85 protein-coding genes and 1 riboswitch are annotated in these 103278 nt (G+C 38.4%); of the genes, 18 read left to right on the top strand and 67 right to left on the bottom strand.

The features are described 5' to 3' along the window. Nucleotides 1-60: 60 nt before the first annotated feature. From V7127_RS07160 to V7127_RS07275, 24 genes are all read right to left on the bottom strand, one after another. Complete coding sequence (locus tag V7127_RS07160) at nt 61-1023, bottom strand: ABC transporter ATP-binding protein (RefSeq protein ID WP_335484491.1); 963 nt, start codon at nt 1021-1023, stop codon at nt 61-63. Then, on the bottom strand, nt 1016-1972 hold the full coding sequence (locus V7127_RS07165) for an ABC transporter ATP-binding protein (protein WP_438823979.1): 957 nt from the start codon (nt 1970-1972) through the stop codon (nt 1016-1018). Before V7127_RS07165 ends, V7127_RS07160 begins: the two co-directional genes overlap by 8 nt. Nucleotides 1973-2002: 30 nt before the next feature. Continuing rightward, entirely contained in the window at nt 2003-2926 is a 924-nt protein-coding gene (gene nikC / locus V7127_RS07170) for a nickel transporter permease (RefSeq protein WP_335345164.1), read from the bottom strand. 12 nt (nt 2927-2938) lie between these two features. Next, nucleotides 2939-3961 (bottom strand): ABC transporter permease, encoded by a 1023-nt coding sequence (locus tag V7127_RS07175; protein ID WP_335345165.1) that lies wholly within the window; start codon nt 3959-3961, stop codon nt 2939-2941. A 10-nt stretch (nt 3962-3971) separates the two neighbouring features. Then, on the bottom strand, nt 3972-5576 hold the full coding sequence (locus V7127_RS07180; RefSeq protein WP_335345166.1) for an ABC transporter substrate-binding protein: 1605 nt from the start codon (nt 5574-5576) through the stop codon (nt 3972-3974). Between the two features lie 48 nt (nt 5577-5624). Next, nucleotides 5625-6749, bottom strand: a complete 1125-nt coding sequence (locus V7127_RS07185; RefSeq protein ID WP_335345167.1) for a DUF917 domain-containing protein — start codon at nt 6747-6749, stop codon at nt 5625-5627. A gap of 50 nt (nt 6750-6799) precedes the next feature. Then, entirely contained in the window at nt 6800-8530 is a 1731-nt protein-coding gene (locus tag V7127_RS07190; protein WP_335484495.1) for a hydantoinase B/oxoprolinase family protein, read from the bottom strand. Between the two features lies 1 nt (nt 8531). Then, nucleotides 8532-10574 (bottom strand): hydantoinase/oxoprolinase family protein, encoded by a 2043-nt coding sequence (locus tag V7127_RS07195; protein WP_335484497.1) that lies wholly within the window; start codon nt 10572-10574, stop codon nt 8532-8534. A 48-nt stretch (nt 10575-10622) separates the two neighbouring features. Then, on the bottom strand, nt 10623-11168 hold the full coding sequence (locus tag V7127_RS07200; RefSeq protein WP_335345170.1) for a helix-turn-helix domain-containing protein: 546 nt from the start codon (nt 11166-11168) through the stop codon (nt 10623-10625). 197 nt (nt 11169-11365) lie between these two features. Continuing rightward, nucleotides 11366-12916, bottom strand: coding sequence for a hydantoinase/oxoprolinase family protein (locus V7127_RS07205; RefSeq protein ID WP_335353251.1), 1551 nt, complete (start codon nt 12914-12916; stop codon nt 11366-11368). Then, complete coding sequence (locus tag V7127_RS07210) at nt 12916-14019, bottom strand: DUF917 domain-containing protein (protein ID WP_335353250.1); 1104 nt, start codon at nt 14017-14019, stop codon at nt 12916-12918. Before V7127_RS07210 ends, V7127_RS07205 begins: the two co-directional genes overlap by 1 nt. 16 nt (nt 14020-14035) lie before the next feature. After that, nucleotides 14036-14620 carry a TetR/AcrR family transcriptional regulator gene (locus V7127_RS07215; RefSeq protein WP_335353249.1) on the bottom strand — a complete coding sequence of 195 codons (585 nt, stop codon included), beginning with the start codon at nt 14618-14620 and terminating at the stop codon, nt 14036-14038. 437 nt (nt 14621-15057) lie between these two features. Beyond that, a complete protein-coding gene (locus V7127_RS07220) occupies nt 15058-15231 on the bottom strand; it encodes a hypothetical protein (RefSeq protein ID WP_335484500.1) in 174 nt (57 codons plus the stop codon). Between the two features lie 189 nt (nt 15232-15420). Continuing rightward, nucleotides 15421-16263: a biotin-dependent carboxyltransferase family protein gene (locus V7127_RS07225; protein ID WP_335484502.1), complete on the bottom strand. Its 843-nt coding sequence runs from the start codon at nt 16261-16263 to the stop codon at nt 15421-15423. A 14-nt stretch (nt 16264-16277) separates the two neighbouring features. Beyond that, entirely contained in the window at nt 16278-17042 is a 765-nt protein-coding gene (locus tag V7127_RS07230; protein WP_335484504.1) for a LamB/YcsF family protein, read from the bottom strand. A 142-nt stretch (nt 17043-17184) separates the two neighbouring features. Beyond that, nucleotides 17185-17928, bottom strand: a complete 744-nt coding sequence (gene pxpB / locus V7127_RS07235; protein WP_335353246.1) for a 5-oxoprolinase subunit PxpB — start codon at nt 17926-17928, stop codon at nt 17185-17187. Beyond that, nucleotides 17921-18532 carry a pyroglutamyl-peptidase I gene (locus tag V7127_RS07240; protein ID WP_335484506.1) on the bottom strand — a complete coding sequence of 204 codons (612 nt, stop codon included), beginning with the start codon at nt 18530-18532 and terminating at the stop codon, nt 17921-17923. Before V7127_RS07240 ends, pxpB begins: the two co-directional genes overlap by 8 nt. 17 nt (nt 18533-18549) lie before the next feature. After that, nucleotides 18550-21522 carry a M14 family metallopeptidase gene (locus V7127_RS07245; RefSeq protein ID WP_335484508.1) on the bottom strand — a complete coding sequence of 991 codons (2973 nt, stop codon included), beginning with the start codon at nt 21520-21522 and terminating at the stop codon, nt 18550-18552. Between the two features lie 10 nt (nt 21523-21532). Continuing rightward, entirely contained in the window at nt 21533-22444 is a 912-nt protein-coding gene (locus V7127_RS07250) for an ABC transporter permease (protein WP_335353244.1), read from the bottom strand. Continuing rightward, nucleotides 22441-23376, bottom strand: coding sequence for a nickel ABC transporter permease (gene nikB, locus V7127_RS07255; protein WP_335353243.1), 936 nt, complete (start codon nt 23374-23376; stop codon nt 22441-22443). Before nikB (V7127_RS07255) ends, V7127_RS07250 begins: the two co-directional genes overlap by 4 nt. Nucleotides 23377-23508: 132 nt before the next feature. Then, nucleotides 23509-25089: an ABC transporter substrate-binding protein gene (locus tag V7127_RS07260; RefSeq protein WP_335353242.1), complete on the bottom strand. Its 1581-nt coding sequence runs from the start codon at nt 25087-25089 to the stop codon at nt 23509-23511. Nucleotides 25090-25106: 17 nt separating this feature from the next. Further along, nucleotides 25107-25916 (bottom strand): IclR family transcriptional regulator, encoded by an 810-nt coding sequence (locus V7127_RS07265; RefSeq protein ID WP_335353241.1) that lies wholly within the window; start codon nt 25914-25916, stop codon nt 25107-25109. After that, nucleotides 25909-26934, bottom strand: a complete 1026-nt coding sequence (locus tag V7127_RS07270; protein ID WP_335353240.1) for an ABC transporter ATP-binding protein — start codon at nt 26932-26934, stop codon at nt 25909-25911. Before V7127_RS07270 ends, V7127_RS07265 begins: the two co-directional genes overlap by 8 nt. Beyond that, nucleotides 26931-27923 carry an ABC transporter ATP-binding protein gene (locus tag V7127_RS07275; RefSeq protein ID WP_335484511.1) on the bottom strand — a complete coding sequence of 331 codons (993 nt, stop codon included), beginning with the start codon at nt 27921-27923 and terminating at the stop codon, nt 26931-26933. The genes V7127_RS07270 and V7127_RS07275 overlap by 4 nt, the downstream gene beginning before the upstream one ends. Before the next feature lie 492 nt (nt 27924-28415). Beyond that, a riboswitch (SAM riboswitch) is annotated at nt 28416-28522 on the top strand. 136 nt (nt 28523-28658) lie between these two features. On the opposite strand from V7127_RS07275, the gene V7127_RS07280 reads away from it, so the two are divergent. Further along, nucleotides 28659-29864, top strand: a complete 1206-nt coding sequence (locus V7127_RS07280; RefSeq protein WP_335354737.1) for a homoserine dehydrogenase — start codon at nt 28659-28661, stop codon at nt 29862-29864. Nucleotides 29865-30063: 199 nt separating this feature from the next. Here V7127_RS07280 and V7127_RS07285 read toward each other — a convergent pair whose 3' ends face one another. After that, nucleotides 30064-31914 carry a helix-turn-helix domain-containing protein gene (locus tag V7127_RS07285; protein ID WP_335484513.1) on the bottom strand — a complete coding sequence of 617 codons (1851 nt, stop codon included), beginning with the start codon at nt 31912-31914 and terminating at the stop codon, nt 30064-30066. 263 nt (nt 31915-32177) lie between these two features. On the opposite strand from V7127_RS07285, the gene V7127_RS07290 reads away from it, so the two are divergent. The 3 genes from V7127_RS07290 to V7127_RS07300 all read left to right on the top strand — a co-directional run bounded on the left by V7127_RS07290 (nt 32178) and on the right by V7127_RS07300 (nt 35170). Continuing rightward, entirely contained in the window at nt 32178-33362 is a 1185-nt protein-coding gene (locus V7127_RS07290) for a M20 family metallopeptidase (protein ID WP_335484515.1), read from the top strand. Between the two features lie 129 nt (nt 33363-33491). Then, nucleotides 33492-33692 carry a DUF3311 domain-containing protein gene (locus V7127_RS07295; protein WP_335345187.1) on the top strand — a complete coding sequence of 67 codons (201 nt, stop codon included), beginning with the start codon at nt 33492-33494 and terminating at the stop codon, nt 33690-33692. Continuing rightward, nucleotides 33689-35170: a sodium:solute symporter family protein gene (locus tag V7127_RS07300; protein ID WP_335354734.1), complete on the top strand. Its 1482-nt coding sequence runs from the start codon at nt 33689-33691 to the stop codon at nt 35168-35170. The genes V7127_RS07295 and V7127_RS07300 overlap by 4 nt, the downstream gene beginning before the upstream one ends. Nucleotides 35171-35713: 543 nt before the next feature. Here V7127_RS07300 and V7127_RS07305 read toward each other — a convergent pair. The 13 genes from V7127_RS07305 to V7127_RS07365 form a co-directional block, all read right to left on the bottom strand. Further along, nucleotides 35714-37708: a methyl-accepting chemotaxis protein gene (locus V7127_RS07305; protein ID WP_335484518.1), complete on the bottom strand. Its 1995-nt coding sequence runs from the start codon at nt 37706-37708 to the stop codon at nt 35714-35716. Nucleotides 37709-38369: 661 nt separating this feature from the next. After that, a complete protein-coding gene (locus V7127_RS07310) occupies nt 38370-39605 on the bottom strand; it encodes a M20 family metallo-hydrolase (protein ID WP_335346715.1) in 1236 nt (411 codons plus the stop codon). 18 nt (nt 39606-39623) lie between these two features. Further along, nucleotides 39624-40736: a mandelate racemase/muconate lactonizing enzyme family protein gene (locus V7127_RS07315; RefSeq protein WP_335484521.1), complete on the bottom strand. Its 1113-nt coding sequence runs from the start codon at nt 40734-40736 to the stop codon at nt 39624-39626. Nucleotides 40737-40739: 3 nt separating this feature from the next. Continuing rightward, nucleotides 40740-42041, bottom strand: a complete 1302-nt coding sequence (locus tag V7127_RS07320) for a hypothetical protein (RefSeq protein ID WP_335346713.1) — start codon at nt 42039-42041, stop codon at nt 40740-40742. 15 nt (nt 42042-42056) lie between these two features. Then, on the bottom strand, nt 42057-42860 hold the full coding sequence (locus tag V7127_RS07325) for a serine hydrolase (RefSeq protein WP_335484523.1): 804 nt from the start codon (nt 42858-42860) through the stop codon (nt 42057-42059). A gap of 76 nt (nt 42861-42936) precedes the next feature. Further along, nucleotides 42937-44244 (bottom strand): GntT/GntP/DsdX family permease, encoded by a 1308-nt coding sequence (locus tag V7127_RS07330; protein WP_335346711.1) that lies wholly within the window; start codon nt 44242-44244, stop codon nt 42937-42939. A 435-nt stretch (nt 44245-44679) separates the two neighbouring features. Further along, nucleotides 44680-45465 (bottom strand): SDR family oxidoreductase, encoded by a 786-nt coding sequence (locus V7127_RS07335; protein WP_335484526.1) that lies wholly within the window; start codon nt 45463-45465, stop codon nt 44680-44682. Nucleotides 45466-45583: 118 nt separating this feature from the next. Next, the gene (locus V7127_RS07340) at nt 45584-45868 is read right to left on the bottom strand and encodes a hypothetical protein (protein ID WP_335484528.1); all 285 of its coding nucleotides are present in this window, start codon (nt 45866-45868) and stop codon (nt 45584-45586) included. A 32-nt stretch (nt 45869-45900) separates the two neighbouring features. After that, complete coding sequence (locus V7127_RS07345; protein ID WP_335484530.1) at nt 45901-46320, bottom strand: hypothetical protein; 420 nt, start codon at nt 46318-46320, stop codon at nt 45901-45903. A 153-nt stretch (nt 46321-46473) separates the two neighbouring features. Further along, nucleotides 46474-47601 carry a S1C family serine protease gene (locus tag V7127_RS07350; RefSeq protein ID WP_335484532.1) on the bottom strand — a complete coding sequence of 376 codons (1128 nt, stop codon included), beginning with the start codon at nt 47599-47601 and terminating at the stop codon, nt 46474-46476. A 12-nt stretch (nt 47602-47613) separates the two neighbouring features. Further along, nucleotides 47614-48855, bottom strand: coding sequence for a zinc-ribbon domain-containing protein (locus V7127_RS07355; protein ID WP_438823978.1), 1242 nt, complete (start codon nt 48853-48855; stop codon nt 47614-47616). A gap of 337 nt (nt 48856-49192) precedes the next feature. Next, on the bottom strand, nt 49193-50461 hold the full coding sequence (locus tag V7127_RS07360) for a hypothetical protein (protein WP_335346830.1): 1269 nt from the start codon (nt 50459-50461) through the stop codon (nt 49193-49195). 1471 nt (nt 50462-51932) lie between these two features. Next, nucleotides 51933-52478 (bottom strand): helix-turn-helix domain-containing protein, encoded by a 546-nt coding sequence (locus V7127_RS07365; RefSeq protein WP_335346831.1) that lies wholly within the window; start codon nt 52476-52478, stop codon nt 51933-51935. Nucleotides 52479-52722: 244 nt separating this feature from the next. Between V7127_RS07365 and V7127_RS07370 the strand changes: the two genes are divergently transcribed. The 8 genes from V7127_RS07370 to V7127_RS07405 all read left to right on the top strand — a co-directional run bounded on the left by V7127_RS07370 (nt 52723) and on the right by V7127_RS07405 (nt 62740). Next, complete coding sequence (locus V7127_RS07370) at nt 52723-54444, top strand: thiamine pyrophosphate-binding protein (RefSeq protein ID WP_335484535.1); 1722 nt, start codon at nt 52723-52725, stop codon at nt 54442-54444. Between the two features lie 127 nt (nt 54445-54571). Beyond that, nucleotides 54572-55522 carry a nickel ABC transporter permease gene (nikB, locus tag V7127_RS07375; RefSeq protein WP_335484537.1) on the top strand — a complete coding sequence of 317 codons (951 nt, stop codon included), beginning with the start codon at nt 54572-54574 and terminating at the stop codon, nt 55520-55522. A 15-nt stretch (nt 55523-55537) separates the two neighbouring features. After that, nucleotides 55538-56437 (top strand): ABC transporter permease, encoded by a 900-nt coding sequence (locus V7127_RS07380; protein WP_335484574.1) that lies wholly within the window; start codon nt 55538-55540, stop codon nt 56435-56437. A gap of 22 nt (nt 56438-56459) precedes the next feature. Then, nucleotides 56460-57473, top strand: a complete 1014-nt coding sequence (locus V7127_RS07385) for an ABC transporter ATP-binding protein (protein WP_335484539.1) — start codon at nt 56460-56462, stop codon at nt 57471-57473. Beyond that, a complete protein-coding gene (locus V7127_RS07390; protein WP_335348089.1) occupies nt 57454-58449 on the top strand; it encodes an ABC transporter ATP-binding protein in 996 nt (331 codons plus the stop codon). Before V7127_RS07385 ends, V7127_RS07390 begins: the two co-directional genes overlap by 20 nt. A 26-nt stretch (nt 58450-58475) precedes the next feature. Then, nucleotides 58476-59687 (top strand): M20 metallopeptidase family protein, encoded by a 1212-nt coding sequence (locus tag V7127_RS07395; RefSeq protein ID WP_335484541.1) that lies wholly within the window; start codon nt 58476-58478, stop codon nt 59685-59687. Between the two features lie 50 nt (nt 59688-59737). Then, the gene (locus V7127_RS07400) at nt 59738-61306 is read left to right on the top strand and encodes an ABC transporter substrate-binding protein (RefSeq protein ID WP_335484544.1); all 1569 of its coding nucleotides are present in this window, start codon (nt 59738-59740) and stop codon (nt 61304-61306) included. Nucleotides 61307-61399: 93 nt separating this feature from the next. Next, nucleotides 61400-62740 (top strand): hypothetical protein, encoded by a 1341-nt coding sequence (locus V7127_RS07405; protein ID WP_335484546.1) that lies wholly within the window; start codon nt 61400-61402, stop codon nt 62738-62740. 326 nt (nt 62741-63066) lie between these two features. On the opposite strand, the gene V7127_RS07410 is transcribed toward V7127_RS07405, so the two are convergent. The 5 genes from V7127_RS07410 to V7127_RS07430 form a co-directional block, all read right to left on the bottom strand. After that, nucleotides 63067-64458, bottom strand: a complete 1392-nt coding sequence (locus tag V7127_RS07410; protein WP_335353426.1) for a YjiH family protein — start codon at nt 64456-64458, stop codon at nt 63067-63069. 253 nt (nt 64459-64711) lie between these two features. Next, nucleotides 64712-65578, bottom strand: coding sequence for an SDR family oxidoreductase (locus V7127_RS07415; protein WP_335353427.1), 867 nt, complete (start codon nt 65576-65578; stop codon nt 64712-64714). A 68-nt stretch (nt 65579-65646) separates the two neighbouring features. Then, nucleotides 65647-66807 carry a CaiB/BaiF CoA transferase family protein gene (locus V7127_RS07420; RefSeq protein WP_335484548.1) on the bottom strand — a complete coding sequence of 387 codons (1161 nt, stop codon included), beginning with the start codon at nt 66805-66807 and terminating at the stop codon, nt 65647-65649. A 33-nt stretch (nt 66808-66840) separates the two neighbouring features. Continuing rightward, entirely contained in the window at nt 66841-68511 is a 1671-nt protein-coding gene (hutU, locus tag V7127_RS07425; protein WP_335484550.1) for a urocanate hydratase, read from the bottom strand. A gap of 162 nt (nt 68512-68673) precedes the next feature. Further along, nucleotides 68674-70191 (bottom strand): helix-turn-helix domain-containing protein, encoded by a 1518-nt coding sequence (locus V7127_RS07430; RefSeq protein ID WP_335484552.1) that lies wholly within the window; start codon nt 70189-70191, stop codon nt 68674-68676. A gap of 299 nt (nt 70192-70490) precedes the next feature. On the opposite strand from V7127_RS07430, the gene V7127_RS07435 reads away from it, so the two are divergent. The 3 genes from V7127_RS07435 to V7127_RS07445 all read left to right on the top strand — a co-directional run bounded on the left by V7127_RS07435 (nt 70491) and on the right by V7127_RS07445 (nt 74292). Then, a complete protein-coding gene (locus V7127_RS07435) occupies nt 70491-71075 on the top strand; it encodes a helix-turn-helix domain-containing protein (RefSeq protein WP_335353431.1) in 585 nt (194 codons plus the stop codon). A gap of 234 nt (nt 71076-71309) precedes the next feature. Next, nucleotides 71310-72848 carry a Na+/H+ antiporter NhaC family protein gene (locus tag V7127_RS07440; RefSeq protein WP_335484554.1) on the top strand — a complete coding sequence of 513 codons (1539 nt, stop codon included), beginning with the start codon at nt 71310-71312 and terminating at the stop codon, nt 72846-72848. A gap of 16 nt (nt 72849-72864) precedes the next feature. Next, nucleotides 72865-74292, top strand: a complete 1428-nt coding sequence (locus tag V7127_RS07445) for an amidohydrolase family protein (protein WP_335484556.1) — start codon at nt 72865-72867, stop codon at nt 74290-74292. Nucleotides 74293-74514: 222 nt separating this feature from the next. On the opposite strand, the gene V7127_RS07450 is transcribed toward V7127_RS07445, so the two are convergent. The 3 genes from V7127_RS07450 to V7127_RS07460 form a co-directional block, all read right to left on the bottom strand. Then, nucleotides 74515-75294: a sulfite exporter TauE/SafE family protein gene (locus V7127_RS07450; RefSeq protein WP_335484558.1), complete on the bottom strand. Its 780-nt coding sequence runs from the start codon at nt 75292-75294 to the stop codon at nt 74515-74517. A gap of 161 nt (nt 75295-75455) precedes the next feature. Then, nucleotides 75456-76877, bottom strand: a complete 1422-nt coding sequence (locus V7127_RS07455; protein ID WP_335484560.1) for a Na+/H+ antiporter NhaC family protein — start codon at nt 76875-76877, stop codon at nt 75456-75458. A 115-nt stretch (nt 76878-76992) separates the two neighbouring features. Further along, nucleotides 76993-78015: a D-cysteine desulfhydrase gene (locus V7127_RS07460; protein WP_335484562.1), complete on the bottom strand. Its 1023-nt coding sequence runs from the start codon at nt 78013-78015 to the stop codon at nt 76993-76995. A gap of 236 nt (nt 78016-78251) precedes the next feature. Between V7127_RS07460 and V7127_RS07465 the strand changes: the two genes are divergently transcribed. After that, a complete protein-coding gene (locus V7127_RS07465) occupies nt 78252-79151 on the top strand; it encodes a LysR family transcriptional regulator (RefSeq protein ID WP_335484564.1) in 900 nt (299 codons plus the stop codon). 252 nt (nt 79152-79403) lie between these two features. Here V7127_RS07465 and V7127_RS07470 read toward each other — a convergent pair whose 3' ends face one another. From V7127_RS07470 to V7127_RS07520, 11 genes are all read right to left on the bottom strand, one after another. After that, nucleotides 79404-80096 carry an SDR family oxidoreductase gene (locus V7127_RS07470; RefSeq protein ID WP_335353441.1) on the bottom strand — a complete coding sequence of 231 codons (693 nt, stop codon included), beginning with the start codon at nt 80094-80096 and terminating at the stop codon, nt 79404-79406. Nucleotides 80097-80113: 17 nt separating this feature from the next. Further along, on the bottom strand, nt 80114-81343 hold the full coding sequence (locus V7127_RS07475) for a M20 family metallopeptidase (RefSeq protein ID WP_335484566.1): 1230 nt from the start codon (nt 81341-81343) through the stop codon (nt 80114-80116). 5 nt (nt 81344-81348) lie between these two features. After that, the gene (locus V7127_RS07480; protein WP_335353443.1) at nt 81349-82254 is read right to left on the bottom strand and encodes a carbohydrate kinase family protein; all 906 of its coding nucleotides are present in this window, start codon (nt 82252-82254) and stop codon (nt 81349-81351) included. A gap of 17 nt (nt 82255-82271) precedes the next feature. Next, nucleotides 82272-83111, bottom strand: coding sequence for a BtpA/SgcQ family protein (locus tag V7127_RS07485; protein ID WP_335353444.1), 840 nt, complete (start codon nt 83109-83111; stop codon nt 82272-82274). A gap of 9 nt (nt 83112-83120) precedes the next feature. Beyond that, nucleotides 83121-84125, bottom strand: a complete 1005-nt coding sequence (locus tag V7127_RS07490) for an ABC transporter permease (RefSeq protein WP_335353445.1) — start codon at nt 84123-84125, stop codon at nt 83121-83123. Further along, a complete protein-coding gene (locus V7127_RS07495; RefSeq protein ID WP_335353446.1) occupies nt 84118-85620 on the bottom strand; it encodes a sugar ABC transporter ATP-binding protein in 1503 nt (500 codons plus the stop codon). The genes V7127_RS07490 and V7127_RS07495 overlap by 8 nt, the downstream gene beginning before the upstream one ends. A 53-nt stretch (nt 85621-85673) precedes the next feature. Continuing rightward, nucleotides 85674-86618, bottom strand: a complete 945-nt coding sequence (locus tag V7127_RS07500; RefSeq protein ID WP_335344078.1) for a substrate-binding domain-containing protein — start codon at nt 86616-86618, stop codon at nt 85674-85676. A gap of 33 nt (nt 86619-86651) precedes the next feature. Then, a complete protein-coding gene (locus tag V7127_RS07505; protein ID WP_335353447.1) occupies nt 86652-87932 on the bottom strand; it encodes a M20 family metallopeptidase in 1281 nt (426 codons plus the stop codon). A 22-nt stretch (nt 87933-87954) separates the two neighbouring features. Next, entirely contained in the window at nt 87955-88689 is a 735-nt protein-coding gene (locus V7127_RS07510) for a glutamine amidotransferase (RefSeq protein ID WP_335353448.1), read from the bottom strand. Nucleotides 88690-88781: 92 nt separating this feature from the next. Continuing rightward, on the bottom strand, nt 88782-89699 hold the full coding sequence (gene rbsK / locus V7127_RS07515; RefSeq protein ID WP_335353449.1) for a ribokinase: 918 nt from the start codon (nt 89697-89699) through the stop codon (nt 88782-88784). After that, nucleotides 89689-90708 carry a LacI family DNA-binding transcriptional regulator gene (locus V7127_RS07520; protein ID WP_335353450.1) on the bottom strand — a complete coding sequence of 340 codons (1020 nt, stop codon included), beginning with the start codon at nt 90706-90708 and terminating at the stop codon, nt 89689-89691. The genes rbsK and V7127_RS07520 overlap by 11 nt, the downstream gene beginning before the upstream one ends. Nucleotides 90709-91177: 469 nt before the next feature. Between V7127_RS07520 and V7127_RS07525 the strand changes: the two genes are divergently transcribed. Then, on the top strand, nt 91178-92239 hold the full coding sequence (locus V7127_RS07525; protein ID WP_335353451.1) for an NUDIX hydrolase: 1062 nt from the start codon (nt 91178-91180) through the stop codon (nt 92237-92239). A 76-nt stretch (nt 92240-92315) separates the two neighbouring features. Here V7127_RS07525 and V7127_RS07530 read toward each other — a convergent pair whose 3' ends face one another. Together V7127_RS07530 and V7127_RS07535 are read right to left on the bottom strand one after the other, a co-directional pair. Continuing rightward, nucleotides 92316-93008, bottom strand: a complete 693-nt coding sequence (locus tag V7127_RS07530; RefSeq protein WP_335344072.1) for an SDR family oxidoreductase — start codon at nt 93006-93008, stop codon at nt 92316-92318. Between the two features lie 187 nt (nt 93009-93195). Further along, a complete protein-coding gene (locus V7127_RS07535; RefSeq protein WP_335344071.1) occupies nt 93196-93804 on the bottom strand; it encodes an ankyrin repeat domain-containing protein in 609 nt (202 codons plus the stop codon). Nucleotides 93805-94164: 360 nt separating this feature from the next. On the opposite strand from V7127_RS07535, the gene V7127_RS07540 reads away from it, so the two are divergent. Continuing rightward, a complete protein-coding gene (locus tag V7127_RS07540; protein WP_335344070.1) occupies nt 94165-94497 on the top strand; it encodes an aminopeptidase P family N-terminal domain-containing protein in 333 nt (110 codons plus the stop codon). A 139-nt stretch (nt 94498-94636) separates the two neighbouring features. Here the strand turns inward: V7127_RS07540 and V7127_RS07545 are convergent, their stop codons facing one another. The 8 genes from V7127_RS07545 to V7127_RS07580 form a co-directional block, all read right to left on the bottom strand. Then, entirely contained in the window at nt 94637-95488 is an 852-nt protein-coding gene (locus V7127_RS07545; RefSeq protein WP_335344069.1) for a polysaccharide deacetylase family protein, read from the bottom strand. After that, nucleotides 95481-96263, bottom strand: a complete 783-nt coding sequence (locus V7127_RS07550) for an SDR family NAD(P)-dependent oxidoreductase (protein ID WP_335484571.1) — start codon at nt 96261-96263, stop codon at nt 95481-95483. The genes V7127_RS07545 and V7127_RS07550 overlap by 8 nt, the downstream gene beginning before the upstream one ends. Nucleotides 96264-96338: 75 nt before the next feature. Further along, nucleotides 96339-97505, bottom strand: coding sequence for a M20 metallopeptidase family protein (locus V7127_RS07555; RefSeq protein WP_335344067.1), 1167 nt, complete (start codon nt 97503-97505; stop codon nt 96339-96341). A gap of 49 nt (nt 97506-97554) precedes the next feature. Next, the gene (locus V7127_RS07560; RefSeq protein WP_335344066.1) at nt 97555-98547 is read right to left on the bottom strand and encodes an ABC transporter ATP-binding protein; all 993 of its coding nucleotides are present in this window, start codon (nt 98545-98547) and stop codon (nt 97555-97557) included. Then, nucleotides 98519-99535 carry an ABC transporter ATP-binding protein gene (locus V7127_RS07565; RefSeq protein WP_335353453.1) on the bottom strand — a complete coding sequence of 339 codons (1017 nt, stop codon included), beginning with the start codon at nt 99533-99535 and terminating at the stop codon, nt 98519-98521. The genes V7127_RS07560 and V7127_RS07565 overlap by 29 nt, the downstream gene beginning before the upstream one ends. A gap of 31 nt (nt 99536-99566) precedes the next feature. Then, nucleotides 99567-100463 carry an ABC transporter permease gene (locus V7127_RS07570; RefSeq protein ID WP_335344064.1) on the bottom strand — a complete coding sequence of 299 codons (897 nt, stop codon included), beginning with the start codon at nt 100461-100463 and terminating at the stop codon, nt 99567-99569. A 20-nt stretch (nt 100464-100483) separates the two neighbouring features. Then, the gene (locus tag V7127_RS07575) at nt 100484-101437 is read right to left on the bottom strand and encodes an ABC transporter permease (protein WP_335344063.1); all 954 of its coding nucleotides are present in this window, start codon (nt 101435-101437) and stop codon (nt 100484-100486) included. Nucleotides 101438-101519: 82 nt separating this feature from the next. Then, a complete protein-coding gene (locus V7127_RS07580; RefSeq protein ID WP_335344062.1) occupies nt 101520-103115 on the bottom strand; it encodes an ABC transporter substrate-binding protein in 1596 nt (531 codons plus the stop codon). Nucleotides 103116-103278 lie beyond the last annotated feature (163 nt).

Raw genomic sequence — 103278 nt, forward strand, 5'->3', positions numbered from 1 at the left:
CTCATGACTACCGTTTGAGCCGCTTTCTTATCAAAACGTATACCATGAACCTTTCATCCATCAGCTCTTTACCAAATGACACCGGACCATCCGCCCATCATCATAATCTACTAGTTCTTGCTTTTCTGAGCAGTCTTCAACAGCATAAAGGCATCGTTGTGCAAAGCGGCAGCCCTCAGGTGGATCGATAGCTTTAGGCATTTCACCTTCATACATCGTAAGGGAAAAAGCGGACTGTTCATCGATGGTCGGCAAAGATTGCAAGAGCAGTTGTGTATAGGGGTGGGCAGGCTTATCAAAGACTTGATCCACCTCTCCAATTTCTACAAACTCCCCTAAGTACATAACGCCAACTCTTGTACACATATGTTTAATAACACTTAAATCATGTGAAATAAATAAATACGTAAACCCTTTGGATTGCTGAAGATCCTTTAATAAATTCAAAATTTGTGCCTGCACTGACATATCAAGGGCAGATGTTGGCTCATCTAAAATAATAAATTTAGGATTTAATGCGATGGCACGGGCGATCCCAACCCGCTGTCTTTGCCCGCCGCTTAATTGATGCGGGTAGCGCTTATAGAAGTCCTCTGAAAGCCCCACTTCATATAGAAGTCTTTTCGCTTCTGCCTCTCTCTCTTGGTTGTTCAGGGAAAGATGGGTTTTCATTGGTTCTTCAATAATGGAGCCAATCGTCATTTTCGGATTAACTGACCAATATGGGTCTTGAAATACCATTTGGATTTCTTTACGGCTTTTTTTATCTTCTAATTTATTTAATGTGAATAGATCTTTATTACCAAAAATAACAGATCCATCTGTAGGAGCTAGAGAACGCAAAATAGTTCGCGAAATTGTGCTTTTGCCGCAGCCTGACTCCCCCACAAGGCCAAAGCATTCCCCTTCTTTAATCGAAAAAGAAACATCATCAACTGCATGCAAAAAGCTCTTTTTTCGAAACAAACCTGTTCTAACGGGAAAGTATTTTTTTAAATTTACGACTTCCAGTAAATCAGTCATGAACAGAACCTCCCCCATTCGGATAATTACAGGCCACTTTGTGAGTCTCATTTACACCCGTTAAATTTGGCATCCCTTTAGTATTACATTCTGGTCTTGCACTAGGGCAACGGTTGAAAAAAGGACAGCTTGTAAGTGATCGGTCAATCATTCCATCAATAACAGGCAGTTTCTCACGCGTTTCTTTTAGCTTTGGAATTGCATCCATTAACATCGTTGTATAAGGATGCTTCGGATTTTGAAACACTTCCTTCGTCCGCCCTGTTTCAACGATATGACCACCGTACATAATGACAATTCGGTCGGCAATTTTTGAAACGACACTGAGATTATGGGTAATAAAAAGAATGGACGTACCATGTGTTTCTTTCATTCTATTAATTATATAAAGAATTTGCGATTGAATAGTCACATCTAGGGCAGTCGTCGGTTCATCAGCAATTAATAGCTTAGGATTACACGCCATTGCCATCGCAATCATGACTCTCTGACGCNNACTTAGTTCATGGGGGTATCTTTTTAAAGTCCCCTTTGGATCCGGGAGCCCGACAAAGGATAAAGATTCTATCGCTTTCTCCTTTGCATCTTTTTTTGAAAGTGATAAATGCTTTCGAATCATATTTATCATAGGTTCTCCAATCGGAAAGACTGGATTCAATGATGTCATCGGGTCTTGAAAAATCATTGTCATTGATTTTCCCCTAAATCCCTCCATCTTTTTTTCAGGAATGCTTACTAAATCAACCCCTTCAAAAAGGATAGACCCGCTTTTAATACTAGCCTTTTTAGTAGGAAACAAATTCATGATTGCAGATGCTGTCATAGATTTTCCTGAACCCGTTTCACCTACTAAGGCTATTGTTTCGCCACGATTAATCGAGAGCTGTTCTAGATCCAAAGCGGTAAATGTTCCGGAGCGAGTTTCAATTTCTACCTTTACATTCTTCATTTCTAAAAGAACATCCACTTCTTTTCCCTCCTATTGATCACGGGTTTTCGGATCTAGATAATCTCTCAATCCATCTCCAAATAAATTAAAGGCCATAACAGTAATAAATATAAATAAACCTGGGAATGTGACATACCACCAATTTGTCAAAAAGAAATTCTTCCCTATATTAATGAGAAGTCCCCATTCTGGCTGGGGAGGCTGTGCACCTAGCCCAAGAAAGCTTAAAGATGCAGCTGTCAGAATAATCGAGCCAAAGTCCATTGATATTTGGACGATGATCGGGGCTAAACTGTTTGGCAGGATATGCCTTATGATGACTGTCCAAGATGGAACCCCCATCGCTTTTGCAGCCTCAACGAATCCACGTTCACGTAACGAAATGACTTGTCCGCGTATTAATCTCGTATACCACGGCCACCAGGAAATAGCGATGGCAATCATCATATTTGTAATGGAGGGACCTAATAATGCTGCAATGGCAATGGATAACAATAGGGGTGGAAAGCTTAAGAAAATATCACAAATCCGCATAATGGTCTCATCAATCCATTTTCCAAAATAGCCCGCAATTAAGCCTAAAGGAAGACCAATTGCTACAGCTAACCCAATCGCAATTAAGCCAATTTGGAAAGAGATTCTTGCACCGTATAGCACTCTGCTAAATAAATCTCTTCCAAGTTCATCCGTTCCGAATAAATGCTCCGAACTCGGAGGCAAAAACTTCTTCTCTAAATGTGATTCAGAGGCAATATCGCCTGGGTAAGGAACAATGACTGGCGCCAGAACAGCGATAGCCACCAAAAATAAAATGATAAAAAAGCCTACTCCTGCCAGCTTATTCATTTTAAAGAAATACCGAATTTCACTCAAAAATGCACTTTTATTTGAACTTTTCTTCATTAATGCTTTCTCCGAGGAAGGAGGAGAAACATTTGGATTCACTTTAAGCATATTGTTTTCCTCCTATTCCGCATTTAACTTAATTCGTGGGTCTAGTATGGCTAAGACCATATCAACTAGGAAGTTTACAAAGAGATACGCTCCTGTAACAAAAATTGTTATACCCATTATGACTGGATAATCTGATGAAAGAATAGCTTTAGAAGTATACAATCCTAACCCTGGCCATGTAAAAACAGATTCAATGAGAAAAGTAGTTGTCAATGCATAGGCAAATGTAAGACCGAGCGATGTAACCGTTGGACCCATAGCATTTTTCAAGGCATATTTAAACGTTCTAGTTATATTTGAAAAACCATAGGCTTTAGTAACGCGCATGTATTCCTCACCGATTACCTCAAGCATGGAGGATCGTGTCATCCTTGTGACCACTCCTAAAGGAAATGCCGCCATTGTTAGCATTGGCAATATTAAATGCATAAGTGCATCCTTGAAGTAAATCCAATTCCCTTGCAATAAGGAATCTAACAAATTGGATCCCGTTATCGTTTCGATTGGATAAAGTAATGCAACATCCGTTGATACCCTTTCACCTAACGGAAACCATCCTAATGTTTGATAGAAAATCAGCTGCAGGATCATCGCTAACCAAAAGGTTGGAATGGACACACCGCCAATGCTTATTCCTCTCGCAAGATGATCTAACCATGTTTCCTTTTTAATTGCCGTCAAAACTCCTAATGGAATCCCAATGATTATCGCGATTAACATGCCGCCAAAAATAATTTCTAAGCTTGACGGAAGAAAGGTTAAAAGTTCTTTTAAAACAGATTGATGGGAAGTAATAGATACTCCCCAATCACCTGAAAATAACCCTTTCATATAAGTTAAATATTGAATATAAAGGGGTTGGTCCAACCCCAATTCAACCTTGGCTGCTGCAATTTGTTCAGCAGTTGCCTTCGGTCCAATCCAACGGGCTGCTGGTTCAGAAGGAATAACTCTAGCAATAATAAAGGTGATCAATGAAACACCAAATAATACAAAAATACCAAGTAACAATCTACGGAGAAAAAAACGAATCATAAGGGATCACCTATTGTTTGAATGTGTCATAGAAAAATACTACGTTTGGATATGCTGGATTATCTACATATCCCCCGAGGCTATTGTTAATAATACGCACATATTTTTTGTCGTAAAGTGATAGTCCTGGTGATTCTTCCACTAAAATATCCTGTGCCTGTTTATACAAATCAATTGCTTTCTCTCTATCAACACCTGCAATCTTTTGTGCTTCATCTACCAATTTGTCATAGCTTACATTTTTAAAGTAAGCTAAATTAAACACGATTTCATCCTCTGATCCATATAAATTCTTCATAAATGAATACGGATCTGCGTAGTCCGGCCACCAGTACATAAATAATATATCTTGACGCTCCTCAGGATTTGGTGATTTAGCAAGGTCCCATTGAGCTTCCCAAAGCATGCCTTTTAGCTCTAAATCAAAACCAATCTTAGCAAATTCAATCTTCATTAATTCGGCTATTTGCCGCTCATCTTCATCAGCGGAGAGGTAAGTAAGCGTTAGTTTCCCACCGTCTACTCCGGCTTCCTTTAACAATTCCTTTGCTTTTTCGATGTTGTATTCATATTGCTTTAAATCCTCACTATGTCCCCATAAGCCTTTTGGGATTGATCCAAAGGATTGAGTAGCTGTATTGCCTAAAATATCCTTAACAATGCTTTCATATGGAATCGCATAGGAAATAGCCTGACGAACCTTTGGATTATTTAAAGGCTCTTTTTCCGTATTGAATAATGAAATTAATTGCTGGAAGCTTTCTGTTTCTTGAATTGAAACCGTATTATCCCCACTTAAAGATTTTACGAGTTCATTTGGCAGCTGCTGAACGAAATGCAGTTCGCCTCCTTTTGCCATTTGCAGTCGAGTATTTGCTTCAGGGATTGATTTGAAGACCACTTTCTGAAATTGATTTGGCTTCCATTCACCCCAATATTCGTTATTTGAAGTCAGGATTAATTGGCTTCCCCGCTCCCATTTTTCTGGCTTATAAGGTCCTGTACCTGCAGAATTCCCTTCATTAAACCATTGTTCGCCTCCATTTTCTTCAGCTGCCTTTGCATCAAAAATGAAAGAAGCGTAGCCTGATGAAACAATGGTGTCTAAAGCTGCCGGATAGGATAAAACAAATTCTAACGTATAAGCATCCTTTGCATGAATTTCCTGTACAGGATCCCAGATGAATGCCGCTCCCTTTCCTCTTTCCATCGTTCTTTCAATAGCGGCTTTAGCAGCTTCAGCTGTCATTTCGTTTCCTGTATGGAACTTTACCCCTTGTTTTAATGTAAAAGTCCAAGTAAGTCCATCTTCAGATACTTCATACCCTTCAGCTAGTACATTTGTGAATGTTTCAGAATTTGCATCATACCTCAATAAGGTTTCATACATATTGTTCATGGCAACAATTTCATTCGAATAGCTATCACTTGGATCCCAAAATGTCATAATTTCATCATGAGCTCCAAACACCGCCACGCCGCCTTTTGGTGCACCCTCTGACTCTTTGCCGTCCGAACTATTGCCATCATTTGTGGCTGTATTATTACTGCATGCAGCTAATACAACAAGCAAGCTCAAGACAGTCATGAACCAAAACCATTTAGTTCTTTTCATTTCCTCCTACCTCCTACTATTGTTATTTATCCAAAAATCATGTTGAGTTTAAGCCTGCTTCGTATGTGAAAAATCTGCTAAACTCTTAAGCTGAGAATATAATTCTCTATTCTCTCCAATGTATTCCGGACCGAAAATAGCTAAACCCTTTTCAGTTTCCCATGCTTGCGGTGCAGGGTAAGTAATAACGGCCACTTCCATTCCTTCTTTACAGTTTGGATTTAATATCGGGTGCCCATCGTTCAAATCAACAACTGTTATTAATTCTGGAATAATAGAGACGATCCCATCACCATTCCTAGCAACCATATGTTCATTTCTAAACCATAGTGATAAATAATCTTTCCCATCAAGAGAGGAAATCGTGATATTTCCTTCTATAAATCCAATTACATCTTTCCAGTTCGAAGACGTTACGGTCCCCTTTATTAAAATCCTTCCTTGACCAGCTTCACATATCGGATTGATAGGAGATAGACCTTGCTCATTTGCTAGTCTCCTAGCCTTTCCGACACGCTCAGAATTAGTAAGAGTGTCACGAATAACTGTACTCATTAACCTTTCACCTAATATAGGATGGTCGCACATTCCGGCAATATTGCCTGAAGAAATGGCAAAGTTCCTAGCTATATCCTCTGCACGATCATGATTAGCAACCGACTGCACAATCAAAACGTCCCCATACTTATTGGCAAGAGCGAACGGGGCAATGGGTATATCGAAAATATTAAATGTTGTATGAGCAATATCTGGGACAGCCCTTCCGGCAGGATCTGCATCTACTAACGGGATATTAAGAGAAGCAGCTGTTTCCATAGCCCAAGCGATATTTGCACCAAGTTCTGTAGGAATGACAGCATCTAGCTTTTTTCCTAATGCTTTCTGCAATGACTTCGCAGCTAAAACAGATACATTTTCCTTCGATTTTAGAAGATTTTCTAGTTTCTCCACTACTTCCTTTTTAGGGGAGGCAACCGAACCAACATAATAGGGCGAAGCAATTAGCCAATCCTTTTCAACATCTTCTAAGGAAACCATTCGAACTTGCTTCCCATTCGAGTAGATCTCGCTGATGATCCTTAAACCTTCCTTTAGATCACCTCCACCCCCAGTACCATATATACATGCACCATATAAAATGTCCTCTGCTTCTTGCTGTGTTAAAGTCCTCAAAAGGGAACCTCCTAGTTATCTTTTTTATTTCAATTGCACCGAACCTATTCCTAACTGTCTAGTCTACACTTCGTTAATCCTTTAATTTTAAAAGTATCCTTTTCAATTAAAACTCCAAAGATCTCCTCAGCTTGTTCAACTGAAATGTATGCATTTTTTACATCTTCAGCTACGAGCTGGGCGTCTCTATCAAATGGGTTTCCATACCCTCCGCCAGTCCCTGTTACAAGCTTAACGACATCTCCTTTATTTAAAGGATAGCGAGCATACACACCAAATGGTCCATCGACTTCTCCGTTACTTTTTTCTATATAAAAGTGATTAGTTGATCCATCTTTCCCACCACGCAAACCCCATGGTGCAAATTTATTACGTCCGTACGTTACAGAAACAGCTTGATGATCAGTTAAAGCTCTATAGGAACGAATAACTCCTGAACCTCCAATAAATTGCCCTGCACCAGCACCATCCGTATTTAGAGAGTACTCATCGACCATGATTCCATATCTTGATTCAGCAATTTCAACCGGTACGTTATACGTTTCTCCATCACCAATACAGAACTGGGCTCTTACGCCATCTTCCTCGTTATTTGCACCCCAGCCTCCAACTGAAGGCTCTACAATTAAAAATGGCTCTTTTGTATCGGGATGTTTTCCAGATAAGGTTACGGAACATACAGATAGGAAATGCCCAGCACCCAGCTTTGTTGGAAGAACACTTGCTAAAGCCTTCCAAACGAGGTCACCACCCATTGCTCCACTTTCCCAATAAACAGACATTGGCGCTGGCCGCTCACACGAAAAAATTGAACCGGGATCTGTAATGATTTCAAGTGGTCGGAAAACCCCATCATTAATCTGATGCTCATCGTTAATAATGGACAAAAACACAGTCCGAACATCTGAAACGAGAGTCGTATAGGAGCAATTAACAGGTCCAGGCACTTGAGGATGACTTCCTCTAAAATCACAAATAAAGCGTTCATCCATAATAGTGACCTTTACTTGTACCTTAAACGGTCCATTTCCAAGCCCATCTGTATCGATAAAGTCTTCTGCAAAGTACTCTCCATTAGGCAGAAGCTTGATTAAACTTTTTGCTGCCATCTCCCCTTGGTCCAGAAGGAAATCTGCCGTATGCTGAACGGTATTAACACCGTATTTATCACATAATTCTTGGTATCGTTTTTCACCAATTCTTAAAGATGCGATTTGTGCCCACATATCACTTATGGATAAATCCGGATACCTTACGTTTGCTCGAATCATTTCGACAAGGGCCTGATTGATTTTCCCTTCATCAAATAATTTAATACAAGGAAACTGAAGTCCTTCCTGATAAATTTCAGTTGCATCATTCGAAAACGACCCCGGGTCCTTTCCCCCAATTTCTGTCCAATGAGCTTTATTGGCTGAAAAAGCAACTAATTCATCATTATAGAAAATAGGCATTACTAATCCGACATCAGAAAGATGAGAACCTCCGCCATTATAAGAATCATTTATGATCACAATATCTCCTGGCTTTAAATCATCACCATATTTCTTTACTGTTTCTTTTACCATCGAACTAATCATTCCAATAAATCCAGCAACCCCATTACCTTGCGTTAATAAAAAACCTTTAGCATCTGTTATACCTGTTGCATAATCCAACACCTCATAAATAATTGGGCTCATTGAAGTTCGTCCTAATGTAAAAAACATTTCTTCTCCAATTGAGGTTAGGGAATCCTTTACAATTTCCAATGTGAACGGATCAATTGTTTTCTGCGCCAACTTACTTCCCTCCAGTATAAATAACTAGATTTCCATACAGGTCGACCTCTAACGTTTGAGTCGGATATACAACAACAGATGACATATTATCTTCAACAACAGCTGGTCCTTGTATCATCATCTTCGGTCTCAACTGACTTCTGTCAAATACATTTGTCATTAGCCAGCCGTCCTCTTCAAAATAAACATTTCTGCTATATTCTACGACAGCCTCTTGATCATTCGATGATTCCAGCTTCTTTAGTTCAGGTCGATTAACCTTTCCTACTGTTGTTAAATGCAAGTTTACAATTTCTACCTCTGCCTCTTCTAAATTAAAGGTATAAGCCTTTTTATGATAATAATGGAAGGACTCAATAATTTGCTGAGTTGTATCTTGGTCCCACTGCCCATTTGGCATTGGCACCTTTACTGTGTGCTCCTGACCAACATAACGAAGATCGGCATATCTCATGAAAAGAATATCCTCTCTCTTTACTCCCTCATCTATATACCGCTCCATACTCTTCTGCTCTAATAGGTGCCACATCTCATTTATCTCGTTTATATCTGCATTTTTTAATCGTTTAATATAGGTTTGAATAATGTCAGACCGTAAATCTGTCATCAACATGCCCCATGCAGAGAAAACAGCTGAAGCCACTGGAACAATCACCTTTTTAATCCCTAATTCTGCTGCTAAGTAGGTGCCGTGTAATGGTCCCCCGCCGCCAAATGCAACCATTGTAAAATCCCGAGGATCAAAGCCTTTTCTTACTGAAATAAGCTTCAGTGCATTTAGCATATTGGAATTAGCTAGACGAATAATTCCTAAAGCTGCATCATCAACCTTTATGCCAAAAGGCTTTGCCACCTTATCAGTCATGACATCCTTAACTTTCTGTAAATCAACTGCATGCTCAAATCGATCAGCTGATAGTCTCCCCGTTAATAGGTTTGCATCTGTAATGGTCGGTTCTTCTCCTCCTTTACCATAGGCAACCGGACCTGGGACAGCCCCCGCTGATTGAGGACCGACACGTAAAGAGCCTACTGAATCGATCCAGGCAATAGAGCCGCCACCATTCCCAATTTCTACTATATCTACGACCGGAACCTTTAAAGGATAGCCCGCCCATTTCTCTGTTCTCTCAATCTGATAATCAGTCGTAATTTTTACATTGCCGTTTTCTATCAAGGAGCACTTTGCCGTAGTTCCGCCAACATCAAAAGCAATTAAATTCTTTTCACCAAGATACTCGCCTAAAATAGCTGAACCGAACACACCTGCAACCGGACCAGATTCTACCATATTGATCGGGGCCTCTTTCGCCAGCCCAAAGGTTGTTGTGCCGCCATTCGATTGCATAATATATTTTTGTGCTTTCACATTTTGTTTCATTAATTTCTGTTCTAATTGATTAATATAATTAGAGGCAATCGGCTTTACATAGGAATTCATTGCAGCCGTATTCGTCCGCTCGTATTCCCGCCATTCCTTTGTCATCTCATGGGAAGTCGTAATAGAAACCTCTGGCCATAACTCCTGAATAATCTTTGCTGCTTCTACTTCATGTGAAGGATTTTTATATGAATGAAGGAAGACAATGGCAATCGCTTCGACCTGTTCCCTTTTGAAATCATCTATTATCCTCATAATCTCGTCCTTATCTAACGGGATTATGACTTCTCCTTTATAATTAAGCCTTTCCTCTACCTCTCTTCTTAAAAAACGAGGGACAATTGGTTTTGGCTTTTGATAGCGGACGTTAAATAAGTCTGGCCTGTTTCCACGGCCGATTTCTAAAACATCCCGGAAACCTTTTGTCGTAATTAGGGCTGTTTTAACTCCTTTTCTTTCCGTTAATGCATTAATAATAACGGTAGTCCCATGAATAAATGTCTCTATCTCAGTTAGGGATATTTGGCTTTTCGCAAGAACATTTAGGACACCTTCCTCAAAGTTTGGAGGAGTCGTATTACTCTTAGAAAATCCAATTTCTCCTTCATTTGATACATATACTAAATCTGTAAATGTTCCGCCAACATCAGTTGAAACTCTCATCCATTCTCTCCCCTTAATAATTTTTTCTCTTGAAATGATCCACTTTCTCTAAAAGATGGAGGGTGTTAGTACGCATAGCATGACAGATTCCTCTTGTAGCGGGTTTTCATAATCATGCGGTATGTTAGAAGGAAAATGGATAGATTCATTGGCCTTAACAGTAAATTTGTCATGATCGACTATAAAACTTACTTCACCCTTTAATATGTAATAAAATTCTTCCCCTTTATGGACAAAGTTTTCATCCTTTTGCTGGTTTGGTTTTAAGACAACGATTAATGGTTCAAAAAGTCTGTTCGGGAAATTTCCGTTTAAACGAATGTAAGTAGTTTGGGAATTTTGAATTTGGAAAGATATTTGCTCTGATTCTTCAACATGATAGGTTTTGTTGATTAAAGGCTTTTGGAAAAAGTATGATATGTCTACTTCAAAGGCATCGGCGATTTTTTTTAGTGAGGTGATCGTTAAGGATGAAGAACCGCGTTCTATCATGGATAAAAATGCGCTTGAGAGCTCTGTCTTTTGACTTAATTCCTTTAGTGTCCAATTACGGCTCGTCCTTAGCTTCTTGATTTTCTCAAAAACTTCCTCCACTTTACTAACCCTCCATTGGTAATAATTCAGTATACTTAATTTTGAGTAAATATATTAAATATACTGAATATTTTAGCACCAATTTCGTTTGTGTCAATAACATTACCTGTTATTTTTTGACTATTAAAAAAGTCCTCACACAGATTGCAAGGACTTTTTTAAAAAGGAGGGTTCTTAAATTTCCTTTTAAAGGTCCCTTATTCTTTTAGTAGACCGGCCGCCTTTACTTTTACGTGGATGGAATTACCTGGAAGATAAGCGAGAGGGATATCCTCTATACTTACTATTTTCACTGTAGAAGGGGATGCCCCTGCTGTTATCGCTGAGTTAATCGCATGATTTTTTGCATCCTCAATGATTTCATCATATGTGTTTGATTCTAGTGTATAAATTTTGTCGGTTTCTCCGCTAACCTCACCTAGAGCTGCACCTATTGCATTTGCAGCAGCAAAGTTTTCTGGCATATACACCTTTGATACACCCTTGAGCTTTGAAGATACAAGAATACTCCCGCCTCCAACTAGAATGACCGGAACATCGTCTCTGCTCGTTTTCATTCGATCGATTGCATCTTCTAGCATTCTAGAAATCAATTGATCAGCTTTCTCGGCTAAATCGGGATCTATATTTTCCGTTTGTGCCTGATCGAGTTTAAACTTCCCCATTTTGACGGCAATATCTGTTGTGGTTAGTGTATCTCCTCCAAAGACTATGCCCTTTTCAGATAATAAGTAACCTACACTTTCTGGTCCAATGGCTACTTCCCCATCCTTGTTATAAACAATGGTTCCCCCGCCTAGGCCCATAGATAAGAGATCTGGCATACGGAAGTTTGTACGAATCCCGCCAATATCGACAGCCAATGACGACTCTCTTGGGAAGCCGTTGACAAGTACCCCAATATCAGTAGTTGTTCCTCCTATATCAACAACCAAAGCATGGTCCAAACCTGTCAAATGTGCTGCACCTCTTATCGAATTCGTTGGGCCGCTTGCAATAGTTAGGATTGGATACTCAAGTGCATATTCACAAGTCATTAATGTTCCGTCGTTTTGGCCAAAGTAAATCTTTGCATCGATTCCTTCTTTTTCAAGTGTTTGTTGAAAACCTTCTGCAACCTCTTTGATGATTTCTTTTAAGGCTGCATTTAATATGGTTGCATTTTCCCTTTCTAGCAACCCTACACTTCCAATTTCATTTGATAAAGAAATGTATAGATCCTCACCTAATTCTTCTCTCACAATTTCTGCGACTCTTTTTTCTTGAAGCTGATTTACAGGGGAGAACACACCAACAATAGCGATAGAGTGTGTCTTTCCTTTGAACTCTTGGCAAATTTCTCTTATTTCATGCTCGTTAATCTCTGCAATTGTTCTGCCGTCATATTCATATCCTCCAGATGCAATTCTTGTATTCATTCCAATTTTTTCGATTATGTCATCCGGCCAACCAGCTAAAGGAGGAATGGCAGTTGTTGCTGGTGCGCCTAGCCTTATGACACCAACCTTAGTAAGCTTTTTACGCTCCACAATTGCATTTGTACAATGTGTCGTGCCCAGCATCACATATTTAATCCTTTGAGGATCTACCTTACTTTTACTAAGAAGCTCTCTTACAGAATGATTGATCCCCGTACTAATATCTGTTGTTGTAGCGACCTTTACTTGGCAAATACACTCTAAGTTTTCATTCAGAAGAACGGAATCTGTGTGTGTACCTCCGACATCGATTCCAACACGATAATTCATTATTCCCAGTCCTTTCTTTTCCGTTCTAGCTGCTCTACCGGCTCATATTCATATGGATAACCGAAATAATGTGGCCCGGCCGTTTCAATTCCTTTTTTTGTACGCCACTTCTCATGACATGGGAATGCGATAATAATGACCCTTGCCCCATATTTTAAACCCTCTGTTGTGATCGGAACGCCGGTTTCTAAATCTAACACAGCAATTAAATCAGGAGTAATGGCAAGTGGTTTGTCTTTCGATGCATCAACTGCCAATAAATGCTCATTTTGAAAGAAGAGTTTGACAAGCTGATCTTTATTTTTATTTATACCTTCAATTAAAGCCTCCCCCTTAGTAAATCCCTCCTGAATACGGCGGCGGATATCAACCGCTTTTCCTTGGAACAATTCAAAGCCTTCAAGTTTCTTAAGCATTTCTTTGACTGGATTTAATCCTTTAACCTTTGAATGACGAATAATTTTCCCTATATCTTCAGCCAGGGTTAATGTATCGGGTATGGCACTTTGCTTTACATATTTTCCTTCTAATGCATAATCACACATTTTAGCTTGTCCGCCCATTTGAATGGTAGCCGCACGTGCCAATCGCTCTGACCATTCACCGTTGATTGGGTACATAAGAAGTGTGTTGCCTTTGTCATCCGCCATCGTAACCGCACCAGGAGAAAGTCCATCAAGGTGAAATGTCACCATCTGTGCCTCTGGAAAAGCTCTCCCCATCGCATCAGCGTCTAGGACAGGAATTCCCTTTTTCGCAGCAGCTGCTACAGGAATAAGTGAGTTAATTCCGCCAACTTCAATAGGCATGATGGCTGTTGCTTTTTTTCCCAGCACCTTTTCAAGCATCTCCAGAGAGGCTGTTAGCTCCTCTTCTGAAGCAATTTTTTCAACACCCACAGTCGGCGCACCAATAGAGGAAACAGGAACAACTAAATCATCATCTTTTAATTCATCAACTGTAATCATTCTAACTTTTCCGTATTTCTTTATGGCTTCGATGGCCATCATTTTCCCTATGTACGGATCACCGCCCCCGCCAGTACCCAATACAGCAGCACCAATCGCAATATTTTCAATTTCTTCAATTCCTAAAAGTCTCATTTCCATCCCCCGTTGATTATTTAGATATGCCTTCCCAATAGATTTTCCAGTTCGTTTTAAGCCGCCACTCAAGTGCCTCAATATCCTTTGGGTAATAAAATAATTGTGTAAATAAGCCATCCATTAAACATAAAAAACTAGCTGTTAAACTTTTAACCTCAATTTCTCTTACTTCACCCTTCTGGATAGCAGAAGTAAATATCTTATTCAATAAGTTTGCTAAAAAACGATCAGATTTTAAAAATTCCTCCTGAACCCTACTCTCTAATCCTTTCGGCGGAAAAAGCATATATCGCCTATAAAAGTTTGTTTTCTCCTCTTCCTTCAGATGGTAATAATGCATTTCTTGTAGAATGGTAAATAATTTCCTCTCTGCAGTATCATTGGATATGCTGTCCGAGATGTCCTGAATATATTGAAAGTGATGGCTAAATACTTCATGAAGCACAGTTAAAAATAAATCTTCCTTATTGCTATAAAACGCATAAATGGAAGGAGTTTTAATCCCTACCATTTCTGCAATCTTAGCCAGAGTTGTTTCTTCATAGCTATTAACTGAAAAAAGTGTTAGTGCTGCATCCTTAATTTTGTTTTTCGTCATTTTCATCACCTAATGATCATTAGTTAGGTTACAGTATAAAACATGAACATTCAGAATTCAACGAATTGTTCCTGATTTTTTATGGATTTCTGTAAATTTGGGAGGCTTACCTGCTTTTGTTTACAGTTTTCTGTGGCGATTATAAGAATTGGGAAGCTTTCGGGGCTTTGTTTCTACTTTTTTATGAATCCATGTAAATTTGGGAGACTTACCGGCTTTTAATTCCTCTTTTCCGTGAATACAATTTAAATTTGGAGATTTATGCGATTTACTGCCATCAGTTGTGGGCTCAAAAATACTTTTCGATAATTACAGTATATTTTCGCCGTGATCATTTACCTCTTGCACTCAACTAAAAACCCCTGCTTTATTGTCTATTAAATACAATTTATTTTGACATAGAAAGGGGAAAGGAACGAAATGGCTTTTCCTCAATTTTAGATAAACCTATTAATATTGAGGTTTAGTTTAATATGGACATTTATTTCAATCAAACGTTTGATTAAACTACCGCTAGCCCTTGCGGCAACAGTTTGTGCCTGTTCAATCAATCGTTTAATTAATGGCTTTCCCTTGGAACTTGGAAATGGGATCCCAATACGAACATACATATCAATCAAACGTTTAATTAATTTGACCCTAGCCCTTGTGCAGCAACCGTTTGCGCCTGTTCAATCAATCGTTTGATTAATGACTTTCCCCATAACCTTTAAAATTCCCCTTTTAAGTTATCTTCCTGCAATTTCAATTTCCTTCTTATGCTGTAAAACTAAATTCTGGCGGTGACAGTGCACCGCCAACTATTCAAGCATTTCGAATTTAATCTTACAGCCTCTACGAAGCTGGACAACTTTCCAGAGATCTTTTTTTACTATTTTGCCAATTGTTGAGTAGCCTCCAATTGTTTGGGCGTCTGCCATTAATATGATTGGCTGACCATTATTAGGAACTTGAATTGTACCAAATTGTGTTGCTTCGGATAGGATGTCGCTTCCATTAATAAATGAAAGAGGAGGTCCTTCAAGGAGATAGCCCATTCTGTCTCCAACCTTTATGCAATATGTTGACTTGAAAAATTCATAAACACTTTCTTCGCGGAATCGATTTAGGTGTGGGCTCGGCCAAACCCTAACGCAAAGTTCCTTAGAATAAGCGGGAATATCGCTTGGTCGAAGGCTACTTTGAAATCTGTTAGTTTTTTCTTTGCTAGCATATAAAATCATGTCCTTTTTTAGCTGAGTGCCTAGCTGACCTTTTGGATAAGTAGATGCACTGCCTAATAGTTCTTCAGCATAAAAGCCGCCTTCAGGAATGATATACGTAATAGTCCCCCGAATGGGTTGAGTTAATTTCAGGATCTGTCCTTTAAAAATATTAAAGGATTTCCAATATGGTGTAGGTTCACTATCAAGCAATCCTCCTAAATCAGCACCCGTAATCACTATTCTATGGTCTGTGAGAACTTCTAACTCAAGTCCACCTAAAAAAAACTCTAATGCAGGATCATTGAAATCATTACCTAAAATATAGTTCCCCATTTTATAAGCATGGAAATCCATAGCACCAGATACTGGAACACCAAACCGTCTATAGCCAGTTCGGCCTTGGTCCTGAATTGACCCATATACTCCCGCTTTCCTCACTTTAAATAGTGGAATCATATTTCTTTCCCTATAGATTCAACAAGGATCCGGGCTTCTTCCAAAGCTTTTCGAATTAACATTGTATGATGGGCAACATTTTCTCCATCGCCATGAAAGCAAATCGTATCCACCTTCATTGGCAGCCATTGACCTGATTGTGTTTTGACCCTCTTGTTAAACACGATTTCCTTTACTTGTCCAAGAATATCATCGAATGAATTCAGCACTGCATTCGGTAAAAGTCTTGAACACAAACGTCCATCATCCGTATATACCCGGTCCGCGAAGGCCTCGGAAGCTGTTTTCAAACCAATTTTTTGTCCAGCTTTTACTAATTCACTATTAGTTAATCCGAATAAATAAACATCAGCTGCAGAATCATAAACAGCTTCTGCGACAGCCTCTGCAACAACAGTGTTTTCTGCCGCTGCATTATAAAGGGCCCCATGGGGCTTCACATGCTGAAGTGGAACACCGTGAATATCACAAAAAATACGAAGTGCGCCAATTTGGTAAACTACACAATTGTAAATTTCACGCGGTGCCATCTGCAATACTCTACGCCCAAAACCTTGAAGATCTGGATAGCCTGGATGAGCACCAACTCCAACCCCATGTTCCTTTGCTCGTTTCACAGTCTCTTGCATGACGTTAAAATCACCAGCGTGAAAACCACATGCAATATTTGCTGATGTTATATGAGGAAAGAGCTCGTTATCCTCACCAATCTTAAAAGTTCCAAAGCTTTCTCCGACATCAGCATTTAAATCTATGCGCATAACGGCACCTCCTTTTTTATAAGAAAATTTTTATCTGCTAGCCGTTATTGAATAAACTAAGGTCATTTCCTAATAAGAAAACTCTGCTATAAATTGCATTATTAAACTTTATCGGGTCACGCCATTTCCATGGGCTGTTCCGCTAATCCATGATAAATGATTTTATCTCTTCTGGATCCTCTTCCAATCGCTTCTTGATCTTGTCATACTCCGCCATTGAAATGGGCAAAAATTCAAGCTGATCGCCAGCCTGAATAAAAAACGGCTCCGAACGGTCAGGTAAATACAGACCAAGCGGTGTTCTCCCGATTATATTCCACCCACCAGGAGATTCTAACGGATAGATCCCCGTCTGATTATTTCCTATGCCTACTGTCCCTTTTGAAACCTTCGCACGGGGAGTATCCAGCCTTGGCGTTGCTAATTTTTCATTCAATCCGCCTAAATAGGGAAAACCAGGTAAAAAACCAATCATATAAACGGTATATGTTTGATGAGCATGCAGGTAGATAATTTCTTCCTTACTTAATTGCGTGTGTTTCATTACTCTTTCTATATCTAAACTAAACTCGTCATCATAGCATACCGGAATATGCAGCTTTCTTATTTTATTCTCCGTTTCCTCTACACTGCAAAGCTCCCATTTCGTTAGCAGACGTTTTATATCATTGTTGGGATTTTTCATTTCCTTTTTATAATAAACGGTAACCGCGTGATAGCTTGGGACTACCTCTTCGATCAATGACCCTGAATCTCGTTCAACAGTCATACAAAATTTTCGTACCTTCTGAAAAGTCTCACTATCAATATTTTGGCCGAAGCAAAACCGAATGCTATTCTCTCCAGTTACCATTGCTTCGGGAATATATTTTTGCAGATTACTCATTTTCAGATAACACTTGAATACAAGTGAGAATGGCCTTTTTCAAATCTTCATGAGACCAGCTCGGAATCTTTCCGTGCTGGATTGCCAGCTCATGGGATGCAGGTATATGAATAAAACCGGAAGGCATTTGACGTTTATTCAGGCTCGCAAAGTGCAGGCTTTGATACATTACATGATTACAAAGATATGTCCCAGCCGTATTAGAGACTTCTGCTGGAAGCCCTTCCTCTATCAGGCGATTCACCATCTTCCGTATAGGAAGGGTTGTCATGTAGCCGTCTGCTCCTTCCTCCTGTATGACTTCATCTACTGGGATATTGCCGCTATTATCTGGCTCGCCGTCATTCACATTAATGGCAATACGTTCGGGTGTTATTTTATAGCGCCCTCCTGCTAATCCTAATGAAATCACAGCGTCCGGCTGAATTTTCTCTAAATGGGCTAAAAGCTGTTTTCCAGAATTTTTGAAATCAACGGTTAAAACCTTGCTATGAATCTTGTAATTTCCAACCTCTTTTTCATGCAATTCTTCAACAATACGCATTGTTGGGTTAATAGAAAACTTTAAAAACGGTTCAAATCCAGTGAGTAATAATGTTTTCATAGAAAAACTCCCTCTCTTTATGAAAGTCGAAGTGGGCGTCTCCGTTCTAATCCTAGCCCGTTCTTGTTATGGCGTTCCACATCAATCTCTGCCTTTTGAAGAGCCTCCAAAATGGCTAAGTCAAATAAAATATGTGCTTCAATACAGCTTTCGAGAACCTCACCATACACAGTTTCATCCGCAGCTTCAGAGATAACCTCAGCTGCAATCCACTCAGGGTATCTTGTAATTCCGATTGTTGAATAGCTTGGGGCAACATCCGACTGCCGATAAAAATGAATACCGGGAACCTCTTCGATTGGAAAAACTTTTGGCAGCCATTGGTTGCCGTACTTTTTAAAGCGTTCCTTCCAGTACTGATTTTCCTCTTCAATCTTTGTACCTTTGATCCAATGGCTAATTCGATTAGCAATCACATCTAAATTTACTTCATGCGTTGGCCGGAATTCTCCTTTTGATAATCTTCCAATTCCGTATATTTTCGCACTTGGCAGAAAATATGAGACAGGAAAGCGCGGCGGGCTATTATAACCCGCAAAAGGCTGGACCCATTCATGTGAAGGGATGCCATGATCATCAATGATGATATCCGGGGCCCATCTTCGCAAAATCTCTGGATATATATTTGCCTCACCAAATACAGTTTCATGGAAACGGACGAGAGAATATTCCAAGCCCACTGCATTATATCTTGCTGCATGGTGCTTCCATTCCGGGTGCTCTTCCGTAAGTTTTAGCATTAATTCGTACCCATCAGGATTTGCTAGAGGGAGAATAACAATGTTCATATCCTTTAATAAATGATCAAAATGCCCGTCGGCCCGTTCTAATAATTTTAATACAGCAGGCGTACTCGAAACCTCGTTGGCATGGTGGCCAGCCTCAATAAAAATGGTTTTCTTAAATAGAGACATTTTCAAAGTAGAATAAAACTCTTCACCTGCATCAAGGAAACATTCAAAAACAGGAATTGCATGACCACGGTAAGAATGGTCGGGATACAAAATCCGATACTGACTCTGATGGCTGATCCAATCTTGCACATCCTTATGAATATGCTGTGAAGGAAGTTCAAAAGCTTCTACTGGACGTGTTATTTCCTCATGCCCATTTGTCATGATAGCCTTAAAAAAATGTCCTTCACGATTAAACTGAATAGATGTCGTTGTCCATTGCTCTATTTGTTTATCTTCCCAGCTATAGACTCGAATTAGCGCCCTAGGCTTCTCTCTATACGTTACATGCATAAACGGGTGAACTCCGCCGGGAGCGTCAAATGACTTCCCTTCAAGCTCTAGTCCCATATGGGCAAAGTAGTCCAGTGTATTAAAATAAAGATCCTCATGCAATGCTTCAAGGGAGGATACACGTTCTTCATCAATGGATAATTTTCTTTCTTCCTCACTCATCCATACGTCTATTTCTATCCGGTCAAATAGTGGGCGGTTATGCCCTTGGCCGGGACGATAACTAGAAACCTCACGCCTAAGACTAGGCAGCACTTCGAGCATATAGAAACGATAAAAGCGTTCCCTGTCGGATTGAACAATATGTTCAATTGGTTCTTCCCCAAATTTCAGTATTCGTACAGCGCTTGAACTTGGATAAACACTATGCTTTTCGTCTACATATGGGAGCTTTGAAACAGGTACGTCCAAATACCCCATTAAATATTTTTCACCTAACTTGCCAATTCGATAGACCTCATAGGTGTGTTCAAGGCCATCCTCTAACGCATATTGAACCAACTCGGCCTTCAGGCCGATTTCCTTTTCTATATATTTGTCAAGGGGATACAATTCCTGAATCCAGCGAATAGGCAATTCAAGTGCATTTTTACCTGCTTGTTTTTGAACTTTTATTTCAATGCCTTGAATTCCTTCATCTTGTATCTCTGAGTCTATAAATTCCGGCAAAACTTCCTCAATAAACCAATGAAATCCCGTTTTGAAAGCAGAGCGAATAGTTATGGATTTTATTTGGGGAAAATGAAGCTGCCACTCTTTCTCTAAGGCTTTTCGAACTTCCAGTGGTTCTGATAAATAGATTTCGATATTTGCACCTTCAAGGTCTTTTTCATTTGCTAAAACCTCAAAAGCTCTGTCCGCTTCCCATTCATCTGTCCAATTCATTTCAAACAAAAGCGAGGGCTCTGTTTTTTGAGATAATTTATGCTCCTGCTCCCAGTATCCAAATTCCCCTCCCTCACTCCAATGTTTTGCCCGTGCAAGATGATAAATGGCAGCCGGAAGGTTAGTTTTATTCCCTGCTAAACGTAAAGTATTCGGATACGACAGTTCTAACATCATATTGGAACCTTCCGTCACTTGAAACTGTAAAGCGGCATCTGCATTTCCTGTAATAGGAAACTCGATTTTGGTAGAATACATAGCTCCCCTAGCAGCTAAATGACAAAGCTCACGCAAAAGTTCAGGTGTCCACAATAAGTCTTCAACGTCAATATTCATGCTGAATGCTTTAGAAGGGGACGCCTCACTGATCTTTCCTATACCAGAGAAGCTCCAAAAGTCCGCTAAACTATTAATTTTAGGATAAGTATTATGACAATCTTTTCTAACAGCTAAAGTCGGAATAATTGTCTGCCCGCTATAAAGTCTGCCATCTTTCAATTCAATTCTAGAACTTTTCTCAGTTATTAATTCAGGTTCCATGGAGGCTAGAAGCTTAAGCAAGGTCGAAAGCTCTATTTCATCTTTATAGCTGACAACAAGATGCTGATTCTCTACCCTTATTGCTGTGAATAATTCCGAGTGTTCAAAATCCATTTGAATAGCTTTATCACTTTTTTCAAAGAAATGGAAGGAGAGGGATGTTGTTTCAAACCCTAACCGGCCACAGAAGTCTATTAAACCTTCTGGGACAAGATGTTCGGGCAAGTTAATATAAATCGAAGTACTATCAACAACTCCATCGCCATTTTTATCACGCAATAGACCTTCTTTCGACCAAAGCGCAAGAATATTCTTCACTTGTCCTCACCTACAATTTCATATTTGGATCGAATTTATCTCTGAGCCAATCTCCTAATAAGTTAAAACCCAATACGGTCAGCATAATGGCAATACCAGGGAAAGTAGCTGTCCACCAAGCAGTCGTGACATAGTTTCGGCTATCTGCAAGCATTCCGCCCCAAGATGGAATGGTTGGGTCCACTCCCAAACCTAAGAATGTTAGTGAAGCTTCCAATAAAATAAATTCTGCAATATACATCGTTCCTAGTACGAGAATCGAGGATAACACATTTGGCAAGATATGCTTCCAGATTATAGTAAAGTGAGTTCCACCAATCGCCTTAGCCGCATGAATATATTCTTGTTCTTTCAAGGAAATTACTTCTCCCCTGATTAACCGGGCGAAACCTACCCAGTATGTTAACCCGAGAATGATGATAATCTTCCAAATTCCTGTACCAAGCACACTCATAACGACAATGGCAAACAAAATAAACGGAAAGGCCAATTGGATATCTGCCACACGCATTATGAAATCATCTAGCCATTTTCCAAAGTAGCCTGAAATAAGCCCAAGGACAGTGCCAATAACCAATGAGATTAAAACACCGAAAAATCCAACCATTAATGAAATTTTCGCCCCGTAAATGATGCGGCTAAACAAGTCCCGGCCAACTTGGTCTGCGCCAAGAAAATAAACAGACTTGCCTGTTTCATCTGCCCAAGATGGCGGAGCAAGTCGGGATGTCAAGCTTGCTTTTGATGGGTCAAATGGAACAATCCATTGGGCAAAGAGTGCTGCCGATAAGCTTAGAACGACAAGGATGATTCCAGCAAACCCGGCAGGATTTTTTTTAATAAAGCGCCAAAACCGTTTTAATAATGATTTTTTGGGGCTTACTTGCTGCTCTGGTGTTTGTTCGAGCTGTAAGGATGTCATGAACGGCCACTCCCCCCGATTTTTATTCTCGGATCAATAAACGTGTAGCTTAAATCAATAATCAGATTGACTACTACCATAACAATTGCTAGAAAAATAACTCCGCCTTGAATAACCGGATAATCCCTTTGATTGATGGCATCAATAATTAACCGGCCAATTCCCGGCCAAGAAAAAATCTGTTCAACAATAACTGTTCCTCCTAGAAGTGCACCAAATTGAAGGCCAATAAATGTAACAGTAGGCAATAATGCATTGCGGAAGGCGTGTTTTATGATAACAGCCAGATCACTTATTCCTTTCGATTTTGCGGTTGACACATATTGCTTATTTAATACCTCCAGCATAGAGGATCGGACTAGTCTCGCCAAAATCCCTGATAATATCATACCCAATGTAATAGAAGGGAGAATAAGATGCTTGAAGCCCTCAAAGCCAGAGGACGGCAGCCATTTCAGGTTTACTGCAAAAATAAGGATGAGCATAATACCTAACCAGAAATTAGGAAAGGAAATCCCAATTAGTGAAAAAATACGCCCAAAGAAATCAACACCCGTTCCTCGTTTAACTGCTGATAAAATACCTACTGGGAACGCAATAATAATTGCAACAGCCATTCCGCCAAAAGCAAGAGCTAACGTAGCACCAATCCGTTCCTTGATTAATTCCATTACAGGCATTCCGCTCCTGAAAGATTCACCAAGGTCAAACGTAATTAGCCCCTTCAAAAATATCCCATATTGTACATACAGCGGTTTGTCTAGTCCAAGATTGGCTCTCACCTCGGCAATCGCCTCTTTTGTAGGCTCCCCTGCCTGGAACATGACAGAAACAGGGTCCCCAGTCAGCCGAATGGAGAAGAAGATAATTAACGATATGGCGAAAATAACTAAAATGGTGTGAAACAATCTTCGAATAACATAAGCTATCATTTTTGTCCCCCCTTGAAGGCGTGTTTATTGTTCAATTAAAACAGTTTGGATGATATAGATTAAAAGAAAGAGATAGCATGAGATTCATACTATCTCTTTCTGTCAAAGACTTGCATACACAGAATCTGTTTTTTATTTAACAGAAACCTCTTCTAGTCGCATACGATCTTCATGCGGAGGCTGGAAGTTTTGAACTCTCTTGTTTACTGCATATAAATCAACAGCTGAATATAAATTCAGTTCAGGTGCTTCATCATAAAGTAATTCTGTTAGCTCCTTGAAGATTGCTTCACGTTCTTCCTGGTTGATAGACGAACGCTGTTTGCGAAGAAGCTCTTCAACCGTTTCATTTTTGTAAGACGGATTCCATTGTTCACCTTCGTAATACATTAAATAAGCTGTGTTATCGAAATCAAGTGTCCATCCGCCCCATCCTTGACGGTACATATGACCAGCTTTAGCGTTTGGAATTAAATCTGAAATTAATGTTGTATTATCAACACTATTAATATTTACCTTTAAGCCTACTTCCTCTAAGAAGAATGAAACAGCTTGAGAGATCTCTTTAAAGTTTCCATCATTACCAGGGATGAATAGGTCAATGGCAGTTCCTTCTTGTACTCCAGCTTCTTTTAATAACTCTTTCGCTTTTTCAGGATCATAAGGGTATGGCTTTAAGTCAGGGTTGTTTCCGAAAGAAAGCTCACTTTGGAACGTACTGATTGGTTTTCCGTACCCGCCAAGAATTTCGTCAATGATCGCCTGCTTGTCCACCGCATAGTTGATTGCCTGTCTAACAAGTTTGTTATCAAACGGTTTTTTTGACACATCAAATCGTAAAGAGAAGGCGGTTGGTGTACCAACATCTTTTAATTCTAAGAAATCAGTGCCTTTTACTGTTTCAGCCTGTGCTACCTCTACACGCTTCATAATGTCAATTTTTCCTGTTTGCAATTCTGCTAATCTTGTAGATGCTTCAGGAATTACTTTATACACAACTTTGTCTAGCTTTGGTAATCCTTCTTTCCAGTAATCAGCGTTCTTTTCTAGAACAATTTCTTGGTCACGTTTGTAGCTAGTCATTTTAAAAGGGCCAGTTCCTACTGGATTGTTGTTGAAGTTCTCGTCCCCTTTTTCCTGTATATACTGAGGCGGTACAATGACTGCCCCGTATCCAGCCAGCTTCGTTAATAGAACAGGATCTGAATTTTTTAAATTAAAGTTCACTGTGAATTCATCAACAACTTCAACCTTGTCAATAGATGTATAGTTCGAATATTGCGGTCCTTTTTGACCTTCTTCACCTAGCAAACGATCAAAAGTAAATTTGACAGCTTCAGCATTGAACGGTTCTCCATTATGAAACTTAACACCTTGACGAAGCTTGAATTGCAATGTTTTGTCATCTAAATACTCCCAGCTCTCAGCAAGACCTGGCTGCAGTTCTAAATCCAAATTACGGTCTACAAGTCCTTCAAATACGGAAGTGGCAATTGTACTCCAATCTAAAAGAAATGTATCAATTGGATCCCAGTTTTGCGGATCGCCAGAAACACCAATAACGATTTCATTGCCGCGGTCTTTTGCCGGATTTTCTCCACTGCTCTTACTTGGGCTTGTGCTAGCCTCATCTTTCCCGCCGCCTGAACATGCAGTAAGAACGAGTGTAAAGGCCAAAAATAGTGCAAATAATGCTGAAAATTTCTTTTTCATTCCCTGTTTCCCTCCTGTTATTGTTCTATTTTTATTTTTTCTCCATATGGATATGGATAGTTGTAACCGATTTCTTTTGAAATCCCTGCAGCAGCCTCCCAAAGCGGACCCAGAATAGGCTGGATCTTTTCCCTTGGAAATGAAGTGGAAAATCCTGCAATACTAATTGAATACGGAACCGAACCAGACCGGTCAAATATAGGGACGGCAATCGATACTGTACCTTCTTCTAACTCAGAATCGCTGTATGAAAACCCTTCTAGCTTTGTCTGTGCAATTAGCTTAAGCACTTCCTCTTTTGTTTTCGGCGTTTGACTAGCATAGTTAGTTAGGGGTTTCTCCAATACCTTTTCTATCATTTCCTCCGGCAAAAAAGTGAGAAGCATGCGCGTACACGCACCCGCATAAAGTGGAGCATGCCGGCCAACTTTTGTGTAAAGGCGAACAGGCCGCGTACTTTCCACTTTTTCAATATAGACACCTTCATATTGATCGCGGATGACTAGCTGCACGGCTTCATTAAATGTTTCCTGAAGTTTCTTCATATAAGGGAGAGCTACCCGGCGAATTTCAAATCTTTCTGCCACTCTTTCTCCCATTTCAAGAAATTTCAGGCCTAATCCGTAGCTTTCGCCATCAACCACTAAACCATCTTGCTGAAACGTTATTCGCTGCAAATATCCAAGTTCAGTAAACGTTCTTAATAAGCGAAAGGCTGTTGCTTTTGGAATTCCTGAATGGTTGGATATTTCGTCAAGCCGCCAATAAGGCTTCTCTTCTGTAAAATAATCTAGTAAATTCAAAGCTTTTTCTAATGTTTTACTCATGCGAAGTCACCAGTTGTTTCTGATTTTTTTCGGCCCCTTCGTACAAATGGCAAGAAACTGCGTGGTTATTACGGATGGCCTGTAATGATGGCCGTTCTGTTTTACAGATATCCATACAAGAAGAACATCGTGGATGGAATGTACAGCCATTAGGCGGATTGGACGGACTTGGGACATCCCCGGTTAAAATGATCCTCTTTTTCTTATGCAAAGGATGCGGACTAGGCAGTGCTGATAGGAGCGCCTCTGAATAAGGATGCAACGGTTCATTATATAAACTGTTTTTCTCAGCAATTTCTACCATCTTACCGAGATACATGACTCCAATCCGATCACAGAAATGTTTCACAACACTTAAATCATGTGAGATAAAGATATAGGTGAGCCCGAATTCTTTTTGTAAGTCCTTCATTAAATTTAAAACCTGTGACTGAATCGAAACATCCAATGCTGAAACAGGCTCATCAGCAATAATTAGTTTTGGCTTTGAGATTAGTGCCCTTGCAATACCTATCCGCTGGCGTTGACCACCCGAGAATTCATGCGGGAAACGTGTAAGCTGGGCTGCCGTTAATCCAACTTGATCAGCCACTTCCAAGAGTCTTTTTTCCCGCTCATCGCGGTCAGTAACACCGAAATTAATAAGCGGTTCTTCAATAATGTTTTTGACTTTCATTCGGGGATTAAGGGAAGCAAAAGGATCTTGAAACACAATTTGGATATCTTTCCTTAACAGTCTCATTTCACTTTTATTAAGTTCAGCGATATTTCTCCCTTGAAAAAAGATATTTCCCTCGGTTGGTTCAAGAAGTCTGAGAATGGTTCTGCCCGTGGTGCTTTTTCCGCAGCCTGACTCTCCAACAATCCCAAAGGTTTCACCTTGCTTTACTTCAAAAGAGACTCCATCTACTGCCTTCACATGTTTCATAGTTTTATTTCCGAACACTCCTCCTTTAATAGGAAAGTGTTTTTTCAGATTTTCAACCTTTAATAATACGTTACTGTCCAGTGCTGTCATGTTGCGGTCACCTCCGATTCACCATGTTCATAAAGCCAGCATTTCACCTTTGAACCATTATCCATTTCAAATAACGGAGGAACTTCTTTACATCTTTCATGCGCAAATGAGCATCTTGGTGCAAACCTGCAACCGGCAGGCATTTTACCCGGAGCTGGAACAATTCCAGGAATGGAAGATAGATATTCTTTCTGTTCATTAATATCCGGCAATGAGGCTAGAAGCCCTTTCGTGTAAGGGTGCCGAGGATGATCGAAAAGATCAACAACTTGCGACTCTTCTACAACCTCTCCCGCATACATGACAATCACTCTGTCACACATCTCCGCTACAACCCCAAGATCATGAGTGATAAGAACAATGGACATGTGCAGCTGTTCTTGCAATTTCTTCATTAATTCTAAGATTTGCGCCTGGATTGTTACATCGAGAGCCGTTGTAGGCTCGTCTGCTATAAGGACTTCCGGATTACAGGAAAGAGCCATTGCAATCATCACTCTTTGACGCATCCCTCCAGAAAGCTGGTGAGGATATTCATTCAGTACTTGTTCCGGTCTTGGGATACCGACAAGTTTAAGCATTTCCAAAGCGCGGCCTCTCGCCTCTTTTTTCGAGATGCTTTCGTGGTTTAAAACCATTTCATTTATTTGATCCCCAATCCTGTGGACCGGGTTCAATGAGCTCATTGGCTCCTGGAAAATCATCGAAATCTTTTTCCCGCGGATTTTCCTCCAATCCTTCTTGGCGAAATCCTTGAAATTTAGGCTTCCGAGGCGAATATTTCCTTCAAGCCTCTCAACGCCTGGAGGTAAAAGACCCATTAATGAAAGAGACGTCATACTTTTTCCGCAGCCCGATTCTCCAACAATTCCAAGTGTTTCACCTTTATGGAGGTGGAAGCTTATTCCATTCACAATGGCTATCTTCCGATTATCTTCATCTTTAATTCCAACTTTTAGCTCGTCTACTTCTAAAACTTTTTGAACCATTATGACACTCCTAACGGTTTCATTTTTTGAAATGCAATTTCATTTTTTGATAATTTAAATATTACATAAGAATCTATGAATTTTCAATAGTTTTTAATTAATAAATATTAATTGATTGATATAATAAGGGGAGCCCTCTTGTTTTTTTATTCATGCAGAAAAGTTGTACGAAGATGGTGAAATTGCAGAGGAGTTGCTTTAATATCCTCATTAATCATAGTGGTTGTCTGAAAAGTAGTAATCCCCTAAAAAGTAAAAATGTATTATGTTGATATATCAAAACTTTAAAAAATATAAGGGGCATTCTAAAGTCCGAAATACGATTTTCTGGATTCCCTCTTTGGTTTCTCTGCTTGGTTTTGCAGGAATAGTGGTCGTTAGTATGGATGGATTGACCGTACATCAGCAAGAGCGTAATTGCCAAAGCAACCTTTATATTGACGTAGCCCCTTGAAATCGATATGATTATTAATAATTTCATAATTGCTAATCTTCTTATCAAGAGAGGTGGAGGGACTGACCCTGCGAAGCCTCGGCAACCAGCATTCTTGTGCACGGTGCCAATTTCAGAGGAATGATCACAATTCCGAAGATGAGAAGGTGGAACGGATTTTCTATTTCATTCTTGTTTCCCCTTCTGTCTTTATATGCAGAGGGGGTTTTTTATTTTTCCATCTATGGCAATTTGCCTCATTCATAGCAAATTGACTACAAAATAACAGGAGGAATGCATACATGTCAGCCATTCATATTGCATTATTAGGATACGGCACCGTTGGGAAGGGTGTCTATCAGACTGTCCAATCACATCAGAAGAAGCTCCAAGCCCTATTTGGGAAAGAAGTGAAGATCGTTGGAATTCTTGTGAAAAATGTATATAAGCATAAGAAACCGGATGAAGATGTTCTTTTAACCGATGATTTCGAAAAAATCATTACACTTGAACAGCTTGATGTTGTGATTGATGCCATTGTAGGAAAAGACCCATGCTTTTCCTATTTGCAGCAGGCGATTAAAAGGGGCTGCCATGTGATTACGGCGAACAAGGAAATGTTTGCCCATCATGGGGGGCAATTAAAGCAGTTAGCAAGTGAAAATGGTGTTTCGCTCGGCTTTGAAGCAACGGTCGCTGGCGGGATTCCTGTAATCCAAACACTTAAGCATTTGCTAAATGTAAACAACATCGAAAAAGTTCAAGGCATTCTTAACGGAACCTCTAATTTTATTTTGACAAAAATGAGAGAAGAAAACTTACCATTTGTGTCAGCATTGAAGCTAGCACAGGAAAAAGGCTATGCCGAAGCGGATCCAACCAATGATGTAGACGGCTATGATGCCTTCTACAAAGCGGTGATCTTAAGTGAGCTTGCATTTGGGGAAGCACCGAACTGGGATGAGTCGATCAGAGAGGGAATTCGGGGAATCACACCAGAACAAATTGAAATTTTTTCATCATTAGGGTTTCGATTTAAGCATGTCGCTTCGATTGAGCGAACTGCTAGTGGAATTCTCTGCACCGTAAAGCCTGTGCTTGTGAATGAACAGCATCCCTTTTACCATGTGGAAGGTGTCCAAAATGCTGTTTCCATTGACGGGGATATTGTTGGGAATATTAGCCTTCAAGGTCCAGGGGCGGGAATGCTTCCAACAGCAAGCGCGATAATCGAAGACTTGGCACATATTAATAAAGAAAGCTCGCCTCGGGCATACACCAAACAAAAGCTAGAAGAAAATGAAGTTTCTACTCTTTCTTTTTGGGCAATCGGCGGTGATGTAAATGCCTCGATTCTGCCTACCCCTATTGAGGTGATTGAAAGAGTTCATCCGAATGTATTAATCGTTCGAGCACCTGAAGAAACCATATACGCGGTTCATTTGCCGAATGTGCATGTCTATCAAATTCTTGGGGATGTGGCGTTCAGGAGAGTGTTTGTGAGTTAGGATTTGATGATTTTTGAATTAAAACAGGAGGGACAATTTAAGCTGTTTCTCCTGGTTTTTAATTTTGAGTGATGAATGAATTTCATAATTTCAATCCCTTGTCTCCCAAGCAATTCAAGGTATGAAAAAAGGAGCACCTCCCCAAATTCTTGTATAATGTAAGTGATTAATTAAGAACATTTTTATCTTTACCCCCGCACTAACTTTCACTTATTTGATGAAGCTTATCCTTTAAGAATGGATAAAGATCGACAGCCAAATGAATGTTTAGAAATTGGTGACTATCCGAAAGGTTTGTTGAAAGTATTTCTTCGATTCTTTTTAATCGATAGGTGAGCGTATTCGTATGGACATGGATGGATTCCGCTGCTTCTTTTGCATTTTGGTTATGTTCAAAATAGGCGAAAAGCGACGGGAGTAACTCACCTTTTCGGGCTTGGTCATAAGCTATAAGCGGGCCGAGCACTTCGTTGAGGAAATCAATGAGATCCTCCTCTGAATTTTGGAAAAGAAGCCTGTGAACACCGAGGTCTTTATAACTGATGACTTCCCCTTTTTTCCCATAGCTATGAAGAATTTGAAGACATTTTGCTGCTTCCTGCATGGATTTGGATGCCTTCAATAAACTCGAATGAATTCTTCCAATCCCAATAGAAATGGTCGTTCCCCAATTTTTCAAATGAATTTCCTGCTGAAAGTTCGATATGAGCTGCTTAACCTGGTGAAGCGCATAGGTGCTCGGCACCTTTGACTGAAAGGTTAAAAGAAGAACAATTTGATCTTGACTGCCTACGGCAATCCCATTCAAATTATTATTTAAAAGCGCACGATTTGCCATTTGAACGAAATGGCGAGTAATGCTGTTTCGCTTTTGCTTGTTATCTAATTCGTCAATTCGTATAATGAGCGTCATGTAGTCAGCCATTGGGTCAAAATTCATCTGTTTTGCCTTTTGTAAAATAGAATGATTCATTTTACCAGAAAACAAAACATCAATAAATTCTTCGTTTAATCTTTCCTGTGCATCAAAAATAGCCTGTTCCTTCACCATTTCAAGAGAAATGACGGTACACGCATGCTCTAATGCGGCAACTTCCACATCGCGAATTTCTTCCAGGGATGCAATAATAAGTATGCCAAAAAGTGTGGGCTTTGCCCCAATTGGCAAGATTGTTAAAAATGGATTCTCCCTCAAATCCGTTTCTAATAAAGTGTGAACCGTTTTGAGTGAATGTATGGATTCCTGAGCCTTTTTTCTAATCAATAACAGATCATTGTTGTCAACATACTGTTCGTAAGCATAGGAAATCATTTCCCCGAGATCATCAAATAACAAAACGGGATGGCCAATCATTTCATGCAAATAGGCAATAATGGAATCTAGACCTTCTCCGTTCATTACAAGATTCGCAAGCCTTTTATGGATATCAACCGAACGGGAGAGCATTTGATTTTGTTTAGAGATCGTATCATTCAAATATTCAAGCTGCTTTACGGCTTGTTCCTGTTCACTGTAAAGATTCGCCTTCTCGATCGCAACGGCAGCTTGATGAGTAATTGCCGTTAAAAGATGAATATCTTCTGTAATAAATTCTAGCGCAGGTTCAAATGAATCCAGCGTAATGACACCGATGCATTTTTCTTTTAAAAAGATAGGAGCAGAAATAGAAGAATAGGGCAAATTTGGAATGGAATCGAGCATAAATTGAAGATTTTTTTCTGATAGATTTGCTGTTGCATTTTCCACCTCTGCTCTATTGCGAAAAATTAAACATTTCCCCGCTGAAAAAGCTAGGCCAGACATTGACTCACCAGGCTTTAGCCGTACTTTACTAATCATTTCCCCATTGACATTGCTCTCCGTTTTAGGAATTAAACGCCCTTGTGTTTCGTCATAAAGCAATAAGACTCCGCCATTAGCCGCATCAATAACGGAAACGGCTTGGACCATGATGGAATGAATAATCGTATCTATATGAAGGGATGAGTTTAAAACATTCGAAACATGAATTAATGATTGAAGCTGCCGATGAGTTAATGTTTCCTTCATAGTGCACCCTTCCCTTTTGTCGAAGTTTTTGTTATTTTACCAAATTCCATTGAAAAAATGTGTTTTTTAATAAGGATTTGGAGAGAAACGGGACTTTTTTTGTGGTTTTTCATAAATTGTTTGTTAAAATTTTTGTCGAAAAGGACATACTATATTTTTTGATAAATTTTATAATTACAAATACAAGAAAGTTTATTTATACGTTTTTTTGAATTTGAGGAAGAGGAAACGTCCCTCTGCATTCAGAACAGGAGTTGAAATCCATGATTTTAAATACAGATACAAATATAAATCAATTAGCAAGTGACCTAAAACAAGAAGTCATTACTTGGAGAAGATATTTGCATCATAATCCGGAACTGTCATTCCACGAAGAACAAACGGCTCAATATGTATATGAAACGTTAGAGTCATTTGGCAATTTGGAACTATCTCGTCCAACGAAAACAAGTGTGATGGCTCGCCTGATTGGTACTCAACCAGGCAAAACATTGGCGATTCGTGCAGACATGGACGCTCTTCCGATTCAAGAAGAAAATACATTTGAATTTGCTTCAAAAAATCCAGGTGTAATGCATGCTTGCGGCCATGATGGACATACGGCGATGCTGCTTGGAACAGCCAAAATTCTTTCTGGATTGCAAGACCAAATTAAAGGTGAAGTCCGCTTTTTATTCCAGCATGCAGAGGAGCTTTTCCCAGGCGGTGCTGATGAAATGGTTGAGGCTGGAGTAATGGACGGGGTTGATCTTGTTATCGGCACTCATCTTTGGTCACCGCTCGAATTCGGGAAAGTCGGCATTGTGTACGGCCCAATGATGGCTGCACCTGACACATTCTGGATTACAGTGAACGGCAGAGGCGGACATGCAGCATTGCCGCATCAGACGATTGACTCGATCGCGATCGCTGCCCAAGTAGTAACCAATCTTCAGCATATTGTCTCCCGTAATACTGACCCACTTGATAATTTAGTTATTTCGGTCACGCAGTTTATCGGCGGCACAACACATAACGTCATTCCAGGATCCGTTCAAATTTGCGGAACAGTCCGCAGTTTTGACCCAAGGCTTCGTGAATCCATTCCTGGAAAAATGGAACGCGTTGTGAAAGGAATCACAGAAGCCCATGAAGCTTCTTATGATTTCAAATATCAATTCGGTTATCGTCCAGTCATTAATCATGAAGAAGTGACAAGTGTTGTCGAAGAAACCGTTCGTGAAGTATTCGGTGAAGAGGCGATTGATATGATGAAGCCAAATATGGGAGGAGAAGATTTCTCTGCCTTCATGGAAAAAGCACCTGGCTGCTATTTCTATGTTGGGGCTGGCAACGAGGAAAAAGGCATTACGTATCCTCACCATCACGCCCGCTTTACGATCGATGAAGATGCATTGGAAATCGGCGTCAAAACATTCCTGCATGCTACATTTAAATTTTTAGGTTAAGAGTGTCTGGTTATTGGACAGGTTTTGGCGTTTTACCAATAACTTGTCCAAATTACTTGGCTTACTGGACAGGCTACAAGCTTTAACCCATTACCTGCCAAAATCATTTTAAGAATTGGAGGTCTAACTATGAAACTTTATCACCTGATCGCTTTTATCCCATTTATTGGTATTTTAGGCGGAATTGCTTTTGCTAATAAAGTAACACCTTATGTATTAGGGATGCCCTTCATTCTCTTTTATCTTGTTCTGTGGGTCTTTCTGACATCAGGAACGATGGCTGTCGTTTACAAGCTTGACCCTGCGAATAAAGGAGGAAAAGAATCATGAATATCGCATTAATTATTATATTCGGCTTTTTAATATTATCCATATTTCTTGGCATTCAAGCACAAAAGGGGAAAGACATGACGCTTGAACAGTGGTCTGTCGGAGGACGCGGCTTTGGTACGCTTCTCGTATTCCTGTTAATGGCTGGGGAAATTTACACAACCTTTACATTTCTAGGCGGCAGCGGCTGGGCTTACGGTAAAGGCGGCCCTGCATTTTATATCCTATCTTACGGGTGTTTAGCATATGTTATGTCTTACTTTTTACTCCCTAAAGTTTGGAAATATGCAAAAGATCATAACTTAATGTCACAATCAGACTTTTTTGTTAGCAAATATAAGAGCCCATACCTCGGTGTGTTTGTTTCCATCGTTGGCGTTGTGGCCCTCATTCCATACCTCGTTCTGCAAATTAAAGGACTTGGCATTATCGTTTCCGAAGCATCTTACGGGACCATTTCTTCGACGGCAGCCATCTGGATCGGGGTTTTATCTGTAACGGTTTACGTCATGATTTCAGGGATTCACGGATCAGCGTGGACAGCGATAATAAAAGATATTTTGGTTCTTGGTGTCGTCGTATTTCTAGGACTTTATTTACCATTCCATTATTATGGCGGGCTTCAACCAATGTTCGAAGCAGTCGAACTTGCAAAACCGGGACATTCAATCCTTCCGGAAAGTGGATTAAGTGTTTCTTGGTTCATCTCTACTGTACTATTAACGGCACTTGGCTACTATATGTGGCCGCATAACTTCGGTGCGGTGTATTCTGCGGAAAACCAAAAAGTATTCCGCAAAAACGCCATTGTCATGCCTCTTTACCAGCTCATTTTATTATTTGTTTTCTTTGTTGGATTTGCTGCTATTTTACAAGTGAAAGGTTTAGAGGGAGCAGAAGGTGACCTTGCACTTTTAAGACTTTCTATCCAAACGTTTGATCCATGGGTAGTCGGCTTAATTGGCGCTGCTGGATTATTAACGGCCATCGTTCCGGGATCGATGATCTTAATGGCATCTGCTACGCTAATTTCCAAAAACATATACAAGGTTTTCGTTCCGAATGCAACCGACCAGCAGGTTGCCAAATTAGCAAAGAGCTTAGTTCCTGTCGTCGCCATGATCGCTCTATTTTTCACATTCCAAGGCGGAGATACACTCGTTACTATACTTTTGATGGGATACAGCTTAGTGACACAATTATTCATTCCATTAGTCTTTAGTTTAGGCAAAAAGAACTTTGTAACAAAGCAAGGAGCATTCGCAGGTATCGCAGTTGGTGTAGCTACTGTTGCCTACGTTGCCATCAGCCAAACAACCATCGGAAGCCTATTTCCTGCCTTGCCACAATTTATCCAAGACTTAAATGTAGGGGTAATTGCCTTGATTATGAACCTGATCGTTATGATTGCGGTTAGTCTTGTAACAGGATCGTCGAAGCAAGAAGTGAAACATGAGAACAGTTCTATTGCTTCCTAAGGACTAGGGGCTCTGTCCCAGTTAATCCGGGACAATCCGCTTACAAAATTTAATGAATTGAAGTGTTCGAAAAATTTATCCGAATGTATTAATCGTTCGAGCACTAGAAGAAATCTTCTATGCAATTCAATTGCCGAATGTTGTCTATCAAATTCTGAGAGATTTGGCGTTTAGAATCGTTATTTTCAATAAAAACCAGGAGGACGAATTTAGCAGATCCTCCTGGTTTTTAATTTTGAGTAATACCTAAATGGATACTAAAATATGAATACATATATTAATCAAGCGTTTATTTAAACTCCTCTAGCCGTTGTGCGGCATGCGTTTGTGTCTGTTCAATCAATCGTTTGATTAACGCTATTCTTTAAGAATGGGAGGCCAGTACGAACATACATATCAATCAAACGTTTATTTAAACCCCTCTAGCCCTTGTGCGGCATGCGTTTGCGTCTCCTCAATCAATCGTTTAAATAAACTACATTCCAATCCTTATCATCCCATAAAAAAGAGAGACCACTCAAAGGTGATCTCCCTGTACCATATTTACACTAGCTTAAATTTAGCAACTGCTTTTTGAAGTTCATCGCTTAGTTCGGTCAATTGTTCAGCGGAATCGGCTACGGATTGAATGGCTGTGACCTGTTCATCGATTGAGGCACTGACTTCCTCACAGGCGGCCGCTGATTGTTCAGCCATCGCAGCCATTGAATGAATGCTGTTTATAACGTCCGCCTTCCCTTTGTCCATATGATCTATTTCATGATGGACACGGAAAATGGACTGTCTTAATTGCTCAACAATATCCGAAATAGAACGGAAGCTTGACTCTGTTGTCTGAACGACATCAGCCTGCTGGGTGAAGTTTCCCTTTGTCTTGTTCATGGATTCAACAGCAAGAAGTGCTCCGCTCTGGATGGTTGTAATCGTCTTTTTCACTTCATTCGTTGCTACAACCGATTGTTCCGCTAGCTTTCTAACTTCCTCAGCAACAACCGCAAATCCCTTCCCATGTTCACCCGCTCGAGCAGCTTCAATACTAGCATTTAAAGCAAGCAGGTTGGTTTGAGAGCTAATGTCGGTAATCGTTGTGATTACTAGCTCAATTTGTTGAATTTTTACCTCAAGATCATGAATGACTTCTTCCATGGACTCAAGGTATTTACGAGATTCTGTAAAGGAATCCTTTAAATTATTTACTTCGTTAATCCCCTCTTGATTCATTTCATCTGCTTTCTCTGCCAGGCCCGTCATGTCTGCAGCATGTGCACTAATTTCATTAATTTTATTACCTAATTGGTCGGATAATTGATTAGCCGCCTCTGCCTCTTGTGCCGCAGTTGAAGCACCCTTAGCTACTTCAGTGATGGCCGCCGCAATTTCCTCACTGGATGCATTCGTTTCCTCGGATACTGCGCTTAAGTTTTCGGCCGATGTTTTCACGTTATTCACTGAAGTGTTCACGAACATTAGGACGGATTTCATATTGCCTACCATCTGATTGAATTGCGAGCTTAACTCACCAATCTCATCTTTTGTCGTAACTGCTGCTGACACGGTTAAATCTCCGCTAGCCATACGATTAACAGCTTGTTTTAAAGAAATAATTGGCTTCGTAATCCTTGATGCCACAAAGTAAGTAATAGCACTAGCAACCCACAAAGCAAGTAAGGAGATAATAAAAATATTCATTCTAATGTGTTTAGCGCTTACTAATAGATCATCGGATGTATAGGCTGCTCCAATTTTCCAAGATGTACTTGGAATAGTGTTAAAAACAAGCAGCTTGTCTTCACCTTCATCCATATATGAAGAAACACCAGCTTCTTCTTTGTATATTTTTTTAATGTAAGGCAAATCCATTAAGTTTTCACCTTGTTTTTCCGGATGGACAATGGCTGTGCCTTCCTTAGAAAAAACAAACGAATACCCGTTATAGCCAATTTTAGCTTCTTCAATCATTTTTGTAATATCAGTCAATTTCATATCCAGGCCAATAACGCCAACAATATCGCTGCCCTTTTTAATGGCATATGATGAAGTGACTACGAGTTCATTCGTGGCTGAATCAATATATGGCTCACTCCAAACAGCTTGACCAGCATTTTCTACCGCGAGTTTATACCAATCTCTTGAGGTTGGATCATAATCAGCCCCTAAATCAGCCTTAGGCATAATCTGCAAATCTTTCATTGGAGTAGCTACATAAATAGAAGTTACATCCTTATATTTATCTAAAAAGTTATGTAAAGCCCTGTCTAGTTCATTTTCTGCATCTACTTTTATCTCTGTTCCAGACATCTCAAGATAATCTTCCACATCCCTTGAATCAGCCACATATTTCATGCTTAATTCATGTTGGCTCATTGCTAATTGAAGAGAGTGTGTCATCTCAGCAACAATACTATTGGTTTGCTCAACAACATTTTTTTCTATTTGATTTTTTGTTTGATGGTCAACCAAAACACTAACAGCCAATACGGTCAAAACTAAAAGAATGACAAAAAGACCAATCAGCTTCCCCTTTATAGATTTAAACATAACCCTTTCTCCCCCTGATGTAATATACATTTTCACTGTAACACATAAAAATTGCTTTACTTATAATTAAGATAGTTAAAATTTTTCAAAAAATGGAATAGGGGAAAAAGGGACTTTAGTTCCAACTCTGCGGTTAAAAACTGAGGCTATTTTAGGGGGTTTTGCTTCCCAATTTCTGATGAAAGCTTGAAAAGTAGGCTTTGTTTCCTAATCCTTGATACAATCTCGAAAATGGGGAAACATTTACTATTAAACTACTACATTTGAATAAAAATTAGGCTTTATTAAATCAAATTGAGCACTTTTTTTGGATGCCTTTATGTTTATCAGCCAATTTAAGTGGTTTGTCAGCCAATTCCACCTATTTATCAGCCAATTTAGGTAGTTTATCAGCCAAATCTACCAGTTTATCAGCCAATCTCACAGATAGCGCCCAAATTAAGCGGATACTAGCTAATTTTAGAGCTGGGTGTCTGCCAAAGTTTGTTTAAATGTTGTGATCCCATCCTACTGCACATTTTCCTCCGAATGCGACATAATAAGCCAACACAAACTAATGACATTATCTTTCCTCTTAAACTAGACCTCTTTTATTTTTAAAAAATTAATAGACATCCAATGAAAAACATTGGATGTCCAGTTGACCTGCATATTTTTGTATTTAATCTATTTCCTTATCTGCCAACAATACTGCATGAAGCATGGTGTTTGCTGCTTTTTCAATATCTTCAGCAAGACTGAGTTCCTCAGGGCAGTGACTTTTTCCATCAATACTTTTTACGAAGATCATAGCTGATTTCGTTATATCTGCTAAATGAGTGGCATCATGACCTGCCATACTAGCAAAAGTAGTATAAGCAATCTCCAATGAATCGGCTGCATGCTGCAAATATTGCACAATATCTGAATCAAAAGTACACTCTTGCTGATCTAATATGTTTTCAGATAAGATTTTAACCCTTCGAGCTTCTTGAATTCTTTCAAACTCTTTATAGATTGATTCTTTTATTGCTTTCCTCTCTTCTCTGCTTGCTGACCTTATTTCCAGAATAAAATCTACTCGGCCTGGAATGATATTTGCTGCATTCGGATGGACATTAAGCTTGCCAACTGTCGCAACAGCATCCGTATTAAAACTTCTTGTCACTTTCTCTACAGCAAGAACCATTTCACTTACTGCAGTTAAGGTATCCATCCGATCACTCATCATCGTTGTTCCTGAATGATTGGCTTCTCCAAACACTTGAATTTGATCCCGATAAATCCCTACGATTTGATTCACAACACCTACCGAAAGATCTTGTTTCTCTAACCGTTTTCCTTGTTCGATATGGAGTTCAATATAGGCAGCCAAATCTTCTCTTTTGATCTCTGAAATCTTTTCTAAATCTCCGCCGGCCTTTTTAACAGCATCAGAAAGCTGGAATCCATTTGAATCACTTGCATTCATGAGCTGAGAATATGTTAGTTTTCCAGTGAGCGCTCGGCTGCCCATTGTAGATAAATTAAAATCATTTGGCTCTTCTGCGGTAAAGGAAACAATTTGTAAATGGTGATTAAGTGAAAAGTTATTTTCAAGCAATGTTTGAACGATTTCCTTTGCAACAAGAACTCCTAGAGCCCCATCAAATTTACCACCATTAGGTACAGTATCTAAATGTGAGCCAATTACAATAGTTGACGTATTTTCATTTTCTGAAGGTATCTTTGCCCAAATATTGGCGATCGGGTCCACTTGTACATGTAGACCCATCTTTTCTAGTTGATTTATAAAAACTTCTCTAACTTTATAATCAGCTTCAGAAAAGCTTGGTCTTGTGATCCCTTCTCCAGGCTTCTGTCCATATTGTGCATAGTATTCGATTTCCTGCATTAATCGCTCTATATTGATTTTCATGATACATCCAACCTTTGCTTAAGAAATTAAATCCATATTAAGTTCAATCCCTAATCCAGGTCCATCAGATACCTGCAATTTTCCATCCTTCACTAAATCTCTAGCCGCAATGGATGTAATATCATGTGTATGAAGGTAAGCACCACAAATAAAATCATTATGCCTGCTAATGACTGGAGTACTAGCAGCAACATGCATACTTGCGATTATTCCGATTCCAAGCTCTAGGTTACTTCCAATTGCACAGCTTATACCTGATGCTTCAGCAATAGCTGCTATTTTTTTAGATTGATGGATGCCTCCAACTTTACAAGTTTTTAAGTTCACTATATCTGCACATCCATATTGAATAGCAAATAATGCATCCTCAGCACTGAATACAGTTTCATCAATCATAATTGGAGTTTCGACAGTTTCTCTAATTTTCTTTAAACCTTTTAATTCTGATTTTTTAACAGGCTGCTCAACGGATTCAAGCTCTCCAGTTGTCTCAAGTTCCCTAATGACATAGATCGCATCCGTTACACTGTAGCCTTGATTAGCATCTAATCGAATTTTTACATCCTTTTTAGAATCGGTAATGGCTTTACGAATAAGCTTTACTAATTCAACATCTCTTTTTCGTTCATTACCGACCTTTATTTTGATCAATGAAAAGCCTTCTTCAATTTTTTGCAAAGCCTCATCATAGGCGCTTTGATTATCCTTAATCCCAACAACATAGGCTAAAGGGATTTCCTCACGGTATTTGCCTCCAACTAAAGCATAGACTGGCTGATTAAGAGTTTTCCCCCATGCATCATGGATGGCAATATCAATGGCAGATTTCGCTGCACTTTGCCCATAGATAGCAGCGTTCATTTGTTCGTGAATCAAACTTAATTGATTAATCTGTTTATCTATTATTGCAGGTGCTAAATAAAGATCATTCACTAATTTTATAGTCTCCGCTGTTTCACCCATAAACGCAGGTGATGGTGATGCTTCGCCATAACCGCGAATTCCATCCTCAGTAATAACCTCAACTATTGCATGCTTTCGCGTTTTTGCTGCGTAAAGAGATATTTTCCATTCATTTTCTAGAGGTACTTCAACGACATATGTGTTTACCTTTGCAATTTTGCTTAACACGATTTATTCATCTCCTAAAATAAGTTGATACAATTTTCTCGGCCTACCTTGCTGGTAAGGCTTTTCCTCCCCAGCTACTTTTATCATTTGGTGGTTAAGAAGTTTTTGAATCATTCTTTCAGCACTTCGCTTTGTCACACTATAATAATCAGCTAAAACCTCTGCGGAAAAAGCTGCATTTTCCCGTATTTGATTAAACTCAATAAACCTAGCTGCTGCTTCATTGCTGAACTCAACATTCTCGGTTAATTCCTTAAATAATTTTGAATGTACTAGTTTGCTCCTATCCCCTAAAGGCCCAATTACCTTTCTATGTTCATTCACGATATAGCAGCTGCTGCTTGCTGAATGCTTCCCTTGCATTAATGCTAATTTGGCATGTTGTTCTGCTTGATTAGCTGTTAACCCAAGTCCAAAGCCAATATTAATTGAAACATTCAACTCATTTTCAATTTCACGAATTAGAGGGAAATCCTGAAATTGATTAGTCACATAATCAAGAATTCCTCTTGTTCCGAAAATATAGAAATGATTAGATCCATTGTTTATGATGGAGGCAAATACATTGTGACCAAAATTCAGCAATAATTGATGCAGACGTAATAAGAGCTCTTGACCAAAGAAATCTCCTTTTTCTTCCACAATGCTGTCGAAGTTTTTTATTTTTAAAAAGCCAACTACAATTTGAGAGCTTTGACTTATTTTTAACTGTCCGTTTACTTTTGCCTCTTCAATCGCTCTTTCTAAGTTTCGGCTAGGAATTTTCATACGTGAACATGGAATTCCTTTTTCACGGATACTTTTCTCTACTTCACCAATTGTTGTTAATACATAATCAATTTTTCCTTCTTCCCATAATTGGGTATGAAAATCGACAATACTTTCAATATCAAAATGCTGATCTTTTCCGTATCCGTACGTATAAATATTCCGGTCGATAATTTCCAATTCATTCAAAACTTCATTAATATGATATTCATTCATAATATCAATAGACAAGCGTTGTATATTTTGATTCAGTTCATTTTTTAATCTAAAAAATGATGTGGAAACCATGAATTCATCAAACTGAACATAGACAGCTGGTATATTGACCTGCTTCAATTCCTCTTGTGCATATAGAAATGGAAGAGGACCCGTAAATAGAAAAACATTTGATCCCATTGCCTTTAGAACTAAATCTTTACTATTCTTGGCATGTTCATAAATAAAGGGGATGATTTCGATATCACTTCTTTTATGAGCATATTTTTTGATTCGATCTATGGACGATTCAAGACCAAATACGGCTATTTTTATACTCAAATTCAAACAACTCCATTAAGCTATTTTCACTTTACTATTTAAATAATGTATCATTTCTTTGCCAATTTCAGCTAAACACATTTTACCCGAAAAATTATCAGACCACCCTTGTGATAAAACAGCGATAAAAATTACATCTTCATCCTTTTTTATCATGCTAATATCATGCTCAAATCCTGGCAATTCCCCAGTCTTATTGTAAAAGTGGATTCCAGAGTTAAGATAATTATAACCCGGAAGCTTTTGAGTAAATTGTTGTTTTGCCAATATACTCATCATTTCTAATCTACTATCATCATGGACAATTTCATTCGATTCACCTACTATTTTTAAGTACTGAAGCATATCATAGGCAGTTGTTGAATTTTCTAATCCCCTTGCTACTGCATCAGCATCCATGAAATTTCGCTCGACCTTCGTATTTATACAATTTAACTGTTCTGAAAGACTGTTAATTCCATCCATGCCAACAGTGTTTAAAGCAATATTTGAAGCAGTATTATCAGATACAATCATCATTAATTCAAGTAAGTTCCGAAAGCTATATGAATTAGACTCTGTTAAATAATGAATAACACCTGTACCCGCGACTTTTTGGAGGTTATTTATCTCAACAATCCTTTCCAAATCAAGTTTTCCTTGTTCATATAATCGAAAAGACTCTATTAAAATGGGGAGCTTAATAACACTTGCAGCCTTCATTCTTACATGTTCATTAATCAGAATATCTCCCTCATCCGAGCTTAATGCTATGGATACCTCACCAAAACAATTATTTATGATATCGATCAGCTTTGCTTTTAAGTCTTTAAGTTCCATTACCATTGCTCCTAACATAGCCCAGTAAATTTACTTTTAATAACTTTACTGGGCATGATATTTTAAAGCTTCTGTTCTATATGAATAGACTTCTCAATATGACGAATATTACAACAATTATAGTAACAATGATCCCAAATATCACTAGGCTTTTTAAATCTTTAGATCGAGCAATCCCCATTGCTCCTAGTGTATCTCCAATCGGATATAGAAACTCAGTCATCTGTGATCCAACGAGTAATACAAGAATCCAAATGCTTAATGGAATTCCAGCGTTAGCAAAAAGAGTTCCAAACATTTCATCTAGTACTAAAACTTGTGCCACAGCAGCCCCAGGAATTCCGGCAATTCCAGTAATAGTCGTCAATATAACAAGTGTTACATCTCCACCTTTTTCGATAAAAGGCATAAGCAGATTTTTTAACGATTCAAATCCACCTAATTCTTGGATGTAGAAAATAAATGGATGGAAGAGAACAAATTGGAAGAAAAGCCAAATAAGCGGTTTAGCTCCATCAAAGAAGGTTTCAGCAATTTCATTTGGAGATAATCTTCCAACCAATCCAGTAATAATCGCTGTTAAAACAATAACGACAATGGCAAAGGTAGATCCACCTTTAATAATGACACCATAAGTTATGAGACCAATTAAAGATATTAGGAAAGCCCAAGTTGCTTGATTGATAACTTTCGAATCTAAATCTCTTCCATCATCTTTTGAGTATTCAGCCACATCATCCGCTGAATAAGGATAAATGTGAATTGTTTTTTTATTAATCGCCCTAACATAAAAGAATGTAATAATCCACATGATGAGTGAAATAGGTAAACCAGCATACAATACTACTTGCAAATACGATAATCCTGTAACTTGCATTAAAGTTACCATAGGTGGCGTAAAAGGTCCTAGAAATAATCCTGTAACACCTGCACCGTGAAAAATGACAGCAACAGCACTAGATGATAAACCTGCTTTTGCAACAGTTGGAATAATAACCGGTGCTACTACTGCGTTGGCTCCAGCAAGTGTACCAAGGGATCCAGAGAGAAGAGTAGATGATGCCATTGTACCAATAATGGCCTTGTTAGGACTGTTAATACCGATTTTATTCATAACAAATTCTACAATCTTGTGTGCCACCCTCGTTTTCTCTGCAACTTTACCGAGACCAGCCCCTGCCATAATAATTAATCCTACATACGCCAGAAACGATCCTAATCCTTCCTGAGTTGTCTTTGCAATATCTATCATATTTGCTCCAGACAAGACAGCTCCTGCAATTGTTGCGATTAAAATCGCAACCACTGGATGCCACTTTCTAAAAACTAATACGACAAACAAAACCAAAGGAACTAAACCCCATAGCGTTGGTTCTGAAAACATAACAAACCCCCTAAAAGTTTTTTAATTTTAATTAGCGAAAACATTAGCGACAATGTCTCTAATTAATATAATAATAGATTTTTTTGAAAATTGTCAATGTTTTTTTGCGAATAATTTTCTGATAATGGTATTTTAAGAGGGAATTATGCCTTTAAAAGGAAAGCAGTGGGGAAAAGCGTGTTAAAACTGTAAAAGTTTATTCTAGCAAGGGGGCAGGATCATATTAAACAAACGATTAATCAATTATGCATTTCCTCTTGTGGGGCAAGGATTTTTGGAATTTAATTAAACGCTTGATTAATACCCTCTTTCCCTTGAGGACAAGCCCTTTCGGCGTTTAATCAAACGTTTGATTAGAACGGAAAACAAAAAGCACAGGGGTTCCTGTGCTTTTCACTGAACTTTGGAGCGAGGTACCTCGCCCCATAAATATATTTATATCGATTTAATCATCCCACCATCAACTAAAATGGAACTGCCGGTTACATAACTGCTTGCATCAGAAACTAAAAATACAACGACATTAGCAAATTCCTCTGGAGTTCCATATCGTTTTAAGGGAATGGTATTTTGGGCGTCTTCTTTAACTTGCTCTTGAGAAACGCCCCGTCGATCAGCATTCATTTTGTCGAGATGTGCAACACGATCTGTTGCAATTCTACCAGGGCTTACTGTATTAACTAATATGTTATAGGGAGCTAATTCTTCTGCCAATGTTTTAGCCAGTCCTACGATTCCTGTTCGAAAGGTATTCGAAAGAATAAGTCCAGGTATAGGTTGTTTTACAGAGGAAGAAGCAATATTAACAATTCGTCCACCCGTTTTTTTAAAATCAGGAAGAACTTCACGAATTATTCTAATATAACTCAACAGATTTAGCTCAAATGCGTTTTGCCAGTCTTTATCAGAGAGCATTTCAAATGTTCCTCCAGGAGGGCCGCCGGCATTATTAATTAAGATATCGATTTTACCAAAGACTTCCCTCGTTTTACGAACGAGTCGTGTAATGTCTTCAACCTTTGTAATATCAGCTGGAAAATATAAAACTTTCCCCTTTCCTAGGGCCTCTAATTCATTTTTAACAGCAGCTAACTTTTCAGCATCTCTACTCGTTAGCATGACATGTGCCCCTTCTTTTACAAGTTTCTCCGCTATCGCTTTTCCTAATCCCTGACTGGAAGCGATAACAAGTGCCACCTTATTGTTCAAATTAAGTTCCAAATCTACCGCCTTCTCTTTCTATAAGAAATTCCCCTATCAAGGGGTGTGTTAACCCAATGTCCATTACGTGGCCAATTGTGGCTACGCTGCCCTCACTGTATCATGTGGGACTTTTTCATTAATGCAGATCTTTTTCCACCTGTATCTTCGTGTTCTTCGTTTGAAATACCTTCTGAAAACATGGCCAAATCCCAACTAAAAAAAAGATCACTCCTGCAAAAAATGAGATAAATATCCAGAATTTCATCCCAAAGCCAATTAATTGATGAGCACCTTCAAAATAGGTGACCTTCGGGGTATTGATATAGGAAGACATGATAGCGGCAGTAATATGTTTAGAAGCATATAAAAAAGCGGAAATGGCTATGAAAAAGCAGCCGACAGCGGTAAATCCCTTATTCATCTCATCACCTCTTTATCTTTTTCCGCCAGACGTTATTTATATAACTCCTTATAGGCGATTACTTTCAATGCCATGATTTCTTCTTCCGTTAATTTCCCCTGGATTTCCTGTAGGACTTCTTCTTTTGAAACTGACCCATTCTGCACTTGCACCCTAATATCATTAAGTTCAGAAATACCAACCTTTTGAATCAAAACTTTTGTGGCCTCTTCCTTTGTTTTAAAAGGCAATTTGCTGGTGTCAGCTGTTTCGGCCTCTTCGATAAATGATTGTAGCTCAGGATCGCTTTCAATTGCTTTCTTTATTTCCTCGATTTCCCCACTGTTCTCAAGTTCAGAGGAAATAGTCTCCACAAGTTTATCCGAAGCCATTTTAGTACCAAAATGATAAACGCCATAACCTATGGCCCCTAGAAAAATCACCGTTATGATTAAAAACTTTAATATTCGCATTCCTTCACTCTCCTTATGAAAAAAAGATACCCCTCACTTTGAGGCACCAATTATAATTCTAAACAAAAGCCACTTTGCTACGAAAGTGACTTTTGTTCCTATTATACATTTATATTGAGTAAAACTGGTGAAAAGTGGTGAGCCTAGCAACTGTCAGTTAATCCGCTCTGCCTTCCCCGATATGATCTTCAACTGGTCATTTTCATACGAAACCTCGTATGTTGCTTTATATTTACTCAAGTTGGTGGAACCATTATTTCGTTCTTTTGCAGAAATTATGACAACAACAGATGCTTTGTCTTCTGAGCTTGTAACTGTTAAATCATCAATCGTGACGGATAAAGTATTTAAATAACCGCTTCGAAACTTTTCATAAGACAGATTTGTCTGCCATGAGCTGCCTAATAGTGAGTATGCCGTTACGTAATCACCGTAGTTTAAGCTTTCATAAAAATATTTAATAAGATAGCTAGAATAATCCTCTACAGAAAATTCATTTTCATGCGCATATCCTTCCATCCCTGTCGCTACCTCGGGAATGTTTACCATTGGAGAGTTAGACCAGCCTTCTATTATATGAAGAATACTGACAATAGGAATACTGAAACCAATTGCACCTTTTTCAATTCCTGCAGAATTAATGCCCAGAACCTCACCTGTTTTGCTATCAACTAATGGTCCTCCACTATTGCCATGTGTAATGGGAGCCGAAATTTGGTATACGTCTTCATAGTGATATGGATCTAAATCTAAGTCACGGTCAACTCCGCTAATAATACCCGTTGTTACAGTATTTTGCAGACCTAATGGACTTCCTAATGCAAGAACTTCATCCCCAATTTCCCCTTTTCGGTCTTTCGCGATTTTCAGTGGACTTGTCCCTTCAAGGCCATGAACCCGGACTACCGCAACATCCGTCTCTTGACTAATGCCAATAACAGTTCCCGAAAATTCCCTCGCATCAGAAGTCATAACGGTCACTTCCTTTGCATTTGCTACGACATGGGCATTTGTCACGACATCACCTCTATTATTATAGAGAAAACCAGATCCCAATGATCCGTCTGCTAATTTAATTTTTACAACTAATTTCTGTGCGTTATGGATAATTTCCTTAAGATCAGTGGAAACCTTCTCTTCCTCTGTTGTTTTAGCATCAACGATAAACGCTGATGGGTCTGTAAGTTTTTTCGGTATAGAATCTTTTATGTAAAAAAAGACAAATATTCCTGCTCCCCATACAAGAATTGTCGAAATTAAGCTTATCATCCATTTTTTCACTTCGTCACCTTCTTAATTGAGATACCACGTAATATTGTCAATTTCAACATTTACATTCTGACCAACACCATAATAAATATTATCAAAATAACCTAATTCTCCAGGTTCTAAATAGTAAGGATAAACGGATGTATATCCACTCGATAGAAATCCACCATTCTCATTATAAATTGTATAGTAAATGGTAATAGAACTAATACTGGTTGTTGCGACATTTTTAACGTTTCCAATTATATAAAGATCTCCATACTCATCTGTTTCTGCAGAAAAATCAGAAACAGAAACAGCAGCGGTACGATTTTGCAAATCTTCCTTTGCCGCAGCCTCCATTGCTTTTTCGATTCTCTGTTGCTCTGCCTGTTCAAAAGCAAGCTTATCTTGCTCTACACGGTTCTTCAACCCTAATAACTTTTCATCATTGACGGCAAATTGAAGGCCTTTATCGATCGTTGTAAAGGCGCTAGAAAATTGTTTATTAGCCAATTCATTTTCTGCCTGATCACTGCTTATTTTAACAATCTTTTTTAATATTTCTTGTTTCACAACTCTTGCCTCATTTTCGGGTAAGGTTGCCAGAACCGAAAGCTTTCCTCCTAAATCATTCACCGTTGCTAACTCATTGATTTCTTTCTTAATCGTGCCAATGGTGATTTTCGTTTGACTCTCCTCTATCTTTTGATGAAAATGCTCAAACAAAGGCGCCTTTTCTCCATTTACCTGTTCCTTTAAACGAGCTAGCTCCTTTGAAGCAGCCTCATATTGCGTATGCCCCATCTTTTCACTTATTTTACTAAGCTCTTGTTCATAGCCTAGTGCTTTTTCAATCACTTCTTTAGAATCGTGTAATGCTATATAATCTGGGCGTTTTAATTGGGCCTTTACCAATTGCTTCAATGCCTTATCAAAATCATTCTTTATAGCCAATTCTTCAGCTGATTCTTTTAATTTTAAAACCTCTCTATTTATCTCCAATTCTTGAAAATAGAAAAAAGCAAGTCCAGAACCAACTAAAACAATGCTTAAGATCGGAGCAATAATGGGTATCAACTTAATCATAGGATGCCTATTCGGTTGCTGCAGATTTTCAGACCTAGTTAATACCTCTTCCTCGTTTTGGGTTTGTGTTTCAGGCTCCTCCAATTCAACCTTAATCTCATCTTCGACACGTGCTTGAACCTCAGAACCACAGCCTGAACAAAAACGAGAGCCTTCCATAAGCTTCTCCCCACATTGATGGCAGTACAATATAACCACACCTTTTAAAGTTTATATAGGTGTATATTACCATAAGATACAAAATGTGTATCTACGAGTCTGAAATAAAGTGAATTCAATAGGGGTCAGAATTATTGAAGAATAGTAAATTATTTAAGTGGGCTATAATAGGTAAAAATCTTAAATGGTCCTTTCATAGTTGCCGTTTGAATGTGAAAGAAGCATCGATGAGAATGATGAAGTGGATTCTTTTAAAGATGACCCCTTATTTAGGGAGTCCTCACCTGCTGATCCATTTCGCTAACCCCATATGGATGGCAAAAAAATGTGTACACATCCTTTAACAGAGTGTACACATTTTTAATGAAGGATAGCATTAATTATTCAAAAGTGTAATGCTGACTTCCTTATGAGCTTCCGCTGCTTTAGTAGTAAAGACAACATCCGCAGAACCCTCTGCATTTGTGACATCCCATCCTGCTAAACCACTAAATTCAGCGGCGATTTTCGCAGCGATGGTTGCAGGAGTGTCAGCTTTTACTAGGTTAATAGTCTTGGTTACATCAGTAGTTCCATCAGAGAAAGAAACATCAAGTGCTCCATCTTTTTGGACAGTTCCTTGGACAGTTAATGTGTTGACTTGGTTCACACCCGGGTGTGGTGCTGAGCCGTCTTGTAAGTCAGTTTGGTCTTCAGGAATGTTTGGATGTCCAGTATGTGTGTATGAAATAGTAATCTTCACATTATAATCCTTTTTCTCTTTTGAAGTGAAAATTACTTTTGAGCCTTCATTTTTAATTTCCCATACAGACTTAAATTTGACCCAAGTCGCTATTCTGCTCTCATCGATACTGTTTACAAGGTTCTTGGCTAATCGTTCGCCATCAAACCTGTTCTGCTCAGGTGGGAGGTAATCGTAAATCGTTTGGATAATAATCGCATTTACACCGTCATTATCATTAAATCTGAAATTCCATCCAGAGTTGCCGCCAGTTGGTTTACCTTCACCAAAGTCAAATACGACAATTTCGGATTTCCCCTCGTTAGCAGCCTCCCCTTTAACCGTATCCTCTAAACTACCTTGAATCTCATTAGGATTCCCAGGATCTGTTGGTCCACCAGTCTCTTCTCCATCCACTTGTGTTGCCACAACCTCCAATTTGATATTTCCTGTTTTCCCTTGGAAGTCAATGTCGTTATCACCGTGTGGCCAGTCAATATAGATTTTGAAACTTTCTGTGTCATAATCAGGTTTAAAAGCTGATGAGTAATCCATTTCAACCCATCGACCATCCAGTTCTCTTTGCATAGAAATGGCAATCGGTGAACCCCCGCCTTCAGGGAATAAGTCCCCACTTGGAGTTAAATTCACCTTGTATTCTACCGGAACTTCCGTATTGTTCTTATTGATTTTGAAGCTGTAGGCCTCAATCGTTTTCATCCCTGGGTAAAGCTTGCCGTCTAAATTAAACTCGCCGTTTCCAATGGTTGTCCCATCTGCATTCACAGCATCTACCTCAAAGCTGGCAGCTGTAGCGGTATTACTGTCGCTAGTGAAGCTTTTGGAAAAATAGGCCACGGTTCCCATAATGGCAATGGCCACAAACAATACAGCAAAAAGACTAAGACTAATCTTCTTCTTCAAGAGTACTTCCCCCTATTAAGTTACTTTTTTGGATACGTTCAATCCTATTTGAATAGCTCCCTTCTCCCCCCTTATTAAGAGACCTCTTTATGTTCTTTTTGAAGCGAAACGAACCTAGTTTTATTTTCCTTATTAAGAACAATACAATTAATTATAGTTCTTAATAACGAATTGTACAAGTGTTTAAAGTTGCATTGTTCTTAATAAGGAACAAATTGAAGGTTTTAAACATTTTTTCCTATATACTTAATTTTAAAAATTGTAGAGATATCCGATTAATTTTCTCTTTTTTATTAGCGATGGCACACATTCGTTAGAACAAACGTAATAGCAAAGCCTGTCCAGTAAAAAGGTTTTTTTGGACAGGTTTAGATGAATTGATTAGTAATACTTTTTCGAGTGATGCGCTAGTATTTGATCCGAAAATTACAAACCATGCTGTCGATGCAGCAGGGAGACATCTTCGGTCCGCGAGGCTAAGAACAGTTCTTATTCTCTAGGAACCATTCCTTGGTGAAATTCATCAGGTTCGCAAATAAATGAGGTGGTTTCGCAAACAAACTGAGTCGTTTCGCAAAAAAACTCTCAAGTTTCGCAAATAAATTAGATTACTCCGGAAAAAAAGGCGCATGGATTGTAGTAATCACAAATCATTTGGTTATTAATGAACGTACATAAAAAGAATCCATAGTTGTTAGGTTTCGGTTTTTCCAAGAAGGATTTTCTCTTTACGACATCTGCTATTATGATTACTCTTTTCAGGAGACTTTTATCAGTTGTTAGGGATTTTTGCGGCACTGAAAGAAGAAGTATTAGCTCGGGGATATTTTATAGCAATTCTTCAATGGGAACCATATGCGAACATACATATTAAACAAACGTTTGATTAATTCTGCATTTTCCCTTGTAGGACAAGCTTTTTCGGCGTTTAATCAAACGTTTGATTAGCTAAAGTTTTGCTTTTTTATCGGAAAACAGAAAGCACAGGGGGTTCCTGTGTTATTGCAACGACCTTAGTAGGCACCTATTATAATACTAAACAAAAGTCACTTTGCAATGAAAGTGACTTTTGTTCCCATTATACAGTTATATTAGGTAAAACCAGTGAAAAAGTGATGAACCTAACTACTGTCAGTTAATCCGCTCTGCCTTCCCTGATATGTTCTTCAACTAGTCATTTTCATACGAAACCTCGTATGTTGCTTTATATTTGCTCAAGTTGGTGGAACCATTATTTCGTTCTTTTGCAGAAATTATGACAGATTTGATTGCCATGGCGGAAGAGAAACCCGCTAACTTGCCTTAACTGTAAGCTCAGGAGACAAAGCATCTATTGTTAACGATCTCCATGAACGGTCATGGAGCGTACTTGATATCACCTTCTCTATACATTCCCCCAAAAAATTCTCATTCTTGCTACTTCCACTATTAGTTAGAAAATCCACAATGCCTAAACTAAGTTCTCAGCTTTTTACATCTTATTCAAAGATGAAAAAACATAAATGAGTCTTACAACCTGATTGGTTTTGTTGAACCAAGTATGCGGGGTTGTTGAGTCCATGTGAAAGCTATCCCCTGGTTCTAGTTCATATTCATCTTCTCCATGAACTAATGTAAGATTTCCTTCTAATACATAGACAAACTCCTGTCCTCCATGGGTCGATGAGGTTACCTTCGGATTATTCGGAAGTAAAACGACTAGCATTGGCTCGAATAAAGGTGTTGGCAATCCATTTGATAGACTTTGATAAATAAAGTTTGACTGATTTAAAGTGAGGTCTCCCTTAGATTTCTTTCGTACAAAACTTGGCGGCTCGGGTTCAGGAAAAAAGTAACTTCTACTAACTTCTAGTGCTTCGGAAATTTTAGATAAGGATTGAAGAGTAATGGAGGACTTGGAATTTTCCACCTGAGATAAAAAGCTTGTAGAAAGACCTGATTTAACAGCCAAATCCTTTAACGTTAATCCTTTTTTATATCGTAAATCTTTAAGCAGTTTTCCAATATTCTTCTCCATACAAAACTCCTTTTATATCGAAATGTAATAATGATCCTTTTATCTTATTTTACTTGTATAATACCATATTCTCCAAAAATGTCATTTAATTTTTTAAAAGACAGTAACAAAAATTAAGTGGCACTGAATTTTTTTTATAAATATTTAATAAAATTGTTGACTACTTAATATTTTTATTATAAATTCTATCTTAAAGATAAAACATTCAATAAAATCTGAATATTTTAACGGAGGGATTGTTTACATGAGAGCAGCAGATGCTATCGTAAAAATTTTAATCGCTAATGATGTGGAAGTAATATTTGGGGTGCCTGGCGATACAAGTATGACTTTTCATAACGCAATAGAGGCCCATAGTGACCAGATTAAATATATCCAATGTAGAGATGAACGACATGCTACTTATATGGCCGACACATATGCACGGGTATCTGGAAAACCAGGTGTGGTTGACGTTCCGAGTGGTGGCGGCGTTTTATACGCGACTCCTGGAATTAGTGAAGCAAATTCATCATCCGTTCCCATTATTTGTTTCTCCTCTGACATTTCAATGAGCAGTGAAGAAACCGGGGCACTAACAGAGCTAAAGCAAGTCGAGCTTCTTCAATCCATTACAAAATGGAATACGAAAATAAAACTTGCTTCAAAAATTCCACATATGTTAAGAAAAGCCTTTAGAATGGCTACTGGAGGAAGACCAGGAGCTGTGCATATTTCTGTCCCTGAAGATGTTCATGAGGAGCATTATGATTATACGGATGAGGAGCTTTATGCATCCTTTCATAAGCCCTTTAAGAGTTCACCTAACAGAGAAGATGTCGAAAAGGTATATAAATTATTAACTCAATCTTCACGTCCTGTCATTATTGCTGGCGGCGGTGTCCATCTTTCAGCTGCATACGAGGAATTGGAAAGCCTTGCAAGTGACTTCACCATTCCTGTCGGTACATCTATAAATGGTAAAGGAAGTATAGCTGAGAATTTACCGCAAGCAATTGGTGTAATTGGAGTTAACGGCGGAACGGATGAAACAAACAGCATTATCAAAAACGCTGATTTTGTCCTTGTTCTAGGTTCAAAGCTTAACAATGTAACAACAGTGGCTAAAAGCATTTTCAGTCATTCCCCTGTTGTCGTTCAAGTAGACATCAGTGAAGAAATATTGGATCAAAACATTCGAACAAATGTAGCTATTATGTCAGATATAAAGGCATTTCTAAACCATTTAAATTTACTAATGAATAATAGAAATAAAGACTTTTCAAATTCTTTAACAGAATGGAATAAATTTTATCAAAATGTATTAAATGAGAAGTTTAGTAGAGTAGCAAAAGAGGTGCAAGAGGAAACGAAACTGGTCAATCCAGCAAAAATAATTGACCTATTAAATAAACATACAAATGAAAACGCTCTATTTGTTATTGATGCTGGAACTCAAAATCCATATATGGCTTCAGATTATGTCACTAAAAAATCAGGCAGGAGAACAGTTTTTGACCGTGGTCATGGAAATTTAGGCTACGCTTTATCAGCTGCAATAGGCGCACAAGTGGCAAGCCCACAATCAAAAGTATTCTCTATGTTTGGTGATGGAAGTTTCGCCATGTCTGTTGGTGAACTAGAAACTGCAAGCAGATTAGGGTTGCCAGTTGTCTTTCTTCTCTTCCAAAACAATAGTTACGGATGGATCAAAAAATTACACCAGCTTTATTATGATGAGCGCTATATCGGAGTTGATTTTAGTCAAATTAATGGGGCAAAAATTGCAGAGGGCTTTAATATTAGAAGCTTAAGAATTGATTCGAACGAAAAGCTCGAAGAAGGATTAAAGTGGGCAATCGACCAGCAAGGACCTGTGTTTTTGGATATATTAATTGAACCGATTACGGATATTGTCCCGCCAGTGACAAATTGGAGAGAAGACAGCAAGCTTGATCCTTCCAAAAGAGAGGCACTTACTTACTAATCTCGTTATGGTCCTTTACTAGATGGACAGGGCCTCCTGGACATACTATGTAAAGGACTTTTACTTCATTATTATCTATACCAGGAATGTTTAACTGATGATTAAAAAACAAGGGGGTTAAACTTATATGATTTATTACATATTAAAGCGAATGTTTTCTCTCATCCCCGTCCTATTCGTGATTTCAGTAGTGATCTTCATGGTTATTCACTTAACACCTGGTGACCCTGCTTCTATCATGCTAGGAGAAGAAGCAACAGAAGATCAAATTAAGGAAATGCGTGAAGAACTTGGTCTTAATGCTCCTTTAATTCAGCAATATGCGGACTGGGTTATCAATGTTTTTAAAGGTGATTTAGGTACATCCTACTTTATGAAAGAGCCGGTAACAAGCGCTATCTTAAGCCATCTTGGACCAACCCTTTCACTTGCTATCTTAGGTCAAGTTGTGGCGCTGGTAATAGCCATCCCTGCTGGAATAATTGCAGCTAATCGAAGAGGATCCCTTACAGACCAGTCCTTAATGGGCTTTTCATTACTAGGAATGTCGGTTCCTAGTTTTCTGCTTGGATTATTTTTAATCTTAGTCGTTGGCGTTAAGCTGCAATGGCTGCCTATTGCAGGATATCAACCCTTAAGTTCTGGACTGTGGAACAGTTTGCAATACCTTATTTTACCTGCCATCGCATTGGGAGCCATTCAAGCAGCACTCATTGCTCGGATGACAAGGACATCAATGCTAGAAGTTCTAAATTCAAATTATATTAAAACAGCTCGAGCAAAAGGTGTAAAAGAACATATTATCGTGTACAGACATGCATTACGGAATGCATTTCTTCCAATTTTGACTGTAATTGGCCAGACATTTGGAACCTTAGTAGCTGGGGCAGTTGTTACCGAAACTATCTTTAACATCCCTGGTATTGGGCAAATGATCATAAATTCTATTGAAAGGCGCGATTATACAGTCATTCAGGGAGTTGTCTTATTTATTACCATTTCCTATGTTGTCATTAACTTAATTGTAGATTTGTTATATGCCTATATTGATCCCCGTGTCCGATTAGAGCGCAAGTAGGAAAGGAGTTTTGCTATTGTGGAAATTGAAAGCGTTATAGAACACTCTACTGTCAAACACAAGCTCAAAAAGCAACAAAGACAACTATTTATGCAGCGACTTCTATCGAACAAACAAATACTTACCGGAGGCATTTTATTACTCGTTTTAATCATAATAACGCTCTTTGGTCCACTGCTAGTTCCATATAGCCCTTATCAAATGGAAGTGATGGACCGCTTAAAATCTCCTAATGGATTGCATCTTCTAGGAACGGATGAATTCGGCCGTGATTTATTAACCCGTATTATTTACGGAGGGAGAATCACAATTGGTGTTGGCCTCTCGGTAGCATTAATATCTTCAGTCCTAGGTTTAATTGTTGGATTATATGCAAGCTACTATCGAGCTTTAGATCAAATTCTAATGAGAATCTGTGATGGATTAATGGCTATTCCGGCAATTTTATTGGCCATTGCCTTAATGGCGGCATTAGGTCCAAATACTATGAACGTTATTATTGCTCTAAGTATCGTTTTTACTCCATATATTGCACGTGTCATTCGTTCATCTGCCTTAGTCGTTCGTGAACAAACTTATATAGAAGCAATGAGAGCACAAGGGGCAAGTAACTTGAGAATCATCTGGCGTCATATTATGCCAAATACCATCTCTCCTCTCGTGATTCAAGCAACATTTATTTTTGCCGAAGCTATTATAATCGAAGCTGCTCTAAGCTTTTTAGGTGCTGGCGTCCCTGCTCCAGAGCCTAGTTGGGGAAGTATTTTACATGATGGAAAAACAGTAATATTTAATGCGTGGTGGATGACCGTTTTCCCTGGAATCACCATCGTCATGTCGGTTCTTGGATTAAATTTACTAGGTGACGGTCTCAGAGATTTAATTGATCCTCACACAAATCATGCAAAAAAATAACGATTCATAAGGGGTGATCAATATGTCAGACGAACAGCATCTATTACATGTACAAGATCTTAAAACCCACTTTCATACAGAACGCGGGCGGGTCACTGCCGTTGATGGAGTCTCCTTTCATGTAAAGCAAGGAGAAATAGTAGGTGTAGTTGGAGAATCCGGGTGCGGGAAGAGTGTTACCTCTCAGTCAATATTAAGATTATTTGATGAAAAAAACACCGTTCAATATGATGGTACGATCAATTTTAAAGGTAAAAATCTATTAAACTTGTCAAAGTCAGAAATGCAGGAGATACGCGGAAATGATATAGCCATGATCTTTCAAGATCCGCTTAGTTCATTAAACCCTGTCTATACGATCGGATTCCAAATTGCAGAGGCCATCCTTTTACATCAAAAAGTGACAAAGAAAGAGGCCTATGAAAAAGCAGTCGAAATGCTGAGATTGACTGGTATCCCCTCTCCAGAGAAACGAGTTAATGAATATCCTCACCAATTATCAGGAGGAATGCAGCAACGGGCCATGATCGCAATCGCCCTATCATGCCAGCCGCAATTATTAATTGCTGATGAACCTACTACAGCTCTTGATGTAACGATCCAAGCACAAATATTGGATCTTATTGTGAAATTAAATCGTGAGCTGCAAATGGGAGTTATCTTTATCACCCATGATTTAGGAGTAGTTTCAGAAATTTGTACAAGGGTGGTTGTGATGTACCTTGGGCAAATAGTGGAAGAAGCAGATACAGTAAGTCTTTTTGAAAATCCGCTTCATCCATATACAAGAGGTTTAATTAAATCTATTCCTCATCTAGATAGTGATCGTTCAAAGGACCTGCATGTAATTAAGGGTACAGTTCCTGCTTTAGATAACATTCCAAAAGGCTGCCGGTTCGCCCCTCGCTGCCCGCATGCCGATGCATTATGCAATGAAAACATGCCTGAGCTTACCTCTTTTCAAGGTTCCCAAAAAGTAAGATGCTGGCATGCAGATCAAATTATGGAGGGAAGTTATGTTAGTACAGGAACATGAAAATAAAACACCGCTTCTAGATATCCAAGGACTGAAAAAATATTACCCTGTTAAAGGATCATTAAAGAGTTTCGGAAAGGCAAAAGAACATATCAAAGCAGTAAACGATGTCTCCTTTCAACTATATGAAGGTGAGACTTACGGAATGGTAGGAGAATCTGGCTGCGGGAAAAGTACAACCGGAAGAACGATTTTAAGATTACTAGAACCAACCGTGGGAAAAGCCATTTATAAGAACCAAGATATTTTCCAGCTTGATAGTAGAAAGCTGCGCGACTTGCGCCAAGAAATGCAAATGGTCTTTCAAGATCCTTATTCATCTTTAAATCCAAGAATTAGAATTGGACACATCCTCGAAGAACCGCTAGCGATTCATTCAATTGGAAATAAAAAGGACCGTACCGAAATGGTTATGAACATCCTGGAAAAGGTAGGATTACGCGAAGATCAATACTATCGGTATCCACATGAATTCTCAGGCGGACAACGTCAGCGTATTGGGTTAGCAAGAGCCCTTATTATTAATCCGAAAATCGTCATTCTAGACGAGCCGGTTTCTGCACTTGATGTGTCTATTCAATCACAAATTATTAATTTATTAAAAGAACTACAAAGAGATTTAAAGCTCACCTATATCTTTATTTCGCATGATATCAGTGTTGTTCGGCATATTTGTGACCGAATCGGTGTTATGTACCTGGGCAAAATCATGGAAGAAGCACCAACGGATCAGCTTTTTGCTAATTCAAAACATCCCTATACCCAAGCTTTATTATCTGCTGTACCACAGTCTAATCCAAAATATAAGAAAGAAAGAATCATATTAAAAGGAGATATCCCCTCTCCTCTATCTCCGCCCTCGGGATGTGTTTTTCATACACGCTGCCCTTTTGTGAAAGATATTTGTAAACATCAGGAACCAATTAAAAAGGAAATTGGCGACCGTCATTTTGTTGCTTGCCACCTCCATTCCTAAAAATAATAATCTTGGGAGAGGATTAAATGGATATAAACAAGCTTTATACAGAGTTGGAATCGATATACCCAACATTAGTTGACATACGGCGTGATCTGCACAAACACCCAGAACTCTCATTTCAAGAAGTCCGCACACCAAAATTAATTGCAGACTACCTAACAGATTTAGGATTAGAAGTGAGGACAAATGTTGGAGGAAGAGGAGTTGTCGGTCTCTTAAGAGGAAAGCATAAGGGAAAAACAGTGGCCCTTCGCGCTGATTTCGATGCTCTTCCCATCCAAGATGAGAAAAATGTCAGTTATAAATCCCAAGTGCCTGGAGTTATGCATGCATGTGGCCATGATGGTCATACGGCAACCTTATTAGGAGTGGCAACGGTTTTAGCTAAATTCCGTGAAGAATTAGCAGGAAATGTCGTTTTTATTCACCAATTTGCAGAGGAATTAGTACCTGGTGGAGCTAAAGCGATGATTGAGGATGATTGCTTAAAAGGGGTCGATGTAATCTTTGGCACACATCTTCAAGGAGCTTTGCCATTCGGAAAGGTTTATTATCGCGAGGGCTACGCAATGGCAGCCTCTGATTTCTTTGAAATAAAAATATTTGGGAAGGGCGGGCATGGTGCCTCCCCTCATCTAACAGTAGACCCTTTAGTAACGGCAAGTCAAATCGTCCTAAATCTTCAGCAGATTATTAGCCGCCGAGTAGATCCAGTAAAGCCTGCTGTACTGACTGTTGGTAAATTACATTCTGGTACAGCCATGAATGTGATACCTGAAACGGCTGAAATGTCTGGAACAGTAAGATCCTTCGACCCTGAAACTAGAGATTTAATAGAGATGGATATAAAGAATATCGCAAATGCCGCTTGCCTTCAGAGCAGAGCAACTTGTGAAATTTCTTATATTCGCGGCTATGATGCCGTTTGGAATCATCCAAAGGAAACACAGTTTATTCGAAATATCGCAGTTGAGGTTGTTGGGACAGAAAATGTGATGGAACGGGATTTAGCTATGGGCAGTGAGGATTTTGCTTATTATCTTAAAGAAGTACCTGGTACCTATTTCTTTGTAGGTGCAAGTTTAAGTGATTCAGCAAAGGTTTTCCCACACCACCACCCGCGTTTTGACTTTGACGAAAAAGCCATGCTAACGGCAGCAAAAATATTAGTAACTTCTGTTATTAAGTTTAATGAGGAAACTAACAACCAGATTAATAATCCAATAGAGATTTAAACTTTTACAGTTTTATAAAATTAAAAACAATTATTAAAGGGGGCTATTAAATGTTTAGAGCAAAGAATTGGATGCTAGCCATGATCATGCTAGTCGTTTTCATGTTAATTGGGTGCAGTTCGGAAAAGACAAGTGAAACGAATAATGGAGATTCAAAAGCAGGCGGGCAACTAAAGGTTGCATTGGTTACACAGCCGCCAACACTAGACCAGCCAACAACAACAGCTACAGTTAGTCGTGATACATCAAGAGTTATGTTTGAAACTCTTTTAACAACGAACTCAGAGTACAAAGCCGTTCCTATGCTAGCTGAATCAGTTGAACCAAGCGAAGATAATAAATCCTTTACCTTCCATTTAAGAAAAGGCGTTAAATTTCATAATGGAAAAGAAATGAAAGCAGAGGATGTTGTAGCATCCATGAACCGCTGGATGGAGAAATCATCGATAACAGGAAAAATTTTCGATGGTGCTGTGTTTGAAGCAAAGGATGATTATACGGTTACACTGGAGTTAGCCCAGTCTTCCCCGCTTGCTTTAGATACGATGGCCTCTGCCAAGATGGCTGCTGCTATTATGCCAAAAGAAATTGTAGAATCTGCCACTACTGAAGGAGTTTCTGAATACATCGGAACAGGCCCATATAAATTTGTTGAATGGAAACAGGATCAGTATATTCATTTCACAAAATTTGAAGAATATTCCCCATCAGAATCAAAGTCTGATGGATTAGCAGGAAAGAAAGAAGCATTGGTGGACGATCTTTACTTCTATATCGTACCAGATGCCTCCACAAGAATGGCTGGACTACGTTCAGGTCAATATGATTTTGTCTATACAGTTCCTTTTGACAACTACACGCAATTAAAAAATGAAAAGAATCTTTATCCTGTTTTTGATACTTATGGGGAAATGCTAATGATTTATAATGAAAACCAAGGTTTATCAGCAAATGTAAAAATGCGTCAAGCTATAAATGCAGCCCTTGATATTGACAAAATTATGCTCGCATCCTTTGCGGATGAAGATTTATACTGGCTGCACCCAGGGTATATGACGAATGTTGTAAGTAATTGGCATAGTGAATCTGGCAAAGATTTCTATAATCAAAAAGATACAGAAAAGGCAAAGAAATTATTAGGTGAAGCTGGATATAACAATGAGGAATTCAGAATTATGACAACTCGTGATTATCCTCAATTCTATAATGCAGCTGTTGTTATACAAGATCAATTAAAAGCAATTGGGATGAATGTAAAATTAGAGTTTTATGATTGGGCAACACTCTTAGATAAACAAAATAATCCTGGGGATTGGGATGCCGTTGTCACAGGATCCTCTACTGTAACAACCCCATCGCAGCTTGTGTCTTTAAGCCCTTCTTTTGCTGGCGGGATGCACGACCCTAAGATTACGGAACTGCTGCAAACTTTAGAAACCTCTACAAGCCAAGAGGAAGCAAAAAAGATTTGGGATCAATTACAACAATATGCATGGGAAAATCACGTTCCTGTAACGATTTTAGGCGGGTACAATAATTTATACGGAGCAGCCGATAAGGTAAAGGGAATTTCAACTCTGTCAGGACCTATTTATTGGAATACATCAGTGGAAAATTAATCAATAAAAAGGGTTAATCATATGGATGTAACAATCTATATGGTTAACCTAATTTTTTTAATACTATGAAGTATTATGTAAGGAGTTATAAAATTGATTAAATTAGGTAATTTACTAACTTTATCCTTACTACTACTATTTGTAATTTCAAATTTTGCAGCGGTTCCCCAACTAGACTTTGTAATTGGAGGTTTGACCCTCTTAGTTATTCTTGTTTGCCTTCCTTATTGTACAAAGCTAAATAAGATTATTGGCGGAGTAATGATCAGTATTAGTTTTTTTATTATCATTATTAATCAATACACCTTAACAGAGATGACAATAGCCATTTCTAAGAACTTGCCACTTATGAGTTTAATTGTTTTGGTACCTATATTATCAATCCCTATCATACTTGGGAACTACCAAAGAAACATAATGGATTTAGCTGTAAAGTTTGCTAAGAAGCCACAACAAATTTACTTTTTTATTTCTGCCTCATTTTTCTTTTTAGCGCCAATCATTAATGTAGGTTCCATTTTCATTATTCATTCAATGGTAAAAGAACTGAAGCTTCCTACATCTCTTTTAGGCAAAGTATATATGAGAGGTTTTATACCCGCATGTATGTGGGCACCCTACTTTGCATCTGTTTTACTAATTGTAAATTATTACAACATTCAAATACATGAATACTTGCATTTTGGCCTTTTCCTAGGAATCTTACAATTAGTCATATCAAACCTACTTTTTTCGTTAAGGGAAAGAAAAACAGTAAGTTGGCACACCCAAAAAGGAAAAGAATTCATTAATCTTAGAAAACCATATGAACTATTAATTGTCATCACCCTGCTAACTGTCTCCATCGGTCTTTTGGAGTTCTTTAGCTCCTTAAATATTATCCTTATGGTGACTTTTACCGTTATCTTGTTTTCTGTTATCTGGTCAGCATATTTAAAAAAGCAGAAGGATTTTTTACGAGAATCAAAAAAATTTCTATTAAAAATCTTCCCTGATAGAGCAAATGAAATTGTGTTATTCTTAACAGCTGGCTTTTTTGGCTCTATTGCCTCAACTACTTCTGTTGGTAATAATCTAAATATTTTATGGGTGAGCATCGCAGATTACTCCATATTACTTATGATTTTCTTTACAATAGCATTTGTTTCACTATTCTCCTTCTTAGGCATACATCAAATCGTGATGATCAGCATAATCCTTGCAAGTGTTTCAAATGAGGCAATTGGAATCAATAATATCATTATGGCACTAACCCTACTCAGTTCTTGGGCTGTAGGCTCAACCATCTCAAGTGTCTCCCCACCAAATATTGTGATATCCAATTTATTGAGGGTTAGTATTTTTGACCTTGTTTTAAAGTGGAATCTATTATATGCAATTATTGTGGCTTGTGTACATTCATTGGTTATTTATTGTATTTACCTAATGGGTTGAGAATATCCAACTTCCAAACTCGCACTATAAACCTTCCATGGCTTCCATTTGCGAAGCCTTCTTATTTAAACACTCGTTATGAACCTTTTTCTTTTCCACCCGATTAATGTCTTCCCCAAAAGCTATTGCATAGAGGTTTAAAAAGAAACAACTCCGCATAGAGACCCATTCTCTCCACGGAGTTATAATAGAGGCAATTTTTCTATCTCCTTTTGTTTAACACTATCCAATTCCAAAGCAGGAATACTATTAACAAGTTGACTGGGATACACCCTTACCCCATTAACCCACTTGCTTCCATACAGTCCCCCCACTGTGACCATGTTCTAAAACAACAGGTAGGCAATCGGGGTAGCAATGATTAGGGTTAATACCGCCCTCTGGAACCAAATAATTACCAAATCTCTTGTTCGAATCGGAATGGACGTTGACCATATAACGGGAATGACTTCTGAAAAGAATAATATTCCCGATACAAACAATATACTGATGACAAACTTTGTAACCATTGAAGCCTGAGCTACTATTGCAAGTGAAAGCATTGGTGTACTAGCAAATCCAACAAATGCCGCTTTGGCAGCGAGTAGAGGTTCTGGTAGAAGCATGGTGAATGGATATAGCAAAAATCCTAAAATATCAAAAACGGGGGTATACTCGACAAGAACTAAGCCTAGAAGTCCAATTGACATGATGGAAGGAAGGACCGCCATTGTAATAAGTAACCCGGCTAAAAGGTTATCCCAGCAATTTTTAAAAAACCCAGGAGTTTTTTCAACAGCCTCCATTGCTGTGTCCCAGGCGGTCTTTATATATTGGCCCTTGGCTATGACGTTCCTCTCAGTTGGTACGGTTTCAGTAATGTATTCATTTTTCATCTTACTTAATGGCCAAATCCTTGCCGTAATAGCTGTGACAAGGAAGGTTATGATCAATGTTAACCAAAAGAACAAATTCCACATATGCATGAGTCCAAGAATATCTAAACCCACAACCATAATTGGTACAGAGACGGCCGAAAAGCCTGTTACTATAATTGCAGCTTCTTTTATAGTGTATTTTCCTTGACTAAAAACCCGGTCGGTAATAATTATACCCATTGAAGGACTACCGACAAAGGAGGCTACAGCGTCAATAGCCGAACGCCCTGGTGTTTTCCAAATCGGCCGCATAACCCTTTCAAGCAATACACCAAAGAACTCTAGTAATCCATAGCCCGCTAATAATGCCAGGAAGACTGATCCGATTGGAAGCACAACACTTAACGGCTTTACAAGGACATTGAATAAAAATGGACCTATTCCTTCAGCAAGTATCCAATTCGGTCCAATATTAAAAATGACCATTACAGTTGTAATTAATCCCAGAACTTTAAAAATCGAGAATATCGTGGTGGTGGTATTTTTATTCCAAGTTTTCGAATAAAAAGGATGCACAGCTCCTAAAATGACTAAAACTAAAACATAATAAGGAAGACTTGCACCTAAACTGACCTCAACCCACTTAGAAACGTGACTAAGAGCAATTGATGACTTCCCATTAACAGTGACAGGGATAAAAAACATAAAAACACCTATCATACTGAATACGAGAAATTTGAATATGTTTTGCTTACTATTTGATTGAGGAAGATTACTGATAGAAGCTTCTACATTTAACGATGAATTTTGATTATTCATCCCATTCCCCACTTTCTTTTCGTAATGGCCTCTTGTATCCATACTTTGCGCTGCTTTTAAGTTACCCCTCCCTTCTACTAAAAGTATATTTGGTTAGAATTTTCAAAAATAGCAAATATAATTTTGAATAATATGAATATTCAAAGGGGAATCCTTTCTTTTTATACAGATATCGCATGATTTATGGCAATTTTTTTAGATTTTAATATTTTTTTTCGCATGAAGTTTATTTTATCTAATTCGAGCGGCCCCAAAGGGATAAATTTAGCCCCTTTAAAGCAAGGAGCTTGAAAATTTATTTAGCACTGAATCGTTGCAGCGCCCCGGTTAAATGTTCCCCTCCGTCAACTTCTAGCGTAATACCCGTAATAAAGTCGCCGCCTGGTGACAGTAAATAGGTAACTGCCGTTGCCAATTCGTGAGGAGTCCCCATCCGTTTAATTGGCAGACGGTTAACTAGGTTATCCATGTTTTGAGATTCGTAATTTTCTAGGCCTGACGTGTCAATGATCCCAGGGGCCACGGCATTGACAGTAATTCCATAAGGCCCCCATTCAGAAGCCAAGGTTTTCGTCATATTTACTACTCCCGCTCGGGCAGCTGATGCATGAACCATTCCAGGTATACCTGAAGCAAGACAAAGTACAATATTAATAATTCGCCCATTTTTATTATTATCAGTCAGGTGGTGGGCAAAGGCGGAGCTCATTAACCATGTCCCATGCAAATTCAGGTCAACAACCGATTTAAATCCGTTCAAAGAAAGGTTGAGGGCGGGTGCAGCAAATTGACCACCAGCATTGTTAATAAGAAAGTCTACCGTTCCCCATTGTTCTGTTACCGTATCAAACAAGTCTTTAACTTCCTGCTCATTACGGATATTTACAGGATGACTGTCGGCCTTGATTCCTTCTTTTCGCAAATCATCGACAGCATTTTGAAGACGTTCTATCGTTCGCGAAGCTAGGATTACGTGGGCGCCCAGTTGCCCTAATTCTCTAGCAATGGCAAAACCAATCCCTGTCGCTCCACCAGAAATAATGGCTGTTTTACCTTCAAATAATTTTGGTGCAAAAATAGATCGGGCAGCTGCCGCATTTCTTTTATGGACCTGTGAATCGGCCTCTAGCGGTGTTAGGATCGTATCTTTAGCGTTCGTCATGTTACTAAGCCTCCTTAGCAGTATTTTAAAAAGAGAACAATCAACACGGGATTGCCCCTCTATGTCGTTTAGACTTCTATATCCTTGTAGCCCAAAATAGTTTGCAGCACTTCATCCGTATTCTCTCCAAGACTAGGAGAAGGATTTTTAATTACCGCTGGTGTACTAGAAAATTTTACAGGATGACCTGGTATTTTTACTTTACCGGCAATGGGGTGTTCAATTTCTACAAGCATTTCCCTTACCGATATGTGATCATCTTCACAAATTTCATCTATATTTAAAATCGGGGAGCAAGGGATACCAGCCTCGTTAGCCTTTGAAACAACAGTAGATACAGAGTATTGCTTTGACCATTCTTCGATCCTATCTTTTAACTCATTTTCATTAATTTTTCTAAGAGGATCTGTTTTAAATTTTTGATTTTCGCTTAATTCGGGTTCCCCCATCAAATGACACAGCCGTAGAAAAAGTGAATCATTGGCAATGGCAATAACAATATAGCCGTCCTTACACGCATAAACATCAAAAGGAGAGCTGATTGGATGGCGGCTACCAATACGCGTGGGAAGTTCTTCATTAATCGTATATCGCATAATATTGCTTTCTAGCAAAGAAAAAATACTGTCTACCATAGCAACATCAATCAACTGACCTTCTCCCGATTGCTGTCTATGAAATAGTGCAACCATTGTTCCATAAGCAGCATATAAGGCAGCACTCATGTCACCTAATGAGGATCCCGTTCGAGTTGGAGGGGTGTCATCATACCCTGTAATGCTCATCATCCCTCCCATTGCTTGTGCAATGATGTCATAAGCAGCGCGCTGGCTATAGGGGCCATATTGTCCAAAGCCAGAAATGGAGGTGTAAATTAGGCTTGGATTTATCTTTTTCAAAGTTTCATAGTCTAAACCTAATTTTTTCATTACGCCTGGACGAAAATTTTCAACTAACACATCGGATTTTTCTACAAGGGATTTTATGATTTCAATCCCCTTTTCCGTTTTTAAATCTATGGCTATGCTCTTTTTTCCCCGATTAAGGTAAATAAAATAGCCGCTCTCGTCATTCTTATATGGACCGAAATGTCTAGTATCATCACCGCTTTCGGGCCTTTCTATCTTAATGACTTCTGCCCCCATATCGGCCAAAAGCATTGTACAATATGGGCCAGCTAATACTCTCGTAAAATCTAGTACTCTAATGTTTTCAAGGGGTCTATTCATTTCATTCACCTGCCTATTTTTTTAGTAAACTATCTATTGAAGCATTGGAATATGAATTCCTTTTTCTTTAGCTGTTCGAATCGCAATCTCATAACCTGCGTCTGCATGCCGGACAACACCCGTTCCCGGATCATTCGTTAAAACGGTTACTAGACGTTGTTCCGCTTCCTTACTGCCATCGGCAACAATCACAACCCCTGAATGGAGAGAGTAACCAATTCCAACCCCTCCGCCGTGATGGAATGAAACCCAGCTGGCCCCACCTGCTGTATTAAGCAAAGCATTTAGGATTGGCCAGTCCGCTATTGCATCACTGCCATCCTTCATCCCCTCGGTCTCACGGTTTGGGGAAGCAACTGATCCCGAATCAAAATGATCTCGCCCTATAGCAATTGGAGCTTTTAGTTCCCCTCTTGCAACCATATCGTTAATTATTTTTCCAAATTTCGCTCTTTCCCCGTATCCTAACCAGCATATTCGTGCAGGGAGTCCTTGAAATTGAATTTTTTCCTGTGCCATTTTAATCCACTTGCATATATGTTTGTTATCGGCAAATTCTCTTAAGATGACTTCATCCGTTTTATAAATATCTTCCGGGTCTCCTGATAAAGCAACCCAGCGGAATGGACCCTTGCCTTCACAGAATTTTGGCCGAATATAAGCCGAGACAAACCCAGGAATATCAAATGCTTTTTCGACACCTTCCTCTTTTGCAATCTGACGAATATTATTGCCGTAGTCAAATGCAATAGCACCTCGCTCCTGCATAGTAAGCATTGCTGCAACATGAACAGCCATGCTTGCTTTTGAACGCTTAACATATTCATCTGGATTTTCCGTTCGCCATTCTTTTCCTTCATCTAATGTCATCCCGATTGGTAAGTAGCCATTTAATGGATCATGCGCGGATGTTTGATCTGTAACAATATCAGGTATGAAATTTCTTTTCACCATTTCTGGTAAAATTTCTGCAGCGTTGCCAAGTAAACCAATAGAAAGTGCCTTTCCATCCCGTTTCGCATTCATTGCCAATTCAATGGCTTCATCTAGTGATTCAACCATCCGATCTAAGTATCGAGTCTGAATCCGCTTTTCAATCCGTGTTCGGTCAACTTCTACAGCTATGGCGACTCCATCATTCATCGTGACAGCTAAAGGCTGGGCACCACCCATTCCCCCTAGACCAGCTGTTACAGAAATAGTACCCCTTAAACTGCCATTAAAATGCTGCTTCGAACATTCTGCAAAGGTTTCATACGTTCCCTGTACAATCCCTTGGCTTCCAATATAAATCCAGCTACCAGCAGTCATTTGTCCAAACATCATCAGCCCTTTTCGATCAAACTCATGGAAATTCTCCCAATTTGCCCAAGCCGGAACTAAATTAGAATTGGCAATTAGTACTCTTGGAGAATTCTTATGTGTTTTAAAGACCGCTACCGGTTTTCCCGATTGGACAAGCAGGGTTTCATCAGATTCTAATTTCTTTAATGTCTCAACAATCGCATCATAACAATCCCAGTTCCTCGCTGCTTTTCCAATCCCGCCGTAAACAACAAGATCTTCTGGATATTCCGCCACTTCTTGATCTAAATTATTCATTAACATTCGAAGGACTGCTTCTTGTTCCCATCCTTTTGTATTCAATTCAGTCCCTTTATAGTTTTTTACAATTCGTTTATTTTTTTGCTGCAATTTCACCATTTCACCCTCTTTATGGTTTTATCTAATTCATCCGTATTAGATTAAATAAATTATATGAAAGGTGAAATCGATAAAATAGACAGAATATTTTAGAAATTAGATACATTTTTAAGAATTGAAAGTATAGATTTTCTCTACTTCTCGTAAATAATATTAATTTTTTTAGCTTTTATTATTTTCTTTAGAATTTAAGTTAACTTTAGTGCGGTCTCTTGAGGTTCTAAATTCCCTTGGAGTAGTTCCAGTTACTTCTTTAAATATTTTCCCGAAGTAACTTGAGGTGGTAAAGCCGGTTCGCTCGGCAATTTCTTGAATGGACAAATTCGTTTCAATTAAATAACGCTGTGCCTTATTTATACGAATATTGGTCAATATTTGTCTAAAAGAGGTACCATGTTTTCTACTAAATAAATTGCTTAAATAAGCAGGGCTTCTATTCACATATTCAGCAACCTTATCTAACGATAATTCTGAATTGCCATAGTGGTTTTCCAAATACATAATCCCCTGCTCAATGACATCAATACGACTTAAATCTGTTTGTTTTTTACCTTCATCAATAACTTCATTAATAAACAAAAGCATTTCCTGAACAATTCTATTTAAAACAGGACCATATAAAATGGAAGTAAACAATTGATGATAAAGTTTCATCATTCGTTCATTTCCTAGATTGTATGTTTTCATAAAACGATGAATTTGGGCTAGTATACTTGTCATTCTGGAGCGAAGTAATCCAGGCTCGGGAAAAGGCTCAGATAGATTTAAAAATTCTTTATACATCCAATCTCTAATTCCATCTTTAGATGAACTATTTAACATTTCAATCCATGTTCTAATTTCTGCCGGTGTTAAAAATACATCAATTGGCACCCACTTGCTGACTGACTTAAAATGCAGAATCTGTCGATAGCCTTTAAAAAAGGTCAGCTCCATAGCCTGTCTAGTCTGAAGATATTTTTCATTTAAGGACAGATCATTTGATGTATCATCATTAATAACAATCGCGATTGGATCATGCCTTATTTCTTCCCATGTTCTAAGGATTCGATGTGCCTCCTGTTTAAGTAAATCCCCTTCAATAGTAAAGACACAAATTAAGCAATCACTCACCGGAAATAGGATTGGTTGATATTGAAATTCATAGGTCTCCACAAATGATAGTAAATTATTGATTTCATTCCGGCTTTCTGTTTGCAGCATCATTAAGTGAAAATCTCTTCCCTCCACTTCATTCTCCAGAAATAAAGAATGATAGGAGAGTACATGCGGTTGGCTAGAATTTTCTTGCGGTTTATTGACGTTATTCTTTTTTAAGTTATGAATACACTTCTGCAAGGTTCTTTTTATTTGCGTTGGGGAGTTCGGCTTTAGCCAAAAATCCCTGGCCCCTAATTCAATTGCTTGAGCAGCACGATCAAATGTTGCTTCCATGGTCATCACAATAATCTCATGCCCATATTTTTCGGAAATCTTTTTATATGTGTCCCAAAGCTTGTTAGGGATCATATCTAATTCAACAATAACAATATCAGGAAGCTTATTTTCTGTTATTTCAATTAGTTCCTCAACAGATGCTGCGTGAAATACCTGTTGAAAGGGAGTTGAAAAAGAGGAAACTAGCCAATTAAGACCAGTTCGTTCATTATTATCCCGATCGGCAATCAATAATTTGTACATGGTTATTCTCCTTTCAACCATTCAACTTCTAATTTAGTCAGAATATTTAAATTTAGTAGATTAATAATAACAAACTTTTAGAGGAGATGATAAAAATACTAAAATATAAAAATAATACTATTTTTGCGGTAAATATTTTAAAAGTGTCACCATTGTCCCTTTTTCGAAACTGTATGGTATACTAATTGAGAATATTTAAAATACTAAAGATTGATTTTCCTTAAGAGGTTAATCGCCATAATAAACCTTTGTACGAAAGATAAACCTACATAAAAGTTGCCGGAAGGGCGGAATAAATAATGGACAGCAGTTTAATTCGACCTGAACTTCCGGTCGAAATAATAGGAGAAAAAATTCGCTCTATAAGGAAGAAGTCCCTATTAACTGTAGACGAAGTCGCGGAAAAAATTGGATTAAGTCAAAGTATGGTTTCTCAATTAGAAAGAGGAAAAGCAAAGCCTTCTCTTGATACATTGTGGAAATTGAGTATTTTATTTGATGTATCTCTATCCTACTTTTTTGAAGGTATTGAAAAACAATCCGTTATCGTATCTAGACGGGACGAGCAAGAGATACTCAAGATGAGACATAAAAATGTTCAATACAGAGTATTAGCTCCTCTTACTGGACGGAAAATTGAGTTTTTTGAAATTACGGTTAGCCCCGATCAGGGAGAGGAACTCCAATTTTACCCTCATAATGGAGAAGAAGGCGGAGTTGTCATACAGGGAGAATTAGAGGTCCTTATTGGCGATAAAACATATCTGCTGAAACAAGGAGATAGTATTTATTTCGACAGTACGCATCCCCACGCTTTTCGAAATCCAGGAAATCTTCCTGCGGTTGCTATTTGGACAGGCACTCCTTGGGAGCCCATTAATTGAAAAACAGAGAAGGCTGCTGAAACATTTTTCGGCAGCCTTCTCTGTTTTTTTGTACTTAATTCCATAATGACACACGCAAAACCACAATATGATTTAACAAAATATAAATATAGTTAATATTTTTATTGAATTTTGTATTTATTGTGTTATATTTTTTGCATAGGCTAAATTTTTAAAATATTCAGCACTATGAGGAGTATTTATCTAAAAAAAATTTATACAGGGGGAAAATGTATGGAATTTGGAGCTTTATCACTATTGCCGCCATTAGTTGCCATTGTAATTGCTTTACTAACAAGACAGACCATTTTATCTCTATTTATTGGAGTATGGGTAGGAGCCACCATCATTAATTCTTGGAATCTTTTGTCAGGATTTGCAAAAAGTATTTCTGATTATATGATTCCCTCCATTGCCGATCCATGGAATGCAGGGCTACTAATCTTAGTCAGCTTGGCGGGAGGATTTATTCATATTTTAAGAGTAACTGGGGCTGCCCAAGCATTTGCTCAAGTGGCCACGAAAAAAGTAAACACACGAAGAAAGGCACAAAATGTTACATGGGGCAGTGCATTTCTATTCTCTTATACAGAGCCAGTTCTTATCCTAGGAACGATTATGAGACCATTAACAGATAAGCTAAACGTTTCCCGAGTTAAGCTAGCCTACATTTTGGACTCAATGGGGTGCTCCCTTGCATCTATGTCACCTATCAGCAGTTATGGTCCTTTCATTACCGGACTTATTGCAACTCAAATTACGGCACTAAGTCTAACGGACAACCCTTGGACATTATTTATTCAAATGATTCCTTATAACCTATATGGACTATTTGCGATGATTGGTGTTTTATATGTAATCAATACTGGACTGGATATCGGCCCTATGTATCATGCAGAAAAAAGAGCGATTGAGACTGGTAAAGTGATAGGAGAAAATGACAAGCCATTGGTAGCTACTGAAAAGGCGGACGAGTTTCCAGAAGGATATACATTTAAATTCCATCAATTCTTAATTCCAATGCTGCTCCTATTCATTACGATTTTTACCGTTATTTTTTGGACAGGAAATATAGTTGAAAATGGGTTTAGAGGTGCATTTATTAATGCAAATATTGTTTTAGCCATTTCATGTGGATTTTTAACAGGTTCTATTGGTGCAGGTGTGATATCCGTGGCATCCAAGCTTCATACGGTTAAGTCTGCTTTTGATGAGTTCACGCAAGGAATCATTAATTTAATGATTGTTCCAATGATTCTTGTGTTGGCATGGTCCATTGGAAAAATTGCAGGTCAAATGGAGTTAGGTGCCTATATGTCTTCCATTGTCGGTGACTACTTGCCTTCATTTATTGTCCCTGCTTTAATCTTTTTACTTGGCTCTTTAATTGCCTTTGCAACAGGGAGCTCCTGGGGCGTATTTGCGATTATGATGCCGATTGCCATTCCGATGGCGGTCACGATGGACATCCATATCCCACTTATCATTGGGGCTGTTATTAGCGGAGGTTTGTTCGGCGATCATTGTTCACCTATTTCAGATACAACCATCCTAGCCTCAACTGGTGCAGCATGTGATCACATTGAACACGTAAGAACTCAGCTTCCTTATGCGGTATTAATCGCGGTCTGTACATTAATAGGTTTTATTGTAGCCGGTGCAACAGTCGGCTGGTTAGGAATCATTACTACAGCATTTACAACATTTATAGCTCTCTATCTCCTAAATAAGAAAGCTAAGCATTCGCGAAATTCATTAAATATCAGTATGTAAAAAGGAGAGAAGTGGATTGAAAGTTGATCTGATTATACAAAATGCACATATACTTACAATGGAAGGAAAAGGTGTAGGGTTTATAGAAAATGGTTCCATTGCCATTAAAGGAAACCTTATTGAAGAGGTTGGGAGTACCGATGAAATAAAAAGAAACTATAAAGCTGATAGAATTATAGATGCAACAAACAAATTAGTAACACCTGGTTTTATTGATGCCCATATCCATACAGGAATTGCTATTTTCCGAGGAGTCGCTCAGGATATGTCAAACTGGATGCAAAAGGGACTTTGGCCGTTTCAAAAGCATTTGCAACCAGAAGAAAGCGTTAAAGGATCAATGGTCAATATTATTGAAGGAATTAAATCTGGAACAACAACCTTTTGTGATTACGATGGAAGAATGGACCTAATTGTTGAGAATTACAAAAAGATTGGTGCAAGGGCCCGCCTTGCTGAACTCGTAAATGAAATTCCGGATAACGTGGGTGATTTACCTGTTGGGGAACTATATCCTTTCAATCCATCTATCGGAAATACAAAGCTGAAAAGAAACCTTGAATTATTTGAAAAACATCATGGGACTGAAAATGGAAGAATTACAGCCATTTTAGGTCCGCATGGTCCTGATATGATGAGTTTGGAGCTACTTAATGAGATCAAAGAGTATGGAGATAAATTCGATACTAAACTTCACATGCATGTTGCTCAAGGTGATAGAGAAATTGATCAGATGATTAAACGTTACGGCAAAAGATCGATTGATTTCCTTGAAGAACATGGGTTTTTAAATGATAGATTAATTGCTGTACATTTAACCGAAGCCACAAATGAAGAAACTGAAAAAGTTGCTAAAAGCGGTGCCGGCATGGTTTATTGCTCCGGCAGTATCGGGATTATTGATGGTCTAGTCCCTCCTGTTTACCACTTCCTACAGTCAGGCGGTGTAGCTTGCTTAGGTTCCGACCAAGCTCCAGGCAATAACTGCAACAACATGATAAATGAAATGAAATTTGCAGCAATCTTAAACAAAGTAAAATTAGCTGATCCAAGAGTATTTAATGCCACCATGGCCTTAAGAATGGCAACCATCGAAGCAGCAAAAGTAATGGGAATTGATCATGAAGTCGGATCGATCCGAAAAGGAAAAAAAGCGGACCTGGTCATAATTAATTTACAAGACCCATCCTTCTTCCCAGTCTACACAAAGCCAATTAGGAATATCGTTCCAAACCTAGTCTATTCTGCACGAGGACACGAAGTAGAAACTACTATTATTGATGGCCAAGTGATTATGGAAAATAGAAAAATCCTCACCATTGATGAAACAGCTGCTATTACTGAGGCGCAACAAGCTGCTGAACAAATCGCCAATAGAGCTGAAAAAGATATTTTACAAGCGGAAAGTGATATTTTAACGATGGTCAATGAAGGATTACTATAATACTATGAAGGGGCATCCAAAAGTTGACTTCTGGCTTTGGATACCCCTTTTAAGTTTCTTTGGACCTAAAAGGCGTTTTAGAAGGAAAGCATTCTATAAACAAATATGCTTCAATTTATAAGGTGAACAAACCCACGATTATGGAAAGGTGTCAACAACGTTAAAGTTATTTACCTAGCAGTGGTCTGGCACCCGGATTTCAAACCCTACCTCTATTAACAATCACGAAAAAATATCAAACCAAATCTTTACTGCAGTTGCCAAAATTAATATCGATAAAATAGCTTGTAATGATTTGACTTTCACCATTTTGCTGCACTTTGCTCCAAACGGTCCACCCAGAAGACTAGCGATGACCATAATAATGGCTGGCAAAAACAAAACCTGCCCCGTTGTTAATTTACCAATTACTGAACCAAAAGAAGAAATAAAGGTGACAGCTAATGAGGTTGCAATTGTCATTCTCATTGGAATCTTAAGAACAACTAACATGACAGGGACAAGAATAAATGCACCAGCTGCACCAACAATGCCAGCTGCAACACCAATTACAAAGGATACTCCTGAAGCAATAAATTTATTAAAGGTTACATGGTCTAACGGGATATCTTCCGTTCCCTTTCTTGGGAAAAACATCATTACTGCTGCTACTGTTGCTAACACACCATATGTAATGTTAATAAAATTATCTTCAAGATACTTTGATCCATATCCTCCGATAAAACTACCTATAACAATACTTATTCCCATATAAAAGATAAGTCCCTTATTCAAATAGTTTCCTTTCCGAAACACCCAAACCCCACCGATAGTTGAAAAAAAAACTTGCACCGCACTAAGACCCGAAACTTCATGGGACGTAAAGGCTGTTAAACCTAACAAAGGCGGGATGTATAACAACATAGGGTATTTAATAATGGAACCGCCAATACCAAGCATTCCTGATAAAAATGAACCAAAGAAGCCAATCAAAAAGAGGATTAACACTAAGTCTATACTCATTTTTCCTCCCTCCATAAACCTTTCACTTGTTAAGTACATAAACAAAAATCGGGGCAAATTACCTGTATGAAGTCTTTTTCGCTCCGCATAAACCGTACTTGGTAATTTCCCCCGTAAAATACCAAAACTATTAAATTCTATAGTTTCATTTGGAAGATATATTAAATTGTCATTTTAATGGATGGATCACTTTTCTCCTCTTCTGAGTTTGCAAATTTTCGATTCCAACCAGTGATTACGGAGAAAATCAGTACAGCTATTATCGCCCATCCATATGGGTGCAAAAATGCGGATCCAATTGAAGGTAAAGGCAAGTTCCATTCTTGTGATGCAGTAGTTAGCACACCATACCAAACGATTACAATAATGTGCCATGGTATCATGTAAAAAATTGAACACACTGCGCAATCCATTAGATTAGCAGTTCTTTCTGCTGATAACTTGAATTTCTCCCCGATAGATTTGACAAAGCTTGGTCCAACTAACAGTATTGCCGGAGCATTGGCTGCAATCGGTATAGAAACAAGGAATGTTACAAATAGAATAGAAAACTCAGCTTGCCTTACACTTTTAACGATGTTATTAAGAGCCCATTTTAATACCGAATCCATGACACCGCTTTCAATAACAATCTGCGTAATCGCTAAAACTAATAAAGCGAAAATGATTGCACCTGTTACCCCGCTTATTCCATCTTGGATAAGCCCTGTACTTTCACCACGCTTTGCAGGAAGACTGAAAATAGCAGCTAATTTCAAGTTTCCATTCAATAATCCAATGGCCATCGCACTTATATTTCCGTAAATAAGGGCTTCGATGATATGGCGTTTTGCAAATGCGGCAATGATGACAATAACCATACTTAATAACATTGTTAGTCCAAGAATATTTGTTTCAACTTCAATAGTTGGCTGGGTAGCACTACCTCCCGCACCACCAAATATTATAAAGATGACTGCTGCTATTATTCCGGCTATTATAACTAGCGGAAATCTACTTTTAACTACATTTCTCATTTGTGCACCTTGCGTATATGCTGAAACAATCGTTGTATCTGACACTGGAGCAAGATTATCTCCAAGAGCAGCACCAGATAGAATGGCAACTGCTAACATGGCTGGGTCAGAACCTAAGTAAATTCCAGCTGGGTATAGCACGGGAATTAGTGAAATAACTGTTCCTGTTCCTGTACCAGTACCTGATGCAAATAAGGAAGCAGCGATGAATGCTAATAATGTAAACATTGCACCTTGTGCACCTGTCTCTAGTCCGAACCATAATAATCCTTCCACGAGCCCACCAGCAACCATCAACTGACCAAATACTCCTGCAAACAGCCAAGCCGTTACGATTACTACTCCATTCTCATTACCTATTCCCCTCATAATTGCTTTGCAATAGTGCTCTTTATCTTTAGCTAAAAATAAAGACAAAGCAATTGCTAGCCATCCAGCTGCCCAGAAAGGAGCTGTTCCCCCTCTTTCTCCTACCGACAACCAAATTAAAATCGCAATTAAAAAGAAAAGTGGTGCAACCCCGCCCCAAAAACCTCCATACATTTCCAATCGTTTATCCTTAATCAATATTTTACCCCCTCATTTAACAGATAGATTTGATTGGATCACACCAAGAATGTTGTAAAAGGTCGTAAAAGGTTGTTGAATTTACATACTACTGTTACGACCTTTTGCTAAATTGCTAGGATAATATTTTTTTATTAATATTCTGTAAAACAGTACTTTCATATGCAAACAAACCAGGAGATCCTCCCGTATGGATAAATAGCACATTATCATTCTTCTTAAAATAACCCTTTCTTACATGATCAATGAGGCCCGCCATAACCTTACCCGTATATACAGGATCTAATAATATTCCTTCTGTTCTGGCAAGCAATTGTACACTTTCGATCATTTCGTTGGTCTCTAAGGAGTAGCCGGGTCCAACATAATTATCTTTACAAACCACTAATTCATTCGGTATTTCTTCCTCTAATCCAATGAATTTAGCTGTTTTTGATACCAAGTTCTGAATAAGCTGCTTCTGTGCAGCCTCTGCCCTTCCTACATTAATGCCAATTATAGGTATTTGGCAGCCTTCTCCGAATAAACCGGTTAGTAATCCAGCATGAGTACCACCACTACCGCTAGCAACAACAATATAATCAATATTTAATCCACTGTTCGCAGTTTGTTCTATGATTTCTTGCGCACATGCAACATATCCCACAACGCCAATTTCATTAGAACCGCCACCTGGGATAACATAAGGTTTTCTTCCTTTTTCAGCCAATTCATCTGCGACAATTTTCATTTCATTTAACATATCTGAACCACCAGGAACAACGATTACATTTTCAACTCCTAATAGATTAAAGAGGAAATTATTACCGCTAGCCTGCGGATTGTAACTTGAAGGCACACGTTCTTCGAGCACCAAAACACATTTTAATCCTTCTTTAACCGCTGCAGATAATGTAAGTCTGCAATGATTAGATTGTACAGCTCCACATGTTATGATAGTGTCCGCACCTTTCTCCTTTGCATCTGCCATTAAAAACTCTAACTTTCTTGTTTTATTACCACCTAAAGTTAAACCAAGCAAATCATCTCTTTTTATGAAAATATTGGGTCCCTCAAGGGCTTTTGAAAAATTCCCCAAATATTCTATCGGTGTAGGATTTTCAGTATATTTGATTCTAGGTAAGTCTTTAATATTCATATTAACAATTCCCCTTTTCAAGTAATTTTGTTTTTTAAATGTGAACCGGTTTTCTAGCTCCCCTCCAACCTCTTATTTGATAAGACTTGTCATGAGTTACAAACTTACTATATAGTTAATTATATTATTATTTTAAATATTCAACTAATAGATAATTGTTATATGCTATAACTTGAAGTAACTAGGAGAGTAATCCTAAAAGGAGTACTCATAAAAATGATGAAAGGTAGGATTATATGAATATTGAAAATTTAAAGATGTTCTGCCGAGTAGTTGAAGAGGGAAGTGTTAGTAAAGCTGCACGCGTCAGCTTTGTTTCGCAGCCTGCAGTTACAAAGCAAATAAGACAACTGGAAAATTATTATGGTGCTTCTCTATTTGACCGATCTAGCGGTAAGTTGTGCTTAACAGATGCAGGTGCAGCATTAATTCCATATGCTAAAGAAATTATTGAAGGCTTCAATAGATCTCACGAGGCTATTCAACATATTATTTATAAAAAAGATTTAACCTTTAACATAGGAGCTAGTTTAACGATAGGGGAATATTTACTACCAGAGTTACTAGGTGATTTTCAAAAGATAAATAGAAACTTACGATTTAATTTATCAATTGGCAACACACCGAGTATCTTATCAAAATTAGAAAATAACGATATTGATATCGCGTTAGTTGAGGGCGTCGTTACAAATCAAGACTTCCATGTAGAAAAGTTTGCAGAAGATGAGCTTATACTTGTTATCCCTGCAAATCATCGTTGGGCAGACAAAAGTGAAATCGACATTGAGGAATTGTCTGAAGAAAAAATGATTTGGAGAGAGAAAAACGCAGGAATACGCACTATTATAGAAAACGTATTCAGTGTGAATAACGTTTTAGAAAAAATAAATTACCGTATGGAACTTGGAAGTACTCAGGCAATTAAAAGTGCAATCGAAGCAGAACTAGGTGTTGGTATTCTTCCAAAGCTTTCAGTTATGAAAGAACTTAAGTTGGGGTCATTAAAACAATTGGCTATTTCCGGAATAACTATAAAAAGGAACTTTTGGATAGTCAAAACCCTTTCTAGATTTCCAAAAGAAAATTTGAATACATTTGAGAAGTTTCTTAAGGGTGTATCTGAACCGTTGGGCTAAATTTGTAGTTCCCTTTGAGGACGGTCGTTTGGAGTTTGATAATTATCGCAGCAAGCATAGGTGACTAGGCAGAAGACCAATTTACTAAATCTAGGAAACAAAACACCGGAACCTTCCTGCATTTCCTCAAAGAAATAGGGAACCGTCCTAGTGTTTTATGTAGAGTAGATACGTGGGTTTAAAATACTAAAGGGTCAGCCACTTACCTTAGTATAAGAATAATAAAACCCACTTCATACCCACTCCGCCCTACTAAATTTTATTTTTAATAACAACTTCCGTTACAATCAGATTTTTTCGAAGTTTAGCGTTATCAATGATGATATCCGCTATATCGTCTGGATCCATGAAGTCCTTTATTTTCTCTTCTGTGAAAATGCCGTCCCAGAATGGTGATTTCATTCCGCCCATATAGGCACCGAACACCCGAATGCCAGTGTCATTTAGTTCAAGGTTAAGGCTTTCTGTGAATCCCCGTACACCGAATTTACTCGCACAATAGACGGACTCGGTGACTTTTCCTTCAATTCCAGCCGTTGACACGACATTTACAATGATGCCTTGGTTACGTTCTTTCATACTTGGCAGGACTGCTTGTGTGCAGAAAATCGTTCCCTTTAAATTTATATCAATCATGCCATGCACATGTTCTTCTGATATATTTTCTGCCAAATCAAATACACCGAGGCCAGCATTATTGATTAATAAATCAACGGGGCCCACTTCTTCCTTAATGGACCGCATTACCTTTTCTACCGCACTTTTGGACGTCACGTCCAGCTCGTAAATAGAGTAGCTGTTAGTTAATTGTTTAGCGGTTTCTTCAAGTTTGGAAGTTCTTCTTCCTATTAAACATACATGGCAGCCCATATTAGAATATTTTATAGCCAGAGAAGCACCTAGTCCGCTGCCGGCACCTGTGATCACAACAACTTTTAGTTCCAAAGCTTATCCTCTCCTTCTTAGTCTCCGTCAGAGTCCAAGGCACTATTTGCACCCTCTTGGACCCCTAGATAATCAATGGCTAGGGCAATGTAATATTGAATGGAGTCGAGATATTTTTGAATTTCAACCCATTCATCAGGCTGGTGGGCTTGTTTAGGTTCTCCCGGTCCATAAATTAATATAGGAACTTCGGGCAGGTGTGCCTTGTAAATAGATCCATCAGTATAATAGTTAACCCCGCCCGGCTTTAGATCTTCCTTACTATTCAAGCTTTGAGCTGTTTTAATCCCTAATTCAATAAAAGGATCGTCTGCAGGAGTATAGACACAGCCCATATCATTCAGTACCTCTATTCCAAACGACACATTCATTTTTTCAGATACCTTTTGTGCCAGCTGTTTGATATTCTCCGTAATTTCTGTATGCGATTGTCCTGGCACAGTTCGAATATCAATGGTGATGGAACATTCGTCTGGAACGACATTCGTCCCAACGCCCCCATTGATCATTCCAATATTCAACGTGGAGCCTCCTAATATTTCATGTTCATCATATTGGAGAATGTAATTATTCAATTCGTTCATAAATTGGTTCATTGCCAATATTGCATTAATTCCTTCCAAAGGCATTGAACCGTGGGCTGTTTTTCCAAACATAGAGATTTTCAACCACAATACACCTTTGTGTGCAATAACGGGTTGATTTGAAGTAGGTTCGCTAATAACAATCGCCGAAGCTTGATCAATTTGACCTTTTTTGACAACAGTTTTAGAACCTAGACAATCTACTTCTTCCCCGACAGTACCTACAAATTGAAGGATACCATTCAATTTAATTCCTGCTTTTTCGATACATTCCATTGCGATGATCATGGCGGCTACACCACTTTTCATATCTGATGAGCCCCGGCCATATATCCGCTCACCGTCCTGTCTTCCTTCAAACACCGGATAGGTCCATTCTACATTCCCGACTGGGACGATATCGAAATGTCCACTGAATATCAGCCTTTTTGAATCGTCAGGTGAAATTTCTGCATTGCTATATGAAACAATTAAATTTTCCCTATCTTTTTCTACTATATCTGCCTGTACCATTAAACCAGTATTTTCAAGCCGCTGACTAATTTTATCCGCAAGTGCCTTTTCCCCGCCTGGAGGATTAATCGTATTGATCTGGATTAATGACTTTAAAAACTGGATAGCATCATCTTTGTCAACATATTTAAATACCTTTTGGATATCCATATTAGCTACACTTCCCTCTCTAGAAAATGCGGCAGACCTTTTCTTGCACCAACTTCAGAAACGGCACTAGCCCCCAGTTGAATCCCCGCCCGTAAGATCTCTTCTTGCGACCAATTTCGAATGATTCCATATAGGGCACCTACAGCAAAGGCATCACCTGCACCAGTTGAATCAACTGGATTAACCTTTATTGATGGCAGGACAAGCTGATGATAGCTGCTTCCTTCAGTGATAAAACTAGACAGTGCACCCTCTTTTCCTAATTTAACAAATATTTTGCCCACTCCTAAAGCGTGGAGCGACTGGATAGATTGATCCAGATCTCGATTCGGAAACATATCATTTAATTCGGAGCGGTTGACGAATAAAATATCTGTTTTTGACAACAATGGCTCCAAAAACGACAACCCTTTCTTTGTCAATAAAGTACTAGGATCAAAAGAAATTTGTAGATCGGGACAAGTTTCTTTCCGTCTAAATAGCGAGGGTGCTAGATGTATAAGAGGACTGCTTATATGCAATAAACTAATATTTCCATAAAATGCCTTTGGGACCAGATCGGCATCATAATGAGAGTTTGCCCCTGGAAAAGTATACATCGTTCTTAATCCCGAATTGTTTACTAGCACCATAACAGTACCTGAGGTCTTTCCTTGTATTCTTTGAATATAGTCAAGTTTGACCTTTTCGAGACTATTTAATAGAAAAGAAGTATAGGATTCTTCACCGACTGCCCCTAAGAAATAAACTTCTTCCCCTAAACGCGAAAGACCGACAGCAACATTTGCTGCCGATCCACCTGGGGCTATTTGTAATTCCTTGCCTTCCATTTCTTGATCAATGTCTGCAAATCCATCAATCAGTCCGATTAAATCCACATTAATAAATCCATGTACCGCAACTTTTACCATGTTAAAGACTCCCTATTCTACCGGAGTGAGTTTACTTGATCCATAAACTGTTTGACTCTTTCGATGTCTACCCTTTCCCACCAGTTTCCGTTTTCCTTAAGGAAACTTCCTACAATCGCGCCATCCGCAATAGATAGAATCTTCTTGGCATTGTCAGTCGTCATTCCACTTCCAATAATAACTGATAAACTAGCAGACTCCTTAATACCAATGAGTTCATCTAGTGAAGTTTCATCCCCAGTTCGGTTTCCAGTAGCAATTAAAATATCAGCATCAAAGAATTCGTTATCCCGTGTTTGTTCTGCCAAGCTGCGGTCAGCAACGATGGAATGACTACCATGCTTTACATGAACATCGGCCATAACCTTTATATCATCACCGAAGAGATTTGACTTATATCTCATGGCTTTTGCTGAGGCCCCTTCAACGATTCCTTCGTTAGCCACGTAAGCATTAACCCATTGATTCGATCTAACCCATTTAGCATCACATGCTTTGGCGATCGCAATAGCTGGGACGACTGCATTAGCTAAGCAGTTTACACCAAGCGGCAGCTTAGATGCTTTACGAATTTCAACCCCTACTGCAGTCATGGCTGCAACCGTTTCAAAACTGAAATCCTCGGGCTTCGGAAAAGGGAGATCCCATGCATTTTCTATTTGTAATCCGTCTACTCCGCCCTCTTCCATACGGCGAACATCCTCAAGAGCAAACTCGATGATTTCATCCATACTTTCGCCTTTGTAATGGGGAGCCCCAGGCAGCGGTTTCAAATGAACCATACCTATAATTGGTTTTCGTACATTAAATAAATTTTCTAATACATGTTTCTTTTCTGGAAAAATACCACCACTCATTAATATCACCTACACACTCGCATTTTTTCTTGCTTTAATGGAATTAAGCCATACTGCTAATAAGATTACGACACCTTTAATCATTAATTGATTATAGGAAGAAACATTTAATAAATTTAATCCATTGTTCAGAATAGAAATAATCGCTACACCCATTAAGGTTCCCGCTATTTTTCCTTCGCCCCCGAACAGGTTAGTCCCGCCTAATACAACAGCAGCGATTGCATCTAATTCAGATCCTGTACCTGCATTTGGTGAACCTGAGGATAAACGAGAAGCAAGAACGATACCAGCGATTGCGGTAACAGCTCCTCCCAAAACATAAACACCCGTCTTCACCCATTTCACATTAATACCGCATAATCTGGCAGCCTCTTCATTGTCACCAATCGAATAAACATTTCTGCCAAAACGAGTATGTGATAACAAAACATGTCCAAGAATGGCTACAATAATCATGATAATAATCGCTGTTGGAATGGGGCCAAGATACCCGCGCCCAATTTCTCGGAATCCCGCATCAGTAATAACAACCGGGGTCCCTGCTGTATATACAAAAGCAATACCGCTTAAAATGGTTGTCATCGCTAAAGTAACAATAAACGGTGGAATATTCTGCCTAGATATAACAGTTCCCATAAAGAGTCCAATTAGCCCGCCTACTAATATAGTAATAAGAATGGCAAGTGGAATCGGTACACCAGAAACAATGAGTCCGCTCACTACTACACCACTTACAGCCAGCTGAGACCCTGCACTTAAATCAATTCCTCCCGTAATAATAATGAAGGTCATTGCTACAGCCATAATACATAATACGGCGGATTGACGCATGACATTAAGCAAATTATCGACTGTCAAAAAGTCAGTTGTAATAATAGACATAATGATGATAAGCAAAGCTAAACCGATAGTCGTACTTCCCTTATCGAAGAGAACATAAAGCTTTTGTTTCCAGCTTGTTTTCTGTGTGTTTTGATCCAAGTTCATGTTTGTTGATGTATTATTAAGCACCTATTCCACCTCCAAAGGCTAATTTTAATATGTTATCTGACGTTATTTGTTCTTTGTTAAGTTCGCCAGCAATTGCCCCTTCTCTCATGACAATTGTGCGATCACTCATGCCAATGATCTCTGATAGCTCAGAAGAAATCATGATAATCCCGACTCCCTGCTTTGCAAGATTACTAATTTGGGCAAAGATTTCTGCCTTTGCACCTACATCAACCCCACGGCATGGTTCGTCTAGAATAAGGATTCTTGGTTCTTGGATCATCCAGCGAGCAATAATCGCCTTCTGCTGATTTCCACCACTTAACGTAGACACTTTCTGTTCTATTGTCCTAGCCTTAATATTTAACTTTTGTTTATAATCTTCTGAAACTGCCTTTTCTGTCTTTTTATTAATAAGGAGGCCCTTTGTAAACTTGCCTAAGTTCGGAAGGGATATATTATCCCTTACAGTTTGCTTTAGAATCAGCCCTGTTTCTTTGCGGTTCTCTGTAACAAACCCTATCCCCATTTTGATGGCATCGCTTGGATTATTAATTTTTGTTAATTGATTGTCGATCAGTATTTCACCCGTATCTATTTTTAACAGGCCGAATAGCGCCTGGGCGATTTCTGTCCTTCCTGAGCCTACCAAACCGGCGACTCCTAGAATTTCACCACTTCGTAATTCAAAGTTAATATCTTTAAGTACTCCTGATTTTGAAAGGTTTTGCACCTTTAATACAGGCTTTCCGATAGGAACTTCCTCTTTATTAAAATAATCATCCATCTTTCGATTAACCATCAATTCAACGAGTTGGTCTACATCCTTGACCTCACTCATTGGCAAGGTTTTAATATGAGTACCATCTCTTAAAACAGTAACAGTATCACAAACTTTGAAAATCTCATCCATTCTATGGGATATATACAAGATGCTTACACCTTTATTTTTGAGTTCGGTTACTAAAGACAGCAGAATTTCTGTTTCTCTTTCAGATAATGATGAAGTAGGTTCATCCATTATCAGTATTTTGGCTTCTTGAGAAATCGCACGAGCAATTTCAATCATCTGTTTTTGTGCAATACTAATTTCTTTTGCCAATTGTTTCGGATTAAGATTAATTTGAAGCGATTTAAAAATTTCCGCTGCCTTATCATTCATGTAATTCCAATTAATAAAACCCATTTTTTTAGTTGGCTGACTGCCGAGAAAGACATTTTCGGCAATCGTTAAGAAATTGGCTACGTTTAATTCTTGGTATATACAATGAATCCCGATTTTCTTTGAAGCCTTAGGATCCATATTGTCAATGATTTCACCTTTATATCGAATTTCCCCACTCGTTTTTGAATAGGCGCCTGTTAGAATCTTCATTAAGGTAGACTTGCCTGCTCCATTCTCTCCAACAAGCGCATGAACACTTCCAGGATAAACAGTCAGAGATACACCTTTAAGTGCTTTCACACCGGAAAATTCCTTAGTAATATTCTCCAGTTCTATGATTGGTGAGTTCACTTACATACTCCCCCCTTGGTTTGGTGAGAAAACAGGGAGAAAATCTCCCTGTTCTACTTTTTGAAATGTTCGTCTACATTTGATTTATCTATTAAAATTACTGGCACACTAATATTTTTATCTAGTTCTTTTCCATTAATAGCCTCAAGAGCAGCTTTAATGGACTCTTCACCAATTTTGAAAGGCTGCTGCTGAATCATAGCTAGAATATAGTCACTGCGAACTCCTTCTGCTGCCTCTTCTGTTACGTCAAAACCAACGATCTTTGTATGCTTGTTGTTCGCTGATTCTAGTGCAGCCAACGCACCTAGCACACTATTTTCTGCAGTAGCGTAAATATAATCAATATCTGGATTAGCTTGAAGAATATTTTCTACAGTTGCCATTGATTTTTGACGATCGTAACCTGGCTGGCTATTTAGAATTTCTACATTTCCCATATCCTTTAATACTTCTTTAAAACCTTCTAATCTTTGTTTTTGAACGAAAGACTGTTCATGTGTAACAACTGCGATCTTTACACCTTTTCCCTTCGCTTCGATCTCTTTCTTTAAATATTCCCCTATTTGTTTACCCGCTTCGAGGTTCTCCGTTCCAATGAAAGTATCTACACTTTCACTTTCTACTACTGCATCTGCGGTAATAATCGGAATTCCCTTTTCCTTCGCCTCTTCAACGACAGGAACAACCCCAGCATTATCTACAGCTAAAACGACTAGAGCGTCTACACCCTTTTGCATATAATCTTCAATAGAAGAAACTTGCTTTGCTAAATCCAGGTTAGGATCATTAACTAACAATTCTACTCCCGCTTCTTCTGCAGCCTTTTTCATTCCATTATCAATATCAATAAAGAATTGGTGGCGAAGCGTAGCTGTTGTAACGCCAATCGTTATTTTTCCATCATCCTTTTTACCAGAGCTTGCTTTTTCCCCTGAGCTACAAGCGGATAAAACTAGTAACATGGACAAACAAATAAGAAACAATGTTTTTTTCATAACTTTTTCCCCTCCAAATAAATTAGTAGTTTTTTAATCTATAGATTCTACACCACACCATGAAATGATGAATTGAACATAAATCTCGATTAGTGATAAAAATTGGGAAATTGGTACAGATTCATTCACACAATGACACTGCTTTGGATCACCACAACCAATAATAATCGTTGGTATGTCAGCAAACCCAGCAAGCAAACGAGCATCGCATCCTGCCGGCATCCCTTCAATCACTGCCTCTTCCTCTAACACTTCCTCTATGACTTTCTTCATTTCGTCAACAAGAGGATGATTAATCGGTGTTTCAAAAGGATAACCCTCCTGATAGACACTCACCTTAGGAGGATGCTTCTCTAACCATTCATCCCCTTTAGCCACTCTTTCTATTGCTTCAATCACTTCTCTGTTCACACGTTCTCTCGTTTGTTCATACGTTTCAGATTGATTAGGCTGATAGTGAAGACATGTTTTTAATGTGCAAGAGCCTGGAACAACAGACCCGGCTATCCCCCCTTTTATTTCTCCTAGATTGATTGTAGGGCCTGGCAATAGCGGGTGCCTCTCTGTCATAAGCCAATGGTGCTCTAGATCCTTTAATCCTTGATAAATCTTGAATGCCTTGTCAATTGCGTTAACGCCTTCCCAAAGCTGACTGGAATGAAGACTGTGGCCCTCTACAACAATCTCATGAAACAGAAAACCCATATGTGCAGGCTGTATATGTAATTGAGTGGGTTCTCCGACTATTGCAGCATCAGCCGTATAACCACGTTCTACACATGCAAGCGTTCCGTTGCCTCCACCTTCCTCATCGACTACTGATTGGATGATTAAGTCACCTTTCAATTGATAGCCCATTTTTTTAATGGTTTGTGCCGCCATAACCATTGCGGCTAAAGATGCTTTCATATCAGTAGATCCAAGTCCATATAGAACATCATCCTGAACCTGTCCTAGAAAGGGGTCATGTGACCATTTTTCTCGGTCTCCATAAGGCATCGTATCAATATGACCATTTAAAATGAGGGATTTACCACCTCCTGCTCCTTTTAGTGTTCCGACAACATTGGGACGATCAGCATTATTATGGCCTAAATTGGCTCCGGGATATTTTTTGATCTTTTCATCTTCCACCAAAAATTCATCAACTTCAAAACCGAGATTCAATAGCTTCCCTTTAATGATTTCCTGCCCGGCCTTCTCATTCCCGCCTAGCAGCCCGTGTCCAATGACCTGGGTATCTGTCTGCACCAATTTTGACAAAAAATCTATATATTCATCTTTATTTTCCCGAACGACTTCCTCCACTGTCATGTCCATCACCAACTTACTGTTTTTATTTTTTGATATGTTCTAAAATCCGGACCCATAGTGGCTGATAGTGCTCCCACTCCATGAATTCCTTTGGACCCCAATGCGGTGCACAATCACTTGCAAAGCATGCTGTTTTCCCATTGCCATATTCACCCACTACAAGAAGGGGATCCTCTTGAATGTTAACGAGAACCTCTGCTCCATCCTTCGCTTTAAACTGGTTGTATCCTAGGAAGTTTGGCCAATTTGCCATACCCTTTGTAATCGCATGTTCTTTAATCGTTTCAGCCCGTACTCCTTGCGGCATTTCTACACGGTCATCTCTATCAAGCATTTCAACAGGAAGGACATCTGCAAGAACTGTATTCTTATAGTTTGCCTTGCCTTCAATGCCCATGAACGATAGATAACCTCCGATCATCAACAAGCCTCCGCCAAGAGCAACATATTCCTTCAGCAACTCTAATGCATTTGGAATAATCTCCATTTGGTAGAATGTAGAGTTTTGCAGCAGGAATGTGTTCGCTCCAATATCACTAAGAACAATCGCATCATATTGCTGAAGCACTTCTAGTTTCTTTGGGAAGCGTACCTGGACCTCGTGAGCGGGCATATAATCTACTTCTACATTTGCATCTCTTAAACAATTAAGTAAGTATGTAGCACCTTCCTCATATTTAGTTGATTCAAAGGAATCGTACCCCTTTACATGAACCATATGAACCATCCAAGATTCTCCGATAAAAAGTATTTTCATTTGTAACACACTCTCCTTAAATATTTAATTGATTTATAGTTTTATATAGTTGAAATCACTAGTGAATAAAGGGAACGAATTATTGAGGATTACTAACCTTTTTCTTGAAAGCTTAATACCTCAGTTAGGCTCGGCATACCTAATAATGCACCTGATTTCCCAATGGCCAATGCTGCTGTTTTATTGGCAAATTCTATTGAGTCTAAAATGGTTTTGCCTTGGCCAATTGCATAGGCTAACCCAGCATTAAATGCATCGCCTGCACCGGTTGTATCCTTGACCGGCACCTTATAACTCGGTATCCTTTGGAAGCTTTGCCCATCACCCTTATATGCAACCCCTTCTGAACCTAGCGTGGTGATTACATTCCGAACCCCCCTCGATAACAGCGCGTCCATTTTACTTTCTAGAGCATTCCCCACTGCCCAATTACTTGTAAGAATGTCAAGCTCGGTTTCATTTGGTGTAATGATGTCCACACATGCCATAATATCTTCCGGAATATGCTGAGCAGGAGCGGGATTTAAAATAACAGTCTTATTTAAGAGATTTGCTATCTTAACAGTATGACAGACAGTTTCCATAGGAATTTCCATTTGGATCAGAACAATATCTGATTCCATTAAGACATCAATGTTACGATCAATATCCTCCGGCAAACATTTTTCATTTGCACCTTGAATGACAATAATGCTGTTCTCCCCATTAGCTAACAATATAATTGCTGTTCCGGTAGACAAGCCTTCAATTTCCTTAATAGACGAAACCTCTACTCCATTTGAGCTTAGGCATGAAATTAACTCTTTGCCGTACAGATCCTTGCCAACACTCCCAATCATTCGAGCCTCAGCCCCAAGTCTGGAGGCAGCTACCGCCTGATTTGCTCCCTTCCCCCCGGGTAAGTAACTTATTTCTTTTCCCAGGAGCGTCTCCCCTTGTACCGGAATTCTGTCCGTTTGAACAACAAAATCCATATTAATGCTTCCAACTACTGCAATTTTAGATATCATTCTTCTCCTGTACCTTCTTTCTCGTTGAATCTCTAACAATGAGGGAAACCGGTAAATTTATTACCTCGTTCCCTTTTTTAGTATTATTAATTCTGGCAATTAAATTCTCAGCTGCTAGTTTTCCAGCCTCATAGATGGGCTGCGCTACAGTAGTGAGTTCCGGCTGGGTAATTTCTGTTAGGTTTATACCATCAAAGCCGCAAACAGCAATTTGGTCAGGGACTTTGATATTTAAATTGTGTAATTGTTTTAATACTCCAATTGACATTAGATCATTACCTGAGAAAATGCCGTCCACATCCGGATGTAGTTGCAGTAAGTCCTCTGTTGCCTTCTTTCCCCCGTCAATTGTGAAATCCCCGGGTACTAATAAAGTGGGTGTAAACCAAGGCTGCTTTTTCACAACGTCCTCATAACCCGCAAGCCGTTCGCGGGCTGTACTATATTCCAAGGGACCGTATATATGAGCGATCTTTTTGCATCCTACGTCTAGCAGATGCTGTACTGCTTTTATTGCCCCACCATAGTTATCAACCCGTATCACACAATTTGTTTCAATGTCTTGCGCCCGATCCAATACGACCAATGGTATATTGGAGTGTTCCAAATCCTTAATTTCCTTTAACCCTAAATTATTTGAAGCAATAATCATTCCATCTACATATTTTTTTCTGAGGATATCGATATAGGATTTCTCCTTAACACCTGAGTCATCTGAATTGCACAATATCAACGTAAATCCATGCAGCTTCGTCACATCCTCAACCCCTCTTGCTAAAACAGGGAAAAAGGGATTTAAAATATCCGGTACAATTAAAGCGATCGTTTTCGTTTTTTTTGCTGTTAATCCCCTAGCAAGTTGGTTTGGTTCATAATCCAATCTTTTCATTACTTCTTGAACCTTCGCTTCAGTTTCCGCACTAACATATCCATTTTTATTTATAACCCTTGAAACTGTTGCCACAGATACACCCGATAATTTCGCAACATCTCTTATTGTGGTAGTCAAGCTAAGTCACCTCTCTTCATGAAACCGGTACCATATAAAGCAAACATCCCTATAAAATATATGTAACCGTTTACCTATTAAGTAAAAAAAATAATTTATATATTAATTTGATTGTCTATAATGTTTTCCTCAAACATGTAACCGATTACCTAAAGAATAAATAATATTAACATTAATGTCAATATTCAAATTTAAAATAATTATCAATCTATTTACTTTATCTATAGGGTAAATATTGGAAAGGTGCTAGTTTTTTACACTCCATTTAGTTTGAAATTTTATATTAAGGATGGTTCTAAAAAGGAACTGATGTCCGCAAAGCTCAGCTGGAACTGTCTACCTCGTTATCAATATACTTATCAAAATCAATAAAGGTATTAATCATTCATATTTCCTTCCCATATCCATTTACACATTTATCCACATTTATTAAACTTTATGTAGGATTATGAAGGGAGACATAGGACGAATGACTGATGCGTTAATTGGTGGGATTGTCGGTTTATTGCTGGGCGTTATATTCGAGGATCCACTTAAAACTATGTGGAGAGCCATAACTAGATTTTTCAGAAGGCTTTTTGTTAAAGAAAAGGATGTACAGGATCCCTATTATTTTTCGCTGGGAAATGAAATGACCTCTTTTGTGGTATGCGATGGTGATGGGGAAATGACCTTTGCTCCGGAGAATATTGAGACAAGACTGACCTCAAGCAGACCTATTTTCGAGGAGGATTTACTAGAATTAAAGAATGAAATTGAAAGAATACAAGAACAGAATTTACAAAATGGAGAAAACCACAGCTGGAACGGACCTCTTTATGCTCTAGAAAAGCATATGATTTTACGGACTAATATTAATGAGGATATGAAGGCTGTTTTTACTTTTACTCCAAGTGATTACTATACGTTTAAAGCAATTAATACAAATTTGAACAAAATATTGCCTAATGGCCAAACGATCAAGCAAAAGTACCTAGCAAATGCGAATCATAAAAGACCTATTGTGCAAATCGCTAATGGATTTGGCGTTGCGCTGGTTGTAGTGACGGCAGATGGGCAAACCATTTTAACGAAACGTTCGCCAGATAGCGGGGTACGCCCTGATGAATTGGATATTGGGATTGTGGAGGCTGTTCACCCTTCCCAGGATCGTCATGCTAGCGGTCAAGGGCCCGATTTTTATAAAACAGCCATTCGAGGTGCGAAAGAAGAACTTGGGCTGACTGTATCTGAGCAGGACATTAAGCTTCTTGGATACGGAGTGGATGAGGAATATTATCAGTGGAATATCATTGGAGTTCTATACTGTAAAGAAACGTCAGAGGAAATCGTTCAAAACCGCAGCAGAGGAATTTCTGGAAAATGGGAGCTTGAGGACCTTCGCTTTGTTCCTTTCAAGATCAATTCCATCCTCAATGTGTTGAAAGAAGAAAAGATGTGGTCCACAGCGAAAATTGCTCTTTACTGGGGACTTATACATGATCATACAAAGTCGAGTGTGGATGCAAAGGTTAGAAAAGTATTTGGATAGAAAATGAAAAAGGGCTCCAGAAAGTCAGTTACCCTAACCTTTTGGAGTCCATTTATCCCATATACCCTTTTAGCCCTTAAATTTTATTTTTAATAATAACTTCCGTGACAATAAGGTTTTTTCGAACTTTTGCATTTTCAATGATAACATCCGCTACATCGTCTGGGTCCATCAGGTTTTTCATTCTCTCTTCTGTTAAAATGCCTTCCCAGAACGGGGACTTCATTCCGCCCATATAGGCACCGAATACTCGAACACCCGTGTCGTTTAGTTCCTTGGCGAGGCTCTCTGTGAATCCCCGTACACCAAATTTACTCGCACAATAAACGGACTCGGTGACTTTCCCTTCCACTCCCGCTGTCGACACAATATTAATAATAAGGCCTTGGTTTCGCTCTTTCATGCTTGGCAGGACCTCTTGTGTGCAGAAGATCGTTCCCTTTAAATTAATATCAATCATATCATGCACATTTTCTTCCGTTAGATTTTCTGCCAAATCAAATACACCCAGACCAGCATTATTGATTAATAAATCAATAGGGCCCACTTCCTCCTTAATAGATGCCATCGTTTTTTCTACTTCCCTCTTTGAAGAAACGTCTGCCTCGTAGATCGAATAACTGCCCGTTAATTGCTCAGCTATTCGTTTCAGTTTTAAAGCGTTTCTTCCAAGCAAACAAACATGGCAGCCCATTTCAGAATATTTCTTGGCGAGAGAAGCACCAAGCCCGCTTCCTGCACCTGTGATAGCAACAACCTTTATATCCATGTTTTAATCATCCTTTCTTTTAATGTTAAGAATACTATACCATTTGATTGGCTATGACCATATCGATATGCGAAAGTCTGAACCAGGACGAAGAAGGCTGCGAGTCTGAATTCACCCGCAGCCTTCTATCAAGTCTAAAAATAGTGTATTAAAACAAGGCAAGACAAAAATTTTTAAACTAAAGTTATTACTCTGCCCCAGCCTCTAATAATATTTTCTCGATTTCCGAGTATCCTTTTTCTCTTGCAAGTTCAAGAGGGGTAACCCCATACTTATCAACCATTTGCGGGTCTGCACCATGTTCAATTAATAGTTGGATAATCGTTTGCTGTTTTGGTCCGCCGTCATTAAGGATGATCGCCTCGATCAGTGGTGTCCAGCCGACAAAATTGGTGTGGTTTACATTAATGCCCGTTGTGGTTAATAGGAAACGAACGACATCAATATGCCCCTTTTCACATGCCGGTGTAAGGCCAACCCCTCCAAAACGAGTCAAACACTCTAAATCCGAACCATGATTAATCATTAATGTTACTAGAGCTAAGTCCCCTTTAATACAACCATATAAAAATGGATTCAGACATGTTTGATCTTGCAGGTTAATATCTGCACCTTCATTAGCCAAGAATTCTACTGTATCAAGTTTGTTATTAATGGCAGCAAGTAATATAGCTGTTTGCTTTTTCTTATTTCTTACATTAATATCGATTCCTTTTTCTAAAAGGCTTTTTAAAGTTTCAATATCTCCTTCAATGGCAGCTGTAAAAAAATCTTCTATTAAATCCACTGTAGTCACCTCGGTTTTTTATTTTGTTTCTTTAAATAGATTTTAGGCGAGTTCCCTCCCAACTACAAATCGGAAGATCATCAGCTGAACAAAAACAAAACGTCTGAGCATTAGCCCAGGTATTGGATTGCCTATTTCCCCTCAATATATGTCCATTTAAAGCTGTAGGTTGAATTCAGATGCCGGATTAGGTCATATCGCTCCAAAATGTACAATTATTTAGAAAAATCAGTTAAAATATTTTGAATGTGTAAAATTGTTTTGAAACTAAAATAGCAGAATAATTTTGTAAAAGCCGTTTAACAAGGGGTTAGAAAATGGCATAAAATTTGCAATGACCTTTATTGATAAAATTAGAGGAGGTTACATATGGAGAGGATTCGTAAGATAAGAGAAAGATTTCATGATTTAGCCTTGGATGGAATGATGATTATCAATCCATGGAACATGATATACACGTCTGGTTTTACGGGAAGCAACGGTGTGATCCTTATTTCTGAAACGGAAGCCAAACTCATTACAGATTATTGTTATCTTGATCAGGCACGAGAACAAGCTGAGGATTTTGAAATAGTGTTGCACAAAGGTCACACAAGCCATAAAGGGAGAATTTATGAAGAAGTGGCTGTGCAAGTGAAAGAAATGAAGATTAGCAAGCTTGGTTTTGAGCAGGATCATCTAACTTATGGTTTGTACAAATAAAGACAACTGGATTTGAAGAAGAATCTAAAGAGGGTAAACAGAAAGCCACTATTTGATATAATAAAGAATGACCGAGCGAAATGACGCTCAGTCAATGATGAGAAGATTCCATATTAAAACTTCTATCAACTTAAAACTGTTATTTCGGATCAAAGACCCCGAACTCGATTCCATTTAAAAAAGAATCTGCGATACTGTCTAACCTTGAAAACACTATCCCTTTTTCTATTAAGCTATCAATCCATTTTTCTAATCCTAATAACCGATGTCCACGTCCTGAAACCTGTGGATGAAATGTTGCAACTAAAACGCCATTTTGAAAATCCCGAAGCATGTATTCGACATCACCTGTCCAATTTTTAAACATTTCATCAGGTGTTTTCAAGCCTGGAAAAAGTGAATTAGGTGTTTTTAAATATTCAAAATAAACATAGTCATCTAAAGACCAAGAAACAGGTATCTCAACAACATTAGATGATTTTCCAAATTTCGAAGCCTTATCTTTATAATGTTCATCATCGTATCTACTATAATAGACTGAATAATCATTTCCCATTTGACTGCTATCATAGATGATACCAAGCTTCTCTAAATTTTTGACTGTCCGAGAAGAAATATCCCACGAGGGGGAACGAAAGCCTTTTGGTCTGCATCCTGTTAAGGATTCGATTACTTTTACCGATTTTTGGAATATCCCCCATTCTTCTTCAGAGGATAAAACATTAAAGTTTTCGTGTGCATAACCGTGTAAAGCAATTTCATGTCCATTTTCAACGATCATTTTACAAACATCTGGATAAGTTTCAATCGTGTGCCCAGGTATAAACCAAGTGCATTGAATATTTCTTTTTGCTAACAAATGGAGAATTCTCGGCACTGCGATAACACAAAATTCTCCTCGGGAAACGGAAGTCATTGTGGTCATATCCCTTTGTAGCCACAAGGAGATTGCATCAAAATCAAATGTTAAACATACCGTCCCTTTATTCATAATGATCACTCTTCATTGGAGATCTCCCTGCTGATCTTCCTCCATCAATAACAAATTCAGCTCCAGTTGTATAACTTGAATCATCAGATGCTAGAAATAAAACGGTTTTAGCAACTTCATCTGAATTTCCAATTCTACCCAACGGAACTCCTTGGGATTGCTGCTGTTTATTTGATTGGTCTACTTCTCCTCTATATTTCATCATATCTGTATCTACGAAACCAGGGAAAATTGTATTTGCTCTAATGTTGTAAGGTGCATATTCCATCGCAACATGTTTTGTTAATATTCTAATCGCCCCTTTGCTAGCACCATACAGTGAAACACCTACAGAACCCATTAAACCTGCTGTTGAAGAATTATTAATAATTGATCCTCCATTTTGTTTCATCATCACAGGTATGACATGTTTTAAACCTAGAAATGTTCCAGCCAGATTAATATTCATAAGTTGATGCCACTCTTCGAGAGTCGTATCAATTAGGGGTTTGATAAGAAATGTTCCAGCATTATTGAATAGAATATTGATTTTTCCAAAGTTATCTAAAGTTTTTGCTATAACATTTTCCCAATCACTTTCAATACTTATGTTATGTGGGATATGAATAGATTTACCTCCGTGTTTTTTTATTTCTTCTGTAGTATTGCTAGCTGCTTCTTCACATATATCCGTAACTACAACATTCGCACCTTCTCTTGCAAACAAATAAGCTGTTTCCCTGCCAATTCCATTACCCGCCCCTGTAATAATTGCTGTTTTATCTTGTAAACGCATAGCTCCTCCTTATATCATAAAATTGATTTATTATTAAACTTAGTCATTTGACTACGAAAGTATTGATGGTCACTTTTACTCTTCTATTAGGAGAGATAAAAAGAGTTTGGCGCTAATTAAGATTGAACGCTCATCAACATTAAATTTTGGATGATGCTGAGGATAGTCTGCATCAATATCACTATTTCCTCCTCCAACAAAGACAAAAGCACCGGGAACTTCTTTTAAATAATATGAAAAGTCTTCCATACCCATAGAAGGTGATGGGTATTTAACATTTTCCTTCCCTACTAATTTGATGGCGACATTTTCAGCTTTCTGAATATGATCTGGGTGATTCCATAAAGGAGGATAACCGCGTTCATACTCAACAACCGCTTTCGCACCAGCACTTTCGCATGTTGAATGGCTAATTTGCTTAATATATTCTTCAATAGAATCTCTAACATTATCATCAAACGTTCTAACTGTTCCAGTTATATTAGCTCTTTCTGCAATAACGTTAAATGCTTGACCAGCCTGGAAAGTTCCAACGGTGACAACGGCAGGCGCATGAGGGTCTATTCGTCTACTGACAATGTTTTGTAAGTTATTCACTAATTGAGCACCAACTACCAAAGAATCAATTGTGATTTGTGGTTTAGCCCCATGTCCTCCTTTACCGATAATTTTTATATCAAACTTGTCTCCGGCTGCCATAGCATACTCATCAATAATCCCAATTGTACCAACTGGGAGAGATGACCATACATGGACTCCATAAATGGCATCAACACCATTTAAGCAGCCATCTTCAATCATGGATTTTGCCCCTCCTGGAATTTGTTCCTCTGCAAATTGATGGATAAAAACGACGTTTCCGCTAATTTCCTCTTTAACCTCACTTAAAACCTTTGCAACCCCTAGTAAACTAGCAGTATGAATATCATGACCGCATGCATGCATGACTCCCGGAATTCTAGATTTATATTCAACATCTTTCTCATCCTGAATCGGAAGAGCATCAAAGTCAGCGCGGAAAGCGATAGTTTTTCCAGGTTTTCCTCCCTTTAACCTACCAATAACTCCCCTACCGCCAACTTGTCTTTCAACTTCTAAACCAAGACTTTGTAAAAAATCAGCTATTTTGACAGGTGTGTTTACTTCTTCAAAAGATAATTCTGGGTACATATGCATATCTCTTCGAAAAGAAACTAATTCAGGATATATTTCTTCCAATCTAACAAAAAGTTTCTGTAACATTTTTTTCCACTCCAATTTTTCTTCAGCTAAGAAGTTTTTTATAATCTGCTTAATTAATCAAATGACAAGCAACTAAATGATTCTTCGACACTTCTTTAAATAGGGGTGATTCACTTTTGCATTGATCAATTGCATATGGACAGCGAGTATGAAATTTACATCCAGAAGGAGGATTAATTGGTGATGGGATATCCCCTTTTAAAATAATACGTTCACGTTTAAATTCTGGATTTGGAACAGGTATAGAAGATAACAGAGCTTTTGTATAAGGATGAAGGGGGTGAGAAAACAACTCATCAGTCTGAGCTTTCTCTACCATTTCGCCTAAATACATAACCCCAATATGGTCAGAAATATGTCTAACAACACTTAGGTCATGAGCTATAAAAATATAAGATAGATTAAATTGATCTTGCAACTCTTCCATTAAATTAATAACTTGGGACTGAATTGAAACATCAAGTGCTGAAACTGGCTCATCACATATTAAGATTTCAGGATTCAGGGCCAATGCTCGTGCAATCCCAATTCTTTGCCGCTGTCCACCAGAAAATTCATGAGGATATTTATAATATTGGTCCTCTCTTAACCCGACTCTAGATAATAATTCCAACGCTCTTTCCGTTCGTTCTTTCGAATTATATAGTTTATGGATTTTCATTGGTTCTTCAATAGCACGTCCAATCCTTTGTTTTGGGTTAATTGAGCTATGAGGATCCTGAAAAACCATTTGCAATTTGCTGCGCATTTTATGAAAGTCCTTCTGCTTTAGTTGAAAAATATCTTTTCCTTTATAAAATGCCTCTCCAGCTGTTGGTTCAGTTAATCGAAGAATCGTACGACCAGTTGTACTTTTTCCACATCCTGACTCTCCAACTAAACCTAACGTTTCTTTTTTGTGTAATGTAAACTCTACATTGTTAACGGCTTGCACATACCCTTGAACTCTTCCTAAATTGGATGTAATGGGAAAGTACTTCTTGAGACCTTTTACTTCTAAAAGAGGATCTTGATCACTGGTTTTGATAAGTGTTGACTGCATAATTTTCATCCTCTCTCAAAATGGTTTCATAGTTCCAACATCTTACCTTCTGTCCATTATTTAACTCCATTAATTCTGGAGGATTTATCTTGCATTGATCTGTTGCATATTCACATCTTGGGGCAAAACGGCATCCACTTGGAACATCTTGTAGAGAGGGCACAACTCCTTTTATGACATTTAGTTTCTGTGATCGACCACCATCTAACTTAGGAATGGATTTTAATAGACCTTTTGTATATGGATGTAGTGGATTTTTAAATAGTGTTTTCACATCAGCTTCTTCAATAATTTGACCCAAATACATTACGATGACACGGGTACAAACTTCTGCAACTACTCCTAAATCATGAGTAATTAAAATGATTCCCATATTTAGCTCTTCTTTAAGCTCTTGAATTAGATCTAGAATTTGAGCCTGAATGGTGACATCAAGTGCAGTTGTAGGTTCATCAGCAATGAGAAGCTGAGGTTTACAAGATAAGGCAAGGGCTATCATTACCCGTTGTCTCATCCCCCCCGAAAGTTCATGGGGATATTCATAGACTCTTTTTTCTGGTGATGGTATTCCTGTTAGACGTAGCATCTCAATAGCTCTGTTATAGGCCTCTTTTTTATCGACCTTTTGATGGATCATGATTGCCTCTGCAATCTGATTTCCTATCGTATAGACAGGATTTAGCGAGCTCATAGGGTCTTGGAAAATCATTGATATTTCGTTACCACGTATATTTCTCATCTGTTCTTCTGAAAAATCTATTAAGTTTTTTCCTTTATAAAGAATTTCCCCTTCATATTTCGTTGTCCTATCATTTAAAAGTTTCAGAATGGATTCAGATGTAACACTTTTCCCGCATCCTGATTCCCCTACAAGCCCAACCATCTCACCAGCATTTATTTGAAAGGAAACATCGTCAACTGCTGTAACAGTTCCTTTTTCAGTGAAAAACTTTGTTCTTAATTTATTTAGCTTTAACAGAGGCTCCATAGTAACAATAATCCCTCCTTCGCTGTCTAATTTATTTTTTTGTATGAGGGTCTAATAAATCTCTTAGACCATCCCCAAATAAATTCAGGGCTAATACGGCTAATATAATAAACACCCCAGGGAATACAGTCATCCACCATGCGTTATAAATAACAGCTTTTCCTTCATAAATAATATTCCCCCAGCTTGGATTCGGGGCTGGAATTCCAACACCTAGAAAGCTTAAACTTGCCTCAATAATAATGGATATGGCAAACACGTAAGTGAGTTGAATAATTAATTGAGAAATCGCGTTTGGAGCGATATGAATCCAAATTATTCTAGTTGCACTAGCTCCCTGTGATTTTAGTGCTTCAATGTATGTTTGCTCTTTTATAACAAGTGCAGCAGAACGAATAACACGTGCAACAGTAGGAATCATGACAAAGCTTAATGCCGTAATAACATTAATAGTTTTTGGTCCAAGTGCTGCCATGATTGCAATCGCTAAGAGAATAGCTGGAAATGCCATCAATCCATCACAGATTCTCATCAAAATGTGATCTAAGTAACGGTTGTAAGCAGAGTATAATCCAATAATCATCCCAAAGGTTCCTGAAATTAAGGCAACTGATAACCCTACGGTCATAGAAGCTTGTGTACCATATATAACCCTACTAAATAGATCTCTTCCTAAATTATCTGTCCCAAAAAAGTGATCAGATGAAGGAGCTTGTAGTCGAGCAAGGGCATTAATTTCCAGTGGGTTCTTTATTACAATCAAGGGAGCAAAGATAGCGATGATTGTTAAAAAAAGCAATATAGCACTTCCAAAGACCATTAATCGATTTGAAAATATACGTTTAAATAGTAATATACGTTGTTCTTTTTTATAAATTTGTTGATTTCGTGTTATTGTACTATTTCTATATATTGATTTAGTCTCCATAAACCATCCCCCTTTCTAAATCAACTTTTTTTGCTTAAACGTACTCTTGGATCAAAAAATCCATACAATAAATCTACAATTAAATTAATCAATACATAGGAAAGAGCTATTAGTAGTATGGCACCTTGTATCACTTCAAAATCTCGTCTCATAATAGCATTAATAATTAACTGTCCAATTCCTGGGATATTGAACACAGTTTCGATAACAACGGCTCCAGCAATTAATTGTCCAAATGTTTGACCGATAACGGTTAGAATAGGAATGAAGGCATTTTTTAAAGCATGTTTATAAATAACAACTTTTCTTTTGACCCCTTTTGAATAGGCGGTTTTAATGTAATTTGCATTTAAGACATCTAGCATAGAAGAGCGTGTAACCCGTGCAATTAGTGCTGCTTGAATAGCCCCAAGTGCAAATGCGGGTAAAATTAAGTATTTTATATGCACCCATAATCCGTTGCTAAGAGGTTGGAATCCAGCTACAGGGAGTAGAGCAAGATTTACTGCAAACAATAAAACTAATAATAGGGCTAAAAGAAAGTTAGGGATGGAAATTCCTAGTAAAGAAATCATCATAAACGTTTGATCTGTAAATGTTCCGCGCTTGGTTGCTGCAATAATTCCTGCTGGAATAGAAATTAAGATAGCTATGACTTGAGCCATTAATGCCAATGATAAAGTAGGTATTAAATTTTCAAAAAAAGCTTGCAACACGGGCTTATTCATATAAATTGACCAACCTAAGTCTCCTTGGAGGACCTTTGAAATCCAGATAATGAATTGTTCATAGATAGGTAAATTTAACCCCATTTCTTCTCTTAATTTATTAACTTCCTCAACAGAAGCATCGGGTCCAAGTATGACGGCAGCAGGATCTCCTGGTGTTAAGTGAATAATAAAAAATACGACAACTGCAACTACGAACATTACTGGAATTAGAGATAAGAGTCTTTGGAGTATATATGTCTTCAAATAATCTCCTCCTTTCACTAGTAATTTAGTACTCCCCTACATTGATAGGGGAGTACTAAACTTGGTTAGAACTAATATATTTCTATTGCTCAATACTTGTATTCCAGAAAATTGGGCCCATAAATTCAGAATATCCCTTTACTTTATTGGAATAGCTTGAAATGAAGTTTGCCATACCAACGTTAATTACTGGTAGTTCACTCCAAATAATCGCTTGTAATTCTTCAAACTTGGCTGTCGCTTCTTCTTGCGAAGGAGAATTTCTTATTTCATTTATTAATCGGTCGATATCAGGGCTATTTGTCCACCCAGGATATTCTACCTTAGATTCCAAAAACGGATATGCTAACGGTGTAGCAACAGTAGTAAACTGTGTAAAGAAAATATCCCATTTTTCCGGATCCTTTCTTCGATCAAGTAAAGTTGCCCAATCTGTAACGTCCAGTTTAACGTTCATACCTATTTTCTCTAGTGATTGTTGTGTGATAACCGCAGCATCATAATGGTATCTGTAATCACTGCTAGTTAGAATTGTTACTTCCTCACCTTTATAATCAGCTTCCTTTAATAATTCTTTAGCTTTCTCAACATCATACACATTATAATTTTCCTCTCCAGCCTGGGTGTACCAATTCTTTTGTTCTGGACGCATATACGCTGGTTCAAGGCGATAGAACTCTTTATCTGTAAATGCTAATGATAATAATTCTTCATTATTTATCGCGTGATTTATTGCTTGTCTTAGTCTTAAGTCTTGAAAAATTCCTTTTTTATTAAAAACTAATGTTTCAAAACCATATGGCCAAATATCAATTACAACTTCCGGTGAACTCTTTAGTTGTTGCATACTGTCAAAAGGTAATTCAAAAGCATAATCATATTCACCACTTATAACCCCGTTTACTCGAGTAGAAATGTCAGACACAAAGTAGATATAGATTTCATCAACCAAAGCTTCTTTTTTACCGCCTAAACCACTTGTTGGAGCATCTAATGGCTTATAACCTTCAAATTTAGCTAATTTAATATACGAGTCGTGTTTCCACTCTTCTAATTTAAAAGGTCCAGTACCTATGAATTCCTTTACACCTGTTGCATCAGCTGCTTCAATTACTTCTTTAGGCATAATAGAAGCTGTTTGAGTAACATCAGCTAGTCTGTACAATACAGAAATTGAAGGTTTCTCAACATTTAAAGTAACTGTATAATCGTCAATTGCTTCCCATGTTGAGTTACCAAGTTCCGTTTTAGCTGTTCCGTTTTGCTGCCATTTTGTCATCGATGCAACAACATCTTCAGCTTTCAATTCTTTACCGTTATGGAATAATACACCTTTTCTTAATTTAAACGTTATTGTTTTACGGTCTTCACTTTCTTCAAATGACTCTGCTAACATAGGAGCAAGTTCATAATTTTCATCAAAAGTTATTAAGTTTTCGAATATTTGTCTTGCAATATCACGTACTACGTTTGTATTTGTTGTATGAGTGTCAAGAGTAGGTGGCTGTGAATTCCAAGCTAATTTTATTGTTCCTCCCGAAGAATTTGTATTCTCTTCATTTTGTTTAGTGTCAGTGTTAGTGTTTGAGTTTGATGTATTATTAGGCGCACAACCTATTAATAAAAATATCGATAGCAAAAATATTAAACCTGTCGCAAATAATTTTCTTTTCTTCAACTAAACCAAGCCCCCTGTTCCATAAAATTAAATTTATTAGAATTCTATAAATTATTGAGTACTATAGGCAGCTATTGCCTCAATTTAAACTAATACATCCTTTGGAAGACGACTAACTTCAACTGTAGATCTTGGCTGAAATCGCTTTCACGAATTCCTTGAC

Source organism: Bacillus sp. JJ1773 (assembly GCF_036962035.1).
GTDB lineage: Bacteria > Bacillota > Bacilli > Bacillales > Cytobacillaceae > Cytobacillus.

Coding starts and splice junctions, on each gene's coding strand:
- V7127_RS07240 (WP_335484506.1), bottom strand. CDS start 18,532: ATGAAAACATTATTACTCACTGGATTTGAACCGTTTTTAAAGTTTTCT.
- V7127_RS07220 (WP_335484500.1), bottom strand. CDS start 15,231: ATGTATGTTCGTATTGGGATCCCATTTCCAAGTTCCAAGGGAAAGCCA.
- V7127_RS07415 (WP_335353427.1), bottom strand. CDS start 65,578: ATGACGAACGCTAAAGATACGATCCTAACACCGCTAGAGGCCGATTCA.
- V7127_RS07180 (WP_335345166.1), bottom strand. CDS start 5,576: ATGAAAAGAACTAAATGGTTTTGGTTCATGACTGTCTTGAGCTTGCTT.
- V7127_RS07285 (WP_335484513.1), bottom strand. CDS start 31,914: ATGAAGGAAACATTAACTCATCGGCAGCTTCAATCATTAATTCATGTT.
- V7127_RS07175 (WP_335345165.1), bottom strand. CDS start 3,961: ATGATTCGTTTTTTTCTCCGTAGATTGTTACTTGGTATTTTTGTATTA.
- V7127_RS07395 (WP_335484541.1), top strand. CDS start 58,476: ATGGATATAAACAAGCTTTATACAGAGTTGGAATCGATATACCCAACA.
- V7127_RS07195 (WP_335484497.1), bottom strand. CDS start 10,574: ATGAGAGTTTCAACTGATGTTGGCGGAACATTTACAGATTTAGTATAT.
- V7127_RS07480 (WP_335353443.1), bottom strand. CDS start 82,254: ATGGTAAAAGTTGCGGTACATGGATTTATTAATGTGGATTTAATCGGA.
- nikC (WP_335345164.1), bottom strand. CDS start 2,926: ATGCTTAAAGTGAATCCAAATGTTTCTCCTCCTTCCTCGGAGAAAGCA.
- V7127_RS07265 (WP_335353241.1), bottom strand. CDS start 25,916: ATGAGTAAAACATTAGAAAAAGCTTTGAATTTACTAGATTATTTTACA.
- V7127_RS07560 (WP_335344066.1), bottom strand. CDS start 98,547: ATGCAGTCAACACTTATCAAAACCAGTGATCAAGATCCTCTTTTAGAA.
- V7127_RS07420 (WP_335484548.1), bottom strand. CDS start 66,807: ATGAATAGACCCCTTGAAAACATTAGAGTACTAGATTTTACGAGAGTA.
- V7127_RS07330 (WP_335346711.1), bottom strand. CDS start 44,244: ATGTTTTCAGAACCAACGCTATGGGGTTTAGTTCCTTTGGTTTTGTTT.
- nikB (WP_335353243.1), bottom strand. CDS start 23,376: ATGATAGCTTATGTTATTCGAAGATTGTTTCACACCATTTTAGTTATT.
- V7127_RS07210 (WP_335353250.1), bottom strand. CDS start 14,019: ATGAGACTTTTAGGAATTGAAGAAATTGAAAATATTGCGATTGGTGCT.
- V7127_RS07370 (WP_335484535.1), top strand. CDS start 52,723: ATGAGAGCAGCAGATGCTATCGTAAAAATTTTAATCGCTAATGATGTG.
- V7127_RS07460 (WP_335484562.1), bottom strand. CDS start 78,015: ATGAATATTAAAGACTTACCTAGAATCAAATATACTGAAAATCCTACA.
- nikB (WP_335484537.1), top strand. CDS start 54,572: ATGATTTATTACATATTAAAGCGAATGTTTTCTCTCATCCCCGTCCTA.
- V7127_RS07270 (WP_335353240.1), bottom strand. CDS start 26,934: ATGACAGCACTGGACAGTAACGTATTATTAAAGGTTGAAAATCTGAAA.
- V7127_RS07230 (WP_335484504.1), bottom strand. CDS start 17,042: ATGCGCATAGATTTAAATGCTGATGTCGGAGAAAGCTTTGGAACTTTT.
- pxpB (WP_335353246.1), bottom strand. CDS start 17,928: ATGAGTAATCTGCAAAAATATATTCCCGAAGCAATGGTAACTGGAGAG.
- V7127_RS07500 (WP_335344078.1), bottom strand. CDS start 86,618: ATGAAAAAAACATTGTTTCTTATTTGTTTGTCCATGTTACTAGTTTTA.
- V7127_RS07570 (WP_335344064.1), bottom strand. CDS start 100,463: ATGGAGACTAAATCAATATATAGAAATAGTACAATAACACGAAATCAA.
- V7127_RS07390 (WP_335348089.1), top strand. CDS start 57,454: ATGTTAGTACAGGAACATGAAAATAAAACACCGCTTCTAGATATCCAA.
- V7127_RS07410 (WP_335353426.1), bottom strand. CDS start 64,458: ATGGATACAAGAGGCCATTACGAAAAGAAAGTGGGGAATGGGATGAAT.
- V7127_RS07530 (WP_335344072.1), bottom strand. CDS start 93,008: ATGGATATAAAGGTTGTTGCTATCACAGGTGCAGGAAGCGGGCTTGGT.
- V7127_RS07345 (WP_335484530.1), bottom strand. CDS start 46,320: ATGCGAATATTAAAGTTTTTAATCATAACGGTGATTTTTCTAGGGGCC.
- V7127_RS07385 (WP_335484539.1), top strand. CDS start 56,460: ATGTCAGACGAACAGCATCTATTACATGTACAAGATCTTAAAACCCAC.
- V7127_RS07525 (WP_335353451.1), top strand. CDS start 91,178: ATGACTGATGCGTTAATTGGTGGGATTGTCGGTTTATTGCTGGGCGTT.
- V7127_RS07310 (WP_335346715.1), bottom strand. CDS start 39,605: ATGAAAATCAATATAGAGCGATTAATGCAGGAAATCGAATACTATGCA.
- V7127_RS07215 (WP_335353249.1), bottom strand. CDS start 14,620: ATGACGAAAAACAAAATTAAGGATGCAGCACTAACACTTTTTTCAGTT.
- V7127_RS07280 (WP_335354737.1), top strand. CDS start 28,659: ATGTCAGCCATTCATATTGCATTATTAGGATACGGCACCGTTGGGAAG.
- V7127_RS07300 (WP_335354734.1), top strand. CDS start 33,689: ATGAATATCGCATTAATTATTATATTCGGCTTTTTAATATTATCCATA.
- V7127_RS07465 (WP_335484564.1), top strand. CDS start 78,252: ATGAATATTGAAAATTTAAAGATGTTCTGCCGAGTAGTTGAAGAGGGA.
- V7127_RS07555 (WP_335344067.1), bottom strand. CDS start 97,505: ATGTTACAGAAACTTTTTGTTAGATTGGAAGAAATATATCCTGAATTA.
- V7127_RS07325 (WP_335484523.1), bottom strand. CDS start 42,860: ATGGAACTTAAAGACTTAAAAGCAAAGCTGATCGATATCATAAATAAT.
- V7127_RS07205 (WP_335353251.1), bottom strand. CDS start 12,916: ATGAATTATCGTGTTGGAATCGATGTCGGAGGTACACACACAGATTCC.
- rbsK (WP_335353449.1), bottom strand. CDS start 89,699: ATGATATCTAAAATTGCAGTAGTTGGAAGCATTAATATGGATTTTGTT.
- V7127_RS07430 (WP_335484552.1), bottom strand. CDS start 70,191: ATGTACAAATTATTGATTGCCGATCGGGATAATAATGAACGAACTGGT.
- V7127_RS07290 (WP_335484515.1), top strand. CDS start 32,178: ATGATTTTAAATACAGATACAAATATAAATCAATTAGCAAGTGACCTA.
- V7127_RS07545 (WP_335344069.1), bottom strand. CDS start 95,488: ATGAATAAAGGGACGGTATGTTTAACATTTGATTTTGATGCAATCTCC.
- V7127_RS07540 (WP_335344070.1), top strand. CDS start 94,165: ATGGAGAGGATTCGTAAGATAAGAGAAAGATTTCATGATTTAGCCTTG.
- V7127_RS07450 (WP_335484558.1), bottom strand. CDS start 75,294: ATGAGTATAGACTTAGTGTTAATCCTCTTTTTGATTGGCTTCTTTGGT.
- V7127_RS07435 (WP_335353431.1), top strand. CDS start 70,491: ATGGACAGCAGTTTAATTCGACCTGAACTTCCGGTCGAAATAATAGGA.
- V7127_RS07475 (WP_335484566.1), bottom strand. CDS start 81,343: ATGGATATCCAAAAGGTATTTAAATATGTTGACAAAGATGATGCTATC.
- V7127_RS07440 (WP_335484554.1), top strand. CDS start 71,310: ATGGAATTTGGAGCTTTATCACTATTGCCGCCATTAGTTGCCATTGTA.
- V7127_RS07565 (WP_335353453.1), bottom strand. CDS start 99,535: ATGGAGCCTCTGTTAAAGCTAAATAAATTAAGAACAAAGTTTTTCACT.
- V7127_RS07485 (WP_335353444.1), bottom strand. CDS start 83,111: ATGAGTGGTGGTATTTTTCCAGAAAAGAAACATGTATTAGAAAATTTA.
- V7127_RS07250 (WP_335353244.1), bottom strand. CDS start 22,444: ATGACATCCTTACAGCTCGAACAAACACCAGAGCAGCAAGTAAGCCCC.
- V7127_RS07160 (WP_335484491.1), bottom strand. CDS start 1,023: ATGACTGATTTACTGGAAGTCGTAAATTTAAAAAAATACTTTCCCGTT.
- V7127_RS07295 (WP_335345187.1), top strand. CDS start 33,492: ATGAAACTTTATCACCTGATCGCTTTTATCCCATTTATTGGTATTTTA.
- V7127_RS07505 (WP_335353447.1), bottom strand. CDS start 87,932: ATGACAGTGGAGGAAGTCGTTCGGGAAAATAAAGATGAATATATAGAT.
- V7127_RS07365 (WP_335346831.1), bottom strand. CDS start 52,478: ATGGAGAAGAATATTGGAAAACTGCTTAAAGATTTACGATATAAAAAA.
- V7127_RS07275 (WP_335484511.1), bottom strand. CDS start 27,923: ATGGTTCAAAAAGTTTTAGAAGTAGACGAGCTAAAAGTTGGAATTAAA.
- V7127_RS07510 (WP_335353448.1), bottom strand. CDS start 88,689: ATGAAAATACTTTTTATCGGAGAATCTTGGATGGTTCATATGGTTCAT.
- V7127_RS07400 (WP_335484544.1), top strand. CDS start 59,738: ATGTTTAGAGCAAAGAATTGGATGCTAGCCATGATCATGCTAGTCGTT.
- hutU (WP_335484550.1), bottom strand. CDS start 68,511: ATGGTGAAATTGCAGCAAAAAAATAAACGAATTGTAAAAAACTATAAA.
- V7127_RS07340 (WP_335484528.1), bottom strand. CDS start 45,868: ATGAATAAGGGATTTACCGCTGTCGGCTGCTTTTTCATAGCCATTTCC.
- V7127_RS07550 (WP_335484571.1), bottom strand. CDS start 96,263: ATGCGTTTACAAGATAAAACAGCAATTATTACAGGGGCGGGTAATGGA.
- V7127_RS07260 (WP_335353242.1), bottom strand. CDS start 25,089: ATGAAAAAGAAATTTTCAGCATTATTTGCACTATTTTTGGCCTTTACA.
- V7127_RS07305 (WP_335484518.1), bottom strand. CDS start 37,708: ATGTTTAAATCTATAAAGGGGAAGCTGATTGGTCTTTTTGTCATTCTT.